At 69.9% G+C, this 112,851-nt stretch carries 103 protein-coding genes, 3 tRNA genes and 1 riboswitch (2 of these 107 only partly in view); of the genes, 49 read left to right on the top strand and 57 right to left on the bottom strand.

What is annotated here, in order from left to right; all coding sequences use genetic code 11:
• Positions 1-74, top strand: the 3' portion of a protein-coding gene (locus ACTWNK_RS33445) for a MarR family winged helix-turn-helix transcriptional regulator (RefSeq protein ID WP_474308907.1). 433 nt of this gene lie to the left of the window's left edge; 74 of the gene's 507 nt are visible here — the last part of the coding sequence; its start codon lies off the left edge, out of view; the stop codon is at positions 72-74.
• 224 nt (positions 75-298) lie between these two features.
• Positions 299-1,744 (top strand): MFS transporter, encoded by a 1,446-nt coding sequence (locus ACTWNK_RS33450; protein WP_474308908.1) that lies wholly within the window; start codon positions 299-301, stop codon positions 1,742-1,744.
• Positions 1,745-1,769: 25 nt separating this feature from the next.
• Here ACTWNK_RS33450 and ACTWNK_RS33455 read toward each other — a convergent pair whose 3' ends face one another.
• The 3 genes from ACTWNK_RS33455 to ACTWNK_RS33465 form a co-directional block, all read right to left on the bottom strand.
• The gene (locus tag ACTWNK_RS33455; protein ID WP_474311057.1) at positions 1,770-2,891 is read right to left on the bottom strand and encodes a PrsW family intramembrane metalloprotease; all 1,122 of its coding nucleotides are present in this window, start codon (positions 2,889-2,891) and stop codon (positions 1,770-1,772) included.
• Positions 2,892-2,972: 81 nt separating this feature from the next.
• Positions 2,973-4,100 carry a MalY/PatB family protein gene (locus ACTWNK_RS33460; protein ID WP_474308909.1) on the bottom strand — a complete coding sequence of 376 codons (1,128 nt, stop codon included), beginning with the start codon at positions 4,098-4,100 and terminating at the stop codon, positions 2,973-2,975.
• A gap of 287 nt (positions 4,101-4,387) precedes the next feature.
• Complete coding sequence (locus ACTWNK_RS33465; protein WP_474308910.1) at positions 4,388-4,999, bottom strand: TetR/AcrR family transcriptional regulator; 612 nt, start codon at positions 4,997-4,999, stop codon at positions 4,388-4,390.
• An 80-nt stretch (positions 5,000-5,079) separates the two neighbouring features.
• Here ACTWNK_RS33465 and ACTWNK_RS33470 point away from each other — a divergent pair, with 80 nt between their 5' ends.
• On the top strand, positions 5,080-6,078 hold the full coding sequence (locus ACTWNK_RS33470) for an SDR family NAD(P)-dependent oxidoreductase (RefSeq protein ID WP_474308911.1): 999 nt from the start codon (positions 5,080-5,082) through the stop codon (positions 6,076-6,078).
• A 541-nt stretch (positions 6,079-6,619) separates the two neighbouring features.
• Here ACTWNK_RS33470 and ACTWNK_RS33475 read toward each other — a convergent pair.
• Both ACTWNK_RS33475 and lexA read right to left on the bottom strand, forming a co-directional pair.
• Positions 6,620-6,835: a hypothetical protein gene (locus tag ACTWNK_RS33475; RefSeq protein WP_474308912.1), complete on the bottom strand. Its 216-nt coding sequence runs from the start codon at positions 6,833-6,835 to the stop codon at positions 6,620-6,622.
• 463 nt (positions 6,836-7,298) lie between these two features.
• The gene (gene lexA / locus ACTWNK_RS33480; RefSeq protein ID WP_474308913.1) at positions 7,299-8,006 is read right to left on the bottom strand and encodes a transcriptional repressor LexA; all 708 of its coding nucleotides are present in this window, start codon (positions 8,004-8,006) and stop codon (positions 7,299-7,301) included.
• Positions 8,007-9,000: 994 nt separating this feature from the next.
• On the opposite strand from lexA, the gene ACTWNK_RS33485 reads away from it, so the two are divergent.
• The 5 genes from ACTWNK_RS33485 (at position 9,001) to ACTWNK_RS33505 (ending at position 14,190) form a co-directional block, all read left to right on the top strand.
• Positions 9,001-9,303 carry a LysM peptidoglycan-binding domain-containing protein gene (locus ACTWNK_RS33485; RefSeq protein WP_474308914.1) on the top strand — a complete coding sequence of 101 codons (303 nt, stop codon included), beginning with the start codon at positions 9,001-9,003 and terminating at the stop codon, positions 9,301-9,303.
• Between the two features lie 502 nt (positions 9,304-9,805).
• Positions 9,806-10,276, top strand: a complete 471-nt coding sequence (nrdR, locus tag ACTWNK_RS33490; protein ID WP_474311059.1) for a transcriptional regulator NrdR — start codon at positions 9,806-9,808, stop codon at positions 10,274-10,276.
• Positions 10,277-10,369: 93 nt separating this feature from the next.
• Entirely contained in the window at positions 10,370-13,201 is a 2,832-nt protein-coding gene (locus ACTWNK_RS33495; RefSeq protein ID WP_474308915.1) for a vitamin B12-dependent ribonucleotide reductase, read from the top strand.
• Positions 13,202-13,351: 150 nt separating this feature from the next.
• Positions 13,352-13,768 (top strand): prevent-host-death protein, encoded by a 417-nt coding sequence (locus tag ACTWNK_RS33500; RefSeq protein WP_474308916.1) that lies wholly within the window; start codon positions 13,352-13,354, stop codon positions 13,766-13,768.
• Entirely contained in the window at positions 13,765-14,190 is a 426-nt protein-coding gene (locus ACTWNK_RS33505; RefSeq protein WP_474308917.1) for a cytotoxic translational repressor of toxin-antitoxin stability system, read from the top strand. The genes ACTWNK_RS33500 and ACTWNK_RS33505 overlap by 4 nt, the downstream gene beginning before the upstream one ends.
• A 53-nt stretch (positions 14,191-14,243) precedes the next feature.
• Here ACTWNK_RS33505 and ACTWNK_RS33510 read toward each other — a convergent pair whose 3' ends face one another.
• Positions 14,244-17,405, bottom strand: coding sequence for a S41 family peptidase (locus ACTWNK_RS33510; protein WP_474308918.1), 3,162 nt, complete (start codon positions 17,403-17,405; stop codon positions 14,244-14,246).
• A gap of 84 nt (positions 17,406-17,489) precedes the next feature.
• On the opposite strand from ACTWNK_RS33510, the gene ACTWNK_RS33515 reads away from it, so the two are divergent.
• Positions 17,490-18,044: an N-acetyltransferase family protein gene (locus ACTWNK_RS33515; protein WP_474308919.1), complete on the top strand. Its 555-nt coding sequence runs from the start codon at positions 17,490-17,492 to the stop codon at positions 18,042-18,044.
• A 52-nt stretch (positions 18,045-18,096) separates the two neighbouring features.
• Complete coding sequence (locus tag ACTWNK_RS33520; protein WP_474308920.1) at positions 18,097-19,383, top strand: hypothetical protein; 1,287 nt, start codon at positions 18,097-18,099, stop codon at positions 19,381-19,383.
• Positions 19,384-19,452: 69 nt separating this feature from the next.
• On the opposite strand, the gene leuS is transcribed toward ACTWNK_RS33520, so the two are convergent.
• A complete protein-coding gene (leuS, locus tag ACTWNK_RS33525; RefSeq protein WP_474308921.1) occupies positions 19,453-21,903 on the bottom strand; it encodes a leucine--tRNA ligase in 2,451 nt (816 codons plus the stop codon).
• 460 nt (positions 21,904-22,363) lie between these two features.
• Between leuS and ACTWNK_RS33530 the strand changes: the two genes are divergently transcribed.
• Positions 22,364-24,247, top strand: a complete 1,884-nt coding sequence (locus ACTWNK_RS33530) for a hypothetical protein (RefSeq protein WP_474308922.1) — start codon at positions 22,364-22,366, stop codon at positions 24,245-24,247.
• On the opposite strand, the gene ACTWNK_RS33535 is transcribed toward ACTWNK_RS33530, so the two are convergent.
• The gene (locus ACTWNK_RS33535; RefSeq protein ID WP_474308923.1) at positions 24,225-25,100 is read right to left on the bottom strand and encodes an NmrA/HSCARG family protein; all 876 of its coding nucleotides are present in this window, start codon (positions 25,098-25,100) and stop codon (positions 24,225-24,227) included. The genes ACTWNK_RS33530 and ACTWNK_RS33535 overlap by 23 nt on opposite strands.
• Before the next feature lie 54 nt (positions 25,101-25,154).
• Here ACTWNK_RS33535 and ACTWNK_RS33540 point away from each other — a divergent pair, with 54 nt between their 5' ends.
• On the top strand, positions 25,155-25,721 hold the full coding sequence (locus ACTWNK_RS33540; RefSeq protein ID WP_474308924.1) for a TetR/AcrR family transcriptional regulator: 567 nt from the start codon (positions 25,155-25,157) through the stop codon (positions 25,719-25,721).
• A gap of 24 nt (positions 25,722-25,745) precedes the next feature.
• On the opposite strand, the gene ACTWNK_RS33545 is transcribed toward ACTWNK_RS33540, so the two are convergent.
• Both ACTWNK_RS33545 and ACTWNK_RS33550 read right to left on the bottom strand, forming a co-directional pair.
• Positions 25,746-26,918, bottom strand: coding sequence for a cytochrome P450 (locus ACTWNK_RS33545; RefSeq protein ID WP_474311061.1), 1,173 nt, complete (start codon positions 26,916-26,918; stop codon positions 25,746-25,748).
• A 138-nt stretch (positions 26,919-27,056) separates the two neighbouring features.
• Positions 27,057-27,917, bottom strand: a complete 861-nt coding sequence (locus tag ACTWNK_RS33550) for an alpha/beta fold hydrolase (RefSeq protein ID WP_474308925.1) — start codon at positions 27,915-27,917, stop codon at positions 27,057-27,059.
• Positions 27,918-28,375: 458 nt separating this feature from the next.
• On the opposite strand from ACTWNK_RS33550, the gene ACTWNK_RS33555 reads away from it, so the two are divergent.
• Together ACTWNK_RS33555 and ACTWNK_RS33560 are read left to right on the top strand one after the other, a co-directional pair.
• Positions 28,376-29,911, top strand: a complete 1,536-nt coding sequence (locus ACTWNK_RS33555; RefSeq protein ID WP_474308926.1) for a long-chain-fatty-acid--CoA ligase — start codon at positions 28,376-28,378, stop codon at positions 29,909-29,911.
• Between the two features lie 189 nt (positions 29,912-30,100).
• On the top strand, positions 30,101-31,303 hold the full coding sequence (locus ACTWNK_RS33560; RefSeq protein ID WP_474308927.1) for a class I SAM-dependent methyltransferase: 1,203 nt from the start codon (positions 30,101-30,103) through the stop codon (positions 31,301-31,303).
• Positions 31,304-31,348: 45 nt separating this feature from the next.
• Here the strand turns inward: ACTWNK_RS33560 and ACTWNK_RS33565 are convergent, their stop codons facing one another.
• Entirely contained in the window at positions 31,349-31,765 is a 417-nt protein-coding gene (locus tag ACTWNK_RS33565) for a VOC family protein (RefSeq protein WP_474308928.1), read from the bottom strand.
• Positions 31,766-31,851: 86 nt separating this feature from the next.
• On the opposite strand from ACTWNK_RS33565, the gene ACTWNK_RS33570 reads away from it, so the two are divergent.
• A complete protein-coding gene (locus ACTWNK_RS33570) occupies positions 31,852-32,448 on the top strand; it encodes a TetR/AcrR family transcriptional regulator (RefSeq protein ID WP_474308929.1) in 597 nt (198 codons plus the stop codon).
• 73 nt (positions 32,449-32,521) lie between these two features.
• On the opposite strand, the gene ACTWNK_RS33575 is transcribed toward ACTWNK_RS33570, so the two are convergent.
• The 4 genes from ACTWNK_RS33575 to ACTWNK_RS33590 form a co-directional block, all read right to left on the bottom strand.
• Positions 32,522-33,781: a class I SAM-dependent methyltransferase gene (locus ACTWNK_RS33575; protein ID WP_474308930.1), complete on the bottom strand. Its 1,260-nt coding sequence runs from the start codon at positions 33,779-33,781 to the stop codon at positions 32,522-32,524.
• Between the two features lie 4 nt (positions 33,782-33,785).
• Complete coding sequence (locus tag ACTWNK_RS33580; protein WP_474311062.1) at positions 33,786-35,135, bottom strand: FAD-binding oxidoreductase; 1,350 nt, start codon at positions 35,133-35,135, stop codon at positions 33,786-33,788.
• A 190-nt stretch (positions 35,136-35,325) separates the two neighbouring features.
• Positions 35,326-36,303, bottom strand: coding sequence for an NAD(P)-dependent oxidoreductase (locus ACTWNK_RS33585; RefSeq protein ID WP_474308931.1), 978 nt, complete (start codon positions 36,301-36,303; stop codon positions 35,326-35,328).
• Positions 36,304-36,337: 34 nt separating this feature from the next.
• Positions 36,338-37,945, bottom strand: coding sequence for a serine/threonine-protein kinase (locus ACTWNK_RS33590; RefSeq protein WP_474308932.1), 1,608 nt, complete (start codon positions 37,943-37,945; stop codon positions 36,338-36,340).
• 173 nt (positions 37,946-38,118) lie between these two features.
• Here ACTWNK_RS33590 and ACTWNK_RS33595 point away from each other — a divergent pair, with 173 nt between their 5' ends.
• Positions 38,119-39,240 carry a CaiB/BaiF CoA transferase family protein gene (locus ACTWNK_RS33595; RefSeq protein ID WP_474308933.1) on the top strand — a complete coding sequence of 374 codons (1,122 nt, stop codon included), beginning with the start codon at positions 38,119-38,121 and terminating at the stop codon, positions 39,238-39,240.
• Between the two features lie 84 nt (positions 39,241-39,324).
• On the top strand, positions 39,325-40,473 hold the full coding sequence (locus tag ACTWNK_RS33600; RefSeq protein ID WP_474308934.1) for a cytochrome P450: 1,149 nt from the start codon (positions 39,325-39,327) through the stop codon (positions 40,471-40,473).
• On the opposite strand, the gene ACTWNK_RS33605 is transcribed toward ACTWNK_RS33600, so the two are convergent.
• Positions 40,460-41,674 (bottom strand): FAD-dependent monooxygenase, encoded by a 1,215-nt coding sequence (locus tag ACTWNK_RS33605; RefSeq protein ID WP_474308935.1) that lies wholly within the window; start codon positions 41,672-41,674, stop codon positions 40,460-40,462. The genes ACTWNK_RS33600 and ACTWNK_RS33605 overlap by 14 nt on opposite strands.
• A gap of 70 nt (positions 41,675-41,744) precedes the next feature.
• On the opposite strand from ACTWNK_RS33605, the gene ACTWNK_RS33610 reads away from it, so the two are divergent.
• The gene (locus ACTWNK_RS33610) at positions 41,745-42,299 is read left to right on the top strand and encodes a TetR/AcrR family transcriptional regulator (RefSeq protein WP_474308936.1); all 555 of its coding nucleotides are present in this window, start codon (positions 41,745-41,747) and stop codon (positions 42,297-42,299) included.
• Here ACTWNK_RS33610 and ACTWNK_RS33615 read toward each other — a convergent pair.
• On the bottom strand, positions 42,296-43,402 hold the full coding sequence (locus tag ACTWNK_RS33615) for an LLM class flavin-dependent oxidoreductase (protein ID WP_474308937.1): 1,107 nt from the start codon (positions 43,400-43,402) through the stop codon (positions 42,296-42,298). The genes ACTWNK_RS33610 and ACTWNK_RS33615 overlap by 4 nt on opposite strands.
• Complete coding sequence (locus ACTWNK_RS33620; RefSeq protein ID WP_474308938.1) at positions 43,399-44,418, bottom strand: LLM class flavin-dependent oxidoreductase; 1,020 nt, start codon at positions 44,416-44,418, stop codon at positions 43,399-43,401. Before ACTWNK_RS33620 ends, ACTWNK_RS33615 begins: the two co-directional genes overlap by 4 nt.
• A gap of 153 nt (positions 44,419-44,571) precedes the next feature.
• Here ACTWNK_RS33620 and ACTWNK_RS33625 point away from each other — a divergent pair, with 153 nt between their 5' ends.
• Together ACTWNK_RS33625 and ACTWNK_RS33630 are read left to right on the top strand one after the other, a co-directional pair.
• A complete protein-coding gene (locus tag ACTWNK_RS33625; RefSeq protein WP_474308939.1) occupies positions 44,572-44,805 on the top strand; it encodes a helix-turn-helix transcriptional regulator in 234 nt (77 codons plus the stop codon).
• A gap of 28 nt (positions 44,806-44,833) precedes the next feature.
• Entirely contained in the window at positions 44,834-45,358 is a 525-nt protein-coding gene (locus tag ACTWNK_RS33630; protein ID WP_474308940.1) for a hypothetical protein, read from the top strand.
• On the opposite strand, the gene ACTWNK_RS33635 is transcribed toward ACTWNK_RS33630, so the two are convergent.
• Positions 45,300-45,752: a GyrI-like domain-containing protein gene (locus ACTWNK_RS33635; protein ID WP_474308941.1), complete on the bottom strand. Its 453-nt coding sequence runs from the start codon at positions 45,750-45,752 to the stop codon at positions 45,300-45,302. The two genes, ACTWNK_RS33630 and ACTWNK_RS33635, sit on opposite strands and share 59 nt — an antisense overlap.
• 99 nt (positions 45,753-45,851) lie before the next feature.
• Here ACTWNK_RS33635 and ACTWNK_RS33640 point away from each other — a divergent pair, with 99 nt between their 5' ends.
• The 5 genes from ACTWNK_RS33640 to ACTWNK_RS33660 all read left to right on the top strand — a co-directional run bounded on the left by ACTWNK_RS33640 (position 45,852) and on the right by ACTWNK_RS33660 (position 54,235).
• On the top strand, positions 45,852-47,291 hold the full coding sequence (locus ACTWNK_RS33640) for a GuaB1 family IMP dehydrogenase-related protein (protein WP_474308942.1): 1,440 nt from the start codon (positions 45,852-45,854) through the stop codon (positions 47,289-47,291).
• Positions 47,292-47,480: 189 nt separating this feature from the next.
• On the top strand, positions 47,481-47,855 hold the full coding sequence (locus ACTWNK_RS33645; protein WP_474308943.1) for an FKBP-type peptidyl-prolyl cis-trans isomerase: 375 nt from the start codon (positions 47,481-47,483) through the stop codon (positions 47,853-47,855).
• Positions 47,856-47,973: 118 nt separating this feature from the next.
• Positions 47,974-49,500 carry an ATP-dependent DNA ligase gene (locus ACTWNK_RS33650; protein WP_474308944.1) on the top strand — a complete coding sequence of 509 codons (1,527 nt, stop codon included), beginning with the start codon at positions 47,974-47,976 and terminating at the stop codon, positions 49,498-49,500.
• A gap of 1,098 nt (positions 49,501-50,598) precedes the next feature.
• Positions 50,599-51,255 carry a septal ring lytic transglycosylase RlpA family protein gene (locus ACTWNK_RS33655; RefSeq protein ID WP_474308945.1) on the top strand — a complete coding sequence of 219 codons (657 nt, stop codon included), beginning with the start codon at positions 50,599-50,601 and terminating at the stop codon, positions 51,253-51,255.
• A gap of 637 nt (positions 51,256-51,892) precedes the next feature.
• Positions 51,893-54,235 (top strand): DUF4132 domain-containing protein, encoded by a 2,343-nt coding sequence (locus ACTWNK_RS33660; protein WP_474308946.1) that lies wholly within the window; start codon positions 51,893-51,895, stop codon positions 54,233-54,235.
• Between the two features lie 362 nt (positions 54,236-54,597).
• Here the strand turns inward: ACTWNK_RS33660 and ACTWNK_RS33665 are convergent, their stop codons facing one another.
• Positions 54,598-55,248, bottom strand: a complete 651-nt coding sequence (locus ACTWNK_RS33665; RefSeq protein WP_474308947.1) for a magnetosome magnetite crystal formation protein family — start codon at positions 55,246-55,248, stop codon at positions 54,598-54,600.
• 139 nt (positions 55,249-55,387) lie between these two features.
• Between ACTWNK_RS33665 and ACTWNK_RS33670 the strand changes: the two genes are divergently transcribed.
• Complete coding sequence (locus ACTWNK_RS33670) at positions 55,388-55,726, top strand: hypothetical protein (RefSeq protein ID WP_474308948.1); 339 nt, start codon at positions 55,388-55,390, stop codon at positions 55,724-55,726.
• A gap of 51 nt (positions 55,727-55,777) precedes the next feature.
• Here the strand turns inward: ACTWNK_RS33670 and ACTWNK_RS33675 are convergent, their stop codons facing one another.
• The 6 genes from ACTWNK_RS33675 to ACTWNK_RS33700 all read right to left on the bottom strand — a co-directional run bounded on the left by ACTWNK_RS33675 (position 55,778) and on the right by ACTWNK_RS33700 (position 62,627).
• A complete protein-coding gene (locus tag ACTWNK_RS33675) occupies positions 55,778-56,875 on the bottom strand; it encodes a DUF4192 domain-containing protein (RefSeq protein ID WP_474308949.1) in 1,098 nt (365 codons plus the stop codon).
• A 489-nt stretch (positions 56,876-57,364) separates the two neighbouring features.
• A complete protein-coding gene (locus ACTWNK_RS33680; protein ID WP_474308950.1) occupies positions 57,365-58,120 on the bottom strand; it encodes an EI24 domain-containing protein in 756 nt (251 codons plus the stop codon).
• A 10-nt stretch (positions 58,121-58,130) separates the two neighbouring features.
• Positions 58,131-58,715 carry a Maf family protein gene (locus ACTWNK_RS33685; RefSeq protein WP_474308951.1) on the bottom strand — a complete coding sequence of 195 codons (585 nt, stop codon included), beginning with the start codon at positions 58,713-58,715 and terminating at the stop codon, positions 58,131-58,133.
• Between the two features lie 94 nt (positions 58,716-58,809).
• A complete protein-coding gene (locus ACTWNK_RS33690) occupies positions 58,810-59,409 on the bottom strand; it encodes a DUF937 domain-containing protein (protein WP_474308952.1) in 600 nt (199 codons plus the stop codon).
• A 333-nt stretch (positions 59,410-59,742) separates the two neighbouring features.
• Positions 59,743-61,734: an ATP-dependent zinc metalloprotease FtsH gene (gene ftsH / locus ACTWNK_RS33695; protein ID WP_474308953.1), complete on the bottom strand. Its 1,992-nt coding sequence runs from the start codon at positions 61,732-61,734 to the stop codon at positions 59,743-59,745.
• Positions 61,735-61,772: 38 nt separating this feature from the next.
• On the bottom strand, positions 61,773-62,627 hold the full coding sequence (locus tag ACTWNK_RS33700; RefSeq protein ID WP_474308954.1) for a hypothetical protein: 855 nt from the start codon (positions 62,625-62,627) through the stop codon (positions 61,773-61,775).
• Between the two features lie 108 nt (positions 62,628-62,735).
• On the opposite strand from ACTWNK_RS33700, the gene ACTWNK_RS33705 reads away from it, so the two are divergent.
• On the top strand, positions 62,736-63,740 hold the full coding sequence (locus ACTWNK_RS33705; RefSeq protein WP_474308955.1) for a DUF3616 domain-containing protein: 1,005 nt from the start codon (positions 62,736-62,738) through the stop codon (positions 63,738-63,740).
• A gap of 118 nt (positions 63,741-63,858) precedes the next feature.
• Here ACTWNK_RS33705 and ACTWNK_RS33710 read toward each other — a convergent pair whose 3' ends face one another.
• Together ACTWNK_RS33710 and ACTWNK_RS33715 are read right to left on the bottom strand one after the other, a co-directional pair.
• Positions 63,859-64,497, bottom strand: a complete 639-nt coding sequence (locus tag ACTWNK_RS33710) for a peptidyl-tRNA hydrolase (protein WP_474308956.1) — start codon at positions 64,495-64,497, stop codon at positions 63,859-63,861.
• Positions 64,484-65,749, bottom strand: a complete 1,266-nt coding sequence (locus ACTWNK_RS33715) for an MFS transporter (protein WP_474308957.1) — start codon at positions 65,747-65,749, stop codon at positions 64,484-64,486. The genes ACTWNK_RS33710 and ACTWNK_RS33715 overlap by 14 nt, the downstream gene beginning before the upstream one ends.
• A 72-nt stretch (positions 65,750-65,821) precedes the next feature.
• On the opposite strand from ACTWNK_RS33715, the gene ACTWNK_RS33720 reads away from it, so the two are divergent.
• Positions 65,822-66,793 (top strand): GlxA family transcriptional regulator, encoded by a 972-nt coding sequence (locus ACTWNK_RS33720; RefSeq protein ID WP_474308958.1) that lies wholly within the window; start codon positions 65,822-65,824, stop codon positions 66,791-66,793.
• Here ACTWNK_RS33720 and ACTWNK_RS33725 read toward each other — a convergent pair.
• The 3 genes from ACTWNK_RS33725 to ACTWNK_RS33735 all read right to left on the bottom strand — a co-directional run bounded on the left by ACTWNK_RS33725 (position 66,762) and on the right by ACTWNK_RS33735 (position 70,196).
• On the bottom strand, positions 66,762-67,526 hold the full coding sequence (locus ACTWNK_RS33725) for a class II aldolase/adducin family protein (RefSeq protein WP_474308959.1): 765 nt from the start codon (positions 67,524-67,526) through the stop codon (positions 66,762-66,764). The two genes, ACTWNK_RS33720 and ACTWNK_RS33725, sit on opposite strands and share 32 nt — an antisense overlap.
• A 14-nt stretch (positions 67,527-67,540) precedes the next feature.
• Positions 67,541-69,982 (bottom strand): ATP-dependent Clp protease ATP-binding subunit, encoded by a 2,442-nt coding sequence (locus ACTWNK_RS33730; RefSeq protein WP_474308960.1) that lies wholly within the window; start codon positions 69,980-69,982, stop codon positions 67,541-67,543.
• 141 nt (positions 69,983-70,123) lie between these two features.
• Positions 70,124-70,196: transfer RNA gene (locus ACTWNK_RS33735), tRNA-Ala, on the bottom strand.
• Between the two features lie 92 nt (positions 70,197-70,288).
• Here ACTWNK_RS33735 and ACTWNK_RS33740 point away from each other — a divergent pair.
• Both ACTWNK_RS33740 and ACTWNK_RS33745 read left to right on the top strand, forming a co-directional pair.
• Entirely contained in the window at positions 70,289-70,951 is a 663-nt protein-coding gene (locus ACTWNK_RS33740; RefSeq protein WP_474308961.1) for a tRNA-dependent cyclodipeptide synthase, read from the top strand.
• A gap of 24 nt (positions 70,952-70,975) precedes the next feature.
• Positions 70,976-71,608 carry an EF-hand domain-containing protein gene (locus ACTWNK_RS33745; RefSeq protein WP_474308962.1) on the top strand — a complete coding sequence of 211 codons (633 nt, stop codon included), beginning with the start codon at positions 70,976-70,978 and terminating at the stop codon, positions 71,606-71,608.
• On the opposite strand, the gene ACTWNK_RS33750 is transcribed toward ACTWNK_RS33745, so the two are convergent.
• Entirely contained in the window at positions 71,507-72,919 is a 1,413-nt protein-coding gene (locus tag ACTWNK_RS33750; RefSeq protein ID WP_474308963.1) for a vWA domain-containing protein, read from the bottom strand. The two genes, ACTWNK_RS33745 and ACTWNK_RS33750, sit on opposite strands and share 102 nt — an antisense overlap.
• 215 nt (positions 72,920-73,134) lie before the next feature.
• Between ACTWNK_RS33750 and ACTWNK_RS33755 the strand changes: the two genes are divergently transcribed.
• Entirely contained in the window at positions 73,135-74,853 is a 1,719-nt protein-coding gene (locus tag ACTWNK_RS33755; RefSeq protein ID WP_474308964.1) for an asparagine synthase-related protein, read from the top strand.
• Between the two features lie 4 nt (positions 74,854-74,857).
• On the opposite strand, the gene ACTWNK_RS33760 is transcribed toward ACTWNK_RS33755, so the two are convergent.
• A complete protein-coding gene (locus ACTWNK_RS33760; protein ID WP_474308965.1) occupies positions 74,858-75,319 on the bottom strand; it encodes a rhodanese-like domain-containing protein in 462 nt (153 codons plus the stop codon).
• A 104-nt stretch (positions 75,320-75,423) separates the two neighbouring features.
• On the opposite strand from ACTWNK_RS33760, the gene ACTWNK_RS33765 reads away from it, so the two are divergent.
• Together ACTWNK_RS33765 and ACTWNK_RS33770 are read left to right on the top strand one after the other, a co-directional pair.
• Positions 75,424-76,395 carry a helix-turn-helix domain-containing protein gene (locus ACTWNK_RS33765; protein ID WP_474308966.1) on the top strand — a complete coding sequence of 324 codons (972 nt, stop codon included), beginning with the start codon at positions 75,424-75,426 and terminating at the stop codon, positions 76,393-76,395.
• 6 nt (positions 76,396-76,401) lie between these two features.
• A complete protein-coding gene (locus ACTWNK_RS33770) occupies positions 76,402-76,812 on the top strand; it encodes an ASCH domain-containing protein (RefSeq protein ID WP_474308967.1) in 411 nt (136 codons plus the stop codon).
• Here ACTWNK_RS33770 and ACTWNK_RS33775 read toward each other — a convergent pair.
• Both ACTWNK_RS33775 and ACTWNK_RS33780 read right to left on the bottom strand, forming a co-directional pair.
• Positions 76,784-77,722, bottom strand: a complete 939-nt coding sequence (locus ACTWNK_RS33775) for a WXG100-like domain-containing protein (protein WP_474308968.1) — start codon at positions 77,720-77,722, stop codon at positions 76,784-76,786. The genes ACTWNK_RS33770 and ACTWNK_RS33775 overlap by 29 nt on opposite strands.
• Positions 77,719-78,093, bottom strand: a complete 375-nt coding sequence (locus ACTWNK_RS33780) for a hypothetical protein (RefSeq protein ID WP_474308969.1) — start codon at positions 78,091-78,093, stop codon at positions 77,719-77,721. The genes ACTWNK_RS33775 and ACTWNK_RS33780 overlap by 4 nt, the downstream gene beginning before the upstream one ends.
• A gap of 11 nt (positions 78,094-78,104) precedes the next feature.
• Positions 78,105-78,314: riboswitch (cobalamin riboswitch) on the top strand.
• Positions 78,315-78,402: 88 nt separating this feature from the next.
• Between ACTWNK_RS33780 and ACTWNK_RS33785 the strand changes: the two genes are divergently transcribed.
• Positions 78,403-79,416: a hypothetical protein gene (locus ACTWNK_RS33785; RefSeq protein WP_474308970.1), complete on the top strand. Its 1,014-nt coding sequence runs from the start codon at positions 78,403-78,405 to the stop codon at positions 79,414-79,416.
• A gap of 20 nt (positions 79,417-79,436) precedes the next feature.
• Here the strand turns inward: ACTWNK_RS33785 and ACTWNK_RS33790 are convergent, their stop codons facing one another.
• Positions 79,437-80,225, bottom strand: a complete 789-nt coding sequence (locus ACTWNK_RS33790; RefSeq protein WP_474308971.1) for an SDR family oxidoreductase — start codon at positions 80,223-80,225, stop codon at positions 79,437-79,439.
• Between the two features lie 132 nt (positions 80,226-80,357).
• Here ACTWNK_RS33790 and ACTWNK_RS33795 point away from each other — a divergent pair, with 132 nt between their 5' ends.
• Together ACTWNK_RS33795 and ACTWNK_RS33800 are read left to right on the top strand one after the other, a co-directional pair.
• Positions 80,358-81,611, top strand: coding sequence for a YndJ family transporter (locus tag ACTWNK_RS33795; protein ID WP_474308972.1), 1,254 nt, complete (start codon positions 80,358-80,360; stop codon positions 81,609-81,611).
• A 174-nt stretch (positions 81,612-81,785) separates the two neighbouring features.
• The gene (locus ACTWNK_RS33800; protein ID WP_474301915.1) at positions 81,786-83,129 is read left to right on the top strand and encodes an IS4 family transposase; all 1,344 of its coding nucleotides are present in this window, start codon (positions 81,786-81,788) and stop codon (positions 83,127-83,129) included.
• A gap of 16 nt (positions 83,130-83,145) precedes the next feature.
• On the opposite strand, the gene ACTWNK_RS33805 is transcribed toward ACTWNK_RS33800, so the two are convergent.
• Positions 83,146-83,541 (bottom strand): DUF3224 domain-containing protein, encoded by a 396-nt coding sequence (locus ACTWNK_RS33805; protein ID WP_474308973.1) that lies wholly within the window; start codon positions 83,539-83,541, stop codon positions 83,146-83,148.
• Positions 83,542-83,718: 177 nt separating this feature from the next.
• Here ACTWNK_RS33805 and ACTWNK_RS33810 point away from each other — a divergent pair, with 177 nt between their 5' ends.
• On the top strand, positions 83,719-85,296 hold the full coding sequence (locus ACTWNK_RS33810; RefSeq protein WP_474308974.1) for an alpha/beta hydrolase: 1,578 nt from the start codon (positions 83,719-83,721) through the stop codon (positions 85,294-85,296).
• A gap of 25 nt (positions 85,297-85,321) precedes the next feature.
• On the opposite strand, the gene ACTWNK_RS33815 is transcribed toward ACTWNK_RS33810, so the two are convergent.
• A complete protein-coding gene (locus tag ACTWNK_RS33815) occupies positions 85,322-86,035 on the bottom strand; it encodes a hypothetical protein (RefSeq protein ID WP_474308975.1) in 714 nt (237 codons plus the stop codon).
• A 26-nt stretch (positions 86,036-86,061) separates the two neighbouring features.
• Positions 86,062-87,324 (bottom strand): phospholipase D-like domain-containing protein, encoded by a 1,263-nt coding sequence (locus ACTWNK_RS33820; RefSeq protein WP_474308976.1) that lies wholly within the window; start codon positions 87,322-87,324, stop codon positions 86,062-86,064.
• A 200-nt stretch (positions 87,325-87,524) separates the two neighbouring features.
• On the opposite strand from ACTWNK_RS33820, the gene ACTWNK_RS33825 reads away from it, so the two are divergent.
• Positions 87,525-88,025, top strand: coding sequence for a GNAT family N-acetyltransferase (locus ACTWNK_RS33825; RefSeq protein ID WP_474308977.1), 501 nt, complete (start codon positions 87,525-87,527; stop codon positions 88,023-88,025).
• A 78-nt stretch (positions 88,026-88,103) separates the two neighbouring features.
• On the opposite strand, the gene ACTWNK_RS33830 is transcribed toward ACTWNK_RS33825, so the two are convergent.
• The 10 genes from ACTWNK_RS33830 to ACTWNK_RS33875 all read right to left on the bottom strand — a co-directional run bounded on the left by ACTWNK_RS33830 (position 88,104) and on the right by ACTWNK_RS33875 (position 97,581).
• Complete coding sequence (locus ACTWNK_RS33830; protein WP_474308978.1) at positions 88,104-91,802, bottom strand: winged helix-turn-helix domain-containing protein; 3,699 nt, start codon at positions 91,800-91,802, stop codon at positions 88,104-88,106.
• Positions 91,803-92,191: 389 nt separating this feature from the next.
• Positions 92,192-92,923 (bottom strand): NYN domain-containing protein, encoded by a 732-nt coding sequence (locus tag ACTWNK_RS33835; RefSeq protein ID WP_474308979.1) that lies wholly within the window; start codon positions 92,921-92,923, stop codon positions 92,192-92,194.
• 120 nt (positions 92,924-93,043) lie between these two features.
• Positions 93,044-93,116: transfer RNA gene (locus ACTWNK_RS33840), tRNA-Ala, on the bottom strand.
• 69 nt (positions 93,117-93,185) lie between these two features.
• Positions 93,186-93,719 carry a hypothetical protein gene (locus ACTWNK_RS33845; protein ID WP_474308980.1) on the bottom strand — a complete coding sequence of 178 codons (534 nt, stop codon included), beginning with the start codon at positions 93,717-93,719 and terminating at the stop codon, positions 93,186-93,188.
• A 20-nt stretch (positions 93,720-93,739) separates the two neighbouring features.
• Complete coding sequence (locus ACTWNK_RS33850) at positions 93,740-93,952, bottom strand: helix-turn-helix domain-containing protein (RefSeq protein ID WP_474308981.1); 213 nt, start codon at positions 93,950-93,952, stop codon at positions 93,740-93,742.
• 31 nt (positions 93,953-93,983) lie between these two features.
• Positions 93,984-94,838 carry an alanyl-tRNA editing protein gene (locus ACTWNK_RS33855; protein ID WP_474308982.1) on the bottom strand — a complete coding sequence of 285 codons (855 nt, stop codon included), beginning with the start codon at positions 94,836-94,838 and terminating at the stop codon, positions 93,984-93,986.
• A gap of 7 nt (positions 94,839-94,845) precedes the next feature.
• Positions 94,846-96,123: a CynX/NimT family MFS transporter gene (locus tag ACTWNK_RS33860; protein ID WP_474308983.1), complete on the bottom strand. Its 1,278-nt coding sequence runs from the start codon at positions 96,121-96,123 to the stop codon at positions 94,846-94,848.
• Between the two features lie 173 nt (positions 96,124-96,296).
• Entirely contained in the window at positions 96,297-96,782 is a 486-nt protein-coding gene (locus ACTWNK_RS33865; protein ID WP_474308984.1) for an SRPBCC family protein, read from the bottom strand.
• 56 nt (positions 96,783-96,838) lie between these two features.
• A complete protein-coding gene (locus ACTWNK_RS33870) occupies positions 96,839-97,222 on the bottom strand; it encodes a hypothetical protein (RefSeq protein ID WP_474308985.1) in 384 nt (127 codons plus the stop codon).
• Positions 97,219-97,581, bottom strand: a complete 363-nt coding sequence (locus tag ACTWNK_RS33875; RefSeq protein WP_474308986.1) for a hypothetical protein — start codon at positions 97,579-97,581, stop codon at positions 97,219-97,221. Before ACTWNK_RS33875 ends, ACTWNK_RS33870 begins: the two co-directional genes overlap by 4 nt.
• Before the next feature lie 73 nt (positions 97,582-97,654).
• Between ACTWNK_RS33875 and ACTWNK_RS33880 the strand changes: the two genes are divergently transcribed.
• The gene (locus ACTWNK_RS33880) at positions 97,655-98,155 is read left to right on the top strand and encodes a 2-thiouracil desulfurase family protein (protein WP_474308987.1); all 501 of its coding nucleotides are present in this window, start codon (positions 97,655-97,657) and stop codon (positions 98,153-98,155) included.
• Between the two features lie 63 nt (positions 98,156-98,218).
• On the opposite strand, the gene ACTWNK_RS33885 is transcribed toward ACTWNK_RS33880, so the two are convergent.
• Positions 98,219-98,572, bottom strand: coding sequence for a hypothetical protein (locus ACTWNK_RS33885; protein ID WP_474308988.1), 354 nt, complete (start codon positions 98,570-98,572; stop codon positions 98,219-98,221).
• 387 nt (positions 98,573-98,959) lie between these two features.
• Between ACTWNK_RS33885 and ACTWNK_RS33890 the strand changes: the two genes are divergently transcribed.
• The 4 genes from ACTWNK_RS33890 (at position 98,960) to ACTWNK_RS33905 (ending at position 103,179) form a co-directional block, all read left to right on the top strand.
• On the top strand, positions 98,960-99,637 hold the full coding sequence (locus ACTWNK_RS33890; protein ID WP_474308989.1) for a response regulator transcription factor: 678 nt from the start codon (positions 98,960-98,962) through the stop codon (positions 99,635-99,637).
• Positions 99,638-99,668: 31 nt separating this feature from the next.
• On the top strand, positions 99,669-100,997 hold the full coding sequence (locus tag ACTWNK_RS33895; RefSeq protein WP_474308990.1) for a sensor histidine kinase: 1,329 nt from the start codon (positions 99,669-99,671) through the stop codon (positions 100,995-100,997).
• A gap of 393 nt (positions 100,998-101,390) precedes the next feature.
• The gene (locus ACTWNK_RS33900; protein ID WP_474308991.1) at positions 101,391-102,761 is read left to right on the top strand and encodes a Dyp-type peroxidase; all 1,371 of its coding nucleotides are present in this window, start codon (positions 101,391-101,393) and stop codon (positions 102,759-102,761) included.
• An 85-nt stretch (positions 102,762-102,846) separates the two neighbouring features.
• Complete coding sequence (locus ACTWNK_RS33905; RefSeq protein ID WP_474308992.1) at positions 102,847-103,179, top strand: hypothetical protein; 333 nt, start codon at positions 102,847-102,849, stop codon at positions 103,177-103,179.
• On the opposite strand, the gene ACTWNK_RS33910 is transcribed toward ACTWNK_RS33905, so the two are convergent.
• Positions 103,173-103,703, bottom strand: a complete 531-nt coding sequence (locus tag ACTWNK_RS33910) for a PadR family transcriptional regulator (RefSeq protein ID WP_474308993.1) — start codon at positions 103,701-103,703, stop codon at positions 103,173-103,175. The genes ACTWNK_RS33905 and ACTWNK_RS33910 overlap by 7 nt on opposite strands.
• Before the next feature lie 97 nt (positions 103,704-103,800).
• Between ACTWNK_RS33910 and ACTWNK_RS33915 the strand changes: the two genes are divergently transcribed.
• The 3 genes from ACTWNK_RS33915 to ACTWNK_RS33925 are packed head-to-tail and all read left to right on the top strand — an operon-like array spanning position 103,801 to position 106,216.
• Complete coding sequence (locus tag ACTWNK_RS33915) at positions 103,801-104,352, top strand: hypothetical protein (protein WP_474308994.1); 552 nt, start codon at positions 103,801-103,803, stop codon at positions 104,350-104,352.
• A gap of 29 nt (positions 104,353-104,381) precedes the next feature.
• Positions 104,382-105,659, top strand: coding sequence for a carotenoid oxygenase family protein (locus ACTWNK_RS33920; protein ID WP_474308995.1), 1,278 nt, complete (start codon positions 104,382-104,384; stop codon positions 105,657-105,659).
• Positions 105,659-106,216, top strand: a complete 558-nt coding sequence (locus ACTWNK_RS33925; RefSeq protein WP_474308996.1) for a GNAT family N-acetyltransferase — start codon at positions 105,659-105,661, stop codon at positions 106,214-106,216. Before ACTWNK_RS33920 ends, ACTWNK_RS33925 begins: the two co-directional genes overlap by 1 nt.
• On the opposite strand, the gene ACTWNK_RS33930 is transcribed toward ACTWNK_RS33925, so the two are convergent.
• Positions 106,161-106,577 (bottom strand): winged helix-turn-helix transcriptional regulator, encoded by a 417-nt coding sequence (locus tag ACTWNK_RS33930; protein ID WP_474308997.1) that lies wholly within the window; start codon positions 106,575-106,577, stop codon positions 106,161-106,163. The two genes, ACTWNK_RS33925 and ACTWNK_RS33930, sit on opposite strands and share 56 nt — an antisense overlap.
• Before the next feature lie 211 nt (positions 106,578-106,788).
• Here ACTWNK_RS33930 and ACTWNK_RS33935 point away from each other — a divergent pair, with 211 nt between their 5' ends.
• Both ACTWNK_RS33935 and ACTWNK_RS33940 read left to right on the top strand, forming a co-directional pair.
• On the top strand, positions 106,789-107,415 hold the full coding sequence (locus tag ACTWNK_RS33935; protein ID WP_474308998.1) for an NAD(P)-dependent oxidoreductase: 627 nt from the start codon (positions 106,789-106,791) through the stop codon (positions 107,413-107,415).
• Between the two features lie 156 nt (positions 107,416-107,571).
• Entirely contained in the window at positions 107,572-108,342 is a 771-nt protein-coding gene (locus ACTWNK_RS33940) for a hypothetical protein (RefSeq protein WP_474308999.1), read from the top strand.
• A 93-nt stretch (positions 108,343-108,435) separates the two neighbouring features.
• Here the strand turns inward: ACTWNK_RS33940 and ACTWNK_RS33945 are convergent.
• The 5 genes from ACTWNK_RS33945 to nadD all read right to left on the bottom strand — a co-directional run bounded on the left by ACTWNK_RS33945 (position 108,436) and on the right by nadD (position 112,145).
• Positions 108,436-108,508: transfer RNA gene (locus ACTWNK_RS33945), tRNA-Ala, on the bottom strand.
• Positions 108,509-108,587: 79 nt separating this feature from the next.
• On the bottom strand, positions 108,588-109,208 hold the full coding sequence (locus tag ACTWNK_RS33950; RefSeq protein WP_474309000.1) for a histidine phosphatase family protein: 621 nt from the start codon (positions 109,206-109,208) through the stop codon (positions 108,588-108,590).
• Complete coding sequence (gene rsfS / locus ACTWNK_RS33955) at positions 109,205-109,600, bottom strand: ribosome silencing factor (protein ID WP_474309001.1); 396 nt, start codon at positions 109,598-109,600, stop codon at positions 109,205-109,207. The genes ACTWNK_RS33950 and rsfS overlap by 4 nt, the downstream gene beginning before the upstream one ends.
• A gap of 69 nt (positions 109,601-109,669) precedes the next feature.
• Positions 109,670-111,532, bottom strand: a complete 1,863-nt coding sequence (locus tag ACTWNK_RS33960; protein WP_474309002.1) for an ABC transporter ATP-binding protein — start codon at positions 111,530-111,532, stop codon at positions 109,670-109,672.
• On the bottom strand, positions 111,522-112,145 hold the full coding sequence (nadD, locus tag ACTWNK_RS33965) for a nicotinate-nucleotide adenylyltransferase (protein WP_474309003.1): 624 nt from the start codon (positions 112,143-112,145) through the stop codon (positions 111,522-111,524). Before nadD ends, ACTWNK_RS33960 begins: the two co-directional genes overlap by 11 nt.
• A 99-nt stretch (positions 112,146-112,244) precedes the next feature.
• On the opposite strand from nadD, the gene ACTWNK_RS33970 reads away from it, so the two are divergent.
• A protein-coding gene (locus ACTWNK_RS33970) for a M48 family metallopeptidase (protein WP_474309004.1) crosses the window boundary here: on the top strand, positions 112,245-112,851 show its 5' portion. It continues 416 nt past the right edge of the window; the window shows 607 of its 1,023 coding nt (coding positions 1-607); its start codon is at positions 112,245-112,247; the stop codon falls past the right edge of the window.

Here is a 112,851-nt window from a genome sequence, read left to right on the forward strand (position 1 = left end):
CGCAGTTGCTTGAGGGCGAGTTGGCCCGACCGGCCGAAGGTGAGCGACCGGTGCGACGGGCTCGACGGAAGTAGGCGGGGGTTTGCGACTCCTGAGGCTTCGAGCCTTCTGGGGCCTTGGGGAAGCTAGGGCTTTGGGAGGCTTTGTGTGCGTTCGGGCAGGCCCGGGCTTCGGCGGCGCCTGGCACGGCCGACTTGCCTCACACACGGAGTGCTCAAGGTAGTCCGATAGAGGATCGTCTATTTCTGGACTATCTGTTATGGTCTCTCTCGTCGCCCTCCCGACTGGAGAGAGTTCCATGATCGATACTGCTCCCACCCGTTCCCGATGGCTGGCTCTCGCCATCCTTTGCGCCGGAATGTTGATGATCATCCTCGACGGCTCGATCGTCACCGTGGCGCTGCCCGCCATCCAGCGTGACCTCGGCTTCACCCCCTCCGGCCTCACCTGGACCGTCAACGCGTACATGATCGCGTTCGGCGGACTGCTGCTCCTCGCCGGGCGGCTCGGCGACCTGACCGGGCGCAGGCGTATGTTCGTGGCGGGACTGGCCGTGTTCACGCTCGCCTCGGTGCTCTGCGGGTTCGCCGCCTCGCCCGAGACGCTGATCGCCGCCAGGTTCCTGCAGGGCATCGGCGGGGCCATGGCGTCCGCCGTCAGCCTTGGCATGATCGTCATGCTGTTCCCCGAGCCTGCCGAGCGGGCCAAGGCGTTCGGCGCCTTCGCCTTCGTCGGCGCCGGAGGGGCCTCGCTCGGCCAGGTGCTCGGCGGTGTGCTCACCCAGGCGCTGAGCTGGCACTGGATCTTCTTCGTCAACCTGCCCATCGGCGTGGCCGCCATCGTCCTCGCCCTGCGCGTGCTCACTCCCGACACCGGCCTCGGCCTCGCCCAGGGCGCCGACGCGCTCGGCGCCGCGCTGGTCACCTCCGGGCTCATGCTCGGCGTCTACACGATCATCGAGATCGAGTCGTACAGCCTGGCCTCGGGGCGTGTCGCCGTACTCGGGCTGGTGTCCTTGGTGTTGCTCGCCGGGTTCGTCCTGCGTCAGGCCAAGGCGGCCAGACCGCTGCTGCCGTTGCGGATGTTCGCCTCGCGGGAGGTGAGTGGGGCCAATGTCATCCAGCTGCTCATGGTCGCCTCGCTGTTCGGGTTCCAGGTGCTGGTCGCGTTGTATATGAACGGGGTGCTCGGCTACAGCCCCGCCCAGACCGGACTCGCCATGCTGCCGGCCGCGATCGCCATCGCTCTCGTCTCGCTGTTCGTCGCGGCCAGGGTCATCGCCCGGTTCGGCGAACGCACCGTACTGCTGGCCGGGCTCGCCCTGCTCACCGTCGGCATCGGCCTGCTCACCCGGCTGCCTGCCGGGAACGCCGACTATGTCACCGACCTGCTGCCCACACTCATCTCGGCAGGCGGCTTCGGACTGGCGATCACCGCCCTGACCGGGCTCGGGATGTCGGGCGCTCGGGCCGAGGACGCCGGATTGGCGTCCGGGCTGTTCAACACGACACAGCAGGTCGGCGGGGCGCTCGGAGTCGCCGTCCTGTCGACGGTGGCGGCGGGGCGTACCGAGTCGTTGCTGGGCGGTGGCGGACTCGCCCGGGTTGAGGCGCTTACGGCCGGGTTCCAGACGGCGTTCACGGTGGGGACCGGGTTGCTGGTGGCCGCGTTCGTGGTCGCCTTGGTGGTACTTCGAGGACGCAAGAGCGAGGCGACGGCATCCGCGAACGTGACGGCGTCGTAGGGCCGAGGGTGGAGCGGGCTCAGCTTCACACCCTCCCGGCGAAACGTGCCCGCGTGCCTCCCATCACAGCCAGAAGCGCGTCCTGCTCCGCCGCGAACTGCTCGGGCGTGACCTTCCCGCGCTCCGCCTTCTCGTGCAGCATGATCAGCTCGGTCGCCGCCTGCTGGTAGTCCGACACCGCCCGCCCCTGTCCGAAGGCCTTCCCCCGCTTACGAGCCTCCCGGCGCGTCTGCAACGACCCCAGCATGACGATGTCCGCAGGCTCGACCAGCCCACTGGGCACGTACGCGGGCAGCACATAGCCGATCCGCGCCACCAGCCTGCGCCGCTCCACCACGGTGATGACGATCAGCCCGGCGATGACCAGCATCAGCACCACGTACACGATCCCCAGCCCGGCCAGCGAGTGAATGGTCGCCATGCCGTTCCACAACCCGTGCAGCAGCACAGCGCCCAGATACCCCAGCGGAACGGCCAGCAGCCTGCCCGCCCCCCGATGCGTGGCCGCGTACGCCACGCCCAGTCCGATCATCGACGTGTACACCGGATGGCCGAGCGGCGCGATCACCCCGCGTACCAGGAACAGCGTCGCCGCGCTCTCCACGCCGTCCTGGGTGAACGCCGTGAGGTAGTACCCCACGTTCTCCACGACCGCGAACCCCAGCCCCACCATGCACGCGTAGATGATCCCGTCGGTGGGCCCGTCGATCTCCCGCTTGCGCCAGGCCAGCCACAACAGCACGCTGCCCTTGAGCCCCTCCTCGATCGAAGGCGCCAGCACCACGGTCCCCACCACACTCGCCGCCTGCTCCCCCACCCCCAGCCACAGCACCAGCGCCTCCCCCGCCACGGTCAGCGCGATGGCCAGCACCACCGCGACGCCCGCCCCCCACACGAACGCGAACACCAGCAACAGCTTCGGCTCAGGCTCGAACCGGTCGAGCGCCAGCACCCCCGCCAGCAACACCGGTAACGGCGCCAGCCCCAACGCGAACGACAGCCCGAACCCCTCCGGCCCCCCACTGACCAGCAGCAGGGCCAGCACACCCAGTGCGCAGAGCCCCGACACCACGAGCCCCACGATCAGCCCCACCCCGGGCCGAGGCGGCAACACCCCGGGCCTGACGACCCGCGTCCCTGAGATCATCACCCCCCTACTGTGCCGGACCCCGGTTGAAGCCCGGTTGCAGACCGTTGCCAGGCACACCCACTTCTTTCCGAGCGCCTCTCACACCACGGCGGAGATACGCGCCAACGCCTCCTCCAGCACGGGCAGGGAGGTGGCGAAATTGAATCGCGCATATCCTTCGCCGCCCGGCCCGAACTCCTCGCCCGCACTCAGCTTGACCCGGGCCTCCCGCTCGAGAAAGGCAGCCGCGTCGGCCCGTCCGAAATCCAGCCAGGCCAGATAGGTGGCCTCCGGCACCCGATACCCCACCGCATCGGGCAACCGCTCGGCGACCAACCGCCGATTCCGGTCGAGCAGCCTGCGTACCTCCGCCAACCACCCATCCCCGTGCCGCCAGGCCGCGATCGTCGCCTCGACCCCGAACAGTCCCGCCACGCCGTACAACAACTCCGGCTGCCCCGCCAACGCCGCCCGTACCTCGGCCGCCCCCACATGGACGACCCCACACCGCACACCACCCAAATTGAACGCCTTGCTGGCCGACGTCAGTGTCACCGTCCGTTCCGGTGCGATCGAGGCGAACGGAATATGCCGATGCGGTTCATAGGTGAGCTCCGCATGGATCTCATCCGAAACAACCAACACGTCATGCCGTACGGCCGCCTCCGCCAGCGCCGTCAACTCCGCCCTGGTGAACACTCTGCCGGTCGGATTGTGCGGATTGAGCAGCAGCAAAACCTTGCATCCCGCCAGATCCGGCTCCTCGTACGTCCAGGATTCGCCGCCTTCATCCCCCGTCATGGGAATCGCCCGTACGCGTCGTCCCATGGCACTCAAACTGTGGACGAACGCGTTGTACGCCGGGGTGTGCAGGGCGATCTCGTCGCCGGGGCTCGTCATGAGATGCAGAACGACCTGCAATGCCTGGTTCAGATCGGTGAACACCCGGACATGTCCCGGGTCCGGCTGCCATCCGTACCGCACCGTCATCCGCTCGGCGAACACCTCCGCCAGCGGTCCCGCGCCCGGCTCCTCGTCCCATACCGGGTACCCGAGATCGGTGTCGATCCTGCGCTCCAACGCCTCCCGGATGACCGGCGCAACCGGGAAGTCCATATCCGCCACCCAAGCCGGAATCACTCCTGCTCCGGCCGCCGCCCATTTCACCCCGTCCCGTCGTCCCAGTGCGTCAAGGCCCAGCTCATCCAGCCCGAATCTCTCTTCCACCCGTTCATCGTACGATCCCATTTCCTACCAAACCCACCCAATTGGCGCTCCGTGGGCTGGGGTGGAGGGGTAGGCCGGGCAGGGCAAAGACGAGGCGAGCGGAAATCGGCCAAGCCCGACGGAGCGGGACACGGCAGGCCGGGACGAGGCCCAGCGACGGCACCAGCAGGGCCTACGAACCGGGACAGAAGTGGGAACAACCCGGCTGCCTCTCCAACGTCCCACCGACTGCGGTCAACACCGCCCGCTCACCGGCCATCGCTTCGATCGCGACGACCCGCAGGAGCTCAGTTCGCGGGGTGACGGCAGCACACGACCAGGTTCATCGCCTGCCGCATCGCATTGCGTACCCCTTCAGGGCAGTCGCCGCGCTGGAGGCTGGCCAGCGTCGCCGCGCTCACCGCACCCACCATCGCGCCCACCAGGGTGGCGGCGGCGACCGGGTCGAGTTCGTCCGGATAGGCCTGGTGCAGGGCTCGGGCCAGTTCGGTCTGCGCGGTGAGATAGCGCTGCAACAACCGCGCCTGCAACGCCGGAGACGACTCGGACAGGCGAACCCGCAGAGCCGCGAGCCCACTGGTCAGGTCGCTGTCCCAGCTGTTGGCGATCATCTCTTCGGTCGCCCGCATCAGGACGCCGGAGAACGGCTCCCCCGCTCGGCGCTCGGCCACCACCTGCAGCGCCAGGTCGACCCGCACACCGGCATTGGCGAAGAGCACGTCCTCCTTGGCCTGGAAGTGGAGGAAGAACGTCCGCGTGGACACCTCCGCGACCTCGGCGATCTCGGCCACCGTGACGTGTTCGAACCCCTTGCGCTCGAACAGGTCCACCGCCGCCTCGATCAGCGCCTGCCGCGTCCGCTGCTTCTTGCGCTCCCGCAACCCCGGGCTCTCCGTCATGACTCCAGCCTATTGCATTCCATGCATCACTTCATGCAGTGTAGTAATACATTGAGTGCAGCGAATAGGAAGTGGGACCCATGGGAAACCTGGACGGACGCGTCGTCCTCATCACCGGCGCCGGGCGCGGCATCGGGCGAGAAGAGGCCCTGTTGTGCGCCGCCGAAGGCGCCAAGGTCGTCGTCAACGACCCCGGTGTCGCCATCGACGGCACGGGCGGAGACGCCGGCGTGGCAGCGGCGGTGGTCGAAGAGATCATCGCCCGCGGCGGGCAGGCCGTCGCCAACACCGACAGCGTCGCCGACTGGCACGGCGCCCAGCGCATGGTGAACACGGCCCTGGAGGCCTTCGGCGACCTCCACGTCGTGGTCAACAACGCGACCATCGAACGAAACCGCGGCATCGCCGACCTGGGCGAGGAGGAGTTCGACGCCGTCGTCGCGGTGAAGCTGAAAGGCTCGTTCGCCGTCACCCGATGGGCAGCACGGCACTGGCGCGACCGCTTCGAAGCCGGCGACCGCGTCGACCGCGCCGTCATCAACACCTCCTCGGGCTCGGGCCTGCTCAACCCCCTGCCCACCCAGGCCTCCTACGCCGCCGGGAACGCCGCGGTCGCCGCGATGACCATCGTCGGAGCCCTCGAACTCGGCCGGTACGGCGTGCGCGTCAACTGCATCTCGCCCTCCATGGCGCGTACCCGGCTCACCCTTGAGGTCCCCGGCATGAGCGCGGAACCGGCGGCCGGGGCGTTCGACCCACTGCACCCCTCGACCAGCGCCCCCATCACCGCCTACCTGGCCACCGCCTCCTGTCCGCTCAACGGCCAGGTCCTCTCCATCCGCGGCGGAACGGTCGCGGTCAACCACGGCTGGTCACGAGGCGCCCACGTCCACAAGGACGGCCCCTGGACCATCGACGAACTCGCCGACCAACTGAAAGCCCTACCGATGGACGACCCCTTCGACAAACTCTCCAACGCCCTCGGCTCGGCCCTCGGCCCCACCGGCCACACCCAACTCCAACAAATGATCAACACCCTCCTCGACCGCTCCGCCGCCCCCCACAACACCACCTCATAGGCACCACGAACCACCACGCGACCGCCCGCCCCCGGTCGACCTAGCGATCACCCCCTTCCAACACCTTTACCGCACCCTTCGAAGCAACAACGACAACCAGAACAAAGCCCATCGATCACCGCACCCGGCCAATTAGCACCGGGAATCCTCGGCCATTCAGCGCCCCTTCCCCGCTCCTCCATGCGCCCGGTCCCCCGCCTCACCTTCCCCCTCCCCCAAGAAAGTCGCGAAGCGAGCTGCGGTAGATGCAGGCAGCCCTGCTGTAGCGGGAGACACGGGAGCCAAACACTGCGGCAGGTCATACGTGGAGGCGAGATGGGCGGGCCCTGCGGGCGGTTGAGTTACGGAGCGGGAAACGGAGCAGCGCGACGACGCGTGCGGGGGAGGGGAGGGCGGAGGGGCGGGAGAAAGCGCGCGATACGAGGTTTCCTCGTTTCCCGCCTCCCAAAGGCCAGGCCTCCGGGTCGCCTCCCCCCACTCCAGAGCTCCGTTCGTGCACCGTGCGACAAATCGCACGGTGCACGAACGGCAGCCAGTACGCCTACTGTCCCTTGATCTCCAGGCACTCCTCGTACGTGATGAGGGCGTCTCGGAAGGCGACCTCGTGGCTGTAGCCCTGGCTACGAAGGACGTTGTAGTTGTGGTTGAAGTCCTGGTAACACTCCGTAGCCTTCTTGGCATGCGCAGGCCCGGCAACGGGCAGGAGGAACGCCCCGGCCAGCAGTCCACCAATGACCAAACGACGTACGTTTCTCATGAGGCCCCTTCGAAAGTCACCATGAGTGGTCGACGAATGCCCCCTCAGTGTGCTGCGACCCCCCACACACGGCGATGGGTGAAATCACGTACCGCCCACCCGAACGACCCCCAAGCCCCAAGAGAAACGCCGCAGCGCAACCACACCACGCCACACGAAACCGACATCTCACGGCAGACGACGACCAGAACACAGCAACCACAACAGCAGCACACAAGCCCACGCAGACACACACAGAGCGGTACGCCAACACCGCAGCAGCAAGGCACCACAGAGCGAGAGCAAAAGAAGGGCGAGGAAGGGGACGCTACGGGTCAAGTCAGAACGCGAAGCTCAGAACCGCCCACCCCGACCAACATCAGCGATCACGCAGCATCCACCCCACCAAACCCACTCCACCCCCACAAGCCACCCCAGGGCGGTGACAGCGTCACACCGCCGCCACCCCGGGCAGGTAAGAGGGCTAAAGCTTGCGCAGAACCGCGACGACCTTGCCCAGGACGCTTGCCTCGTCGCCAGGAATGGGGTCGTAGTTCGGGTTGTGCGGGACCAGCCAGACGTGGCCGTCCTTGCGCTTGAACGTCTTGACCGTGGCCTCGCCGTCGATCATGGCGGCCACGACGTCACCGGACTCGGCGACCGGCTGCTGCCGTACGACGACCCAGTCGCCGTCGGCGATGGCCGCCTCGATCATCGAGTCTCCGGCCACCTGGAGCAGGAAGAGCGTGCCCTCGCCGACGAGCTGCTTGGGCAGTGCGAAGACGTCCTCCACGCTCTCCTCGGCCAGGATCGGGCCACCGGCCGCGATCCGGCCGACCAGCGGAACGTATGCGGCCGTCGGACGGCTCACCGCCGCCTCTTCGTCACCGGCGTCGGGATCGACCCACAGCACCGGCTCACCGGGCAGCCTGACCTCCAGCGCACGCGGGCGGTGGGGGTCACGCCTGAGGTAGCCCTTGCGCTGCAACGCCGTCAACTGGTGCGACACGCTGGACGTGCTGGTGAGCTGCACGGCCTCGCCGATCTCGCGCATGGACGGCGGATAGCCGCGCTGCTGGACCGAGTCGCGGATCACTTCAAGGATCTTGCGCTGCCTCGGTGTCAGCCCCAACGAGTCGCGCCGGCGCACCGCCAGGTCGCTGACCGCGCTGTCGTCATCCCTCTCGCTCATGCTCTCCCCTTCGCCCGGCGACCGCCCCTGTCAGGCGGACCCTCCGGTCCGTGGTCTTCATGTCGCACACAGCGACCGTACCGCTACTGAAGATCATCTTCAAACAATTGTTCGAGTCTTCCTCGAAATTGTCAGCGGTGTGGTGTACAACATCGTACGGGAGTTCGATCGACACCGTGTTCGATTCGCCGATCTTTGTTCGGCCCTTTCTGGCCAATTGGCCTGGGCCATACGGTGCGGGAGGTCCATTTTGCGGCTCACGACAACGACACAACAACCCACGGACGACGAGGTCCGGCGGCTGGAGCTCGTCATCGAGGCTGTCCGCCCCGCCACACCGCCCGGTGTTCGAGAAATCGACGACACCTCGCCCCGAAACGCCGACATACCGACGCCGTCGGTCCCTCCGGCACGCACCTCCCGCCCCCGCCGCCCGTTCCGCCAGGGTCGTCCGTTCCGCCAGGGCCGTCCGCCGTTGTGGGTCGTCCCCACCCCGCCCCCTTCCCAGGACGACACACCGCCCCAAGGCGACACAACGTCCTCAGGCGACGCAGCGCCCACATCCACGGGCCACACAGCGACAGCCGCCTCACCCAGGACCGGCGCGCCTTCCCACACGCCTGCCACCCCCGCGACGCGCTCCGCACAGCCGTACACCACGCCGCCACGCCCGCCAACCCGCCCGACGCCCGGCGCCTCCCTTGACGGCACGCCTCACTCCGCCAACGGCACGCCTCGCCACAATCCCCCGCAAAGCCGTACTCGCAGCAAAAGCACCGCCAAGCGCGTCCGCCCCACGGAAGGGCCGTGGCTCACCCCAGGTGACAGGCCGAACCACCGCACATCGGCCGACCACGGCAACCAGGGGCGCCGCCCGTCCGCCAAGCGCACAAGCACCGCCAAACGCGTCAGGCCGACCGAAGGCGCACGGCTGCTCAGAGCCGACGGAGACGGAAACGGGGCAGCGGCACGACCGAAGCGACGGCGTCCGCCGATGCGGCTGACCAGGCGGGGGCGGGTCGTGCTGGTGTTCGTGCTGGCCGTGTTCTGCCTGGGGCTGTTCTGGCTCGGCACCAGGGCCATGAGCCTGGCCGCCGAGCAGGGGCCGCCCAGCCATGAGGGCCTGCCCTGGATCGTCGTCGACACGGGCGACACCATCTGGAAGATCGCCGACGCCTTGGACCCTGGCGGCGACCCGGGTCCCGTCGTGAACGAGATCATGCGCATCAACGGGCTGTCCGACTCCCTCATCCGGCCCGGATCCCGCCTCTACCTCCCGAACGCCGTAACTCCCTGAGAAGTCTTGAGAAGTCTTGAGAAGCACCGCCACTCCTTGAGCAGCACGGCACAGGAGGGCATGGCCCTCCCCCACAAGCATGCGGGAAGCGGCGCGAAACCCAGCCACACCCCCACCGCCACACGGGATGACCCCCCACCCCCGAAGCGTTGTACCCAGTACCCCCCACCCCCGGCCTTGACCAAAGCCCGACCACTCCTAGCCCCCTCCCAGGAAGCGGAAATCACGAGACCGGTGGGAAAGTTGGGGCGACACGCCGTACCCCCCGTTCTGATCAGCCACTTCCCCGCGACCCTCCGCTTCAACTTGCGTTCATGGTCGGCGGCTTCTACGGTTGGACCACAACATCTAGTAGTTACACCGATGTAGTTCACCACAACTTGTGTTTCCGTGACCGCACCCAGGGTGACCGTGGGGCGTGCGCGAGCATCCCCGAGAGGGCGTTCGCCGCAGGCGGATGCGGGCAGACACGGTGGGCTGCGGGTTCGAGGAGGCGACACGCGTGCACTGTCCGTTCTGTCGTCATCCGGACACGCGGGTCATCGACAGCCGCTCCACCGAGGACGGCGCGGCCATCAGGCGCAGGCGCACGTGCCCGGAGTGCGGGCGACGGTTCACCACGCAGGAGACCGTTCTCCTCATGGTGAGCAAACGCAGTGGGGTGACGGAGGCGTTCTCCAGGGACAAGGTCGTCGCGGGAGTACGCAGGGCGTGCCAGGGCAGGCCGGTGAGCGAGGATTCGCTCGCCCAGCTCGGGCAGCGGGTCGAAGAGAGCATCAGGGCGACGGGCTCGGCCGAGATCCCCTCCAACGAGGTGGGGCTGGCCATTCTGGGTCCGCTGCGCGATCTGGACGAAGTGGCCTATTTGAGGTTCGCCTCGGTCTATCGGGGATTCGAGAGCCTGGCCGACTTCGAGGCGGAGATCGAGCAGCTACGCGCCGACAAGGACGACAAGAACGCGGACAAAGCCTGAGCCATCACGGCACAGCGGGCAGGCCCGGTCGGGCGGGGCCACAGGAACGGTAATACGGCGGGGCTCAGGCGGAGCCCCTAGGAGGGGGAAGTCATGACGGAGACGATCAGCGGCGCAGTGACACGTGGGGGGAAGCGGCCGCGCAAGGGGCTGAAGATGAAGCGCATCTTCACCAAGCCCGGTGTGCACCCCTACGACGAGATCACGTGGGAGCGCCGCGACGTCGTCATGACCAACTGGCGCGACGGTTCGATCAACTTCGAGCAGCGCGGTGTCGAGTTCCCCGACTTCTGGTCGGTCAACGCGGCCAACATCGTGACGACGAAGTACTTCCGCGGCGCCGTGGGCACCCCCCAGCGTGAGTGGAGCCTCAAGCAGCTGGTCGACCGCGTCGTCGGCGTCTACACCAGGACCGCCATCGCCGAGGGGTACTTCGCCGGTGACGAGGACGCCGAGATCTTCGACCACGAGCTGAAGCACGCCCTGGTCAACCAGGTCTTCGCCTTCAACTCGCCGGTCTGGTTCAATGTCGGCACCGCCTCGCCGCAGCAGGTCAGCGCCTGTTTCATCCTCGCCGTCGACGACACCATGGAGTCGATCCTCGACTGGTACAAGGAAGAGGGTGTGATCTTCAAGGGCGGCTCCGGCTCCGGCGTGAACCTCTCGCGCATCCGCTCCTCCAAGGAACTCCTCTCCAGCGGCGGTACGGCGAGCGGCCCGGTCAGCTTCATGCGCGGCGCCGACGCCTCGGCGGGCACCATCAAGTCGGGCGGCGCGACCCGCAGGGCGGCCAAGATGGTCGTGCTCGACGTCGACCACCCCGACATCGAGGAGTTCATCGAGACCAAGGCCCGCGAGGAGGACAAGGTCCGCGCACTGCGCGACGCCGGGTTCGACATGGACCTCGGCGGCAAGGACATCGTCTCGGTCCAGTACCAGAACGCCAACAACTCCGTCCGCGTCTCCGACGAGTTCATGCGCGCGGTCGAGGGCGGCCAGCCGTTCGGCCTGCGCGGCCGTCTGACCGGCGAGGTCATCGAGGAGGTCGACGCCAAGTCGCTCTTCCGCAAGATGGCCAAGGCGGCCTGGGAGTGCGCCGACCCCGGCGTGCAGTACGACGACACGATCAACGACTGGCACACGAGCCCCGAGACCGGCCGTATCACCGCGTCGAACCCGTGCTCGGAGTACCTCCACCTGGACAACTCCTCCTGCAACCTGGCCAGCATCAACCTGATGAAGTTCCTGAAGGACGACAACTCCTTCGACATCGCCAACTTCGTCAAGATGACCGAGCTGATCATCACTGCGATGGACGCGTCGATCACGTTCGCCGACTTCCCGACCGAGAAGATCGGCGAGACGACCCGCGCGTACCGTCAGCTCGGCATCGGGTACGCCAACCTGGGCGCGCTGCTCATGGCGACGGGCCACGCCTACGACTCCGACGGCGGCCGTGCCATCGCCGGTGCGATCACCTCGCTGATGACCGGCGCCTCCTACCGTCGCAGCGCCGAGCTGGCCGCGGTCGTCGGCCCCTACGACGGCTACGCCCGCAACGCCGACGCCCACAAGCGCGTCATGCGCAAGCACGCCGGGGCCAACGACGGCATGCGCACGGTCGGCACGATGGACGACAAGATCCACGCCGAGGCGTCGCGCCAGTGGTCGGAGTGCCTCAAGCTCGGCGAGAAGAACGGCTACCGCAACGCCCAGGCGTCGCTGCTGGCCCCGACCGGCACCATCGGCCTGATGATGGACTGCGACACCACCGGCATCGAGCCCGACCTGGCGCTGGTGAAGTTCAAGAAGCTGGTCGGCGGCGGTTCGATGCAGATCGTCAACCAGACCATCCCGCGTGCGCTGCGGCAGCTCGGCTACCAGCAGGAGCAGATCGAGGCCATCGTCGAGTACATCGGCGAGCACGCCCACGTCGTCGACGCCCCCGGTCTCAAGCGCGACCACTACGAGGTGTTCGACTGCGCGATGGGTGAGCGTGCGATCGCCCCCATGGGCCATGTCCGTATGATGGCCGCCGCCCAGCCGTTCCTGTCCGGCGCGATCTCCAAGACCGTCAACCTGCCCGAGTCGGCCACGATCGACGACATCGAGCAGGTCTACATGGAGGGCTGGAAGCTCGGCCTGAAGGCGCTCGCGGTCTACCGCGACAACTGCAAGGTCGGCCAGCCGCTGTCGGTCGCGAGCAAGAAGCCCGCCGCCGAGGAGGCCGAGGCGAGCGCCGCACCGGTCGCCGAGCCCGAGGTCAGGGTCATCGAGGTGGCACGCCCGACCCGCCGCCGCATGCCCAACCAGCGCCCCAGTACGACCACCCGCTTCTCGGTCGGCGGCGCCAAGGGCTACATGACCGCCTCGTCCTACCCTGACGACGGCCTCGGCGAGGTCTTCCTCAAGATGTCCAAGCAGGGCTCGACGCTGGCCGGTGTCATGGACGCCTTCTCGGTGGCGATCTCGATCGGCCTGCAGTACGGCGTGCCGCTCGAGACGTACATGAGCAAGTTCGTCAACATGCGCTTCGAGCCGGCCGGTATGACCGACGACCCCGACGTGCGTATGGCGACCTCGGTCATGGACTACATCTTCCGTCGCCTTGCCCTCGACCACCTGCCCTACGACGAGCGCGCCGCCCTCGGCATCTTCTCGGCCACCGAGCGCGCCGCCCAGCAGCGCGGCGAGGACCCGGCCCCCATCGTCGACCGCGAGGCCCTGGCCCAGTCCGCCCCCATCGAGCCCGGCCCGCGCCCCGAGCCGGTCCCGGTGGCCGAGCCCAAGCCCCGCACGTCCCTGGAATCCCACCAGGGCCGCACGGCCGACGCCCCCCTGTGCATGACCTGCGGCACCAAGATGCGCCCGGCAGGCAGCTGCTACGTCTGCGAAGGCTGCGGCTCCACCAGCGGATGCAGCTAGCAAGGTATTTCCGAAGCGAACAGGCAGGGAGCCGGTGTCCACCGGCTCCCTGCCTGTTTGTCCGGACAGCATCTCAGAAAGTACGTCACGTACTTGACGTACTTGGATGTCGATGGCAGGGTGAGGGATACGTCTTACGGAGGTCTCGCCATGAGCACTGTCCACTTCGACAGCTACACAGCAGCCCGCACACACTTCAAGGCACTCCTTGACGCAGCCGAGAAGGGGCGCGTCGCCACCGTGCGCCGCGACTCGGCCGTGACGGCGCTCGTGGATGTCGAGCGGCTGCGACACTATCTCGCTGCGGTCACTCCGTCTCGCGCCCAGGTCGTTCCGGAGGCGGGTGGTTGGTCGATCTTCATTCCCGGCCTGCCGGTCGCCGCCGACGGCGCCACTTTCGACCAGGCCGTCAGCGAGATGATCGAAGCTCTACGTGAGTACGCGGAGGACTGGCAGGATCATCTTCTCGACGTCCCCAACCACCGCGAGAACTGGGGAGTGGTGCAGTTGATCAGTCTCAGTGACGACAAGCAGATGCGGGAATGGCTGGTGGGGACAGCCAAGTGAATTGGCCCCAGCCCACACGTGACCACCACGACTCCTTCTGCCGGTGCGAAGGCTGGCACCTGGTGCGCAACGCGCGGGGAGGCACGGGCACACACCACGTCACCTACGAGCTGCATCTGTTCGACGGCAGGGTGTTGAGGACCAGGATCTCGCGTCCGGTCGATCGCAGCGCGTACGGCCCGAGTATCTGGAGCCATATCCTCCGTGACCAGCTCCAGGTCGACGAGACGGCCTTCGGGGCGTGTGTCCTGGACGGGGTGAAACCTGATCGCGGCGTGCCGGAGCCGCCGTCCGAGGCGCTGCCCGCCGATGTCGTCCATCTGCTGATCTCGCGGGTCGGCCTCACCGAGGCCGAGGTCGCGGGCATGAGCAAGGAGGAGGCCATCGCCAGGCTCCACAAGCACTGGACCGAAGGCCCCTGACTGATCGTGTGGCTCGGGTGGCGCACCCCCCGGGCCACACGATCAAAGCGGCCTCACCCCAGTGCAGGTGGCTCCGGGGCCTCGGCGGCTGGGGATTCGGTCAAGGCGGTGAGGGCGAGTTCCACGGCCTTGGCCAGTTGGGGGTCGCGGCCGGCTACGCGGTCCTGGGGGGTGGTGACGACCTCGATGTCGGGGTCGACGCCGTAGTTCTCCACGCCCCAGCCGGGGCCCTCCAGCCAGAAGGAGTAGCGGGGCTGGGTCACCACGGTGCCGTCGACCAGGGCGTAGCGGCTGTCGATGCCGATGACGCCGCCCCAGGTGCGGGTGCCCACGAGGGTGCCGAGGCCGCGCGACTTGAAGACCGCGCTGACGATGTCGCCGTCGGAACCGGCGAACTCGTCGGCGACGGCCACGATCGGGCCGCGGGGCGAGTCGGTGGGGTAGCGGCGCGGGCGGTAGCCCCTGGAGACGTCCCACCCGGCGATCTTGCGGGCCAGCTTCTCGATGACCAGCTCGGAGGTGTGCCCGCCGCCGTTCTCGCGCACGTCGACGACCAGCCCCTCGTACCCCATCTCGACCCGCAGATCGCGATGGAACTGGGCCCAGCCGTTGGCCACCATGTCCGGCACGTGCAGGTACCCGAGCCGCCCGCCGGACAGCTCCCTGACGACGGCCCTGCGCCCTTCGACCCACGCGTGGTAGCGCAGAGGCGTCTCGTCGGCGAGCGGCCTGACGACCACGCGCCTGGTCTCACCGCCGGAGGCCGGCCGTACGGTCAGCTCGACCGCCTGCTCGGCCGTACCCGCCAGCAGGGCGAGCGGGCCGCGCACCGGGTCGACGGGGCGCCCGCCGACGGCGACGACGGCGTCCCCCTCGCGTACGGCGACGCCGGGTGCCAGCAGCGGGGAGCGTGCGGCGTGGTCGGAGGACTCGCCGGGCAGGATGCGCGAGACGCGCCAGACGTCGCCCTCGCGCACGAGGTCGGCGCCGAGCAGGCCCTGACGGCGTTTGGGGTCGACGGCGGTGCCGTTGGCCCGTGCGTAGGCGTGTGAGGTGGCGAGCTCGCCCTGCACCTCCCACAGCAGGTCGATGAGCTCGGAGTAGGCGCCGATCCGTGCGACCAGCGGCCGGTAGCGGTCGAGTGCGGCCTGCCAGTCGACGCCGTTCATGTCCTCGCGCCAGAAGTGGTCGCGCATCAGGCGTCCGGCCTCGTCGAAGCCCTGACGCCATTCGGCGACGGGGTCGACGGTGAATCTGACCCGGTCCAGGTCGATGCCCACCACGTCGTCGCCTTCGCCCGAGCCGCGCGTCTGCAGGCTGCCCTTGCTGGCCAGCACCAGGCGTGAGCCGTCGCCGCTGACCTCGAACGAGCTCTGCTCCCTGCCGATCTCGGCGCAGGAGCGCTTCTTCAGGTCGTAGCGTTCGAGGACGGTCTCGCCCGAGGCGTCGCTGCCGTCGCCGAGCTCCCCGGCCAGCGGGTACCTCAGCCACAGCAGCGCGTCCTTGGCCGTGCGCAGGTTGCCGTACCTGGCGGCGGGCACCGGCACGGGCACGACCCTGGAGGCCAGCCCTTCGGGGTCCACCTCGGTGCGCGGCGCCGCGTCCTTCTTCTCCTCGCCCTGCGCCTGTCCGGCGGGCTGCTCGTCGTCGGCGCCGAAGCCCCTGCCCAGCAGGCTGGGGTCGAACGGCGACGGCGTGCTCGCCTGCAACGGCACGATGTACGGCCGGCACCCAGCGGGGAAGGACAGGTCGAAGACGTGCGCGTCGTACACGGGATCGAACGTCCTGATCGACAGGAAGGCCAGATGCCTGCCGTCCTGGGTGAAGGCCGGTTCGTAGTCGGCGAAGCGCAACGGCGTCACATCGAGCGTGGAGGTGCCGTCGACCCGGCCCATCCTGATCTGCTGCAGCGGCGAAGGCCCGGGATGCGCCCAGGCCAGCCAGGCGGAGTCGGGCGAGAACACCGGGTCCTTGATGTCGCCGTCGAGCGTCCTGTCGATCTCGCGCAGCGCGCCGGACTCGACGTCGACGACGACGAGCCTGCCGTCGTGGCTGGTCAGCGCGACGTGCTTGCCGTCGGGTGAGGCGGTCAGGTCGAGTACCCTGCCGATCTCGCCCGCCGCCAGGGTGCGGATCTCGCCGCCCGGCCTGCCGATCTCCAGGGCGTCCTCGCCGGTGGCGTCGCTGACCCAGACGGCGCGGGAGTCGCCTTCGGCGCCGAGCACGCGGGGCAGTCTGACCCGGACGCCCGGCTCGACGCGCAGGGCTCCGGCGGGGCCGTCGCGGTGGGTGACCCAGTGCGCGGTGCCCCTGATCTCCACGACGCTGGCCCGGCCGCTCCGGTCGGGTGAGTACCCGCTCGCCCAGGCCGACGCGGGGCGCCTGGCTCTGGCGGGACGGGGGCCGCCGAGTGTGATGTCGAGCTTGCGGGGTTCGGCGTCGAGGGAGTCGAGCAGGTAGAGGTCGCCGCCGTGCGCGTAGACGACGCGTTCGCCGTCGGTGGCGGCGTGCTTGACGTAGAAGCCGTCGGAGGTGGTGTGCCTGCGGCGTTCGGAGCCGTCGGGCCGCGAGCTGTAGAGGTTGCCGACGCCGTCGCTGTCGGCGAGGAAGGCGATGCGCTCGCCGACCCACATGGCGTTCCAGTGCTGGGCGATGTCGTCGGCGAACAGCCGGGTGAACTCACCGGTTCCGTCGGCGTCGATCCAGATCTTGCCCGCCGTACCGCCTCGGTAGCGTTTCCAGTGCGAGGGTTCGCGCCACAGGGCGGACACGGTCACCACGCCGCCGCCGGCCGCGACCTGGGCGTCGCTGACCCTTCCGTACGGCAGGCGGGGGGCGGGGCCGCCGTCCAGGGGCACGGCTCGGGCCCACACGTGGTTGCGGCTGGCCTGTCCGTCGGCGGTGACGGCGATGACGTCCCCGCCGGGCGTCCAGCCGCGCACTCCGGTCATGGGATTGCCCCAGTGCGTGAGCCTGTCGCCTTCGCCGCCGTCGAGGGCGGCGGCGAACACCTCGGGTGCGCCTTCGCGGTGGCTGGTCCAGGCGATGCGGCTGCCGTCGGGGGCGAACCTCGGATGTGAGACGGGCGTCTTGTCGGCGGTGAATCGCCAGGCCCTGCCGCCCGCTGTCGGGGCCAGCCACACGTCGTCGTCGGCGACGAAGGTGACCAGGTCACCGTACAGGTGTGGGAATCTCAGGTATGCGCCAATTGTCACACCTGCACCCTATGACGGGCCATGACAGGCGTGACCTCCGTTCCGCGATCGGCTGATGTCAGGGCCTGTGCCATCCTCGTCGCCATGAACATCACCAAGGGCACGCCCGCCGACGCCGCCAGGGTCGCGGCGCTGCACACGGAGAGCTGGGTGAGCGCCTACGCCGGGATCATGCCCGAGACGTATCTGGACGGGCCGCTGCTGCCCGAGCGCACGGCGTTGTGGCAGGCCAGGCTGGAGGCCGCCGCCTGGGAGCTCAGCGAGCCGTGCCTGCTGACCGCCGACGACGAGCACGGCGCACTGCTCGGCTTCTGCTACCTCCTCCCCCAGCCCGACGGCCGCGTCCTGCTCGACAACCTGCACGTACGGCCTGCGCTCAAACGGTCGGGCGTGGGCACGGCGCTGATCGGCGCGGCGGCCTCTTGGGTGTGCTCGGCCCATCCCGGTGCGGCGATGTACCTGGAGGTGCTCAAGGCCAACGAGGCGGCGATCGCCTTCTACGCCAGGCTCGGGGCCGTGCCGTGCGGTGAGTTCGTCGAGGAGTTCCCGCAGGGTTTCTCGCTTCCGGTCATGGAGTACGTCTGGCCGGGCGCGTCCGTAATCTCACTGTGCGTTGACCGCTCGGAGCTGTCCGCATAGCTTCGCTGGGCACGTTCCAAACGATCTGCCACCCCCTCCGAAAGGCAGTCCGATGAGCGACCACCCCCACGACCATCCGGGCGACAAGCGCAAGGCGGACGACCAGGACATCAACACCGGTCCGACGAAGAAGGCCAAGACGGTCATCGTCATCGAGGACAGCGAAGAGAGCGACGAAAGCGACAACGAGGAGCAGGAGACCAAGAAGCGCAAGCGGGAGCCCGAGCCCGCGGTCGAGCGCAAGAAGCCGAAGAACACCACGACGACGTCGGAGAAGGAGAAGGAAAAGGCGGACGACTCCGCGTCGGCCGACGACCTGCCCGTCGTCCTGCTGGGCGCGAGCGGCGTGCAGCCCCTGCACGGCAACGACGACATGCTCGCCCAGGTGCTGCTGCAGATCTGCCAGAACCCGATCTTCGCCGACCTGCTCACCGAGGTGGCCGCCAACGCCCCCGAGCACTGGGGTCAGCTGATCGCCGCACAGCTGCAGCTCGCCACCGAGGAGCAGCCGCTGACCACGTCCGTGCTCACCCTGCTGGCCCCGGTCGTCGGGCCCGATGTGGCGATCGTGGTCATCGACAGGGACGGCACCGACCTGCCCGACCTGACCGAGGACGACATCGTCGTGGGCGACGAGGTCGACCACGCGCCCGAGCGCGACGTCGCGGCGGCGAGCTACAACTCCATCGTGCACACCGTCGACGTCGGGGTGATCTTCGACATCGACCCCGCCTACGCCGAATCGGCCGACGGCTACTGGATCTACTTCAGGCGCGTGCTGTTCGAGCTCTGCAACGCCTCGCAACGCAAGCTGTTCCAGCTCATCCGGACGACGGCCGAGAGCGGCGGCCTCGACTGCGTCAGCTACGTGCTGGCGATGGAGTGCGCCGAGGCGCTGAGCATCACGATGTACGACAAGCTGTGGAGCGCGCTGTCGACGGACCAGGCCTGCCTGACCGTCATCCTGCCGGGCTCGACCAAGGCCACCGTACTGAAGAAGGCCCCGGCCTGGACCTTCGACAAGAACGCCTCCAGCGCGGCCCTCGTCGTGCGCGCCGTCGAGGCCGGGCACTGCCTGCGCTACGTGGTGGAGTGGAAGATGCTGTGCTCGGTGGCCTACGGCAAGAAGAACGCGGCGACGTTCAAGACCTTCTGCGCCTGGTCGCTGCGCAAGGGCGCCGCGCCCGGCATCGACCACGCCCACGTGCTGGACACGCTGTTCGGCCTCACGGTGGGCACCAAGGAGATCAAGGCCGTGACGGCCTACGTCCTGGCCAAGTACGACGACGAGGACGCCGCCACCTCCGAGGAGGACGACGGCACCTACAAGCCGGACTAGACCAAGAAGCGGAGGTAGCCGGGCCCGCGCCCCCGCCCCTGCTGAAGGGCGGGGGCGCGCGCCGGTCGGCTACGGGACGATGTTGACCAGCTTCGGCGCCCGCGCGATGACCTTGCGCGGCTCGCCGTCGAGGAACGAACGCACCTTCTCCGAGGCCAGCGCCAGCGCCGCCAGCTCCTCGTCGGTGATCTCGGGCGAGACCTCGAGGCGGTCGCGCACCTTGCCCGCGACCTGGACCACGGCGGTCACCGAGTCCTGCACCAGCAGCTCGGGGTCGGCCGTCGGCCAGTTGCCGATCGCCACCGAACCGGTGCGCCCGAGCCGCTCCCAGCCCTCCTCGGCGGTGTAGGGCGCCACCAGCGACAGCATGACGGCCAGCGCCTCGGCCGCCTCGCGGACCGCGGGGTCGGCCGCGCCGGGGCCCGAGTCGATCGCCTTGCGCGCCGCCGACGTGAGCTCGTGGATACGCGCGATGGCGACATTGAACCGGTAGGACTCGACCAGCTTGGTGACCTCGTCGATCGTGCGATGCGTGACCTTGCGCAGGTCGCGGTCGCCGCCCTCGAACGCCACGCCCGGCTCGCTGGCCACCTCGGTGATCACGCGGAACACCCTGGCCAGGAACTTCTGCGAGGCGGCGGGCGAGACGTCGGCCCAGTCGATGTCGTCCTCGGGCGGACCGGCGAACAGCATCGTCAGCCTGACGGCGTCGACGCCGAAGTCGTCGATCTGCTGCCCCAGGTCGACGCCGTTGCCCAGCGACTTCGACATCGCCTTGCCGCCGTTGATCACCTGGCCCTGGTTGAGCAGGCGCAGGAACGGCTCGGAGAAGTCCAGCATGCCCATGTCGTGCAGGACCTTGGTGAAGAAGCGCGAGTAGAGCAGGTGCAGCACCGCGTGCTCGTTGCCGCCGACGTACTGGTCGATGGGGCCCCACTCGCGCACCTTGGCCTGGTCGAACGGCCCGTCGGTGTAGTGCGGGTCGACATAGCGCAGGTAGTACCAGGAGGAGTCGACGAAGGTGTCCATCGTGTCGGTGTCGCGCCTGGCCGCGCCGCCGCACTTGGGGCAGGCGACGTTGACCCAGTCGGCGGCGCTACCGAGCGGCGAGACGCCCTTGGGCGACAGGGCCTCGCCGCGCAGGTCGGGCAGGGTGACCGGGAGCTGCTCGTCGGGGACGGGCACCTCGCCGCAGTCGGGGCAGTGGATGATCGGGATCGGCGTGCCCCAGTAGCGCTGCCTGGACAGCAGCCAGTCGCGCAGCCTGAAGTTGACCGCGCCGACGCCGTTGCCGTCGACCTCGAGCAGCTCGATGATCTTGGCGATGGCGGCGGCCTTGGTCAGGCCGTCGAGCGGGCCGGAGTTGACCATGGCGCCCTCGCCGGTGGTGGCGACGCCGGTCTCGCCCGGGTCGGCCAGGCCGGTGTGCACGACGACCTGCACCGGCAGGCCGAAGGCGCGGGCGAAGTCGAGGTCGCGCTGGTCGTGGGCGGGCACGGCCATGATGGCGCCGTGTCCGTAGTCGGCCAGCACGTAGTCGGCGGCCCAGACCGGCAGGCGCTCGCCGTTGACCGGGTTGACGGCATAGCGGCCGAGGAAGACGCCGGTCTTGGCCTTCTCGGTCGACAGGCGCTCGATGTCGCTGAGCCTGGCGACCTCGGCGCGGTAGGCCTCGAACTTCTCGCGCTGCTCGGGCGCGCAGATCTCCTCGGCCAGCGCCGCGTCGACCGCCACCACGAAGAAGGTCGCGCCGAACAGGGTGTCCGGGCGGGTGGTGTAGACGGTGACGGGCTCGTCGCGGCCCTCGATACGGAAGCGCACGTCGGCGCCGGTCGAGCGGCCGATCCAGTTGCGCTGCATGGTCAGCACGCGGTCGGGCCAGCCGCCCTCCAGCTGCGCCATGTCGTCGAGCAGCCTGTCGGCATAGTCGGTGATCTTGAAATACCACTGCGTGAGCTCACGCCGTACGACGTCGGCGCCGCAGCGCTCGCACTTGCCCGCGACGACCTGCTCGTTGGCCAGCACGGTCTGGTCGTTGGGACACCAGTTGACCAGGCCGCCCTTGCGGTAGGCCAGGCCTCGCTCGAAGAAGCGGGTGAACAGCCACTGGTTCCAGCGGTAGTACTCCGGGTCGCTGGTGTGCAGGCGGCGCGACCAGTCGAAGGAGATCGCGTAGCGCCTGAAGGAGTTGGCCTGCGTCTCGATGTTGGCGTAGGTCCACTCGGCGGGGTGGGCGTTGCGCTTGATAGCGGCGTTCTCGGCGGGCAGGCCGAAGGAGTCCCAGCCGATCGGGTGCAGGACGTTGTAGCCCTTCTGGAACCAGTAGCGCGCCACGACGTCGCCGATGGCGAAGACCTCGCCGTGCCCCATGTGAAGGTCGCCCGAAGGGTAGGGGAACATGTCGAGCATGTAGCGCCGCTCGCGGGGGTCGGCGGCGTCCTCGCTGGCCCGGAACGGGTCCTGCTCCTCCCATCGCTGCTGCCACTTGGCCTGCAGCGCCTGCGGATCGTACTCACTCACGGCGGATTCCCTTTGATTGATCTGGCATGACCCATAAAGAAACCCCCCGTTCGCACGAGGGGTAGCCGCGGCGGCGGAGCACTCAGCTCTATGACCGCCGCGGCCCGCTAAGCAGCAGGGTCGCGGAACGCATAGGTCAAGCCTAGCGCACCTCTTCACGGGAAACCCGATGCGCGAGCATCCTGCGGGGGCACAATGGACGCTGGCCTACTCGCGATATCCGATGGTGATAGATCCGTTGTGACCTCTTATGTCCCTTTAGTTTACTCTCGTCGCCGTGGCGCATTCTCCTGAGCCTGGACGCGAGGAGATCGGTCTGCCGATGCAGGATCCGCCGACCGATCCCACTGGCCTGCACATTCGCGAAGCCTTGTCGCGTTTTGCTGCGGAGGCCCCCGGCGCGCATGAGATCATGCCCAACGCGTCCATAGCGGACATCAACCCGGGAGGTACGGCGGACATGACATCGGAGCCTCAGGAGGTGCCCACGTCCTGGCCCGAGTCGCCCTCCTGGTCCGACTCCTCCCGTCAGGACGTCTGGGGAGCTCCTCCGCGTCCGGCCCCGGGTGCGTGGGTCGAGCCGCAGCACGACCCGTCGGCGCCCTCGTGGCCCGAGCCCACCCCGCCGCCCGCACCCGCCTGGCAGGAGCCGCAGCAGCAGACCGGCTGGAACGACAGGCCACAGCAGCCCATGATGCAGCCGCCCCTCGCACAGGGACCGCCGCAGGGCCACGGCCAGTCCGCCTGGAACGAGGCCCCACGCCAGCCGTGGAACGACGCCCCCGCCCAGCCCCCCGGGCCCGAGCCGCAGCACCAGCCCGCCTGGTCGGAGCAGCCCACCACATGGAACGCCGTTCCGCCGAGCTGGCACGAGGCTCCGGCCCCGCGCAACGAGCCGCCGCAGGTCGAGGCGCTGCCCGCCTGGGCCGCCGCGACCGCCGTACCTCCCGGCACACCCGCCTGGCCCGCCGACCCGCTCACCGGCCCGCTCGGCAGCGCGCCGCTCGTGCCCGCCGAGCCGTTCCCCGGCGGGCCCCACGGCATGCCCGCCTTCGACCCGCTCACCGGTCCGTTGCCCCCGCAGCAGCAGCCGGGCACCGCGCCCTCGTGGCCGTCGCCCGCCGCGGCCGACCAGACCGTGACGTACGGCGCGGCGCAGCAGCACCAGCAGCAGCAACAACAACCGCAGCAGCACGGCCTGGCCCCGCAGCCCGCCATGGGCTCCGACTACGGGCCCCAGCAGGGGTTCGGCCCTTCGATGCCGGGCGGTCCTCTCCCCCAGGGCGACCCGCCGCCGCCCAACGGCTTCCTGCCGCCTTCCGCCGCCCAGACCGGCTACGCACCGGCGCCCGGCGCACCTGGCGGGCTTCCACAAGGCCCTCAGGGACCTCAGGGACCTCAGGGACCCATGGGCGGGCCGCAGGGCCTGGAGCACGGCCGGCCCGGCTCGGACCTGAGCCGTGACCCCGCCGACCCCGATCGCCCATTCGTCACGGCCGGGCAGATCAGCGGATCGCGTACCCCTCCCCCCGAGCGCCAGCAGGAGCTCTGGAACACCGTTTTCGGCGACAACTACCAGGCCATCGGCGAGGAGGACGACGACTACGACGAGGGCGGCAAGCCGGTCTGGGTGTTCGCACTCGCGGGGTCGGTCGCGGTCGCGCTGATCGCCGTCCTGCTGTGGGCCTTCCTCGCCGGACCGCTGGCCGCCGCCGAGGGCGAGAGCGGCACGCCGACGAGCGAGCCGACGGCCGCCGCCAGCAAGCCGGCCGCCACCAAGCCCAGGCCGCTGGGCAGGCTGCCCAAGTACCCGGGCCAGGCCTCGGCCGTGACCGGCACCCTCACCGACGACACCGCGGGCATCACCGTGCCCAAGCTCGGCGGCGACTGGCAGCTCGACCTGCGCCAGACGGTGAAGGCCACCTTCGGCTTCTCCACCCGCCAGTACGTGCCCGCGGCCGCCGACACCTCGGGCAACCCCAGGTTCGCCCAGCTGATGACCGGCCCGCTGTCGCCGAAGTACGCCAAGTTCTACACCTCGCCGGAGAACCTGGAGCCGGTCATCAAGGCCGTCGTGGTCGGCGCGCGCAAGAGGCTCTTCGCCGAGGGCAACACGATCCGCAAGAGCGCGGCCCAGACGCTCAACGTCGACGGCCTGCCCGCCCAGCTGATCGCCTACGAGGTGACCGAGGGCACGGCCAAGACGACCGTGGTCGCCGCCGCGGTGAGCACGGGCGCCGACCTGCCCGCGATCGTCTACATGTCGGTGCCGGGCGACAAGAAGGACCTGCTGCCCGACCTCAACACGGTGTTCAAGCAGATCAAGCTGACCAGCCCGGCCTGAGCACCCGCTCCCAGTCGACCTGACGCGCCCACTGCTCGAAGGAGTGCCAGTCCACCTCCGGGTAGTCGGCGCGCAGGGCCGCCCGGTCGACGAACTCGGTGTTGCGGTCGAACGCCTGGAACATGTCGGCGATGTCGGCACCCGCCCAGTGCCTGATCTGCTCATCGGGGATGACCTCGTACGGGATGTCCCTGCCGAGCACCGAGCCGAGCACCCGGGCCGCCTCCTCACCGGTGACGGTGTCGGAGGCCAGGTCGATCCTCCTTCCGGCCAGCCGGTCCGGTCGTTCGACGGCGAGTACGGCCATGGCGGCGATGTCGCGCACGGCGACCTGGTCGAGCCGGGTACGCGGTGCGAGGGGCATCGCGAGCACGCCGGTGTCCAGCCGGGTGAAGCCGGTGTTGAGCACGTTGTCCATGAAGTAGACGGGCCCGAGCACCGTCCAGCCGATGCCCGCCTCCCGCAGCCTCGCCTCGACCACGCGCTTGCCGTCGACGTGCTCGGCCACGCCCTGTTCGACGCCGCGTACGGAGGAGAAGACCAGGTGCGCGCCCGCCGACCGTGCGGCCTCGACGAGTGCGGCGCCCTGGGCGATCTCCTCGGCGGCTCCGCCGTCGCCGAACGGCACGGTGAGGCCGAACACCGCGTCGACGCCCGCCGCGGCCTTGGCGAGCGTCTCGGCGTCGGCCAGGTCGCCCTGCGCGAGGCTCGCCCCCTTCGCCTTCAGGGCCTGCGCGGCCGGTGAATCGGGTGTGCGTACATAGGCGAGCACCTCGTGCCCGCGTGTCAGCAGCAGGGAGGCGACGGCGCCTCCCTGGTTGCCCGTCGCTCCCGCGACCAGAACTCTGCTCACGACTCGCTCCTCCGCCTAGTTATCAATCATTTAGTTGATTGATATCATGGAACCATGGCGACACAGCAAGAGCGGGCCGAGCAGACCCGTGAGCGCATCCTCAAGGCCGCGGTCGAGGAGTTCGGCGCGAAGGGCTACTCAGGGGCGCGCACGGCCTCGATCGCGGCACGCGCCGGGGTCAACCAACAGCTCATCTCCTACCATTTCGGCGGCAAGCAGGGCCTGCTCGACGAGTTGCGCCGCCGCTGGGCCGAGGCGTCGGCCACCAGGGCGACGCCCGGCGCCACGTTCTCCGAGTCGTTCGCCACCCATCTGGCCGCCACGCTGGAGCGGCCCGACTGGGCCCGACTGGTCATCTGGCACGCGCTCGGCGACAACCCCGGCGAACGCCCCGCGCCACCCGAGGTCAGCCCAGCGATCGAGCGCATGCGGGCCAGGCAGCGCGACGGTGAGATCACCGACCGGGTCGACCCGGAGTTCGCCGTCCTGCTGGCCTATGTGCTGTCGTTCGCACCGCTCGCGCTGCCGCAGCACGTGGCGGCGATCCTCGGGCTCGACCCGCTCTCCCCCGAGTACCGCGAGCGCGTGCACGACCAGCTCATGCGCCTGCTGACGCCTTGAGGCCCGCCGGCATCCGCGAGGCTGTCAGAACGTGCAGTGCATGTGCTTGATGCCGTTGATGAAGCTGGAGTGCAGCCGGTCAGGCTCGCCCACCGAGCGGATCTCGGGCACCCGGCGCAGCAACTCCTTGAACAGCACCGAGATCTCCCTGCGCGCCAGATGCGCCCCCAGGCAGAAGTGCGGCCCCGGCCCGCCGAACCCGACATGCGGATTGGCCGCACGCATGATGTCGAACCGGTACGGCTCGGCGAAGACGGCCTCGTCGCGGTTGGCCGCCCAGTAGTAGAGCAGGACCTTGTCGCCCTCCTTGTAGTCCATGCCGTTCATCGTGTGGTCGCGGGTGAGCGTGCGGCGCATCCAGGCGACGGGCGAGCTGAGCCTGACGATCTCCTCGACGGCGCCGGGCATCCGGCCCTCCAGGTCGGCCAGCAGCAGGGCGCGCTGGTCCGGATGGCCGGTCAGCAGGTGCAGGCCGTGCGAGATCGCGTTGCGCGTGGTCTCGTTCCCGGCGACCACCAGCAGGATGAAGAACGAGCCGAGCTCCTGCGGGGTGAGCTTCTCGCCGTCCAGGTTGGCACTGCTGAGCGCGCCGATGAGCCCTTCGTCCGACTCGCGTGACAGCGAGATGACCAGTTCCTGCAGCCGCTGGCCGGCCGTCAGCAGCAGGGTGGCGATGTCGGAGCCGTCGCCGACGAACTCGGGGTCGCCGCCCGCCAGGATGATGTTGGAGGCGTCGAAGACCGTGCGGTAGTGCTTCTCCGGAATGCCCATCATGTCGCAGATGATCTTCAGGGGCAGCCGGGCCGCCACCTCGGTGACGAAGTCGCACGGCCCTGCGGCGATCAGCCTGTCCACGACGGCCGACGCCTCGACCCGGACGTCCTGCTCGAACTTCTCGATCATGCGTGGGGTGAACGCCCTGGACACGATCCTGCGCAGTCTGGCGTGCCGGGGGTCGTCCATATTGATCATCGAGCCGAAGTACTCGTTGAACTCGGCCGGGAGGTCGTGGATGGAGGTCGAGCTCTTGCCCGAGCAGAACACCTCGGGATTGCGGCTGGCCGCCACCACGTCGGCATGCCGTACCAGGGCGTAGTAGCCCGGGCCTGGAAGCGCCCAGCTGATCTCGCCCTCGGGGAAGCGCACGGGGCGGGGCTGGGCGCGTAGCGTGGCGAAGGCCGCCTCGCGCTCGGCCATCGGGCGGCCCCAGAAGGCGAAGTCCGACAGGTTGATGTCCGACAGCTTGATGTGCGCCTGCTTGACGTCCGTCTGCTTGCTGTCCGTCTGTGGAACCGGCACGGCGGCCTCCAGTAGAACCGGGTTCGGTTCACCAGACTAGGGTGCCGAGCCGATCCAGTCGAGGACGAGGTCGTTCACCTCACGCGGGCGCTCCAGGTGCAGGAAATGACCCGCGTCGGCGACCAGTTCGACCCTGGAGCCTTCCGGCAGGTGGGTGATGGCGTCCTTGACCAGGTGGGCGCCGAGACAGCCGTCGTTCTGGCCGTGCAGGTAGAGGACGGGCCCGCCGCCCGGCCCGGTCGCGGCCTGCTCGGCGGCGAACCTGCCGCTGTGCACACCCGGGTCGAGCATCGCACGGTAGTAGCCGATGGCCGCCGCCAGGTTCGCGGGGTCGCCGATCGCACGCCTGGCCAGCTCGACGTCCTCGGTGGCGTCGTAGCCCGGCGACCAGTCGCGCCACAGCCCTTCGAGGAACCCCGTTGCCGATGCCGCGCTCTCGGCCAGCCCCGTCTGGAAGAGGAAGACATAGAACGAACGCTTGAGCTGCTCGTAGTCGAGGAAGGCGTTGAGCACCGCGCCGATCGGCGGCACCGCCATCGCCACCGCCCTGCGCCAGCGCTCGGGCGCGAACGCCGTGGCCCCGTAGACGGCGGAGGCGCCCCAGTCGTGGCCGATGAGCACGGCGTCACCGTCGCCGCCGAGCTCCTCGTGCAACGCGACGGCGTCCGCGACGAGCGCACCGCTCTCGTACTCGCCCCTGCCCGGGATCTCGGTCGGCGCGTAGCCGCGCATGAACGGCGCGACGGCACGGTACCCGCGCTCGGCCAGTTCCGGCATCATGTGCCGCCAGGTGTGCGCGGAGTCAGGGAAACCGTGCAGGCACAGCGCCAGCGGGCCCTCCCCCAGCGTCAGACAGGCGAACTCGACACCATTGGCGTGAACGGTCCTGATCTCCATGGGCCGCAACCTAGGCGATACCGGCACTATGGCGCCAGAGGTCAATATACGTAGCGAAGACGCTCCATACCGTTGACATCCCCACACATACCCCGACCTGCACAAACCACCCTGCGAAAGCGGTCTGCGGCCCTCTTCTCGCCGACTCCTGGATATGAGGACCTCCTGGACACGACGGCGTAGCGACGGAGAGCTCGTCCATCGCATCGGCCATCGCGGTTTCCACCGCCCGGGGAGGGGCGGCCGAGAGCCTGGCCGCCAGCACACCTCCCACGCCCGAAGATCGAAATGTCACGTTCCACACCCCTTCCACAGTGGACGTAACCTGGTGATTGCTTGGCCGCTTCGAGTGCCTCGTGTCGTCCATATGCATCTGTAACCTTTGTTACCTACCGGTTGGTATGGCGGTCCTGGAAGGATGCAGGCGCGAAGCCGTACAGAGAAGGAAGGCGCGATCCATGCTCAATCTGTCGATCGTTCTTGAGGACAGCGCCAGGGAGACCCCTGACGGCACAGCCATCGTCTTCGGTGACATGCGCTTGCCGTACTCCATGGTCGACGCCGTGGCGAACCAGGTGGCGAACCTGCTGGTCTCGCGTGGCATCGGCAAGGGGGACAAGGTCGCACTGGCCTGCCCGAATCTGCCTTACTTCCCGTTCGTGTACTTCGGCATCCTCAAGACGGGGGCCACGGTCGTACCGCTCAACGTGCTGCTGCAGTCGCGCGAGATCGCCTACCACCTGGAGGACAGCGAGGCCAAGGCGCTGTTCTGTTTCGAGGGCACGCCGGACCTGCCGCTCGGCGAGCGCGGCCGGGCGGGGTTCGAGGCGTCGTCGGTCACCGAGCACTTCTTCGTGCTGCCCGCGACCGCACTGGCCACCGAGTCGGAGTACGGCGAGTCGATCTGGGCGGCGCTGGGCGGCCAGCCGGGCGAGTTCGCGACCGCGCAGACCTCGCCCGACGACACCGCGGTGATCCTCTACACCTCCGGCACCACGGGCCAGCCCAAGGGCGCCGAGCTCAGCCACCAGAACATGCTGCTCAACGCCATGGTCAGCGACGAGATGTTCCCGCGCGGCGCGGACGGCGACTCCTACCTCGCCGTGCTGCCGCTGTTCCACTCCTTCGGCCAGACAGTGATCATGAATGCGGGCTTCCGGCGCCGGGCCGCGCTCGTCCTGCTGCCGCGGTTCGAGGCGGGTGACGCGCTCGCGCTCATGCGCAAGGAGAACGTCACACTGTTCGCCGGTGTGCCCACCATGTACTGGGGCATGCTCACCAAGATCCACGCCGATGGCGCCGAGGTGCCCACCTCGCTGCGCGTGGCCGTCGCGGGCGGCGCGTCCTCGCCGGTCGAGGTGCTCAAGGACTTCAAGGCGACGTTCGGCCTGGACATCCTGGAGGGCTACGGCCTGTCGGAGACCTCGCCCGTCGCCTCCTTCAACCAGCTCGGCCGCCCGACCAGGGCCGGCACGATCGGCACGCCGATCTGGGGCGTGGAGATGAAGCTGATCGACAACGACTGGAAGACCATCGAGGGCGAAGGCCCCGGCGAGATCGCGGTACGCGGGCACAATGTGATGAAGGGCTACTACAACCGGCCCGAGGCCACCGCCGAGGTCATCCAGGACGGCTGGTTCCGCACCGGCGACATCGCCACGCGTGACGCCGACGGCTACTACTCGATCATCGACCGGGCCAAGGACATGATCATCCGCGGCGGCTTCAACGTCTACCCGCGTGAGCTCGAAGAGGTCCTCATGACCCACGAGGCCGTCTCGCTGGCCGCCGTGGTGGGCGTCCCGCACGACTCGCACGGCGAGGAGGTCAAGGCGTACGTCATCCGCACGCCGGGAAGCGCCGTGACCGAGGAGGAGCTCATCGCCTGGGGCAAGGAGAACATGGCGGGCTACAAGTACCCGCGCATCGTGGAGTTCCGCGACGCCCTGCCGATGACGGCGACCGGCAAGATCCTCAAGCGCGAGCTCCGCTAGGGCCTGACCTGACCATCGGGCGCGTACCGTCACCCTTCGGTACGCGCCCGATGCGTTTTCTCAGGTCAGCACCTTCTTCCGAGCTCGTGGACCACCACGGAACGTCAACCGGGACGGAAGCCTTGACAGGAGTGTCTTCCCTTGGTGGACTTACTTGTAAATGATCATCAGTCCAGCCGGAGGTCTGACATGACCGACCTGTCAGAGCGCCTCAGCAAGCTCTCCCCCCAGCAGCGCACCGCCCTCCTCCAACGCCTCGACCGCTCCCACCTGCGCGAGCCCCTGAAACCACTGGAGTCACGCCAGGCGATGGAGGAGCGGATCGACGAATGGCGTCACGTCTACGAGGACGCCTACCGCAATCTGGCCGACGACGCCGATCCCGCCTTCAACCTGGCCGGATGGGACAGCAGCTACACCGGCCTGCCGATCGACCCCGACCACATGCGGGCCTGGCTGGGCGACACCGTGACGCGCATCGCCGCGCTGCGGCCACGACGTGTACTGGAGATCGGCTGCGGGACCGGCATGATCCTCAGCAGGGTCGCGCCCCTGTGCGAGGCCTACACCGGCACCGACATCTCGGCCGCGGCGCTCGGCCACGCCCGCAGGAGCCTGCCGCCCGGCAGTGCGGTCGAACTGCGGGAGGCGGCGGCGCACGAGAGCCTGCGCGGGGTCGGCGAAGGCTACGACACGGTCGTGGTGAACTCGGTCGTGCAGTACTTCCCCTCGACGGCCTACCTGCTGCACGTGATCGACGCGGCCGTCGAGGCGCTGCCGGACGGCGGCCGGGTCTTCCTCGGCGACCTGCGCAGCAAGCCGTTGCAGGAGCTGTTCCATCTGTCGGTCGAGCTGCACCGGGCCCCGGCGCACCTGCGGATCTCCGACCTGCGCACCCAGGCGGACGAGCGCCGCCGGCGCGACCCTGAGCTCTGCGTCGACCCCGGCCTGTTCGCCACGCTCGTCGAGAGCAGGGCGCGCGTGGCTGGTGTACGGGTGCTGCCCAAGCGAGGGCGTCATGTCAACGAGCTCACCAGGTTCAGGTACGACGTGGTGATCGAGGTCGGACCGGCCACCGAGCCCGAACCCGTCGAGTGGCGGCGCTGGGCCAGCGACCCGCTGGAGCTGGACGGCGAGCGCATCGGCTTCACCGCCGTGCCCAACGCCAGGGTCGCGGGGCTGGCGGCCATGCGCGACATGCTGGAGGAACGCGATCCGGCCTCGACGGCAGGCGAGCTCAGAGCGCTGACCGAAGGGTACGGCGTGCCGGGTGTCGAGCCCGAGGACCTGTGGGCACTGGCGGGCGACGGGCGCTACGACGTCGAGCTGAGCTGGCTGAGCGGGCGTTCCGACGGCGCCTTCGACGTCGTCTTCACACGGATGCCCGGCTGAGCGGGAGTCGGCGAAGGCTTTGGGCGTACTCCGCCGCCTCGGCGATCAGGCGCCGGTGAAGGCCTCGGCGTACTCGGCGTGCGGCGGGATCTCGGTGATCACGTCGATGAGCACGCCGTTGGGGTCGGCCACGATGAAGTGGCGCTGACCGAAGCGCTCGCTGCGCAGGGACAGCTTCGCCTCAAGCCCGGCCCCGGTGACGAGGCGGTCGTACTCGGCGTCGACGTCCTCGACCTCGAAGTTGAGCAGCACGCCCTGGGCCGGGACCCGGTAGCCCTCGGGGATCGTCGGGTGCGTGTGGTCGAGCAGGGCGAGCTCGAAGTGCGGCGCGTCCTTGCGGCGCAGGCTGACGTACCAGTCGATCTCGAAGACGGTCTCGAAGCCCAGCAGTTCGGTGTAGAAGGTGTGCGACTCGGCGAGCCTGGAGGTGCCGATCACTGGATAGAAGCCGGTCAGACGCATGGAAACCACTCCTCGCTTCGGATACATACCATCGGTATGTGAGATACCGTAGATGCGTACCATCGGTATGTCAACGAGGCGGCGGCGTGAACAAGAAGGTGCGGCAGCGCGAGGAGACCAGGCGGCTGCTGCTGGCGGTGGCCAGGCGGCTGTTCGCCGAACGGGGCTACGCGGCGGTCAGCCTCAGCGAGATCGTGGCCGGGGCCGATCTGACCAAAGGCGCGCTCTACCACCACTTCGCCGGGAAGGCCGAGCTGTTTCGCGCGGTCGTCGAGCAGGTGCAGCAGGAGGTCGGCGAGCGCGTCGCCGCCGAGGCCGACCGGCGGGCCGACCCCTGGGAGCAGCTCCTCGCCGGGTGCCATGCGTTCCTCGCGGCCGGGTCCGACGCCGAAGTGCAACAGATCATGCTCATCGACGGCCCGGCCGTGCTCGGCTGGGACGCCTGGCGTGCCCTCGACCAGGCCGCCTCGATGCGTCATCTCGCCGAGGCGCTCGAAGGGCTGATGGCGGCCGGGGTCATCGCGGTCAGGCCGGTCGAGCCCCTGGTCCACCTGCTGTCGGGCGCGATGAACGAGGCGGCGATGTGGCTGGCGCGCGTCCCCGACCCCGAGGCCGCGCTACGCGACAGCTCGGCGGCGCTGACCCTGATGCTGCAGGCGCTGCGCACACCACACAACAACTGACGCCTTGGAACGGCGGACGGCCGGCGGCCCTGATCCTCCAGGGCCGCCGGCCGTGCTCCCGCAATGGGCCCGGTCAGGGCCAGTCGAGCGAAGGACGCAGCGGCATGTGCGCGCCCGCCATGTCGTCGAGCTTGACCGCGAGCACCTGGTGCAGCTGCACCTTGTTGCGCTCGAAGCCGACGATGCAGCCCGCCATGTAGAGCCGCCACACCCTGGCCGTGCCCCCGCCGACCTCCTGCAGAGCGTCCTCCCAGTTGTCGTCGAGGTTGTCGCACCAGTGCTTGAGCGTCCTGGCGTAGTGCTCGCGCAGGTTCTCCTCGTGCCTGACCTCGAAGCCGATGTCCTCCATCTGGCGGATCAGCCAGCCGACCGACTCCAGCTCACCGTCGGGGAAGACGTAGCGGTTGATGAAACCGCCCTTGTTGAACGTCTTCTCCGAGCCCGTCGGCCTGGTGATGCAGTGGTTGAGCAGCCGGCCGCCCGGCTTGAGCTTGCCGTACAGGAACTGGAAGTACGACGGGACGTTGGCGGCGCCGATGTGCTCGGTCAGACCGATCGAGCTCACTGCGTCGAAGCCGCTCTCGACGACGTCGCGGTAGTCCATGTGCCGGACTTCCGCCAGATCCTGCAGGCCCGCGTCGGCGATGGCCTTCTGCGCCCACTCCGCCTGCTGCTTGGACAGCGTGACGCCGAGAGCCTTGACTCCGTACTCGCGGGCGGCGTGTATGACCATGCCGCCCCAGCCGCACCCCACGTCGAGCAACCGCATGCCCGGCTCCAGGCCGAGCTTCTTGGCCACCAGGTCGAACTTGGCGTACTGCGCCTCCTCCAGCGTCGCGCCCTCGGTGGGGTACACGGCGCAGGTGTAGGCCATCGACGGGCCCAGCACCCAGCGGTAGAAGCGGTTCGACACGTCGTAGTGGTGGTGGATCGCCTCGGCGTCACGCTGTTTGGCGTGCCTGTTGCCGAGTCTGGCCAGCGCGCTCTGCCGTACCTCCTGGGGAGGCGGGGGCACACGCATGAGCAGGGGCTTGAGGCCGAGCGACTTGACCGCGGCGAACTTCTCCGCCTTGGTCAGGTCGTTGGTGGTCAGCGCCCACATGCGATTGAGCAGGGAGTACATGTCGCCGTGCACGTCCAGGTGTCCTGAGACGTAGGCTCTGGCCAGCCCCAGCTCGCCGGGCGCCTGGGCCAGATAGGCCACCGCCACGGGCGACTTGACCTCGATCCTGATGTCGGCCCCGTCGGGACCTGCCTTGCTTCCGTCGTAGGCGATGAACGCCACGTTGGCGTCGGCGCCGAATGTTGTCTCGAAAATAGATGCCAGTGTCACCGCATCACCTTCCACGCACGCACTTTTCATACAGATCGAGCAGTCGACCACGCGGGTCGTATTCCTGCTTGACCGGCCAATAGGCGTCCCCGTTGTAGAGCTGCCAGAACTGCTCACGCGGATAGAAGGACGTCGAGTAGAGGGACTTGTGCCCGTGCAGCTCGTGCACCGAGTGCTCGATGGCACGGTTGTAGTAGCCGTCGTACTGGCCCTTGGGCAGGGCCACCATGCCCCAGAAGCCGAAGTTGACATAGAGCTTGCCGGTCTCCAGCGGGTAGAGCGGCCATTCGCTCGACGACTTCAGCGGGCACATCCACACCGGGGTCATCCCGACCTGGGCGTGGAAGAACTCCAGGAACTCGGCCCCGCGCTCGACGGGTACCTCGATGTCCTGGATGACCGACTCCGAGGCGGGCTGGCCGCGCCAGCGATCCACCTTGGCCATGACGCCGTGCTTGCGGTCGAGCGCCACCAGCCTGCGGTAGACGTCGGAACGCATCCACTTGCGCGGCATCAGCGAACGCACCAGCGGCTGCTGCACCCCGAACGCCCGCGAGCACCAGAACCAGTCGGTGTCCCAGCGCCACAGGTAGTCGCGGATCGACAGCCAGTCGCGCGTGCGGGTCTGGATCGACTGGTAGTAGATCCGCATCCCGGTGTAGTCGGAGGTGTACGGCGCACGCTCGGCGAACCGGCCGATCGTCACGTAGAGCTCGGTCGGCGAGAAGAACACGCCGTCCACGAAATCGACGGCCTCGCCTTCGTACTCCATCCGCTCGCAGATCTCGGCCATGGCCAGCATGCACTTGTCGGCGTCGGCGAACGGGATGTGCGTGATCCTGACGTACGGCTGGACCCGCTTGAGCCTGATCCGGATGCGCAGGGCGTAGCCGAGTGTGCCGTAGGAGTTGGGGAAGGCCCCGAACAGCTCGCTGTGCTCGTTGTCGGCCCTGGCCACCACGACCCGGCCGTCGCCGGTGAGGATCTCCAGCTCCTCGACCGACTCGTGCGGCAGGCCGTCCCTGAAGCTGGTCGACTCGATGCCGAGACCGGTGACCGCTCCCCCGAGCGTGATCGTCTTGAGCTGCGGCACCACGAACGGCATGAGGCCGTGCGGCAGCGTGGCGTCGACCAGGTCCTCGTAGGTGGTCATGCCCTGCACCTCGGCCGTCATCGCGACCGGGTCGACGCTGATGACCTCGTTGAGATCACGGGCCGACAGCTTGGCCTCTTTGCCGGTGTCGCGGAACCTGAACAGGTTGGACGTGGCCTTCGCCAAGCGCGGCGCGGCGTCGTCGGGAATCTCGGCATAGGCCTGCCTGATCTGTTCCACGGCCCGCCGGTGTGCCGACATCTTCGTCACAGGATCCACCCCCAGGGCTGCGATAGAGATCGTCGGTAAGACCGTATCTCCCTACGCTGATCTGCACGAGACCGGGTGTGTCAATCGCGGGAAAACTCAACAGACTGCCAGGTCGCATGCGTACGCGGTGAGCGAACCAGGAAACTGTATCCGGACTCACCCTGATCGGCGGCGCACCGACTCACGGCATACGGCGTCTGACCACGGGAGACACCCCGTTGAGCACACCGGGGACCGCCCGGCCCTCGACGGCGGCGGTGAGATTGGCCAGCACGCGTGCGACGAGTCTGCCGGTGGCCTGCGGCGTCACTCCGGCCACGTGCGGCGACAGCAGGACGTTGCCCGCCGAGCGCAGCCGATCACCGGCGGGCAGCGGCTCCACCTCGAACACGTCCAGCGCCGCGCCGCCCAGATGCCCCGAACGCAGGGCCGAAACCAGGGCGTCCTGGTCGACGACGCCGCCCCTGGCCGCATTGATCAGCAGCGAGCCCTCGGGCATCGCGGCCGGGTCGATCAGTCCCCTCGTCTCCTCCGTCAGCGCGATGACCAGGACGAGCACGTCGGAGCCTGCCACGATCGCGTCGAGGTCGGCGAAGGTCGCGCCGTGGGTGTGCTCGCGCGGTGTACGCGTCCAGTAGCGCACCTCGCAGCCGAGCGCGCCGAACAGCCGGGCGCACGCCTGGCCGATCGGGCCGAACCCGACGATGCCCACCCGCGAGGCCGACAGGTCCTTCGGGGCCAGGTCGAGCTGCGGCCAGCCACCCGCGCGCACGGCCGCGTCGGCGGCGAGCAGCTTCCTGGACAGGGCGAGCGACGCGGCCAGGCACCATTCGGCCACCGAACCGGCGCTCACCCCCGCCGTGTTGGCCAGCGGCACCCCGGCCGCCGCGAGTGCGGCCAGGTCGTGCCCGTCGACGCCGACGGCGGGCTGCTGGACGAAGGCGAGCATCGGCGCGGCCGCGACCGCCTCCGCGTCGAGGGCGAGGGCGCCGCTCCAGTCGCCGAGCACCAGGTCGGCCGTGCCGAGCGCGGCCAGCAGCCCGGCCCGGTCACGCGTGGGCGGCGCCGTCACCAGCACCCGGTCGCCGAGCGGCCCGAGCAGAGCCGTCAGCGCGTCGAGAGGCACAGGGGGCAGGGCCAGCAGGCTCCACGGCGTCATCGGGCGGCCTTTCTCGGGCGGCCAGGGGGCCGGGTCAGGTGCCGGGCTCCGTGATCGGGCCGGTGGCCACCTCGGAGGGGCCCGGCGACTTCGGCGGCTGGGGCTCGATCGAGGAGGCCCCGCCGACGGTGAAGGTGGCGAACGCCGTGCGCCCGAGCCCGGTCCCGGCACGCCAGGTGGTCTCGGTGGTGGCCCACGACAACATGTACGCCGTCTGGCCGACGACGAGCACCCTGCGTACCTCGTGGTAGGCCGTTCCGGTCAGGGCCCACGGCGTCTGGGCGGCCGTCCAGGTGAACTCCCACTCCAGGCCGCCTCCGGCGACGCGCTTGCGCCTGATGGTCTGCGGGTTCTCGCCGCGCTGGCTGAAGCGCTCCTCGGTGTCGCGCAGGATCTGGGCGGCGTCGAGGCTGGAGTAGATCTCCTCGATGGACAGGCGTGCGCTCTGGTCGCGCTTGGCCCACTCGGTCGTGGAGTCGTGGCGTGCGCCCTTCCAGCCGACCGGGCGGCTGATCGTCCAGCCCGATGTGGAGGTCCACGGCCGCAACGGCGTGATCGTGCGCGAGGGCCTGGCGCTGGGCGTGAGGGTGGGCGAGGCGCTGGGACTCGGCGAGGGGCTGAGCGTCGGGCCGGGCGTCGGCTGCGCGCTCGCGGTCGGCTTGGCCGCCTGGGAGCCGTCGGCGGGGCCGGGTACGAGCTGGGTCCACGCGACGGTGCCCGCGCCCACCAGGACGACGGCCACGGCCGCGATCAGTGCGACGCGACCGCCGCCTTTGCGGGTCTTGGCCGGTCCGGGCGCCGCCGCGCGGGTGGAGGGCGGCGGCGTCGCCGACAGGGCGGCGAGCATGGCGTCGGCCTGCTCGGCGGTGGCGCGCTTGGCCGGGTCGCGCTGCAGCAACGCCGTCAGCGCCGGGTGCAGCGCGGGCGGGATGCGCCGGTAGTCGGGGTCCTCGCTCAGCAGCGCGCCGAGCGTCGCCATGGCCTCGCCCCTGTCGAACGGCGAGCGCCCGGTGAGCCCGGCGTACAGGGTGGCGCCCAGCGACCACAGGTCGGAGGCCGGACCGCAGTCGGCTCCCCTGACCCGTTCGGGGGCGAGGAAGCTGGGCGAGCCGGTGACCATGCCGGTCTTGGTGAGCGAGGTCTCGCCCTCGGCGGTGGCGATGCCGAAGTCGGTGAGCACGGCTCGGCCGTCCTCGGTGAGCAGGATGTTGCTCGGCTTGACGTCACGGTGCAGGATGCCCGCTGCGTGTGCGGCGCGCAGGGCCGACAGCACCTGGCGTCCCACGTCGGCGATCTGCCTGACGGGCAGTGCGCCCCTGGTGGCGACGACGTCCTCGATCGAGGGGGCGCGGACCAGCTCCATGATGATCCACGGCCGCTCGTCCTCCTCGACGACGTCGTAGATCGCCACGACGCTCGGATGGTTGAGCCTGGCCGCCGTCCGCGCTTCGCGGGTGGTGCGCAGCAGATGGGTCTCGCGGTCCAGATCGGACAGGCCAGGGGGCAGCAGCACCTCCTTGACCGCGATCGGCCGGTTGAGGAGGGTGTCGTGCCCTTCCCAGACCACGCCCATACCGCCTCGGCCGAGCTCGCGCAGCAGGCGGTAACGCCGGGCGATCAACCGTTCCCCGTCCGAAACCATGTCCAGCCCCTAGATCCTTCGCAACAGGGGGCAAGTTTCCCATAGCTGAGAGGCTCGCGCGGTGGTGTCTTGCCAGACCAGACCGAAGGTTGTTCTACTGGGCGGGCGAAACCTATGCATAGCCACCAATCGCTTGCTTGATTACCGGGCGATACGCAGTCGAGGAGAGAGCCATGTCCGAAGCCCCGCTGGCGGGAGTACGCGTCCTTGAGCTGGCCGGGCTGGCTCCCGGGCCCTTCGCCGGGATGATGCTCGCCGACCACGGCGCCGAGGTGCTGCGCGTCGACCGGGTGGCCACCGTCGAGGCCGAGGGCGACTCCCCGCGCACGGATGTGATGGACCGCGGCAAACACACGATCGGGCTGGACCTGAAATCGCCCGAAGGCGTGGCCGCGTTCAAGGAGCTGGCCGCAGGGGCCGATGTGGTCATCGAGGTCTTCAGGCCCGGTGTGGCCGAACGTCTCGGCATCGGGCCGGACGATCTGCTCGCGGACAACGAGCGGCTGATCTACGGGCGGATGACCGGCTGGGGGCAGGAGGGGCCGCTCGCCCTGCGGGCCGGGCACGACATCGGCTACATCGCGGTCTCCGGCGCGTTGTCGATGCTCGGGCGTGCGGGCCAGAAGCCGACGCCTCCGGTCAACATACTCGGCGACTTCGCCGGGGGCGGGCTCATGCTCGCCTACGGCGTGCTGCTCGCCCTGGTCGAACGCGGGCGCACCGGCAAGGGCAAGGTCATCGACGCGGCGATGGTCGACGGCGCCTCGGTGCTGATGTCGATGTTCCAGCACGCCGTGGGCAACGGCCTGTGGGGCGAGCGCGGCACCAATCTGCTCGACACCGGAGCGCCCATGTACGACACCTACGAGACGGCCGACGGGCAATACCTCGCGGTCGGCGCGCTCGAACCGCAGTTCTGGGCCGAGATGGTCGCCCTCATGGGCCTGACCGACCTGCCCGACCGCGACGACAGGACGCAGTGGCCCGCGCTGCGCGCCCGGCTCGAAGAGGCGTTCAGGACCAGGACGCGGGCGCAGTGGGAGGCGGTGTTCGAGGGGTCGGACGCCTGCGTCTCGCCCGTGCTGTCGATGGGCGAGGCCGCCGTCTACCCGCACAATGTCGCTCGCCGTACCTTTCGTGAGGTCGGTGGCCTGACCCATCCCGCGCCCGCGCCGAGGCTGGCCGGGGCGCCGGAGGCCGCGCTCGCGCCCGCGACCAGGCCGGCCGACCTGAGCGGCTGGGGGCTGAGCCGGGAGGCAGAGGCCAAGCTGCGGGCCGCGGGCGTCCTGGCCTGACTGACGCGACGTGTCCGGGGCGTCGCGCACGGGTACCCCCACAACGCCGGGACCCCCGACGCCCGGCGTGAGAGGTGGGCGGCCGTGGATCTGCTCGACGGCGAGATGTACGCAGGCGACCCCGGACCCGTCTACGCCTGGCTGCGTGAGCACTCCCCCGCGCACTGGGACGAGGCCAACGGCCTGTGGGGCGTGAGCAGGCATGCCGACGTCACGGCCGTCGAGCGCGACCCGGAGCTGTGGAGCAGCGCGGGCGGCTACCGGCCCGGCCTGCCGTCGGACCCGTCGATGATCGGCATGGACGACCCCGAGCACGCCGCCAGGCGACGCCTGATCCACCGGCGTTTCACCCCACGCCACGTGCACGAGCGCTACGCCGCGCGGGTGCGTGAGGTGGTCGTCGAGCAGATCGAGCAGGCGCTGGAGCTCGGCGCGGTCGACGCCGTGCCCGCGCTCGCCGCGCCGCTGCCCGCCCGGATGATCGGCTGGCTGCTCGGCTTCCCCGACGAGCAGTGGCCGCTGCTCGTCGACTGGTCGGCGCGCACGATCGTGGCCGGAGGCGGCCCGCAGTACGTGACGCACGACGCCGCCGTCGCCGCCGGTGAGTTCGGCCTGGCCGCGCTCGAACTCGCCGCCGAGCGCAGGAAGTGCCCGCGCGACGACCTGATCTCCCTGTGGTCGTCGCGTGCCGACTACGACGACGACCATCTGGCCAACGAGGCCCTGCTCCTGCTCGACGGCGGCGCCGAGACGACCAGGACGGTGATCGCCACCGCCCTGGACGCGCTGATCCGCCATCCGGACCAGTGGGACCTGCTGCGCCGCGACCCCTCGCTGATCGGCGACGCCGTCGAGGAGTTCATCCGCTGGAGCACGCCGATCCTCACCATGTGCCGCTCGGCCACCCGCGACACCGCACTGCACGGCCTGCCGATCGCCAAGGGCCAGCAGGTCCTGCTCATGTACGGCGCCGCCAACCGCGACCCGGCCGTCTTCGACGACCCCGACGCCTTCGACGTGACCCGGGCGCCGGGCGGGCACATCGCGTTCGGGCTCGGCACGCACTTCTGCCTGGGAGCGGCGCTGGCCAGGCTGGAGCTGCGCGTGTTCTTCGAGGAGTGGATACGCAGGGTCGAGTCGGCGGCGTGGGGCGACGGGCGGGGGCCGAGGATCCTGGCCAGCCCGTTCGTCAGGGGGGTCACCGCCTTCCCGATCGTCCTCACCGCCCGGTGAGCTGGTAGTCCTCGACCTCGAAGCTCTCGTGCAGGCCGATCCCGCCTCCGGCCAGCGCGGTCAGCCGGCGCGACACCCCCACGGGCAGGCTGGTGACCAGCTTGGCCCCGTACACGGTCGCCCAGCGGCCCAGCGTGGTGGCGGGCAGCAGCCTGACGGCCGCCTTCCTGCCGAACTCCCGGCTGTATTCGACGAACGGGCCCAGCGCGCGCTCGTAGGCGGGGAAGGCGACGGTGTGGTCGCCGCCCGCCGCGATCAGCTCGCCCGCCAGGACGTACGCCCCGGCCACGGCCAGGCTGGTGCCGCCGCCGACGGCCGGTCCCGGCGAGTAGCCCGCGTCGCCCGCCAGGCTGACCCGCCCGCGCGACCACGACGCCATCTCGATCCGCGTGATCGAGTCGAAGTAGAACGCCTCGGCCGACTCCAGCTCGCGCAGCATCCTGGGCAACTCCCAGCCGACCCCGGCGAAACGCCGTGCGAGCAGTTCCTTCTGGCGTGCGGTGTCACGGTAGTCGTAGTCGAGCGCCGGGCTGCGGAACATCAGCAGCGCGCGTGCGTCGTCGAGCCCGTTGGAGCTGTACATCCCCGCCATCGCGCCGGTCCCGCTGTAGGTGAACATACGGCCGTCGAGCCCGAGATAGTTCGGCAGCGAGAACACCCCGAGATAGGCCCCGGCGAACCTGGTGAAACGCGACTCCTCACCGAAGGCCAGCCGCCTGACCGTCGAGTGCAGCCCGTCGGCGCCGATCACCAGGTCGAAGCGCCTGGGTGCGGCCCGTTCGAACGTCACCTCGACGCCGTGCGCGTCCTGCTCAAGGGTGGCGACGGAGTCGCCGAACAGGTACTCGGCATCGCCTGCCGTGGCGTCGTACAGGATCTGGGACAGGTCGTCGCGCATGATCTCGACGTGTTTGCCGGACAGGGTGCCGATCAGCCTGCCGACATGGACGTCGACCGGTCGTGGCAGGCCCTCGCCGACGATCGTCAGCACCTCGGTGCCGGTCTTCCTGGCCAGCACCTGCTCGCGCAGCCCCATGCGCTCCACGATCGTCATCGCCGGTCTGAACAGGTCGACGGCATGTCCGGCCGTCTTGCGCAGCGCGGGTGTGCGCTCGACGACGGTGACCTCGTAACCGCCTCTGGCCAGCCACCAGGCCAGCACGGGACCGGCGACACTCGCCCCGGAAATCAGGATGTTCACGGCAAACCCCTCTCCTTACTTAACGGATGGTAAGTCAATCGCTGACTTAACGGAAGGTAAGGTGAGAGATGTGAGACCAACCGGCACCAAAGCCAGGATCCAGGCGGTCGCCAAGGAGCTCTTCGCGGAGAAGGGCCTGCAGCAGACAAGCCTGCAGGACATCGCCTCCCGGCTCGGCATCACCAAACCGGCGCTGTACTACCACTTCGCCTCACGCGACGAGCTCGTGCAGAGCATCGTGCAGCCGATGGCCGACGCCATGGAGGCCTTCCTCGCCACCCAGCGCGTGGAGCCCGCGCCCGACAGACGGGCCTTCCTCCAGGAGTACTTCTCCGTCATCCACGCCCAGCGCGACATCGCCGTCTTCGTGGTCAGGGAGCTCAGCACGCTGGCCTATCTCGACCTGGGCAGCCGCATGTTCGTCTGGCGCGGGCAGATCATCAGGCTGCTGGTCGGCCCGGACGCCCCGCTGGCCATGGAGGCACGGGCGATCGTCGCCATCGGCGGTATGTCGGACTGCGTGGTGCACTTCGCGGACGCGCCGTACGCCGAGCTCGCGACCGCCGCCGTCGACGCGGCGTACGCGGCCCTCGGCGCCGACTCGCCGAGGGCCGCGACCGGTTAGCCGATCCACTCCTTGGCCAGCAGCTGCAGGGAACGCACCCGATCGGCGTGGTCGTGCGTGATGGTGGTGACCAGCAGCTCGTCGGCCCGCGTCACGTCCCTGAGCACACGCAGCCGCTCGGCCACCTGCTCGGGCGTCCCCACGAACTGCGTGTCCAGCCGATCGGCCACCAGCGCCAGATCCTGCTCACTCCACACCTCGGCCGCCGCCTCCTCGATCGACGGATAGGGAATCGCCCCCGCCCCCGACCTGATCGAACGCACCCACAGCCCGTACGGCGTGGCCAGCTCGCGGGCGCGCTCCTCGGTCTCGGCCACCACGACATCGGCCGAGACGATCACATGCGGGGCGCCGACGGCCGCCGAGCGGTAGGCCTCGACGGCTTCGAGCACGGCCGAAGGCGCCACGTGGTAGTTGGCCGCGAACGGCAGGCCGCGCGCGGCGGCGACCTGGGCGCTCTGCCCGCCGCTGCTGCCCAGCACCCACACCTGAAGGTCGGCGCCCTCGCCAGGGGTGGCATGCACGTCGAAGCCCTCGACGGAGTGCGTGCCCGCGATGAGTTCGAGGATCGCGTCGACCTGCTCGCCGAAGTCGGGCGACTGGGCGCCGGGCTGCTGCAGCAGTGAGGCCAGCGCCTTGAGCCTGGCCGACCCGGCCAGTGCGGCGAAGGAGAACTCCTCCGGGATGAGCAGCCCGTCCACCACCCGGCGCGACTTGGGCGGGGCCGGAGCCGGCGGCGGCTGCTTGGCCAGCTCGCTCCTGCGCTGGCCCGAACGGCCGAGCCCGAGGTCGATGCGGCCCGGGTGCAGGCCGTCCAGCAGGCCGAACTGCTCCACGACGGCCAGCGCGGTCTGATGGCCGAGCTGCACCGCGCCCGAGCCGACCCTGATCGAGCTGGTCGCGGCGGCGACCGCGCCGATCAGCACGGCCGGGGCGGCGCTGGCGACACCGGGTGCGAAGTGGTGCTCGGCCAGCCAGTAGCGGTGGTACCCGGCCGTCTCGGCATGCCTGGCCAGGTCGATGGTGTTGGCGAGCGCGTCGGCGACGGTGCCGCCTGAGGTCAGCGGGGCCAGATCGAGAATGGAAAGGGGGGTGGTGGTCACAGCGGCCTACTCGCAATCTCTCGGCGGAGCACGGGGGCGACCTCGCTCTGGAACAGTTCGAGCGAGTTGCGGTGTTGCTTGTCGGTCAGGCCGTCGGCGTCGGCCTGGACGTGCATGACCTCGTGACCGAGGCGTTCGTGGTAGCGGTGCACCTTGTCGACGACCTGCTGCGGACTGCCGACCAGGATGGAGCTGCGCTCGACGGCGTCCTCGATCGTGGGGAAGACCGGCTCGACGCCGTGCGCCTTGAACAGCGCCAGCCTGCGCTCGAACACCGGACGGTAGGCCTCGACCGCCTCCTGCGAGGTGGGCGCCACATACAGTCCGGCGCTTCCCGCGCCGACCAGGGCCTGCTCCGGGTCGTGCCCGTGGTGGGCCCAGCGCTCCCGGTAGTGGGCGACGAGCTCGGCATAGGGTTCGACGGGATTGGTGACGTTGGCCGAGAAGAGCGGGTCGCCGTGCACGGCGGCCAGTTCGACCGACTCCTTGCTGGTCGCACTGCCGTGCCAGACCCTGATCGGCTGCTGCAACGGCCTCGGCCAGGTCTCGGCCTCGTGCAGCGAGGGCCGGAAGTCGCCCTCCCACGTGACCTTGTCCTCACGCCACAGCCTGCGGAACAGCTCGTAGCCCTGGCGGTTGCGCTCCCACTGGTCCTCTGCCGTGACATGGAAGAGCTGGGCCTGGGCCGCGCCGTTGCCCTTGCCGATGATGAGCTGCAGCCGTCCGCCCGAGAGGTTGTCGAGCGTGGCGTAGTCCTCGTAGGCGCGGACGGGGTCGAGCAGGCTCAGCGTGGTGACCGCGGTGAACAGCTTGATGCGCGTGGTGAGCGCGGCGACATGGCTGAGGACGACAGGCGGCGAGGAGGAGAGGAACGGCCGTTCGTGGCGCTCGCCCACCCCGAACCCGTCGAACCCGAGCTCCTCCGCCAGAACCGCGTTGTCGACGACCTCGCGCAACCTTTCGGCGGCGGGCTTCTTCCCGTCATGAACGATCAGCGTGATGGCCAGGAACTTCACAACATCACCCCTTATTTCCTACCAAAATAACATGCAATGGTGATGGATAGTAGGGATTGGCCTGGATGTAGTACATGTACTACATTCCTTCGTATGGATACTGCACCCAGTGGCCGTGGCGCTCCCCTGGCCTGGAAAACGTGAGGTCGCAGCATGTCGCCGGAAATCGTCCACAACCGCATTCCCATGCTGCGCGCCGAGCGCGGGATCTCCCGCAAGGACCTGGCGCTGGCCCTGGGCGTGCACTACCAGACCGTGGGCTACCTGGAGCGCGGCGAATACAGCCCCAGCCTGTTCCTGGCGCTCAGGATCGCGGAGTACTTCGAGGTGCCGGTGGAGGTGGTGTTCTCCCTGCACCCCTTCCCCAGGATCGGCGCAGCGGGATGAACGCGGCTTCGACGAACGGAGTGTGGAGATGACCGACTATCGGCACGGGCGGCAGGCCCGTCTGGAGCCGGCCGCGCAGCGCACCGGCGGCCTCGTCGCCACCCGGCCCGGACGCCGCCGGATCGTCGTGGCCGGAGCCCTCGTGCTCGCCCTGCTGTGGACCGGGCTCGTGGTCATCGTCGTCCAGGCGCCCGGCGACCTGGCCCGCGACGTCTACCTGACCGTCCTGGCGCTCACCGTGCTCGCCGGGCTGCCGATCGCCGGGCTCCTCACGATCGCCACCCGCGGCGCCACCACCCTGCCGATCCACCTCCTCGACGAACGCCAGCAGGCCGAGCGGCAGCACGCGCACGCCACCGGGCACAAGGTGACGTCGCTCCTGCTGGGCGCCCTGACAGTGCTGGCCGTCTTCTGGGCCTCAGGCTTCTGGGCCTCGGGCGGCGCCGCCCTCCCCGTCACAGCCCTGCCGCTCGTCGCGTACGGCCGTGCCGCGGCTAGACCGCGATGTACAGGTCGGCGCCGCCCGGGTGGTGCACCTCCAGGTCGGTGGTGAACGCGCGGGGCGGTGTGCCGCCTGACTCGGTGTGCTTCCACACCTGCTGCCACGCCTCGACGATCGCGCCCGGCATCGGTCCGCGCGCCTCCACCCGCAACGCCCGCCCGCCCGGCACCCGTACCGCGACCATGCCTTCGGGCAGCCTCGGCACCGTGCGCACCGCGACGCCCACGATCTGGGTGTAGGCCCCGTGGTGATCGCTCTCGTAGTCGGTCAGCACCGCGTACAGCAACTCGTCCACCCGTCCGGGCACGTGCGCGAACGCCCCCGGCGCACCCGCACGCTGCCACAACCCCGGCAACGCCGCCCGGGTCTGGTCCAGCTCGTCGGCATTGGTGGTCCGTACGGCGAAGCCCACCACCAGCGCTTCCTGCCGTTCGACGATCTCCATCTGACCCCTCCACCCCGTTTTCCCTCGCCCCCGGATCATAAGCGCACACGAAGGGGGGAACGCTCACTCTTGACCAGACACCACATAAGGTGGGCATACGTGAAGTTCCTCAACGGCCTGCAGCCGTCCTATGACCTGACATACAGCGACGTGTTCATGGTGCCTTCGCGCTCCTCGATCGGCTCCAGGCTCGGTGTGGACCTGTCGACCGGCGACGGGACCGGCACCACGATTCCGCTCGTCGTCGCCAACATGACGGCCGTCGCCGGACGCCGGATGGCCGAGACCGTCGCCAGGCGCGGCGGCATCACGGTCATCCCGCAGGACATACCGCTCGACGTGGTCGCCGATGTCGTCGACTGGGTCAAGAAGCGCGATCTCGTCCACGACACGCCGCTCACCCTCACGCCGCACGACACCGTCGGCGAGGCGCTCAACCTGCTGCCCAAGCGGGCACACGGCGCCGTCATCGTCGTCGACTGGGACAACAGGCCCATCGGTGTGGTCACCGAAGCCGACTGCCACGGCGTCGACATGTTCACCCAGCTCGACCAGGTCATGTCCAGCGAACTTCTCACCCTGCCCGCCGGGCTCGACCCCCGGGTCGCCTTCGACAGGCTGCACGAGGGCCGGCACCGCCTGGCGCCCATCGTCGACGGCGAAGGCCGCCTCGTCGGCATTCTCACCCGGACCGGCGCGTTGCGCGCCACGCTGTACCAGCCCGCGCTCGACGCCTCCGGCCGCCTGCGCGTCGCCGCCGCCGTCGGGGTCAACGGGGACGTCGCGGCCAAGGCCAAGGAGCTGCTCGACGCCGGGATCGACTGTCTCGTCGTCGACACCGCGCACGGCCATCAGGAGAAGATGATCTCCGCCCTGCGTGCCGTACGGGAGCTCGACCCCGCCGTGCCCGTCGCCGCCGGGAACGTCGTCACCGCCGGTGGGGTCGCCGACCTCGTCGAAGCCGGGGCGGACATCGTCAAGGTGGGCGTCGGGCCGGGCGCCATGTGCACCACACGCATGATGACCGGCGTGGGCCGTCCGCAGTTCTCCGCCGTACTGGAGTGCTCGGCCGAGGCCCGCCGTCTCGGCCGCCACGTGTGGGCCGACGGAGGAGTACGCCATCCACGCGACGTCGCCCTCGCGCTTGCGGCCGGCGCGGCCAATGTGATGATCGGCTCGTGGTTCGCGGGCACGTACGAGTCGCCGGGCGACACCCGCACCGCCGCCGACGGCCGCAAGTACAAGGAGAACTTCGGCATGGCCTCCGCCCGAGCCGTACGCCTCCGCACGGCCGAGGACACCGCCTTCGAACGCGCCCGCAAGTCGCTGTTCGAGGAGGGCATCTCGACGTCGCGCATGTACCTGGATCCGCAGCGGCCGAGCGTGGAGGACCAGATCGACGCGATCGTGGCCGGGCTCCGGTCGTCCTGCACGTATGCGGGGGCGGCGAGCCTGGAGGAGTTCTTCGAGCGGGCCGTGGTGGGGGTGCAGAGCTCCTCGGGGTACACGGAGGGAATGCCGTTGCATCAGAGCTGGTAGACGGGGCTGGGCTCCGTGAACCAGGAGCTCCGGACCGATCGCATGAGAACCCGCGAGGCTCGCCGTGCCGTACATAGCAGGGGGTGCCGGTCAGGATTGTGTGGAGGTCAGGGGTGGGTGTGCGGCGTGGTGACGGTGGGGGCGCGTAGAGTCGTGCGGTCCAACTGTTTTCACGGATCAGGAGCACCTGTGGCACTCGAGAAGCCGGAAATCGACTTCCCGGAGGGCAACCCGCCCGCCGACCTGGAGATCGTCGACATCGTCGTCGGGGACGGCCCCGAGGCCAAGTCGGGACACAACGTCAGCGTGCACTACGTCGGCGTCTCGTTCTCGACCGGCGAGGAGTTCGACGCCTCGTGGAACCGCGGCTCGGCCTTCCAGTTCCCGCTCGGCGGCGGGCGCGTCATCGCCGGCTGGGACCAGGGCGTGGCCGGTATGAAGGTCGGCGGCCGGCGCAAGCTGGTCATCCCGCCGCACCTCGGCTACGGCAACAGGGGTGCCGGCGCGGCCATCAAGCCCGGCGAGACGCTCATCTTCGTCGTTGACCTCCTCGGCGTGAACTGACGCCCCCAGGGGGTGAGTCGGCCCACCGCCCTCACCCCCTCCCCCAAATACGGCGAAACACCGCCCTACCAGGCCCCCGACCCGCGACTTTGTCAGTCCGGTAGGGCACGATAGCGGTGTGTTGCTGATCGACGTGGCTCGCGTCTCCGAAGCCGTGGCGAGGACGTCCGCCCGGCTGGGCAAGGTCGGCCATCTGGCCGAGTTGCTCGGCCGTGTGAGCGCGTCCGAAGCCGAGATCGCCATCGCCTACCTCTCCGGCGAGCTGCCTCAGCGTCAGATCGGCGTCGGCTGGCGCACCCTGCAGGACCTGCCGCAGCCCAAACTCATGGCAACCGCCACGCTCACCGACATCGACGCCCTGCTCAGCCGTATCAAGGCCGTGTCCGGCGCCGGGTCCCAGGCTGCCCGCAAGGCCCTGGTCACCGAGCTGTTCGCCGCCGCGACCAGCCAGGAGCAGAGCTTCCTCATCAAGCTGCTCAGCGGCGAACTCCGCCAAGGCGCCCTCGACGGTGTGATGATCGAGGCGATCGCGAAGGCGTCGGGTGCGCCGTCCGCCGACGTACGGCGAGCGCTGACGTTGCGGGGGTGGCTGCCCGCCGTGGGGGCCGCGGCGCTGGCGGGCGGGGTGGAGGCGTTGCGGGCGTTCAAGCTGGAGGTGGGCAGGGCGGTCTCGCCGATGCTCGCGGGCAGCGCGCCCTCGATCGCCGCCGCGCTGGAGAAGATCGGCGGACCGGCGGCGCTGGAGTGGAAGCTCGACGGCGTGCGGGTTCAGGTGCACCGGTCCGGCTCCGAGGTCAGGGTGTTCACGCGCACGCTCGACGACATCACCGCCCAGGTCCCCGAGCTGGTCGAGGCCGTGCTCGCCGTACGTTCCAGCGATCTTGTGCTGGACGGTGAGGTGATCGCGTTGCGGGGGGACGGGAGGCCCGAGCCGTTCCAGGTGACGGTGTCGCGGGTCACCAGCAAGATCGATGTCGCGGCGCTGCGTGAGAGCACGCCGCTCAGCGCGTACTTCTTCGATGCCTTGCGGGTGGACGGCACCGATCTGCTCGACCTGCCGTACTCCTCCCGGCATGAGGCCTTGGCCGCCGCCGTTCCCGCCGACCTGCTGACCCCTCGCCTGGTGACCGACGACGCCGAGGCGGGAGCCGCGTTCTTCGCCGATGTGCTCCGGCTCGGCCATGAGGGTGTGGTGGTCAAGTCGCTCGCCTCGCCCTACGCGGCGGGCAGGCGTGGCGCCGGGTGGATCAAGGTGAAGCCTCGCCACACGCTCGACCTGGTCGTACTCGCCGCCGAATGGGGGCACGGCCGGCGCGAGGGCAAGCTGTCCAACCTTCATCTCGGCGCTCGCGATCCGGAGTACGGGGGGTTCGTGATGCTCGGCAAGACGTTCAAGGGGCTGACCGACGAGCTGCTCGCCTGGCAGACCGAACGCTTCCTCGAACTCGCCGACGGCCCCACCGACGGCTGGACCGTCACCGTGCGCCCCGAACTGGTCGTCGAGATCGCCTTCGACGGCGTACAACGCTCCCCTCGCTACCCCGGCGGCATGGCCCTCCGCTTCGCCCGCGTCCTCCGCTACCGCCCCGACAAAACCCCCACCCAGGCCGACACCGTACAAACAGTCCGCTCCCTTCTCCTCTAACCCGCCCTGCGGAACGGTCCCCCACACCGACACCTTCCGCCCCTCACCACCACAGCCGGCCCGCGCAACACATTCACCCCCCGCCCGGGCGTACTCTCTCCGCGTCCCCCTTCCTTTACGGCAAGCCCCCTCACGCTCCCCCGTGAGCACGGGGCCGGGCCCCACCGCTCGACGCCCCTCAAGCCGACTCCGCCCCCACCGCAACATCCCCCACACCCCCACACCCCCGCCAACTGGGCGAAGCCACAGGCGAAGCCACAGGCGAAGCCACAGGCGAAGCCACAGGCGAAGCCACAGGCGAAGCCACAGGCGAAGCCACAGGCGAAGCCACAGGCGAAGCCACAGGCGAAGCCACAGGCGAAGCCACAGGCGAAGCCACAGGCGAAGCCACAGGCGAAGCCACAGGCGAAGCCACAGGCGAAGCCACAGGCGAAGCCACAGGCGAAGCCACAGGCGAAGCCACAGGCGAAGCCACAGGCGAAGCCACAGGCGAAGCCACAGGCGAAGCCACAGGCGAAGCCACAGGCGAAGCCACAGGCGAAGCCACAGGCGAAGCCACAGGCGAAGCCACAGGCGAAGCCACAGGCGAAGCCACAGGCGAAGCCACAGGCGAAGCCACAGGCGAAGCCACAGGCGAAGCCACAGGCGAAGCCACAGGCGAAGCCACAGGCGAAGCCACAGGCGAAGCCACAGGCGAAGCCACAGGCGAAGCCACAGGCGAAGCCACAGGCGAAGCCACAGGCGAAGCCACAGGCGAAGCCACAGGCGAAGCCACAGGCGGCGGGGCAGGGCAGGGCCGGGTCTGTGGGGGTGTGAGGGCTGGGCGGGCAGGCTGGGCCGTTTTGGCGATACGTGGGTGATCGAGCGCGTACGCTCGGTGTTCGCATGGCCGGGATGACCAAAGTGAGATGTGTCACGGTATGTGCGCTTAAGTTGTCTTTACTGCCCGTATGTCGCATATGTTCAAGCGCACCGTGGGGCACCCCTTGCCCTGCTCGGGATCGGCCGACGCGCTCCCCCATCACCTCCACCGCCCGTCCGGCCCTCCCATGCCCTGTCCCCGATCTAGGACCGTGGTTCCCCTTGGGCCAGCACTCCATGAAGCCGTCCGCCAAGCAGGACGGCGCCTCCCGTCTGAACACGCTCACCGCATCGGGCAAACGCCGCTGGGCCACCATCGCGGCCGGAGCCGCAGTCGTGGTAGCCGCATCGGCCACCACCTGGATCGCCGTGGCGAACGGCGAGGAGTCCCCGGCCACCGCCGCAGTCGGCCTCGCCCCGCCCCAGAACGCTCCCGCCTCCCCCAGCGTCACCCCCTCCGCCGACACCACGTCGACGACCAGCCCGGACGCCACCCCGTCGCCCCTCAAGCCCAGCGACAGCGCCCCGGCCACGACCAAGGCGACGCCCGAGCCGTCCAAGGCCAAGACCGAGCCGAAGAAGCAGGCCAAGCCCCAGCCCCGCGTACTCTCCAGCGGCCGATGCGGCGCCTCCTTCTACTGGGAGCCCCAGATGACCGCCAGCGGCGAGCGCTTCAACCCGTCGGCGCTGACCGCGGCCCACAAGACCCTCCCGCTGGGCAGCAAGGTACGCGTGACAAACCCCTCCACAGGCGACGCGATCACCGTGCGCATCAACGACCGCGGCCCCTTCGTAGGCGGCCGATGCCTCGACCTCTCCAAGGCCGCCTTCTCCGCCATCGGCGACACCGACGCCGGCGTGATGAACGTCAAGTACGAGGTCCTGGCCCGCTAGTCGCCACCGCCCAACGCCTCGCCCTACCGCCCAGCACACGCAGGGCACACGTACGGCCTCACCTCTCTCACATGCCTCGCCGGGGCCACACCGCCCGCGCCTCGAACCCGCACAGCCCCCTCGGCAGGCCCGTGGACGAACAGGAGTACGCGGCCAACACCTCCAACGGTGTCGCGAAGCGGCGAAGGCGGCCTGTGACAGTTCGGGCGAGCTCTCAGCCACAGCAGCGAGCTCGCCCGAACGACGCGAGCCGACAAGCCGGCCAGCGGCAAAGCCCGACACAAGCCCGAAGCCGCAAGCCTCACTCACCCAAGGCTGAACGCCGACCGGCAGCAGCGGGGATGCGCCCCACACCGCCGAAGCGCCATCAGGCACACCCAACACCTGCGGCAGGCCGCAGCCTCAGCACCGTGTCCGCACCGCAGGCCGAGCGAGGAATCACCCGAGGACCTGCGCATTCTGCAGCCCACTCGAACAGGCCCCAGCAGCTCCCACACAACGCCCCCGGCATCAACCGAACAAGCGGCAAGGCGGCCCTCATGGAGCCGAGCCCAGGAGACCCAACAGCCCGAAATCTGTCAGTTCCGACTGATACTCATGATCACTCAATGCTTGCGATCATGAGTGGAGCCGTGTGATGACGTCAGCGGGTGGATGGGACTACCTGGACCCGGACACGAGGACCGCCTACCAGCGGTTCGACGAGCTCCTCGAACAGGGACTCGACCCCGCCCCCGACGTCGACTGGCGCATCTACGGCACATACGCCCAGACGAAACTCTGGCTGGGCCCGGAAGGCGGTCACGACTACGACGAGCGGGTGCTGCGTGTGGTCCGGTCGGTGGCCGAGCGCGACATCGAATTCACCTACCGGGAAGCGCACCACCTCATGTACCAGGCGAGCTACTGGGTACGGCAGGCACACACCCGCTACGAGGAGCTGTTCCGGATTCCGCTCGCGGCGGCCCGCCGGTTCGACTACCAGCGGCGCCGGGAGCTGCTGCGCTGGCTGATGTCGGAACCGTGGCTCAAGGACGCGCGGGCACTCCTGGCCGAGCAGGCGACCGAACTGCTCACCGAACCCGCCGAGCACGGCCCGGCCGGGGTGATCCGTACCGAGATCGGGGACACCGATCACTTCGCCCGCCTGCTGGCCGAGGAGTACGGCACGCGCCTGGTCGAGGTACTCCCGCTGTTTCGCCACTGGAACACCGCCCGCTCGACCAGACCCAGCGCCCGGTGGCTGCGGAACGCCACACGCATGCTCACGCCCGACGCGATCGCCCTGGTCCGCGAGCTGCTCACGCGGCTGGTGGCCTACCGGGGCGGAGAGTGGGTCGTCCGCCAGGACGCCGCCGAGTGGAGGGACAAGGTCTTCCTCAAGGAGGACACCATCGTCGTGGTGCGCGGCATCCTGTGGACGTGCCAGGTCATCGACGAGCGCTGGGTGACCTCGCTCGTCACCGACGTCGCGATGACCTGTGGCACCGGCAGCAACGGCATGGGCTCCACGTGCCGCTGCGAACCCGTCACCAACGCCGCCGTCGGCGTCCTGGCCCGCAGGGGTGGCCTCGACGTGATCGTCCCCCTCTCCAGGATCCAGGCGAAGGTACGCGCGAGGTCCGTACAGCGAAATCTGAGCCTCGCCCTCGACGCGGTGGCCGACGAGAACGGCCTGACCCGCGAGCAACTGCTCGATCGGACGGTACCCACCTTCGGCCTGGACGCCGACGGCGTTCACGAGCAGAGGATCGGCGAGTACCGGGTCAGATTGTGCGCCGACGTGCCCGCCTTGCGCTATGTGAACGCCTCCGGCAAGAGCGTCAAGTCGCTGCCGAAGGAGCTGCGCGCGGAGTTGTCCGATCTGCGATCCCTCCTCAAGGAGCTCAAGCTGGCCCAGGCGGCCGAACGTGCCCGCTTGGAGCAGGCGCTCGTCCACGAACGGACGTGGCCCTGGCGCGAGGTGACCGAGTACTTCCTCGACCATCCCGTCACCGGCCCGTACGCCCGCGCCCTGGTCTGGCAGATCGCCGACGGCCCGGCGGCCCTGCCGGTCAAGACCTCCGACGGCTGGGAACTGGACGGCCACCGCCCCGCCCCCGACGCGGTGGCAGGCCTGTGGCACCCGATCCACGCGACCGCCGATGAGGTGGCGGCGTGGCGCGACCGTCTCCTTGAGAGCGGTGTACGCCAGCCGTTCAAGCAGGCCTTCCGCGAGCTCTACCTGCTGACCCCCGCCGAGGAACGGACCGGCACGTTCTCCAGCCGTTTCGCCGGTCACATCCTTCGCTACGGCCAGGCCCGGACCCTGCTGGGCCAGCGCGGCTGGTCCGGCCGGTCGATCGGCCACTGGGGCTTCGACAGCGGCGGCGGCGAAGGCGAGGTGGTACGCGACCTGGCGGGCTGGCAGGCCCGGTGGGGCATGCACATCGCTTCCGCCCCCGGGGATGAGATCACCATGCTGTGCGCCACCGAGGGCATCACCTTCCACCGTGACGGGCAACCGGCGTCGATGGCCGATCTGCCGCCGCTGGTGCTGTCGGAGATTTTCCGCGAGGCCGATCTCGCCGTGGGCGTGGCCTCGGTCGCCCGCGACGACCAGGCGCCGATCGGCTACGACGAATACTGGCGCTCCCAGGGCTTCGGCGAACTGACCGAGACGGCCACGACCCGGCGCGAGGTGCTGGCGAGGCTGCTGCCGAAGCTGAAGATCGCCTCCCGGGTGGAGCTGACCGGCAGATTCCTTCGTGTCCGAGGCGACCTGCGGACGTACAAGATCCATCTGGGGTCGGCGAACATCCTGATGGAGCCCAACGACGTGTACCTGTGCATCGGCCGGGTGAGCGGGCGCGAGACGGGATCGGTGTTCCTGCCGTTCGAGGACGACGGGGGGCCGCTGTCGGTGATCCTTTCGAAGGCGTTCCTCCTGGCCGACGACACGTCGATCACGGACCCGACGATCACACGACAGCTCGGCTGAACCGTCTCGCTGAAGCGCCTCCCGGACATCGTTGATTCAGCGCTTGGCCCGCGTTGGTTGGCCCGCGATAGTTGGTTCGCGATGGCTGGTTCGCGATTCGCGTACCAGCCGGTGGTACTTGTCGCAGTCGTTCCCGCGGTCAATCGGCACCCTACCGGGGCAATTTCGGGTTGGCCACGCATGCTCATATCGCTCGGCTGTCGCGAGAGACTCGACTGCTGTGAGAGAAGGGCAAAGCACAGCGGAGGTCATTCTGTGGGGCGCAGTTCTTTGACACCTTCCCGCTTGGGCCTTCGGTCTGTTCGGTGAGTACCGCGTCGGACGAATCGTCGCGCGCGGACGATCCGCCGAACCGCTGGACGCTATTTGATCAACCGAAGCGTCATCGGATATCGGAACCCGCCCTCGCCGAGAGCCGCCAGGCCGCCGACGATGGCCAGGACGAACGCCGCCACCCAGATCACCGGCAACAGGACGACGCCGACGATCGTGAAGGGAAGCAGGACCGTGGCGCCCAGCACGGTGAGGTGGAAGTTGAGCGCCTCGATGGCGTGGGCCCGGATGTACGGAGAGGTCTTGCCTCCTGTGAGGAGCATGATCAACGGGCCCAGGATGACGAGCCCGGCGAACGGCAGCAGATGCGCCGCGGCGGCGCCGAACCTGTCGGCTCCGTCGCGCGAGGCCGGCATCTGGGTGGCGTCCCCCGAACGCCGCCATCCGGTCGAAGGCGCACCGTCGGTCGACTGCCAGACGACCGGAGGCGGCCCCTGCCGGTGCGACCGCACGCCGTACAGCTCGGTCATGATGGGGGAAAGCTCGGCGTGTGTGGTGGCGGTCATGGCGCGGTGGAGGCGGTTGTCGAAGTCGTACTTGTCGAAGCGTCCTGCCGCGTAGGCCCCCTTGATGTGCTCCACCACGTGTTCGCGGTCCTCGTTGGAGACGCGGAGCTGCGCGTGCGTGACCTGGGCGCCGGGCCACGACGGTGTCGGCGTCGGCGAAGTTCCCCCTGCCATGAGGCCATCCTTTTCAGTAGAGCGGCGATCTCATCCATGCTCGTGCAAACCGGCGCGGAGGACCATCGGGAGAAACCCCGAGGTGTCCCGGAGGTTCAGCCCCGACACAGCAGGCCAAGTAACGGTATAAAAAGGAAGCATGAGATGGCGTGACCGCTACGGACTGAGGCGCCTGCGCGGCCCCAAGGTCGCAAAATTCGACCGTGATGCCACCGATGAGGACATCGAGGCGCTCATTGCCTTTGCCAAGTCGCGCAGGGGCGTTGAGTTCTATGTCGAGCCTGAGACGTTCGCGACGGACACGACGGCTGTCGCGGTGGCCGATGACGGCGAATGGACTCGGCGCAGGGTGGGCTCCCCTGCGGTGATCCGCAAGGTTGCCCAGGGACTGGCGTTGCCCGTCTATGACGTGCAGCTCACGGGATATCCGCCCCGAATGCGCGCATACAACGAGAGGCGTAAACGCGAAGAAGGATGATCTCGTTTTCCTCTGATTCTTCTCCGGTGGGCGTGAGCGCCTTTGTTCTTCTCAGGGTGTGCCGTCCGGCGCTTCGGCGGCGTTGAGATGGGTGAGCAACGGCAGGAGCCAGGTGGCCCTGGGCGGCCCCATCTGACGGTCCAGCTCGCCCGGACTCGGCATGCGCTCGCGCAGCAGCTTGGGCGGCAGGAGATGGCGCAGCGCGTGGGTCAGCAGATTGGCCATCGAGTAGTCGGGGTCCACGGCCAGGGCGCGTTCGAGGGCGATCGAGGCGAGCACACAGTCGCCGGAACGCCAGGCCGACACCGCCAGCAGGCATGCCGCTCCCGGCACGTAACGCGGCTCCAGCCTTCGCGTGAGGTCGCGCCACAGGGCGATGTGCGCCTGCTGCGTGTCCTCGGTGATCAACGCCCAGGCCTCGTCGCGTAGCCGGATCAACGTCAGATCGAGCCCGAGACGAGCGGCTTCGGCATCGTTGAGGCGTATTCCGGCCGCCGAAGCCGCGACGGCGTCACGAATGCGGGCACAGCCGTCCTCGATGAGAGCGCGTACGACCTCGTCGAGCTCCTCCTCGGTCGTGGTCGCCGCGAGGAGCTCCCGCAGGTTCGCGGCGGCCTGCGCGGTGGCCCTGCGCATCGCCACGCGTACGGGGCCTTCGACGGAGGCGATCGTGCGCTCCAGCGACTCCCTGTCCGGCAGTGCGACCAGACCGTGCACGGTGGCCAGGGCCGCGATCGGGCTGGACTCCTGGTTGTACGGGGTGCCGCCGGGTGGGCAGCAGCGGTGATCGGCGCACACGTAGGACCAGTAGTGGCCTTCGTGTGCCCTGAGCAGCTCGCTGAGGACGACCCCGGTGCGCGTCGCCACCGCTCGTACCTCGTCCAGGGCCGAGGTGACCCCGTCGAGCGGACCGTAGCCGACGGCGATCAGCTGGGTCACCTTCTCCCGCTCGAACACGCCGTCGAGGGCCGCCAGCGCGCCCGACAGGAGGGGGAGGTCCCAGCGTGCGGTCACCTGGAGGCTGGGGCCGTTCAGGCCGATCACCACGAGGCTGTCGGCCGGGTGGAACCCGACGAGGTACGGCACTGCGCCGAGGATGTCGGCCGGGCTGGAGAGGGTCATGCAGGGGGTGGGGGCGTTCGGCGTCATGGGTAGGGAGGATGGCGGGCGGCGTGGGGGGAGAAATCGGGCGAGCGTGGTTCTGGGGATGGGTGAGTGGGGTGATGGGCGAGGTGTGGATGGGGCGGGTGGGAGGCGGGTGGGGGCAAGGTGGGGCGGGCGTGAGAGTGGTGACATGGGCGCGAGACGGGTGGGTCTTGGGGTATGGAAGCGTGAGGGCGCGAGATGCGCGAGATGCGCGAGATGCGCGAGATGCGCGAGATGCGCGAGATGCGCGAGATGCGCGAGATGCGCGAGATGCGCGAGATGCGCGAGATGCGCGAGGCTGGTTTCCGGCAGTGATGGTGTCATCTCCTGAGGGGCTCCCCCTCGTGCCGCACCACCAACGACTGCGGCACTCCTCAGGCCGGACCCGTACCTCCTCGAAAGCCGCGAGCCTGCGCTACCTCCCCAACGCCTCCAGAAAGCCGCGAGCCTCCGCTACCTCCCCAGCACCTCCATGCAAGCCACCAGCCTCCGCTACCTCCCCAGCGCCTCCCCACCCCCCACCAACCGATGCCGCACCAGCAGCGCCGCCCCCGCCACAGCCGCCGGCATCGCGACCACCGCCACGAACGGCACGAGGAACAGCAAGAACACCACAACCCCGAACCCAATCGCCGGTGCACGATTCCCCCGAAGCACCGCGAACCGCGCCTTGCGCGACAACCCGCGGCGCTCCATGGCGATCGTCGTCAGCTCCACCGTGAGGAAGAACCCGGACACAGCCGCCCCGAGCACCGGTACAACCGTCTGCCCGATCACGGGGATGAACCCCATCACGAACAGCGGAATCGTGAACATCAGAACGTACGCCAGGGTCACCAGGCTGTCCCGGATCGACCGAGGCAGCGTCCGCCACCAGGGCTGTTCGTCCGCTTCGGGCAGGTCGTCCACCGTGGCCGAGAGCTTCTCGTAGAACGGCTCGCCGATCGCCAGGGTCAACGCGGTGAACGTGACCACCGTCAGGGCCAGGCCGCCGACGAAGACGAGCGCGGCGATCAGCCAGCGGAAGGCGTCTCGCCAGCCGTTGCTCCAGTCGTCGGCGAACGGCGTGAGGAAGTCGGCTATGTCGAAGGCCTGGTTGCCGAGGTACACCAGGGCCCCGACGTACAGCGCGAACGAGATCAGCGCAGGGATCAGCCCGAACAGCCACCATTTGGGGTGTCTGGCCACCCAGCCGAGGCCTTGGAAGAAGAAGCCCGCGCCGGTGAAGAGATCGCGCACAGATCGCATGCCCGGCAGGCTAGCGCCAGAAGGACGTCACCGCGAAGCCGAGATCGGCGAACAGATTGCGCAGCAGGGGAAGCGAGATGCCCAGAACGTTCCCGTGGTCGCCTTCGATGGCATCGACGAACCAGCCGCCGAACCCGTCGAGGGTGAAACCCCCGGCCACCCGCAGCGGCTCCCCCGTGGCGACGTAGGCGGCGATCTCCTCGTCCGTGGGATGCCCGAAACGTACGGCCGTGGAGGCGGCTGCGGCCACCTGGCGGCCCGTGGCCAGGTCGATCACGCAGTGGCCGGTCAGCAGGTGCCCGGTGCGGCCCCGCATGCCCTCCCAGCGCATCTTCGCCTCAAGCGCCGTCGCGGGCTTGCCGTACGCGAAGCCGTCCAGGTCGAGGACCGAGTCGCAGCCGATGACGAGGCCTTCGGACTTGAGTCCGGCGGCGACGACCTCGGCCTTGGCCCTGGCCAGTTTGAGGCACAGCTCGGCGGGGGTGTCGGCGGTGATCGCGTCCTCGTCGACGCCGCTGACGATCACTTTGGGGTCGAGGCCCGCACTCCGCAGGAGCGACAGGCGGGCGGGAGAGGCCGAGGCGAGGATGATCACGCCGGTAGTTTACCGACAGCCGATCCCGCTGCGCATGGCTGTGCCCCGGCGCCCATGACCGCGGGCCCCGGAGCACGGCAGGCCGTGCGGGTCGTCACCAGTCCGGGTTCGAGGTGCCCTGGGTCTGGGGCTGACGCGCGTTCTCAGGCTGAGCGGGTACGGCGCCGCCGCCGGTCGCACCGCCGAAGATGCCGCCGAGCAGGCCGCCCAGCAGGTCGCCGAGGCCGCCGCCCGAGATCGACGACTCCTCCTGGCGTACGTCCTGGGCCACGGCTCCCGCGTCCATGCCGTTCTGGTTGGCCCGGTTGGCCAGGAGAGACATGATCATCGGGGCCAGGCCGGCGAGGAGCTTCATGACGGTGGCGGAGTTCAGTCCGGCGAACTGCGAGATGCCGGCCGCCGCCTGCTGGGTGCCCTGGCCGCCGAGCACATGGCCGAGGATGCCTTCGCCGTCGCGTTCGAGTGTGGACACGTCCGAGGTGAATGGGTCGGTGTCGACGTGGTCGTCCAGGGCGGTACGCAGGGCCTGGGCGCCGTCCGGGTTCTCGGAGTTGCGGGCCATGCCGCCGACGATCGTGCCGAGCGACGCCTCCACCGCCGCCTTGGCCTGTGTGGTGTCGGTGCCGAGCAGGCCCGCGATCTGCTGCAGGCCGGAGTCGCCCAGCTGGGCGAAGAGCTCGTCATTGAGTGTCACGACGTTTCCCCCGATCACTTGTCTTCCGGAGGAGACCTCCCCTTGGACAAATCGGCATATATCCCGGCACAGGCCAGCTTTGCACCAAGGATCCACCAACGAGAGAGGAGAGCACGGGACAGTACGGGGCCACGCCCTGAGGGGGAAGGCCGGGCTACGCGCTGGGAGTGAGCACAGGGCTGGGAGGCACGGAGGGTGGAGCTGCGCGCTGGGCTTGGAGGTACGGGGTGGGGCCGCGCGCTGAGGGTGAGAGCCGGGAGCTGAGGGCCGGAGGGTTAGGACCGGAGGTTAGGGGGTGCCCGAGCTGAATACAGCTCGGGCACCCCCTAACCCCTACGGCTCCGGCTTAGGTGCGGGCCCAATAACCGCCCCGCCCTCACCCACGCCCCCCTCCAACGCCGCCCGCACACCCCGAGGCAGCCCCGCCGCCGCGTAGGCCGCCCCTTCGTCCAGCGTCTCGTGCTCAAGAAGTGCCGCGACGATCGCGTCCAGCCGATCGCGGTTCTCCCCCAGCACCCGCACGGCCACCTCGTAGCACTCGTCCACGATTCGCCGTGTCTCCTCGTCCACGGCGGCCAGCGTCGCGGGGGCGGCGGCGGGCGGGGAGCCGTCGTTGGACAGGATGGTGAGCGGGCCGATCCTCGACGACATGCCCCAGCGGCCGACCATGCCTCTGGCGATCGAGGTGACCTGTTCCAGGTCGTTCTCGGCGCCGGTGGTGATCACGTCGTAGATCACCTGCTCGGCGGCCATCCCGCCGAGTGCGCCGATGATGCGCCCGCGCAGGTACGTCTCGTCGTAGGCGTAGCGGTCGGTGTCGGGTGTCGACAGGGTGACGCCCAGGGCACGGCCGCGCGGGATGATCGAGATCTTGCGTACGGGGTCGGCGCCGGGCTGGAGCATGCCCAGCAGGGCGTGGCCTGCCTCGTGGTAGGCCGTCCTGGTGCGTTCCTCCTCGGGCATCACGATCGAGCGTGCCGTACCGAGCTGGAGTTTCTCCAGGGCGTCGAGGAAGTCCTGCTTGCCGACCTTGTCCTTGCCGCGTTTGGCGGCGAGCAGGGCCGACTCGTTGACCAGGTTCGCCAGGTCGGCGCCTGTCATACCGGGTGAGGTCTTGGCGAGTTGGTCGAGGGAGACGTCGTCGCCGAGCGGTACGCCCCTGGTGTGGACCTGGAGGATGGCCTTGCGGCCTGCGGCGTCGGGCGGGGAGACCATGACCGTGCGGTCGAAGCGGCCGGGGCGCAGCAGGGCGGGGTCGAGGATCTCGGGGCGGTTGGTGGCGGCGATGACGATGACGCCTTCGCCGCCGGAGAAGCCGTCCATCTCGGTGAGGATCTGGTTGAGCGTCTGCTCGCGTTCGTCGTGCCCGCCGATGCCGCCGCTGCCGCCGCGCGCCCGGCCGATGGCGTCGATCTCGTCGATGAACACGATCGAGGGCGCCACCTTGCGCGCCTCCTCGAACAGGTCGCGTACGCGTGAGGCGCCGACGCCGACGATCATCTCGATGAACTCGGAGGCGCTGGCGGAGAAGAACGGCACATTGGCCTCGCCCGCGACCGCTCTGGCCAGCAGGGTCTTGCCGGTGCCCGGCGGTCCGGCGAGCAGGACGCCCTTGGGCAGCTTCGCACCGAGCTTGCGGTACTTCTGCGGTTCCTTGAGGTAGTCGACGATCTCGACGAGTTCGTTCTCGACCTCGTCGATCCCGGCCACGTCGTCGAAGTTGACGCGTACCTTGTCGCTCTCGACGGGTTTGGCCGCCTTGGACTTGCCGATGCCGCCGATCCCGCCACCGCCCATCATGCTGGCTCCCCGGCGCATGATCCAGATCCAGAGTCCGGCCAGGATCGCGACCGGCAGCAGCGACAGCAGCAGGTTGACCAGGAAGCCCCTGCTGCCGGTGCTGAGCGGCTCGGAGGTGACCACGACGCCCTTGGCGACCATCTGCGAGTAGATGTCGTCCTCGGCGAACGCGGGCCGCTCGGTGGTGAACTTGGTGTAGCTGCGGTTGTCGTTCTCCGGGTCCTGGGCCGCCTTCTTGAGGTCGCCCTGGATGGAGTAGCCCTGGGTGTAGACGTCCTTGACGTTGCCCGCCGTGACCTGCTTGGTGAACTCGGTGTAGGCGATCGTCTCGACCTTGCCCTCGTCGAAGAACGAGGAGATGAGGAAGAAGGCGGCATAGACCACGAGGAGTGTCAGCAGGAAGCGCCACCAGTTGACCTTGGGACGCCCGCCTGGTGAGCCGCCGGGCAGCCCCTCGGCCCGCCACGGCTTGGGTCGATCCTTTTTGTCCGGATCCTGCGGCGAACCAGTACGTTGCTGCTCCACGGCGCTCCTCCCCCGAAATGCGCGCCAATCCCGATGATCTACCCTATGCGCCTCAATCCGGAAACCAGACGGTTGAGGTCACGCCAGTGTTTGCGCTGGCTATCGGGGATCGTGGCGAAAACCATGCCGGGCCGCCCCTTGGGCTGCTTGAGCACGGCCAGGGCCGCCATCGAGGTGCGCTTGCCGTACTTCACCCGGTACACCAGCAGCCAGCCGTGCTTGATCGGCTGCGAGGCGACCCAGGTGATCTTGGAGCCGTCGGGGTGGTGGCCCAGCGACCAGCGGGCGGCGACGAGGGCGGTCGAGCGCGTGTTCTTCTGCACGTCGGTCGGCACGGGGGAGGTCACGAGCATCGCGCGGTGCGCCTGACCGCGCAGCGGCGGCAGGACCTGCTTGGTCTTGAACGGCGAGGGCCCGAACGCCTTCCACGGCTTGCCGAGCCTCGGCACCGCGACGCCGGAGCGCTTGTCCTTGACCGTGCCCTTGGGCTTGGCCGACGTTCCGGGCAGCGTCTTCAGCTTGACCGTCTTGGCCGGAAGGGCGGGGACCCTGCCGTCGGCCCTGACCTGCTGCATGGCCGACAGCTTCGGCGTCGGCTCCGCGCTGGCACTGGCGCTGGCCGCCGGGGTCGGCTCGGGCGTGGGGGTCGGCGGCGGCGTCGGGCTGGGGATTCCGGGCGAGGCCCCCTCGGCCGATGGCGCGGCGACCGGCCCAGGCGCGACCTCGCCCGGAGTCTTCGAGGTGCCGGGAAGCACGAACGCGGCCGCCACGGCGACCACCGCCAGCGCCAGCAACACGGCGAGACCGCGATAGATGTCACGCATGCGCAGGTCGCCGAGCCTGCGACGCCGCGGCTTTGCGGGAACGCCACCGGCGGCCGGCTTCCTGATCATCGTCCGTTGGGACCCTTCAGTCCCAGCCTCCCCATCAAGCACGATCGGGAGCGTACGACATATCGCGCCATTCCGTATACGGACTGCGGGAAGTGCCATCATGGGCAGATGACACAGCGGGTGGAGTTGCGCTTCGACAGCACGTCCAGGCAGGCCGAAACACACACCAACCTCTCCGCTGTCCGCCTGGACGGCGAGACGCTGTGGGTGGCGGGCGACGAGACCGCGACGATCGAACGCCTGCGCTTCATGGGCGGCAGGTTCGACGGCCAGCACACCTTCCACCTGGCCGACTACGTCGACCTGCCCGCGGGCCGCGACGAGGAGGCCGACATCGAGGGCCTGGCCCGCGCCGACGGCTGGCTGTGGGCGATCGGCTCGCACAGCCTCAAGCGCAAGCGCATCAAGTCCCCCGACCCGGTCAAGGCCAGACGACGCCTGGCCACCGTCGTCCGCGAGGAGAACAGATTCACCCTGGTACGGCTCCCGCTCGACCCCGCGACCAACGCCCCGGCCAAGCAGGTGGGCGACCGGACCGCGGCCATCCTCGCGGGACCCGGCCGCAACCTGGCCGACCTCATGCGAGACGACCCGCACCTGGCGCCGTTCCTGGCGCTGCCCGGCAAGGACAACGGGCTCGACATCGAGGGCGTCGCCGCGATCGGCGACCGGATCTATCTCGGCCTGCGCGGTCCCGTGCTGCGGGGCTGGGCCGTGGTGCTGGAGATCGTGCCGCGCACCGACCCGCGCGACCCGCACAAGCTCCGCCTCGAACGCCCCTACCTCACCCACTTCCTCGACCTCGGCGGGCTCGGCGTGCGCGACCTGTGCCCGGTGGGCGAGGACCTGCTGCTGCTCACCGGGCCGAGCATGAGCCTGGACGGCCCCGTGCGCGTGGTGCGCTGGCGCAGGCCGGGCACACACGCGGGCCCGGCCGTCATCCCGGCCGTCGAGCTCGAGCCGATCGCCGACCTGCCCTACGGCGAGGACTGCGACCACCCGGAGGGTCTGGCCGTGGTCGGCGACGGCCGCCTGATGGTCGTCTACGACAGCCCCGGCCCCTACCGCCTGACCCCCGAAGGCGGCGTGTACGCGGACCTGATCAGGGTCTGAGAGCCCATGTGTACGCGGACCTCATCAGGATTCTGAGAGCCCACGTGTACGCGGACCTCATCAGGGTCTGAAAGCCCACGTGTACGCGGACCTCATCAGGGTCTGAGAGTCCAGAGATCTAGAACCAGGGCGTCTGCGCGACGAAGGTGCACGAGCCGGGCTCGATCTCGGTGAACCCGGCGTCGCGCACCACCGGCAGCCCCTTGGCCACCAGGTCGGCGAACCTCTCCTTCGACGCCGTGCGCACCGCCACCTCGAACCCGCGGGCGCGCCACGCGGCCCTGGCGTCGTCGCCGAGCGCCCACCAGGCGAGCTGCGCGGCATGCCCGGCCTGCGCCATGGCCTTGCCCGCCGTCATCTCCACCTCGGGATTGGCCCACAACACCGGCGGTTCGGCGGGGCCGGGCTCCCGCGGGTCGGTCAGCTCGGTGCCCGACACCTGCAGCCTGGACAGGTCCTTCGGCCAGTCGTCGAGCGGCACGGGCGGATGCACGCGCACCTCGGCGCTGCGGTGCTCGATCGTACGGCCGGGCAGGGCGAGCACGCGCTGCCACTCGGCGCCTCGCGCCCGGCGTACGACCTTGCGGATGCGGCTCCTGCCCTGCCAGATCGCGATCTCCTCGGCCCACTCCCCCGGGTCGTCGAGCAGGCTCAGCACGGCCTTGGCCGCCGCCTCCATGGCGTCGGTGCGTTCGGGTGGGGTCGCTCGTTCGATCCTGACGACTAGGGGCAGGACCATGGGCTCAGTCTCGTTCATCCCCTCCAGCATGCCCGATGGCCAGCGACAGCCCTGCGGCCAGGAGGCACAGGGCCCCGGCGGCGTACCAGGCGAGGTCGTATGCGCCCAGGTGGTCGCGGGTCAGACCGGCCCCGACGGCGGCCACAGCCGCGCCGAGCTGGTGCGAGGCGAACACCCAGCCGAAGACCACCGAGCCGGACGCCCCGTAGATCCTGCGGCACAGCGCCACCGTCGGCGGCACGGTGGCCACCCAGTCCAGGCCGTAGAAGACGACGAACAGCAGCATGCTCGGCTCGGTCGTCGCCGCGAACAGTCCGGGCAGCACCATCAGCGACAGCCCGCGCAACGCGTAGTAGACGCCGAGCAGCACCTTCGGGTTCATCCGGTCGCTGAGCCAGCCGGAGGCCACGGTGCCGACGACGTCGAAGATCCCGACGAGGGCGAGCAGCCCGGCGGCCGTGCCCTGCGGCATGCCGTGGTCGTGCGCGGCGGGGATGAAGTGGGTGCCGACCAGGCCGTTGGTACTGGCGCCGCAGATGGCGAACCCGATGGAGAGGTACCAGAACGGCCTGGTCCTGGCGGCGTCCCGCAACACGACGAGCGCGTGCTTGGCCGCGTTCCGGGTGACGGGCACGACCGGCCTGGGCCCGTCGGCGCCGAGCGCGTGCACGCCGACGTCCTCTGGCCGGTCGCGCAGGAACACCCACACCAGCGGCACCACGAGCAGCGCGGCTCCGGCCACGCTGAGCGAGGCGACGCGCCAGCCGCTCTCGCCCGCCAGATGGGCCAGCAGCGGCAGGAAGACGAGCTGGCCGGTCGCGCCCGCCGCGGTGAGCACACCGGTGACGACTCCCCTGTGCCTGGTGAACCACCTGTCGGTCACCGTGGCCACGAACACCAGCGCCATCGACCCGGTGCCGAGCCCGACCAGCACGCCCCAGCAGAGCACGAGCTGCCAGGAGGCCCCCATGAACACCGTCAGGCCGCTGCCGAGCGCCACCAGCACCAGCGCGAGCGCCACCACGCGCCGCATGCCGAACCTGTCCATCAGCGCGGCGGCGAACGGCGCGGTCAGGCCGTACAGAACGAGGTTGACCGAGACGGCGAGGGAGATGGTGCCGGTGCTCCAGCCGAACTCGGCCTGCAGCGGCTCGATGAGCACGCCGGGCGTGGCGCGGAATCCGGCGGCTCCGAGTATGGCGACGAACGCCACGGCGGCCACCAGCCAGGCCCGGTGCAGGGTGCGCCGCCGGGAGGTGGTCAGTGTCATGGCGGCCATCCTCGCCGGGCCGCCGACACCTACGGAAGTGGCCGGATAGCCAATATGTGAAAGAATCCGGCCATGGCTCCGCATCGCATCGCCGTCGTCGCGCTTCCCCACTTCGCCACGCTCGACCTGGGCGTGCCCGGACAGGTGTTCCGGGGAGCGCGCACACCGTCGGGCGCACCGCTGTACGAGATCGTGACGTGCTCGCCCGGCGGGCTACCGGTGCGCTCGGACGCCGGATACAGCGTGCTGCCCGAGCACGACCTGTCGGTGCTGGCCACGGCCGACACGGTGCTGGTGCCCGGCGTGCACGGCGGCAGCGCGCTGGAGGAGGGCACGATCGACGAGGAGTTGCGCGAGGCCCTGCAGGGACACGCGCGCACGATGTCGATCTGCACGGGCGCGTTCGTCCTGGCCGCGGCCGGACTGCTCGACGACAGGCCCGCGACCACGCACTGGCGCGACACCGACGCCTTCGCCGCGTTCTTCCCCCGGGTACGGCTGGACCCCGGCGTGCTGTTCGTCGACGACGGCGACGTGCTGACCTCGGCGGGAGTGGCGGCCGGGCTCGACCTGTGCCTGCACGTCATCAGGCGCGACCACGGCAGCGCCGTGGCCAACCAGGTGGCACGCAGGTGCGTGATGCCGCCGTGGCGCGACGGCGGCCAGGCCCAGTACATCGAGCGCCCGCTGCCCGCCGAGTCGGGCGTGAGCACCGGGCCGACCCGCGAGTGGATGCTCTCGCGCCTGGAGGAGCCGATCGACCTGACCGCGCTCGCCACCCACGCCAGGATGAGCGTGCGTACCTTCACCAGGAGGTTCCGCGACGAGACCGGGCTCAGCCCGGCCCGCTGGCTGACCGCGCAGCGGGTCGAGCACGCCAGGCACCTGCTGGAGACGACCGAGCTGCCCGTCGACCAGATCGCCAGGCGGGCCGGGTTCGGCACGGCCGTCTCCCTGCGCCAGCACCTGCACGCCGCGGTGGGCGTGGCGCCGCTGGCCTACCGCAGCACGTTCAGTCGAACAGGTCGGGCTGCTCGCGGATGATCTGGTCGTGCAGCGGCTGGAAGTTGATCCAGCCGACCAGCTCGTTGCCGATCTGGGCGTGGGTCAGCTCGGCGCTCTCCGGCGCGATCGGCACGACCTGGCCCGCCGCCTTGGCCACCAGCTGGACCTGGGCCGAGCGCTCCATCGTGATGAACCACCAGGCCGCCGAGTCGACGGTGTCGCCGACCGTGAGCAGGCCGTGGTTGCGCAGCACGACCGCCTTGGCGCCGCCGAGCGCGGCGGCGATGCGCTTGCCCTCCTCCACGTCGGTCACCACGCCGGTGTAGTCGTCGAACAGCGTGTGGTCCTGGTAGAAGGCGCAGGCGTCCTGGGTGATCGGCTCAAGGAGCTGGCCGAGCGCCGACAGCGCCCTGCCGTACACCGAGTGCGAGTGCGCCGCCGCCACCACGCCGGGCCTGGCCTGGTGCACCTGGGAGTGGATGGCGAAGGCGGCCTCGTTGACGTGGTAGCGCCCCTCGACCACCTGGCCCTGGTGGTCGACCAGGAGCAGGTCGCTGACCTTGATGTGCTTGAACGACATGCCGAACGGATTGACCCAGAAGTGGTCGGTGAGCTCGGGGTCGCGGGCGGTGATGTGTCCCGCGACCCCTTCCTCGAAGCCGAGCTTGCCGAAGACGCGCAGCGCCGCCGCCAGCCGTTCCTTGCGGTGCCTGCGCTCCTCCTCGACGGTCTCGAAGGTGGGGGGCAGCCTGAAGATGAGGTTCTCAGCCATGAACCGAATGTAGTTCAGGCAGGCGTGATCAGCAGTCCCCCGTCCTCGGCGTCCACCTTCACCGAGCCGCCCTCGACGACGTCGCCGTTGAGCACCATCCGCGAGAGCCTGTTGTCCAGCTCCCGCTGCACCGTACGGCGCAGCGGCCTGGCCCCGAACTCCGGCTGGAAGCCCTTGGCCGCCAGCCAGTCCTTGGCCGCGTCCGACACCTCGAGCTCGATGTCCTGGCCCTTGAGCCGCTGGCGCGTCTTGTCCAGCAGCAGGTCGACGATCTGCCGCAGCTGCTCCTTCTCCAGGCGGCGGAAGATGATGATCTCGTCGATCCGGTTGAGGAGCTCGGGCCTGAGCGTGCCCTGCAGCAGGCTCATCAGCTCCTCCTCGCTCGCCTCGCCCGACAGGATCAGCTGCGCGCCGATGTTGCTGGTCATCACCACGACCGTGTTGCTGAAGTCGACCGTACGGCCCTGCCCGTCGGTCAGCCTGCCGTCGTCGAGCAGTTGCAGCAGGATGTTCATGACGTCCGGGTGCGCCTTCTCGATCTCGTCGAACAGCACCACGGCATGCGGGTGCCTGCGCACGGCCTCGGTGAGCTGGCCCGCCTCCTCGTAGCCCACGTAGCCGGGAGGCGCCCCGACCAGGCGGCTGACCGAGTGGCGCTCCTGGAACTCGCTCATGTCGATGCGGATCATGTGATCCTCACCGCCGAACAGGTACGCCGCCAGCGCCCTGGCCAGCTCGGTCTTGCCGACACCCGTCGGCCCGAGGAACAGGAAGCTGCCGATCGGCCGGTTCGGGTCCGACAGTCCGGCCCTGGACCTGCGTACGGCCTCGGCGATGGCGGTGACCGCCTCGTCCTGGCCGATCACGCGTTCGTGCAGGTGCTCCTCCAGGCGCAGCAGCCGGTCGCGCTCGGCCTCGGTCAGCTGGGCGAGCGGGATGCCGGTGCGGCGCGAGACGACCTCGGCGATGTCGGTCGCCGTCACCTGCGGCACGTCGTCGTGGCCGTGCCTGGCGTCCTCGATCTCCGGCCTGAGCGCCTCGATCTCGGCGGTCAGCTCCTTGGCCCGGTCGAAGTCCTCGTCGGCGACGGCCGCGTCCTTGTCCCGGTGCAGCCCTTCGAGCCGCTCCTCCAGCACCCGCACGCCCTCACCCGGGGTACGGCTGCGCAGCCGTACCCTGGCGGCCGACTGGTCCATGAGGTCGATCGCCTTGTCGGGCAGGAACCTGTCGGCGACGTAGCGGTCGGACATGGTGGCCGCGGCGTCGATGGCGTCGTCGGTGATCTTCACCTGGTGGTGCGCCTCGTAGGAGTCGCGCAGCCCGGCCAGGATGGTGATCGTGTCCTCGACCGACGGCTCGGGCACCAGGATCGGCTGGAAGCGGCGTTCGAGCGCGGCGTCCTTCTCGATGTTCTTGCGGTACTCGTCGATCGTGGTGGCGGCCACGACGTGCAGCTCGCCTCTGGCCAGGGCGGGCTTGAGGATGTTGGCGGCGTCCATGCCGCCCTCCACCGCGCCCGCGCCGACCAGCGTGTGCACCTCGTCGATGAAGACGACCAGTTCGTCGCTGTGCTCGCGGATCTCGTCGATGACCTTCTTGATCCGCTCCTCGAACTCGCCTCGGTACTTCGAGCCCGCGACCATGCCGGTCAGGTCGAGCGCGACCACGCGCTTGCCCTTGAGCGTGTCGGGCACCTGGCCGTTGACGATGCGCTGGGCGATGCCCTCGACGATCGCGGTCTTGCCGACGCCCGGCTCGCCGATGAGCACCGGGTTGTTCTTCCTGCGGCGCGACAGGACCTCGATGGCCTGCTCGATCTCGTCCTCACGGCCGACGACCGGGTCCAGCCTGCCCTGCCTCGCCTCTTCGGTGAGGTCCCTGCCGTACTCGTCGAGCGTGGGCAGCTCCGCGTGCGGCGTGCCGCCCGGCTCGCCCTTGCGCGTGCCCTGCGGCTGGCCGAGCACCGCGTCCTGCAGTTCGTTGGCCGACACGCCCTGGGCGGCGAGCAGCCTGGCGGCACTGGAGTCAGGATTGGCGGCCAAGGCGAGCAGCAGGTGCTCGGGGCCGATGTAGGAGGCGCCGAGCGCACGCGAGATGCGCTGGGCGTCGAGCACCGCACGCTTGGCCGAAGGCGAGAGCGTGCTGGGCGGCTCGCCGGGAGCGCCCTGGCCGACGAGCCTGCCGATCTGCTCGACGACGAGGTCGGGATCGGCGCCGGCCGCCGCCAGCAGGCCCCTGGTGCTCCCGTCGGCGGCGGACGCGCGCAGCAGGTCGAGCACGTCGAGATCGGCCGCGCCCCTGTCGGCGGCGTCGGTGATGGCCCTGCCCATGAGCTCACGGGCGGGCCGGCTGAGCAGCTTGCCGACGTCCACCCGCTGCACACCGGGCCGCGCCGGCGGCCAGGAGCCGAGTCCGCGGAATGGGTCGCCGAAGAAGGCATCGAAAGGAGAGGTCACGCCCCCCTTGTCACCGCGAACCCCACCCAACAAGCCCACGAAAGCGAAAAACCCCACCCAAAATGGACAAACACCAAGACGGGCGGCCCGACCAACCGAAAAGGCCACTTTCCATTACGGAAAGCGGCCCTTGGAATGCGGTGGAGCTAAGGAGATTCGAACTCCTGACCCCCTCCATGCCATGGAGGTGCGCTACCAGCTGCGCTATAGCCCCTTGCGCCGATCGGCACTCTGCAAGTGTACAGGCCTTCGAACACTGTTGTGCACGACAACGCAACGCCTTCGACTTGCTACCGTCCGTGAGATATGGACACGGTTCCACTGACGATCAGATGCGAGGCGCTGTTCGCCGAGCGGGAGCATGCCCTGCTCGGGATCAGCGCGCTCAACGGGTACTTCAGCCAGTCGACGGTCACGCGGCTGCTGGGCTGGGCGCTGGGCACGTTCAGACAGGTCGACGTGCTGGTGCCGGGGCGGGAGCTGGGGCTCACGCTGCTGGCCAAGGGCTGTCCGGAGGGGAAGGTGGCGGGCAAGGCCAGGGCGGCGATCAACAACACGCGCAACCGGGTCACCACTGCGCTGCGCGAGCTGGACGGCAAGGCCAGGGTGTTCTCCTGGACCGACCTGGAACAGCACGCCCCTTACGCCGGGCGCAGGCGCGAGATCGAGGATTTGTTCAGAACGGATCCGGCGTTCAGGGAGCACTGCCTCGATGCGGTCGGCATGATCGTGGGGGCCGATCCGGAGGCGCGGAGCATCGCGATGCCGTTCCTGTTCGCCGAGCTTCCGCTGGTGCTGGCCTCGCCGCCCATTCTGGGGGTGTCCTCGTCGGTGTTCTGCTATCCGAGGCCGATGCCGCTGGTCAGCAGGCTATATGCCGGAATGCTGCCGATATTTCCGGACGCAGGGCAAGGGTTTCTGGTGACTCGATTGACAGGGCTTCTCACCAATGGCAAACATGACACGTAACCGGAGTGACCAGGGGTGGGACTCATGGATCCGAGGGCACGCAACGCCGGCATCGCATTCGACACCAGCGACATGGATCACGACGGATTTCTGGATCACCACGACATGGTCGTGGTCGCCTCGGCGCTGTCGGACCGGCTCGGCCTGCCCGAGCTCTCGCCCCAGCGCGAGCGGCTGACGACGGCCTACGAGGTGGCCTGGCGGCACGCCACCGCCGAGATCGGCACCGACGCGCAGGGCAGGATCAGCCGTGAGGCCTACATCCACCACGCCCTCGCACCGGCGCTCGACCGCACCGCCTTCGTCGCCCATGTCGTCTGGCCGATCACCGACGCCCTGTGGGACGCCCTCGACACCGACGGCGACGAGAAGCTGACCAGAGCCGAGTACCTCCGGCTGTGGGCCGCCTACGACGTCGAGGGCGACGCCGCCAGGGAGGCGTTCGAGCGCCTCGACCGCAACCTCGACGGACGGCTGTCCAAGGACGAGTTCGCCGAGGCGATCTACGACTTCTACTACACGGGCGACCCGGACGTGCCGATACTCGGACGGCTCTCAGCCGAGCGAGGCGGCTCTTCCGATCAGCTCGGCGAGCTCTTCCACCGCGCGGTCCTCCGTCGTGCGGCCGAGCCTGGCGGCGTGCTCGGCGAGCTCTGACAGACCGAGCCCGAAGGCCTCGCGGTCGCGCAGCTGCAGGGCGAAGGCCGCCGCGACCATGCCGACCTGCAGCCTGGGCGCGCCGTCCGACCAGATCGAACGGCCGAGCTGTGTGACGTCCAGCGTCCTGCTCGCCTCGGCCGGTCGTCTGGTGTCGGGCTCCTGCCAGCGCACGCTCACCTGGGCGAGCTGGCCGGAGGCGCCCGGCCGCAGGCGCAGGGCGTAGAGCGCGGTCACGGCGTGGCCGGGCCCGATCTCGCCGCCGTCGCGGGAGTCGTCGCGGAAGTCCTCGGTGCTCAGCCTTCTGTTCTCGTAGCCGATCAGGCGGTAGGAGTCCACGACGGAGGGGTTGAACACCACCTGGGCCTTGGCGTCGCGTGCCCGCAGCTCCACACTGGCGGGCAGCCGTTCGACGAACACCTTGCGCGCGCCCGCCTCGTCGGCGATGTAGACGGCCGCCCCGTCGCCGTTGTCGGCCAGCTGCTCCATCAGCTCGTCGCCGTACTCCCTGCCGACGCCCACGCACAGCAGGGTGATCTGCCGCCCAGCCGCCTCTGCGACCGCGTCGAGTATGCCCTGCCACGTGGTGTCGCCGAGATTGGCCAGGCCGTCGGACAGCAGGATGACCCGGTTGGTCGCGGCCGGCCTGAACGCGCGGGCCGCCTCCTCGTAACCGGTCGTCATGCCCTCCTCCAGGTTCGTCGACCCGGCGACCTCCAGCCGGTCGACCGCGCTGTGCAGGGCGGCGCGTTCGGTGAGCGGGGTGGTGGGGGCGACCATCGTGGCCCGGTCGCTGAAGCTCACGATGGCCACCTGGTCACCGGGGTCGAGCTGGTCGATCAGCGTGTGCAGCGAGCGCTTGACCAGGTCGAGCCTGCCCGGCTCCGCCATCGAGCCGGACACGTCGACCACGAACGTCAGATTGGCCGGGCGGCGCTGCGACGCGTCGGCGCTCCTGGTCTGCAGGCCGACGCGCAGCACGGACTCCCCGTCGGCGCCCAGCGCGGCACCGTCCATGTGTACGGCGAAGCCGTCGTCACGGGGCTCGGCGTAGCCCTGGTCGAAGGAGTTGACGTACTCCTCGGGCCTGACCTCGCCCGGCTGCGGCCTCGCGCCTTCGGCGATGACGCGCTTGGCGTAGTCATAGGAGGCGGTGTCGACGTCGAGGGCGAAGGTGGAGATCTGCGCCGTCGTGGTGTCCTCCCAGAGCGAGCCTTCCCTCTCGGCCTCCCCGGACTCGCGTGCGGCCCTGTCCTCCGGCACGGCCGGGGCCGCGCTGCCGTACGGGGCCGCCTGGTCGTGCGAGCTCACGGCGCCCTCGGGGCCGGCGCCGCAGCCGGAGAGCAGAATGAGCGCCGAGCTAGCCGTAATTGCCGCTAAAGAGCGAAATTTCATGTCTTGGCACCTCCAAGCGGTATGACGGCAGCTGGAGGCGCATCGCCGGGCCCTTGACCCAAGCGACGGCAAACCGTGCTCGACGCGTGATCGGTTGCCCTGAACCGGCGCCGTCCGGTTTGCTGAACGCCATGCGCATCCACCTGGCACTCGCGGCGAAGAACGGCGACCTGCCCGAGCGCGTCATCGCGCGGGCCCGGTCCCTGGTCGGCACGGCCTTCCCGGTGCCGCCCGAGGTGATCAGGGAGGCCGGGTGGAACGGGCGCGGCGTCGCCCTGCTGGCCTGGAGCAACGAGCCTGACGACACCCGGCAGCCGCCGATGCTCGACGCACGCGCCCACGAGGCGGCCGGGCTCAACGGCCATCCGGGCTGCGCCTCGCACTGGCACGCGGCCGACGGCGAGATCTCGGCCCGCACGCCGATCAACCGGGTCTGCCCGGTCTTCCACGCCGAGAACGCCGATCTGCACGTCGTCGGCAGCCGCGCCCTGCTGGTGCACCTGGCCGCGCTCGGCGAGGACGACCGGGTCAGGTTCGACGTGCTCGCCCTGCAGTCCATGGTCAGGCAGGGCTTCTTCCTGTCCGACGAGACGCCGTACGCCGGGGTGACCGCGCTGCGCCCCGACACCGAGATCCGGATCGCCGACGGCCGCCGTACGATCACCGCGACGCCGCTGCCGACGGCCGCGCCGCCGCCGGCCGGAGCGCGGGCCAGGCGCGCGGCGATCGACGAGCTGGCCGGGGCGCTGCTGGCCACCGTGGAGCCGCTGCGCGGGCTGCCGGAGCCGGTGAACCTGGCGCTCACCGGCGGACGTGACACCAGGATCCTGGCCGCCCTGCTGCACACGGCGAAGGTGCCGTTCCGGGTGACGACCAACGGGCTCGACACCCATCCCGACGTGATCCTGGCCAGGGAGCTCGCCGCCAGGCTCGGCGTCGAGCACACGGTCATCCCACCGGCGGGCACACCGGAGGCGATGGTGGTCGAACACCCGCTCGCCCGGACGTACGAGACGCTTCGCGCGTGTGAGGGCATGACCTCGGCCTACGAGACGATCGTGTCCTACCTGCCGTATTCGGCCAAGCCCACCATGTCCGGCCAGAGCGGCGAGACGCTCAGGGCGGGCAGCCTCAACCTGCTGCAGACCGACCTGAGCGACAAGGCCCTGCTCAGGCGGATCACCACGACGTTCACCAAGGACGGCGCCCTGTTCACGGCCGAGGCCAACGAGCACGCCGCCGAGCTGGCCAGGCCGTGGCAGGCCAGGGGCGACCGGCTTGAGGCGCTCGACCACATGTACATCTGGTACAAGGTCGGCCGCTGGCAGGCCAGTGCCCGTGCGGGCGCCCTGCGCAGGGGCGACCCGGTGCGGCCCTTCCTCGACGAGGGCGTCGTGCGAGCGGCGCTCGCCCTCGACCAGGGCTGGCGGCTGTCGGAAGAGGTGATCCACACGCTGATCGGCCGTTTCGCCCCGGTGCTGCGCGACGTGCCGATCGAGGGCAGGCAGTGGCGCTTCGCCGACGGCGCCGTCAAGCGGTGGCCCTGGTCGCGCGTGCCGCCACCGCCGATGCCCACGGTCAGGACCGCGGGCGGCTGGAGCTGGCGGACCAGTCCCGGGCCCGAGCTCTCCTCGATCCTGCGTGAGCAGGTGCTCGGCTCGCTCGACGCGCTCGCGCCGATCGTCGAGCCCGACCGGGTCCGCGCGCTGTTCGCCGAGCCCGTCGTCACCAAGGTGGCGCAGGCCTGGCACCTCTACACGGTCAGCGCCCTGCTGACCGGGCTGTATCCCGGCAAGGCCCCCGTGAGCCTGCCGTCGATCACGGTGGCCAGGCCGTCCCCCTCCGGCTGAACGCTCAGCAGGCGCAGGACACGCCGCCGACCGGCGAGGTCAGCGCGTCGACGGGGTGGCGGGTGACGCCGCTCAGGGTCTCGACGGGGAAGCCCTCGCGCGCCCAGTACTCGAAGCCGCCGATCATCTCCTTGACCGGGTGGCCCAGCTTGGCGAACTCCAGCGCCGCCTTGGTCGCGCCGTTGCATCCCGGGCCCCAGCAGTACACGACGACCGTGGCCGAGGGCGGGATCAGCTCGGCCGCCCGCGCGGCGATCTCACGCGTGGGCAGGTGCACGGCGCCCTCGACATGGCCCTGGTTCCAGCTGTCGAGGTTGCGCGAGTCGACCACGACCAGACCGGGCACGCCCGCGGCCAGGTCGGCGGCGACGTCGGACACGTCGCTCTCGAAGGTGAGCCTGGCGGCGAAGTGGGCCAGCGCGGCGGCGCTGTCGGCGGCGGGCACTGCGGTGACGGCGGAGGTCATGTCCGGCTCCTCGAAGGGTGTGGCGTGCTGACGACCGCCATCCTGCCGCCCGGCCGCACGCCGCCAACAGTGGCGTGAATGACGCCTATCGCTAAGATTGCGCCATGCTACTCCCCGCCCCCGCGAAGCTGCCGACGGTGAGCGTGCTCGCCTACGACGGCATGGCGCCCTTCGAGCTCGGCTGCGTCGTGGAGATCTTCGGCCTGCCCAGGCCAGAGCTCCAGGTGCCCTGGTACGACCTGCGGGTCTGCGCCGAGCACGACGGCCCACTGCGTGTGGTCGGCGGCTTCACCATGCGTGCCGAGCACGGCCTCGACCTGCTGACCAGCGCGCAGACCGTGATCGTGCCCGGTGTCGCCGACGTGGCCGGCCGGGTCTCGCCCGCCGTCGTCGAGGCTTTGCGCGAGGCGCACGGTCGCGGCGCGCGGATGGTCTCGGTCTGCTCGGGCGCCTTCGCCCTGGCCGAGGCCGGTCTGCTCGACGGCAGACAGGTGACCACCCACTGGAAGTACGCCGACCTGCTGCAACGCAGGTACCCGGGCGTCCGGGTGAACCCGAAGGTGCTCTACGTCGACGACGGCGACGTGCTGACCAGCGCGGGCAGCGCCGCCGGGCTCGACCTGCTGCTGCACCTGGTGCGCAAGGACCACGGCGCCGGGGTGGCCAACGCGGTGGCGCGCAGACTGGTCGTGCCGCCGCACCGCGAAGGCGGCCAGGCGCAGTTCATCCAGGCCGCGGTGAGCGCCGTCGAAGGTGACGACGCCGTGGCCAGGGCGATGGAGTGGGCGATGGCCAACCTGTCCCAGCAGATCACGGTCGCCGACCTGGCCGGGGTGGCGCGGATGTCGCAGCGTACGTTCATCAGGCACTTCAAGCTGCAGACCGGGACCAGCCCGCTGCGCTGGGTCATCGCCCAGCGGGTGGCGGCCAGCCTGCCGATGCTGGAGAGCGGCGGTGCGGCCGTCGAGGAGATCGGCGCGGCCGTGGGGTTCGAGAGCCCGGTGACCTTCAGGCACCATTTCAGCAAGGCGATGCGCACGTCGCCGTCGGGATACCGCCGGGCTTTCGGAGGATGAGCGTTCATGTGGCCACGACTTGACGGACTGCGCGTGCTGGAGCTCGGCTCGCCCGGCGAGTTGCAGGACGAACTCAACGCCCTGGTGCTCGCGGGCGCGAAACAGGCGACCGCCGGGCTGCTCGCCCTGGACTACGAGGCCGAGTCCGAGCCTCTCGAACACGTCGGCGAGCGGCTGGTGCTCGTCGACGGCTCGGGCGCGCGGCTGACCGAGGTCGAGGTGACCAGGGTCGAGGTCGTCCCCATGCGCGAGGTGACCTGGGAGTTCGCCGACGCCGAGGGCGAAGGGTTCACCTCGGTCCAGCACTGGGCCGAGGCGCACACGAGGTACTGGCGCGAGCACATGGGCCACGCCGTCCAGGACGACGACCAGGTCGTCTGCCTCTGGTTCAGGGTGGCGGCGGCGTCTGCCACGTAGGCGTCTTGCCGCGCTGGGCGATGCCGACCATCAGCTTCGTGATCATCTGCTGGTACGAAAGCCCGGGGTCGCCGCCGCTGATCAGGTCGTAGGTGACGGAGTAGGCGCTCGACCCGACGTAGAAGGAGGCGAAGTCGCCGGCGTCGGTGTCCTTGAAGACCCTGCGCATCGGACCCAGCTTGGTCAGGTCGCCGACGCCGAAGAAGACCAGGCAGGCGGCGAAGTCGAAGGCGGTGTTCTTGGCCACGGTGCCGGGCGAGCCGAGCGGCTGGCCCATGAGCGGCTTGATGGTGGAGGCGAGCGCGAGGTCGCCGAGTGCGAAGAACGCGCTGCCCGCCACATAACTGGCCATGACCTGGCGCATCTTGGCGGTCGTGACCCGCAGGAACAGGTCGGTGATCACCTTGAGCTGGGCGCGCAGCCAGATCCTGCGCCCGATCAGCGCGATCATCGACGCGCCCGGCCCGCCGACCCACGGCCAGGCCGCGGCGAACGCCAGTTGCGCCATCGCCACCGCCGTGACGGCCAGCTTCGCCTCGCGCTCCTTCTCGACGCTGTCGGCATAGGCCTCGCAGGCCAGCGCCATGCCTTCGGCCCGCCGTGCGAACTCCAGCGCCACACCGTCGACCGAGAAGGTCTGGCCCGATGAGGTGGTGACCCCGCTCTGCCAGGCCTTCCTGAACGCCTCGCTGCCCGCGCTGGGGTGCTCCTGCCAGACCCGGGCGGCCACCGTGCCCATCCGGGCCGAGGCCTCAAGCCGTTTGCCCAGCGCACGCCACAGCGCGGCGGCCCGCCTGGCGCCTTCGGGGTCGCCTTCGGGCCAGTGCTCGATCAGGTCGTAGATCAGGAACCCGGCCAGCCCCGCCCCTCCGACGGCGGCGAACAGGCCGCGCGGCAGTTTCGCCATCATGCGAGGTACTCCCCCAGGCCACGGACGTTGTTCCACTCGGCGACCTCGACATTGGCCGCCATCAGGCCCAGCCGGGCGGCGATGCCGTCGTAGGCGTTCGCCAGCGCCGTCGTCTCGGTGACGAGCCTGTCCATCATCTGCAGGTAGCCGGGCGCGCCCTCGCCGCCCCTGGCGAACGCCTGTCCCGCCTTGTCGTTGCCGAAGAACTCCCCCACCTCGCCGAACATCAGCAACGCCGCACGCAGGTCCGCGATCAGGTCCTCGCTCTCCATGTCGAAGAGCCGCTCGACGTTCTGGCGTAAGCCCTCGGGCGACATGGCCAGTTCGACGGCCGAACTGGTGTCCACCCCTTGGGGCACGTGATCTGTCATGACCGTCTCCTCTATCATCGCCTTGCGACTGGTTCGATCATCCTGTCAAAGATGATCGACGCAAGAGGGAACCCGGTGCGAGTCCGGGACTGCCCCGCAGCGGTGAGTGGGAACGAACGCCGTCACGTAGCACTGGGCCACCCCGGCCTGGGAAGCGACGGCCAGTAGGCACGAGCACGACGCCCACGAGTCCGAACACCTGCCATCGCCCGCGTGCCGTCTGGCGCGCGGTCACGCCATGGCCTCGCGGGAGGGCCGGGGGCCACCCTCGGCATGCCCGCAAGGCGGGTTCCGCGAGGGAAGGACCCCATGAGACAGCAGCGCACCACGATCCTCGGCCATCCGGGAATCGACCCCGACGACGAGTTCGCCAGGGCGAGCGCGGCACACGGCGGCGGCGCCATCGACGACCTGGCGCTGGCCGAGGCGAAGGTCAGGCTGCGCGAGCGCACCTGGGCCGGCCTGCGCGACGCCGGACTGACCGATGTGCCCTCCGCACCGCCCGCCGCACACGACCCGATGCTGGAGGCGGCGCTCACCTTCGGCCTGGTGGCCGAAGGTGAGCGCCCCGGCAGGCGCTCGCACCTGCGTCTGGCCCCGTGGTTCGGCATCGGCCGCCACTACCTGGCCCCCGAGGTCGGCCCCGGCACCCGCCTCACCCTGCGCTGGCAACCCCCGGTAGCCGAGTACGGCGAAGCCGTCAGACTGGGCGTCGCGGTCAGGCCGGTCTTCGTCGGGCCGCTCACCTTCCTGCTGTCGGCCAGGCCGAGCATCCCCGGTTTCCCGCCGCTCGACCTGCTCGACGACCTGGTCGAGCGCTATGCCGAACTGCTGGAGCGGCTGGCCACGGCGGGCGTGCGCGAGGTGCAGCTCGACGAGCCCGCCCTGGCCGTCGAGCGCACGACGGGTGAGCTCAGGGCGCTGCGCCGGGTCTACGAGCGGCTCGGCGAGCTGAGCAACAGGCCGAGGCTGCTGGTGGCGACCTCGTTCGGGCAGATCGGCGAGGCGCTGGGGGTGCTGGCCGCCTCCAAGGTCGAGGCCATCGCGCTGGACTTCGTGGCGGGGCCGGGCAATCTGGAGGCGGTCGCTTCGGTGGGTGGCCTGCCGTACAAGACGGTGGTGGCGGGGGTGGTGGACGGGCGCGGGGAGCTGGGAGGCGGGCAGGGGCGGGCGCTGGCCACGTGTGCGACGTTGCTCGGGCTCGTGGGTGAGCTGGTGGTGAGCACGTCGTGCTCGCTGACGCACGCGCCGCCCGACGCCGGGCACGGGTTCGCCGGGCGCAAGGTGGCCGAGGTGGTCGCGATCGGCAGGGCGCTGTCGTAGGTGCTCGGCGTCCCGGACACTCAGCGGAGTGAGGTGACGAATCTGGTCATGCCCGACAGCCAGCGGTCGTAGTCGTCGGCCTTGCGCCGGACGAAGGCGGCCACCTCGGGGTGCGGGAAGATGTGGAACCTCTCGGCGTCGAGCCCGTCGATCACGGCGGCTGCCACCTCGGCGGGCTCGAGTACGGCTCCCGACGCGCGCACCGCCCTGGCCGTGAGGCTCTCGCCCGCCTCGTCGGCGTCGAGCATCGCGGTGCGCACGCCCTGCGGGCACAGCACGCTGACCTTGACGCCCTGGTCGCCGTAGTGGATGGCCACCCACTCGGCGAACGCGATGGCCGCCGCCTTGCTCACCGCGTAGGGCGCGTCGCCGGGGCAGCTGATGAGGCCCGCGGCCGAGCAGGTGTTGAGCAGGTAGCCCTCGCCGCGCCCGGCCATGAGCGGGACGACGGCGCGGGCGGCGTGCACGTGGGCGAGCGTGTTGACCGCCAGCGTGCGGCTCCACTCCAGGTCGGTGGCCTCCAGGCCGCTCCCGGTGATGACTCCGGCGTTGGAGCAGTACAGGGCGATGGGGCCGAGCAGGCGCTCGGCGGTCTCGACGGTGGCCACGACGTCGGCCTCGGCCGAGACGTCGGCGCGCATCGCGAAGGCCCTGTCGCCGATCAGCGCGGCGACCTCGGCGACGGCGTTCTCGTCGAGGTCGGCGACCAGCACGCCGGCCGCGCCCTCCTCGGCGAAACGCAGCGCCATGGCCCTGCCGATCCCGCTGGCCGCTCCTGTGACGACGACGACCTTGTCCCGCACCCGCATGGGCGTCTCCCCTGAACCGACCGGTCGGTATCTCCCCTGCACGCTATGGCGTTCGCCACTCGGCCGTCAAGGCGATTGAACGCGTTCAAGTCGGGCGTTATGGTCGCTTTGAACGTGTTCAAGGAGGCTCGCGTGTCCCCCCTCGTCGCCGTGATCGTCACCCTCGGCATGGTCGTGATCGTGCCCGCCGGGCTGGGGCTCGTGGGGGTGCGCTCCCGGGTCTTCCTGGCGGGCGCGCTGCCCGGGGCCGTCTCGTTGTGGCTGCCGCCAGGGCCGTTCGCCGCCGGGCTCGCCTGCTGCTACCTGGTGGCCGCCCTCTGGCTCGCGGTGCGGGCCGTGCCCCGGTTGTGGCCGCCGAGCGCCGTCGGGTTCGCCGTCGCCACCGCGCTGGCCTCTCCCGCCGTCGCGGCCGTCGCCCTCGTGGCCGAGCGGGCCGGAGTGTCGCTGCTGGGGTACACGCCGCAGATGCTGGCGCTGACCGTGGCGCACTTCCACTTCGCCGGGTTCGCGGCGGCGCTGGTGGCCGGGCTGGTCGCGGCCGAGACCGGCGACACGCTCGCCGCGCTGACCGTGCCCGGCGGCACGCTGCTGGTCCTGGCCGGGTACTTCGTCGCCGACTGGGCCGAGCTCGCCGGATCCGTCGTGCTGACCGTGGGGATGTGGCGGGTCGGCTGGCTGGCCTGGCGCGGGGCCGGGCGCACCGGGGGCGACCGGGTCACCTCCGTGCTCGTCGCCCTGTCCTCGCTCACCCTGGCCGCGACGATGGCCCTGGCGATGAGCTGGGCGCTCGGCCAGGCGACCGGCCTGCCGCATCCCTCGCTCGGCGTGATGATCGCCACGCACGGGCTCGGCAACGCCTTCGGTTTCGCCCTGTGCGCCGTGCTCGCCTGGCGCCGCATCCTGAGGAGACCCGCTGTGGACCTGACCTATCCCGAGGTCGGCGCGACGCTCACCGGCGACCTGCCGCCCGGCTACACGCACCTGCGCCACCAGCGCACGCTCGGCGTGCCGTTCGAGCGGGCGGCCGAGGCGCTCATGACCTGGCAGACCCACGTCCGCACCGGCCTGCGCCCCCGCCCGAGCACCCCGAGGGTGCGGGTGGGCGCCGAGGTCGTGGCGAGACTCGGCCCGGTCCGCGCGCCGTGCCGCGTCGTGTGGGCGGTGGAGGAGCCGGACCGCACCGGATGGGCCTACGGCACGCTCGAAGGCCACCCGGAGAGCGGCGAGGAGAGCTTCCTGCTGGAACGGCTGCCCGACGGCAGGGCCAGGCTCACCGTCACCGCGTTCTCCCGACCGGCCCAGTGGTACGCACGGCTCGGCGGCCCGCTCGTCACCGTGCTGCAGCGCCTGTTCCTGCGCCTGTACGCCCGCGCGCTCGACCGTTAGGGCCAATGCCGGTTAGTTAAGGTCTGGCTGCTGGTGGTGAGGGTTTCGGCTGAAGTCCGGACATGAGAACGGAGATCCAGTAGAACGGGTGATCTTCTACCACCGCCCGCACAGACTGGATCTCCGTTGGCTCGTCAGTCTGCCAGGTCTGCCCTGGCCTCCGCTATCTGTTCGGTGACGCACACGGTTCGGGTGGGTATGGGGGTGTTCGCGCCCGGTCATCTGGGCGAGCTGACACAGATCGTGCCGTTCGAGATGGTCGATGAGGTGCTGGCCGAGACCGGTGCGACCGAGCGGCGGGTGCGGGAGTTGCCCTCGCGTGTGGTGGTGTACCTGCTGGTGGCGGCGGGGTTGTTCGCCGAGCTGGGGTATCGGCAGGTCTGGTCGCGGTTGGTGGCGGGGCTGGAGGAGGGCGGGCCGGTGCCGTCATCGTCGGCGCTGGCCCAGGCCCGCAGGCGGGTGGGGGTGGCGCCGTTGAAGGCGTTGTTCGAATTGCTGGCGGGGCCACCTGCGGGGGCGGCGCGGTGGAGGGGGCTGCTGGTGTGCGCGATCGACGGGACGACGATGAGCGTGCCGGACAGCCCGCAGAACCTGGCCTGTTACGGGCGTCAGAGCGGATCTCATGGCGGATCGGGGTTTCCGCTGGTCCGGTTGCTGGCGGTGGTCGCCTGCGGTACCCGCACTGTGCTGGGGGCGAGGTTCGGGCAGTTCAAAACCGGTGAGAGCACCTATGCGCCGGACCTGTTCGGCTGCCTGCGGCCGGGAATGCTGCTGCTGGCCGACCGGAACTTCGCGGTCAAGGACCTCATCACCCAGATCGCCGCGACCGGCGGCGGCCTGCTGATCCGCTGCAAGAACAGCCGGCCGCTGCCCCGGCTGGCGGCCCTGCCGGACGGGTCGTGGATCTCGGTACTGGGCGGGGTCACGGTCCGGGTGATCGATGCGCAGATCACTCTTGGCCTCTCGGGTGGCGGCTGCCGGAGCGGTCGTTACCGGCTGATCACCACCCTGCTCGACCATCGGCGTTACCCGGCGCCCGACGTCGTGGATCTGTATCACCGGCGGTGGGAGATCGAGACGGCATACCGGGAGCTGAAATCGGCCCTCCTGGGCGGCAGGGTTTTGCGGTCCCGTACTCCTCAGGGCGTCGAACAGGAGATGTACGCCCTGCTGGTCGGCTATCAGGTGCTGCGGACCGCGATGGCCGGCGCCACCGGTCCCGACCCGGCCGTCCTGGACGACCGGGCCAGCTTCACCGTCGCTTTGTACGCCGCCCGCGACCAGATCACCGCAGCCGCCGGGATCATCACCGAGCCCGCCGGCCTGCCAGGCCGGATCGGACGGGCTGTCCTGGCCAGCCTGCTCCCCAAGCGCCGGAGCCGATCCAGTCCCCGCGTCGTGAAACGAGCGATCTCCAAACATCGCGCGAAAGGCCAGATAGACCGCACCAATCACCGCACGACCATCAACATCGACATCCTCACCGAAGCCATGTTGACGACCACCGAAGACCCTTAACTAACTGGCATTGCCGTTAGGGCAGGTCGTAGTCAAAGGTGTAGGTGTGCGAGCCGTCGGGCGCGACGGCGATCCCGATCTCGCCGCGCAGCCCGGCCAGCTCGCCCGTGCCCGAGTCGGGCACGACGCCGATGCGCAGGGATGTCTCGCCCTTGTCGCTGAAGGCGTAGTGCTGCACGACGAAGCCGCCCGATCGGCCGTGCAGCACGCCGGTGACGCGCTCGACCGCCACGTAGGAGCGCGACTCCGCCACCGGCGTGCCCGTCGCCGTCATGTGCACGACGCTCGTGCCGCTCAGCTCGCCCGCGAACTCCTTGGTCAGCGTGATCCTGGCCAGCGAGACGCCGTCGCGGTCGTCGAAGGCGTCCTGCGGCTCCCAGCCGGTGATGGTGAAGGGTCCTGTTGCTCTCATGCGGTCATCCTCGCGCCGATACCTGTCAGATCGCGTCAGGTACCGAGGGACGGGAGGGACTGCGGGGGTAAACGTGGTGCTTACGCCATGCGAATGAAGAGATTTTTCCTACTTGCTCCCGATTGGCGGGGCTATGGGGGGTGATCGACAATCGGGGCCTCTAGTGAGGAGATTCGTGTGCGAAGAAGTACGTCGCTTGTCACGCTCGTCTTAGCCCTTGTCGCATCCCTGCTCGTCCCGGCCTCCGCGTCGGCCGACCCGGTCGCCTCCCCCGCCGCGAGCCGTCCGCCCGCCATCGTGTGGACGCCGTGCGTGGAGGACCCCACGGCCGAGTGCGGCACGCTCACCGTTCCCGTCGACTGGCGCCGTCCGGGCGGCCAGACCTTCAAGCTCGCGCTGGCCAGGCGCAAGGCGAGCGACCCGGCCGCCAGGATCGGCTCGCTGGTGGTCAACCCCGGCGGCCCCGGCGGCTCCGGCGTCGACTTCGCCCTCTTCTCCGGGCAGTACTTCACCCCGGAGATCACCCGCCGCTTCGACGTGGTCGGCTTCGACCCGCGCGGCGTGGCCAGGAGCAGCCCGGTCGTCTGCACCGGCGAGGTGCTCGGCCAGGCGCCAGACCCCATCCTGAAGAACCAGGCCGACTTCAACGCCATGTACGCCTACAGCAAGCGCCTGCGCCAGGACTGCCGGGCCAGGACCGGCCCGCTCTTCGACCACGTCGACACCATCAGCGTCGTGCACGACCTCGACGCGTTGCGTGCCGCGCTCGGCGACCAGAAGCTGACCTACTACGGCATCTCCTACGGCACGCTGATCGGCCAGCTCTACGCCGAGACCTACCCGCGCCGGGTCCGCGCCCTGACCCTCGACAGCACCATGGACCACAGCGTCGACACGAAGGAGTTCTTCGACACCCAGGCCTGGACCGTGCAGGACTCCTTCGACGAGTTCGCCGCCTGGTGCGCCCGCGAGAGCAGCTGCGCCCTGCACGACAAGAACCTGCGTGCCTTCTGGGCCGGTCTGCTGGCCAGGGCCGACAAGGGCGAACTGCACTTCCCCGGCGAGCCGGACAGGCCGCTGACCTCCTTCACCCTGATCACCGCCGCGACCGACGCCTTCTACGGACCCAACTGGTCCTTCCTGGCCGACTTCCTGCATGCCGTCGACACCGGGGCCGACACGCCGACGGCCGCCTCGCTACGTCCCGCCGCCGCCCAGCGGGCCAGGGCCCTGCCTCCCGGCGTCGAGGAGTTCCCCGCGCCGATCTTCTGCCAGGACTTCGGCCTGCCGGTGCGCGACTACCGCGCCTGGGCCGACCTCATGCGCAGCACCGGCCGCCAGGCGCCCGACATGCGCTACAGCTGGCTCTCGGTGATGCTCGGCGGCCTCTGTCTCGCCACGCCCAAGCCGATCCCCAACCCGCAGCACACGCTCAGGGTCAAGGGCAGTGCGCCGCTGCTGCTCGGCAACTCCCTGCACGACCCGGCGACCGGCTACAACTGGGCGCTCGGCCTGGCCGCACAGCTCGGCAGGACCGGCACGCTGCTCACCTACGAGGGCTGGGGCCACGGCATCTACGGCCGGGGCCCGTGCACGTCCGACCCGATCGACCGCTATCTGATCAGCCTCACCCTGCCCGCACGCGGCTCCCGCTGCCCGGCCGTACCTCCGGCCGACGCGCTGAGCAAGCGCGCCACCTGGCCGACGAACACCGGCCCCCTGCCCGGCCTGCCCGGCTGGGCCCTGCGCCGCTAGTGCGGCAGCGCGCCGCCGTCCTTCGTCAGAGCTGACGGGGTACGGCGGCGCCCACCCGATGGGCCGACGACCTGGCGGGCGCGTAGCGGGTGCTGCCCGCGTAGACGGCCCGCCAGGTGCCCGCGCCCTTGTGCGCCTCGACCTTGTGCGTGAAGCGCCCAGCCCTGTCGGTCACCGCGACGGCAGGGCAGGTCGGGGCCTTGGACGACGCGGCAGGCTGGACGCACAGCTTGACCTTCCGCCCGGCGGCGGGCGCGTACGGCCTGCCGTACGCGGTGAGTTTGTGCAGGCGGCCGGACAGCACCACCCTCGCGCCCTTCCTGGCCGCGTCGAACCCGGTGAGCCTGGTGCCGCGTTGCAGCAGGAAGGTGGTCTCGGCCTTGGCGACGACGCCTTCGGGGCCTTCGGCGCTGAGTCTGACCCGCCAGCGGCCGGTCAGATCGCGGCGGCCGAACGAGCACACGAAACGCCCGGCGGCGGCCTGCTCGCGGCACGCCGGGGTGACCGGGGCGCCGTCCGGCCTGACGAAGGCCAGGTCCATGTCGCCTGATGTGCCCGCCGGGCTGGTGAAACGCGGGGTGATCGTCACCCGGGTACGGCCTTCGGCCTTCAGCACGACCGGGTTCGGTCCGACCTCGACGGCGGTGACGGCGAACGCCGTCGTGCCCGCGGCCACGGGCACGGACAGCAGGGGAAGGGTCGCGGCGGCCACGAGCAGCGGCAACGCGAGCTTGCACATGATGATGGTGTTGCCTTCTGGTTGGTTCAGTTGTCGGCGGGTGTGTCGGGCAGCGAGCCCTCGTCGAAGCCGTCGGCGACCGTGGTGATCGGCTCGACCTTCAGCGCCGGTTCGCCGGTGCCTGACAGCACCGCGTTGCCGGCCGCCGCGCGCAGGGCGGCGAAGTTCGCGGCGAACCTGTCGTGCAGGGCCGCGCCGCTCACCTTGAGCAGCGTCTCGTCGTTCTGCCTGAGGGCCGCGGTGGTGTAGTTGTGGCTGCCCATGAAGACGAGCTTCCTGTTCGGAGCGCCGTTGTAGGTGCCCTCGACGAGGAGGTACTTGGAGTGCACGCCGTTGCCGCTCTCGGCGGCGGCGAACGTGCGCACCCGGGGGCCGTTGTAGCCGTTCGGCCTCTTGGACAGCGCCTTGAGCGAGCCTGCGTCGATCTTGTTGAACACGATGTCGACATAGCAGCCGCGCTGGTCGAGGTCCCACAGCTTCCTGGCGACCGCGTCGCGGGTGATCGACCACATGGCGACCCTGATCACCGTGCGGTGCTTCGGCCCGGCCCCGCCCTTGGTGCTCCCGGTGCAGGAGACGTTGTCCAGGATGTTCACGATCGGGTCGGCGTTGGCGCCGCTGCCCTGCCTGGGGAAGAAGTAGGCCTTGCCCGCCGCCGAGACGACCGGCGGGCGCCTGGTGAAGTAGTCGGCGCTCTTGCGCATGGCGGCCAGGTCGGCGAAGTAGCCGGAGTAGGCCTGGTACAGGCGGCGGTCGCCCGGCACGGTCACCGCGCTGTTCCAGCCGCCCGTGCCGCCGAGCCCGGCGTTGAGGTTGGCCGTCGACTGCACCACGACGTCGCCCGCGCCGCGGGTCCTGGAGAACAGGAAGAACTTGTTGTGGTTGATCGGCCCGCCCGCCGTGCCGATGCAGGCGGCGCCCTTGGTGCACAGCACGGCCCAGGAGGCGCGCGAGCGGTCGGAGCCCAGACCGGCCGTGGCCGAGGCGAGCTTGCGGAAGGCCGCGTTGTCGGCGCTCGCGGTGTGGTCGGCCACCACGGTGACCTTGACGCCTCGCCTGGAGGCGGCGATGAGGGCGTCGGCGATCGGCGTGGAGTTGACGCTGTACATCGCCATCTTGATCGTCGAGCCGGACGCCGCGCCCCTGATCAGGCCGATCAGGTGGTCGACGATCGCATTGCGCTCGACGGCCGTGCCGAGCGGCTTGTTGAACACCACCTCGGGCGCCTGCGCGGCGTACGCCGCCTGCGGGGCGGTCGCGACCATGCCGACCCCGATCGCCGCTGCCACGACACCTGCCCCAAGGCGACGCCCACCCATGCTGCCCCTTACGTCCAGAATGATGACGTTCGAGACTATAGAGAAGCTAAAGTCCTTTTTGTCGGCTTTTAAGGTTACGATTGGCTACCAAAGGGGACGGTTGGTAGCATTCGTGACGGCTTGGACGCGGCCCTGGCCCCGGTCGCCCCCGACCGACGCAGGAGCAGCCCGTGCCCGCCTTCATCGACCTCACCACCGAACGCCTCACGCTGCGTCCCTGGCCGCACGCCGACGTCACCGCCGCACTCGACGGCCTCCGCCTCCCGCACTGGGCCCCCGACTTCGCCGCCGAAGGCGACCGCGTCATCGCCCGCTACATCGCCGGCCACCCCGCCGCCTCCACCAGGTACGGCCAGCGCCAGATGGTGGAGCGGGCCACCGGGCTCGTCGTCGGCGCGATCGGGCTGTTCTGGCCGCCCGCCGACGGCACCGTCGAACTCGGCTACGGCGTCATCGCCTCCAGGCGAAGGCTCGGCTACGCCACCGAGGCGACCAGGGCCATGGTCGCCTTCGCCCTGACCGCACCCGGTGTACGCGCCGTGCACGCCGACGTCGAACCGGCCAACCCCGCTTCGATCAGGGTGCTGGAGAAGGCCGGGCTGCTGCGCTGCGCCGAGGCCGGGCTCGACGACCAGCTCAGATTCCGTGCGACCGTCGCCTGGCTGGAGTGAGGTGATGTTGCTGTGGACCAACGGGCCGTCCGGCGCGGGCAAGACGCAGACCGCGTACGAACTGCATCGGCGGAGCGCTCAGCGCCTGGGCATCTCGAAGCCACCCATGTCCTGCAGTTTCAGGTGGTAGACCGTGTCGACGGCGGGCGCCCATGAGGCCGTGGCCCGCAGGTACTCGGCGCCGTGCCTGGCGGCCAGGCGGAAGAACCACCACTTGGTCCGCTCGTCCTTCTCCCTGAACGTGCACTGCAGCAGGGCCGAGGCGAGCGAGGACAGGTGCAGCTGCACCCGCCAGTCGTCGTCGAAGTCGCCGTGCTCCAGCGCCGTCCTGGCCATGTCGCGCAGCGTGGACAGCATCGGCGCGAGGAGGTCGTCCCCACCGCCGCCGTCCATGATCTGGCGGAACAGCCGCTCCTGGGCCTGCGGGTCATCGGGGACGCGCCCGGCGAGTATCGAGTGGAACAGCGTGGCCGGGTCGCGCGACAGCGGCGCCGACTTCTCGAACGTGGTCAGGTCGACGAGCTTGAACTCCTCCGGCCTTCGCTCCCCCTCCTCGACGCCCGGAATGAGGACATTGCCGTGGTGCAGGTCGCCATGGGCGAAGCCCCGCAGGTGCTGTACGCGGTGGCGTCCGGCGATGCGCCCGGTCAGCATGGCCAGCGGGTTGGGCAGCACGACGGGCGTCTGCTCGCCGGCGAAGAAGATCCACTCGCGCTCCGGCTCCAGCAGCCCGCGCGCCTGCGCCCAGCGCCTGAGCTTGCTGCCTTCGGCGAAGGCGGCCCCCAGCTCGGCCGCGAGGTACTCCCACGAGTACGGGAGCGGACGGCGGACCGCGGGCAGCCTGGGGTTCCAGTCGCGGATCACGGCGGTGACGACGGCCTCGAACGCCGCCGCGAGCTCACCGGGCGCCGACAGCTCGGCCATCTGGCACATGCCGAACAGGCTGCCTCCCGCCACGTGCTGGAGCAGGACGTGGCCGCCGTCCGGGCCGAGCGACGGGCCCTGCCCCCAGAGGTCGACCAGGTGGTCGCGCCGGAAGGCGCTGACGCTGGCGTCCAGGGCCAGCTGGTGCTGTGCGGGCTCACGCGAGAGCGGGCCCGGCGGGCAGACCTTCGCCACCACCTTGCGTGCCATCGTGCCGATGCCCGAGGGCGGTGTGATGATCAGGCCGAGCAGGCGGCTCTCGGTGTTGCCGCTCTTGCTCCAGACCGGCTCGTTCGAGGTGATTTCGCAGCCCTTCGCCGCGGCCCAGGCCTCCAGCGCCGCCGCCGCCTCCGGGCCGAGGTGCTCCACGATGGTCGCGTAGTCGTTGCGGCCGATGCTCAGCGAACCCTCGACCGTGGTCTCGGTGTCGAGCTCCCTGAGCTCCTTGATGAGCTCGCCCGGGTCGTCGAGGAGCTGCGGGCGGCTGTCGAGGAAGGCGGTCTCGGCCGACGACAGGCGGCGGACCTGGACCTCGCCCTGCACCTGGACGACCAGCGTCCTGTGGATCAGCAGCAACGCGTCGCCCACCCGGCCGAGCGCCGTGAGGAGCCCGCTGACCGGCCCGTCGGGCAGTGGCGTGGCCCGCAGCGCGTGCTCCAGCTCCTCACGCCGCCGCTCCTGCGTCACCCCGTCGCCGTTGCCGTCGCCGCGGAAGTACAGGCCGTAGGGCGGGATCCTGTTCTGGCACGGCGGCAGCATCTCGAAGCCGTAGGCGCGCACCAACTCCATGACGGCGAACTCCAGACGGCACAGCGCCGCACTGTGCGCGCCCGTGACGCAGATCCGCAGCCCCTTCACCTCGTCGGCGTCGTAGACGCCCATCGCGAGCGCCGAGGCGCCGTCCAGGTCCATGCGCTTGCCGAGGTCGAACGCCTTGCGAAAGGCGTCGGCGTCCAGCTCCTCGCGGCACACCTCCTCCAGCCGGTCATGGCCGTCGATGAGCCAGGAGGCGCCCAGCTGCGGCCGTGCGGCGCTCGTCCAGCGCTGGCCGAGGACGCCGAGCAGCCGGGCCGACACCTCGTACTCGCCCAGCTTGGCGTAGATCCCGGCGGCGACCTCCAGGGCCATCAGGCGTCCGAGCGTGTCGTCGAACAGCCCCTTGATCCGCAGGCAGTGCCTGACGGCGTCCAGGGCCTCGTGGGTCCTGCCGCAGGCCAGATAGACCTCGGCGAGCGTCCAGTACGCGTACGAGCTGACGAACAGCTCCTCGCGCACCTCGCACGTCTTCAGGCAGTCGACCAGGAGCGCCTCGGCCTCGTGGAAGTCCTGCTGCTTGGTCAGCACGATCGCCAGCTCGACCACCGTGGGCAGCAGGCCGGGATTGAGCTCCCTGCCGGTGCCGTGGAAGCCGATCGCCATCCCGAGCAACGCCCTGGCCTGCTCGAAGTCATCGCCGAGCAGGGCCGCCGTCCCCTGCATCTTCAGGGCGAGGATGGCGGACTTGGAGTCGCCCGACGACCTGGACTCCTCCAGGCACCGCTCGGCCACCTCCATCGCGCCCGCGCTCTCGCCCGCGGCGCTGCGCACATAGGACAGCACCCACAGGGCCTTACGGCGTGCCGCGCTCGCGCCCGGGTTGGCCTCCAGCGCCTTCTCCAGGTGGCTCTGGCCCTCCTTGATGAATCCGCAGCAGATCCACATGAACCACAGGGACGACAGCAGTTCGAGCCCGCGTTCGGTCTCGCCCGGCGTCTGCAGGGCATGGTCCAGGGCCAGCCGTACGTTGTCGTGTTCCTTGCGCATGCGCTCGAACCAGTAGATCTGCCGTTTGCCTGACCAGTCGGCCTCGGCGCGGGCGGCCAGGTCGAGGAAGTACTCCAGGTGCTTGCGCCTGAGTTGACCGGTCTCGCCCAGCTCCTGCAGCCGTTCGGCTCCGTAGGCGGCGAGCGTGCCGAGCAGCCGGTAGCGCGTGGTGTCGTTGTCGCCGCCGACGATCAGGATGGACCGGCTCACCAGCGCGTCGACCAGGCCGTCGATCGCCTCGGGCGCGATGCGGTCGTCGCCGCACACCAGGCGGGCCGCCTCCAGGTCGAACGCCCCGGCGAACACCGACAGGCGTGACCACAGCAGGCGCTCGTCCGGCTCGCACAGCTCGTAGCCGCAGGCCAGGGCCTCGCGCATCGTCGCGTGCCGTGCCGTCGTCGCGCCCGCCGCGCTGGTCAGCAGGCCGAGCCTGTCCTCCAGCAGGGCGTGGACGTGCTCGAGCGACAACGTCTCCAGCCTCGCCGCCGCCAGTTCGACGGCCAGCGGGATGCCGTCGAGACCCGCGCAGACCTCGACCACGAGCGCGATGTTCTCCTCGCCCAGCACGAATTCCGGGGGAGCCGAGGCGGCGAACAGGCGTACGGTCTCGTTGGCGTAGCGCGCCTCGGTGTCGTCGTCGCCCGGCAGGGCCATGGGCGGGAGCAGGACCACACGTTCGTCAGGTGCGCCGAGCGCGCACCTGCTGGTGGCCACGATCCGCAGCTTGGCACTCGCCCCCAGCAGCCTCTCCACCAGTGCGGCGCAGGCCTCGGCGAGGTGTTCGCAGTTGTCGAGCACGAGCATCATCTCGCGCCCCGCGACCCAGCGCTCCAGCGCCTCGGCCTCCTGCCCGAACACCGCCGCGACCGCACGCCCCACCGCACCCGGCTCCCGCACTCCCGCCAGGTCGACGAACCAGACGCCGTCCTTGTGCCTCGGCCGTACCTCATGGGCCAGCCGCAGGGCCAGACGCGACTTGCCCACGCCCCCCACGCCCGTCACCGTGACCAGACGCGACTCCCGCACCTGCGCCTTGAGCCCGGCCAGCATCCCGACCCGCCCGACGAACCTGGCCCCTTCCTCAGGAAGGTTCCCCCCACGTCCAGCACCATGCCCAGGCATCATTCTCCCAGCGTGAGACCACCTCAACCCTACGAGCCCCACCAGCCCCTTGAGGGGTGATCGCGACTATCGCCCTTGAAGCGCGGATAGGGGCTTATATGGGGATGTCTGATGCCGAGGAGGTGCCTGGGAAAGACGAAACCCCCACATCCGACACGGATGCGGGGGCGAAACGACGTCCGTGAAGCTTCGGGAGCGCCTTGAGGCCCTCCTGGGCGTGCTGACGGGCATAGGAAAACCCGGCCCACAAGGAGCCGGGTGGTATGTGCCTTCAGCTTATCAGATTCAGCTTTCCGCAGCGGGCAGCCAACCCAGCGTCACCAGCCCGAAGGGCGCGTGTAAGCGCCGACAGTCACCGGCAGCTGACACCTCACCACATCGGCCGCCGACAGTTGATACCACCAGTGTCTGCCCACACCATCTGACGCCTGTCCACGGAGTGCGCCCGCCAGGTAGTTGCGACTCGGATTGACCAGCCCAACCGGGACTTGCTGACGCGCTCGCTCGATGGGAAAGCGCAGGTCGCTGTCATTGGAGACAACCACCGCGGCGTCGATCGCACCGGCGAAAACGTCGAGCAGGAGATGCGACGCCACGTTGACGTCGGAGCCCTTCTCCTCGCGGTAGGCATAGGAGACCATGAAGCTCGCATCAGGGATCGGCGTCCCGGACGAATCGCAGACCCCCACCGGCCAGGCGGAACGTGTGATCGCCGGCCGACCTGCGCGATCTCGGACGGCGAGGGGCGCGTACTTCACTCGCGAGACGTAGTAGCCGAACTCGATGTGGTCGACGCCGTTGCTGGCCAGCAGGGCATTCAGGTAGATGCTCTGATCACGTTGCCCTTCCGGGTTGTCCGCCCCGTCGATGCGCGCCGTGCAGTAGACGACCCGCTCCACGTGCGCGTTCGGCCAATTGGTCCGCCGCGCGACGAGATCAGCAGCCAGCGCCCGAAGATCGAGCCAACGCCACCCCGGCGTGCCCCGACCGCACAGGCCACGCGCACCGTAGTAGAGGTTGAAACCGTCTACATAGATCCCGACCCGCATGCGAGCGACCGTACCTCAGCACCCGCACTATCCGTGGTCGAACAGTGACTCAAGACCGGCCGTGAGCCTCAGGAATGAGAAAACGGCTGGCGTCACGACACCAGCCGTTTTGCAGTGCTGTGGAGCTAAGGAGATTCGAACTCCTGACCCCCTCCATGCCATGGAGGTGCGCTACCAGCTGCGCTATAGCCCCTTGCGATTGCGTGAGAACTATATCGGACTTCCGGCACCCCTGACGACTTGAACGAAGGACCCGGCGGGCTCACGCGGCCCTTCGGGGGGTGGGGATGCGGGACTGGCGGGCCAGTTCGGGCAGGTTCACGGCGCAGGACCGCAGGATCGCGGCCGTGCCGTTTCGGGAGTCGGCCAGCAGGCCCCACAGCAGGCCCTCGCCGTCGGCCGACGACGACAGGGCCACCTCCAACGCCTTCCGGGTGTGCATCGCCAATACCACGACGCCCAGTGGGCCGGTCAGCTCCACCCGTAGCGGGCGTACGACCGATCGGCGCAGGCGCCACGACGCGGGGTCGTCGGAACCGGCGAGGGCGCGCAGCCGTACCTCGTCGAGGTCGATCCCGAGTGTGGCCAGCAGTTCCCGGGCGCGGCCGGTGTCGACGTGGGCGCGGATGTCGTCGCCGGTCGGCGAGAAGGCGGGCAGGGGACGGGTGAAGGGACGGGTCTCGGCGAGGGCCAGCAGGAGCAGGCCGGGCGGGACGACGGGGTGGCCCGCCTCGATGGCGAGCACGCCCGCGCGGACGAGCGCGCGCCGGGCGCCGGGAGTGAATCGACTGAGCACCTTGCCTCCAGAGAACGCGGTCAGCGAAGACGGCGGGCGTGCTTGCGGTGGACGGTCTGGCGCGTGACGCCGAGTGCGCCCGCGATCTGCTCCCACGACCAGCCTCCGGCCCGCGCGGTGGTGACGTGGGCGGCTTCGAGCTCCTCCAGCAGGTGCCTGAGCGCGGCCACGGCGGCGAGGCCGGTGCCGGGGTCGCGGTCGGTGGCGGCCGAGGCGAGGTCGGTGACGTCCATGGTGTCAGCATGTGCTGACAGCGCAGATTTGTCAACCGATGCTGACGCCGGTCCGCATGACGAGTTCCGTGCCGTCGCCGGAGAGCTCCAGGGCGACCGAGACCGTGCCCAGCGCACCGGTGCCGGACACGTGGGTGCCGCCGCACGGGATGGACGCCTCCCCCTCGGGCAGTGCGCAGTGCCAGCTGCGCCTGGCGGTCAGCGACGGGTCCGGCACCTCGACCCGGATCGGCGCCTCGGCGGCCACCCATCGCTTGAGCGTGTCGCCCACCTCGGCCGCGACGGCGTCGACCTCCAGATCGGCGGCGGCGAAGCCCTTCTTGCGCAGCGACTTGCCCAGCCGGTACACATCGACGCTCGCCCCTTCGGAGATCCGCGAGGAGGTGATGGCCAGCTTGTCGAAGTCCGGATGCCCGAGCGAGTCGAGCGGCGCGTCCTTGCTCCACCGATCGGCCAGCGCCGCGTTCAAGGCGAGCGCGGCCAGGTGACAGGCGGAGTGCCCGGCCGAAAGCGCGGCCCGGTACCCGGCGTCGACCAGCAGCTCGACCTCCGGCCCCGAGGCAGGTGCGGCGTCGACGAGATGGACCACCAGCCAGGCCCAGCCCTCGCTCCCCCGCCGGACCGGGATCTCGGCCCCGAGGAGCACCCGCCGCGAGTCGTCCCGCAGATCGACCGCGCCCGTCACGCAGTCCACGACCGCCACCCCGCCGATCGTCCCCCGGTCGGCGGGCTGGTCCGGCCAGGTGTGGTCGAGCGGATGAAAGGGCGTCTCGACGACCACGAGGCCGTGCCGGTCCCCTGCCGGCACGACCTCGACGATCTCCGAGACGATCTCCGAACGGCCGCTGACCTGGCCCTGCGGGAAGGTGACGCGTGTTGAGTCCACGCCTCGATTATCGCGCCGCGACCTCGCTGCGGCTTGCGCGGCCCCCGTCGGCGCCCAAGCCGCTGCCGGTGTCCAGCAGCGCGCCCTCGTCCTCCAGATAGCGGTCGCGCCCGGCGTACAGACCGGTGCCGAGCTGGATCGCCAGCACCGCGAACACGAGCAGGAACGGCAGCGTCCAGCCGCCCGTCGCCTGGTACAGCACGCCGACGACGAGCGGGCCGGCCCCGGCCAGGAGGTACCCGGCGCTCTGCCCGAACGCCGACAGCGCGGCGGTGGCCTCGGCCGTACGCGTGCGCAGGGCCAGCATGGTGAGCGCCAGCGGGAAGGAGCCCATCCCGACGCCGACGAACAGCACCCAGATCCACGCCGTCGAGGCCGGAGCCAGCCACAGCCCGAGGAACCCGGTGACATAGAAGACGACGAGCCCGACCACCACAGGACGCTGGTCGGCGAACCTGGTGGCCAGCGACGGCACGACGAGCGAGATCGGGATGCTCAACGCGGTGAACGCGCCGAGGATCAGCCCGGCCTGCCCGGTCGTGTAGCCCTGGTCGGTGAGGATCTTCACCAGCCAGCCGAACATGATGTACGCGATCATCGACTGGCTGCCGAAGTAGAACGCGACGGCCCAGGCCAGCTTGCTGCGGACCAGCCGCTTCGGGCCCGCGTCCCTGGCGCCGGTGTCGCGCGCGGGCTCACTGCGCAGCAGGGCCAGCCACGGCAGTACGGCGACGGCGGCCAGCAGGGCCCACACGCCGAGCGCGATGTGCCAGTTGCCGTCGGCTGCGCGCTCGATGGGCACGGTCGCGGCGGCGGCGAGCATGGTGCCGACGGCCAGCGCCGTGGTGTAGACGGTGGTCATCATCCCGGCCTTGCCGGGGAAGTGCCGCTTGATCAGCGTGGGGATCAGCACATTGCCGACCGCCCCTCCGGCCAGGGCCAGGGCGCTGCTCAGCAGGAAGACCTGCGCGGAGTCGACCGACGCCCTGATGGCGAGACCGGCGCCGAGTGTGAGCAGCGACAGCAGCAGCAGCCTGTGCTCGCCGACGCGCCTGGACAGCGCGGGCGTCATCGCGCCGACGGTGGCGAACATGAGCACCGGTAGCGTGGTGAGCAGCCCGGTGCCGACCCCGGACATGCCGAGACCGCCCGCGACCTGGTCGAGCAGCGGCCCGATGCTGGTGACGGCCGTGCGGAGGTTGAGCGCGGCCAGCACGATTCCCAGCACGAGCAACCAGGGCAGCGGTCCGGTACGGCCTCTGGACTCTTGCGTGAGAACACTCATGGCGAGCTCAAATCCTCCACTCATGGAATCATGGGATGACTGGTTGAGTCACCATCGTAACAGGAGCAAACTGCACCGTTATTCCTGTCCCCCCGCCCCAACGACCCCGGCACGCGCGAAGGCCCCCTCCCTGCCTGCGGGAGAGGGCCTGACTGTGAGTTGCGCCACCGGCGCTACACGAGAGGACCCGAGGTCAGCGGCGGCTCCTGGTCCGGCACGCTGCCCCGCCACGCGCCGGTCTCGCCGCCCCGCGCCTCGACGAACGTCTTGAAGCGCTCCAGGTCGTTGCGGACCCGCAGTTTGACGATCTGCAGCCAGTCTCCGGCCGTCTCCAGGAAGCCCTCGGGGTCGTACTCCATCTCCAGCGTCACACTCGTCGTCGCCGCGCCGACGGGCCTGAACGACACCGACCCCGCGTGGTGCGGCGCCTCCAGCGAACGCCAGGCGATGAGCTCGTCCGGCCGCTGTTCGAAGATCTCCGCCTCGAACTCCCTGCGTACGCCCGCGATCTCGACGACCCACGCGGTGCGCGTGTCGGTCAGCTGCTTGACGGTCTCGACGCCCTCCATGAACTCGGGGAAGCTCTCGACCTGCGTCCACTGGTTGTAGGCGGTCCGCACGGGCACGGCCACCTCGACCGTGTGCTCGATGGTGCTCATCGTCTCCGTCTCCTCCTGTGGGGTACGGGAGCACCACTGCCCCTGAGGCGCCGGGCCTAACGCCTGCGGCGCGCCAGCCACAGCAGGCCGACGACCGGCAGGACCAACGGGATGAACGCATACCCCCTGCCGTAGGCTGACCACACGGTGGCGGCGGGAAAGGCCTCGGGGTCGAGCACACTGGCCGTGCCGATCACCAGCACACCGGCCAGCTCCACACCGAGCGCCCACAACGCCGCCCGCCGCGCGCCGCGGACCAGCGCGACCGTCAGCAGCAGATAGACGGCGGCGGCGAACGCCGAGAGCGAGTACGCCAGCGGCGCCTCGTCGAACCTGGTCGCGATCTGCACCGCCGCCCGGGCCCCCGCCGCCAGGGCGAACAGCCCGTAGACGGCGACCAGCGCCCGGCCGGGCCCCGTGCCGATGCCTTCGACGCTCACGCCACGCCCTGCCAGATCTGCAGCAGCCTGCCCGTCATCACCGCGACCGCGAACCCGGCCACGACCAGGATCGCCGCACCCCACCGGCTGCGCTCGGCCAGCGCGAGGAAGACCCCGGCGGGCGGGATCAGCGCGACGCCCGCCAGATAGCCGTACAGCGTGACGTGCTCCCGCGGCCCCTGCCCCGACAGCGAGGCGACCACGGTGAACCCGGCCTGCACGAGGACGGCGAGTTCGAGCACGACGAAGCCGCCGAGCAGGATCACGCCCATCGGCCGGTCGCGGATGGCGACGATCAGGCTCACCAGGGCCAGCAGCAGCGACCCGACGATCACGCAGGTCGCGAGGGTTGCATTCATATCGCGCAAAAGGCTACCGCCCCACCTGTCCGGTGCCTTCGCCAGCGTGGGCGTGCCCCGTAGCATGAGCGGCGTGGAACGCATCCTGGTCAGCGCCTGCCTGATGGGGCGGCGTGTGCGCTACGACGGCGGGGCCAAGACGAGCGGCGACGCCGTGCTGGCCGCCTGGCGGGCCGAGGGGCGGCTGGTGCCGTTCTGTCCCGAGGTCGAGGGCGGGCTGCCGACGCCGAGGGCGGCGGCCGAGATCGAGGCGGGCGCCGGTGGCGCGGCCGTGCTCGCGGGCACGGCACGCGTGCTGACCACGGCGGGCGAGGACGTGACGGCCGCCTTCGTCACCGGGGCGCGTGCGGCGCTGGAGGCGGCGCGCTCGCTCGGGATCAGGATGGCCGTGCTCAAGGAGGGCAGTCCGTCGTGCGGCGCGCTGAGCATCTACGACGGCACGTTCGGCGGGCGTCGCATACCCGGTCAGGGCGTCACGACCGCACTGCTCGGGCAGCACGGCATCAGGGTGTTCACCGAGGACGACCTGCGATCGGCCGCCGCCTACCTGGACGAACTCACCGCACGCGAATGAGCACGGCCGCGGCTCTGCCCGCCGCGGCCGTGCTCGTGCACGCGTTCCAGTGCTCCCGGCTGTCTAGTACTCCCAGCTGTCGGTGCGCTGCTCGGCGCTGATGCAGAACGCCGACGAGCCGTGGTTGCCCAGATAGAGGTCGACCCTGATGAATCCGTTCTGCTCGGTGACATTGGCCGAGTAGCCGCTGATGGGGGTGGCCGAGACCAGGACGCAGCCGGTGCCGGTCAGTCTGAACGCCACCTCGCCGCCCTTCATCTTGACGACCTTGACCCCGGGGTCCTGGGCCGCCATGGCCTGCTGGGTCGGCGTCGGCGCGACGGCCGCGGCCGTGGTCGCGCTCGGCGCCGGTTTGGGCACCGAAGCGGGTGCGCTCGCTTGCGGGGTGGTCGTCGCGGGGGTGGGAGGGCGCTCCATGACCGGCGCACGGGTCTGGGGGGCGCTCTTGTCGGGCGTTTTGAAAGGTTGCGAAATCGTGCGAGAAGGTTGGGGCTCCCGCTTTGGCTGGACAGGTGGGGTCGCTGGAGGCACCCTTTTCTCGGTATGGCCAGGCGTGGCCGACGGCGTGCTCACAGGGGTGGCACTCGGCACAGGAGTGGGCAGGTCAGGACCCTCTTCGGCAAAGCGCCCCGCGAGCCCCGACGTCACCACCTGGTCGCCGAACAGCTCGCTGTGCAGGACGTCGCGCACGCCGTACCACGCCACGCCTATGGCGGCGGCGGTCGCACCGCACCACAATGCGGCATATCCGATGGTTCGACGCATGGGCAGCATTATGAGTGACTACGGTTACGGTAGGGACGCATGGCGACGGTTCTCGTGGTGGAAGACGATGAGTTCGTCAGGTCGGCGATGATCCAGGAGCTCGACAGACGGCATCACGCGGTGCGCAGTGCGGGCTGCGCGCTCGACGCGTTGCGCGAGATAGCCCAGCGCCCACCGGACGCCGTCATCCTCGACCTCGGCCTGCCCGACCTCGACGGGTCGGAGGCGCTGCGCATGGTCCGCGGGATCTCCGACGTGCCCGTCATCGTCGCGACGGCCAGGGACGACGAGGCCGAGATCGTACGGCTGCTGGAGGCGGGTGCCGACGACTACCTCGTCAAGCCGTTCTCGGGCGACCATCTCGGTGCCAGGCTCGACGCCGTGCTGCGCAGGGCCAGGTCGGCTCCCGCGCCGCAGGTGCTGACGATCGGCGGCCTGAGCATCGACGTCAACCGGCGTGAGGCCGGGCTCGACGGCATGCCGCTGTCGCTGACCAGGCGGGAGTTCGACCTGCTCGCCTATCTCGCCACCAGGGCCGATCGCGTGGTGACGCGCAAGGAGCTGCTGACGGAGGTGTGGCGGCAGTCCTACGGCGACGACCAGACCATCGACGTGCACCTGTCGTGGCTGCGGCGCAAGCTCGGCGAGAGCGCCTCCGCGCCGAGGTACCTGCACACGGTCCGCGGGGTCGGAGTCATGCTGTGCGCGCCCCGCTGAGCGCCGCGCCCGCGACGGAGGCCTGATCCCCATGCGCAAGACGCTCGCCCTCATGGTGATCGCGGCGACCTCGATGATCGCCCTCGCCTTCCTCATACCGCTCGGGCTCATCGTCACCGACCTGGCACACGACAAGGCCCTGATCGAGGCCGACCAGCAGGCGACGGCGCTGGTGCCGGTGCTCGCCCTGACCACGACGCCCGCCAAGCTCGCCCATGCCATGGCCAGCACCGAGGCGGGCAGGCGGCGGCTGCTGGCCGTGCACCCGCCCCAGGGGCTGCCCGTGGGCGACTCCAGGGCCGCCGAGACCGATCTGACGGCCGCCAGGGTGCTCACCAAGGCCGCCAACATCGTGCAGGCCGACGGCTACGTGCTGCTGCGGCCGGTGGCGCTCGGCGGGGATCGGGTCGCGGTGGTGGAGGTGTTCGTGCCCGAGTCCGACACCGTGCGCGGCGTCGGCACCTCGTGGGCGCTGCTCAGCGGCGTCGCGCTGGCGCTGGTGATCGGCTCGCTGGTGGTGGCCGACCGGCTCGGCTCCAGGGTGGTGCGCTCCAGCCGTCGTCTCGGCTCGGCCGCCGCCGCGCTCGGCGCCGGGGACCTGAGCATCCGCATCGCGCCCGAAGGGCCGCCCGAGCTGGTCGCGGCCGGTGAGGCGTTCAACTCGATGGCCGATCGCGTGGTGCAGTTGCTCGCGGCCGAGCGCGAACTCGCCGCCGACCTGTCGCACCGCCTGCGCACGCCGCTGACCGCACTGCGGCTCAGCCTCGACCACCTGGGACCCGGCGCCGAGTCCAGCCGTCAGTCGCTGGCCAGGCTCGAACACGAGGTCGACGTCATCATCTCGGCCGCCAGAGGCCCGTCGCGGGCGCCGGAGTTCACCGACTGCGACGCCGCCGAGGTGCTGCGCGAGCGGCTGACGTTCTGGTCGGCGCTCGCCGACGACCAGCAGCGCCCCTGGGAGCTGAACGGCGCCACCGGCACCGTACGGGTGCCCGTGGCCGCCTCCGAGCTCGTCGCGGTCGTCGACGCCCTGCTCGGCAACGTCTTCAGGCACACCCCGCAGGGCACGGCCTTCACCGTCACCCTGCACCAGGGCCACGGCATGACCGGCATCATCATCGCCGACGCCGGACCCGGCATCCGCGACCCCGACGCGGCGATGCAGCGCGGCACCAGCGGCGCCGGTTCGACCGGCCTCGGCCTGGACATCGCCCGCAGGCTGGCCGAGTCGTCTGGCGGCTGGTTCAGGCTCGACTCCTCGGCGCTGGGCGGGGCTCAGGCGCAGCTGTGGTTCCGTACTGGCGAGCCCGAGCAGCGGCCGCAGCGCCGTACTCCGCGCTTCAGGACGGTCGGGCGGTGACCGGACTGAAGATCGTCATAAGCCTTCCTTAACGGAGGCTCAACACCCTTTCTGTGCCGCCTGAGGTGCGGCAATGTGTGGTCATGCAGTCGCGCGAGTGCGGCGCCGAGTCGGGTCGGCGCCCCTCGCGCGAGCTGACATCGGCAGACCACTCCCCAGGGGCGGCCCGCCCGGTCCATCTGCCAGGACCGCGCGAGGCCGCCCCACCTTTCTTTTCTCCCCCTGCCTCCTTCGTCCTGTCCCCGGCTCCTTCCCCGGGCCGGGGACACCCCTGCTCATCCCCTAGCGACCCCCTACCCGGGCAACACGCGCCCGCACTCGGTCGTCTGACTTAGCAGTTCAACGCACCAAGGGGGCCCGCACGTCACCACGACCACCGGGGAGAAGCCACACATGCCAGTCGATCTGAACAACGACCAACCACTCGCCTGGGACTCGCCCAAGCTCGACGCGGACACCAAGGAGATGCTGAACACCCTTCAGCCGAACATCCTGCGTGCCCACGTCCGCGAGTACCTGTCGGTGCTGTTCATCCGGTTCAACGACGTCAAGGAAGGCCGGCGCTTCCTGCGCAACGTCGCCACCACCAAGATGAAGTCGGCGCGCAAGCACCTGGAAGAGATCAGGGACTTCAAGACGCACGGCAGGCACGGCACGCCGTACGTCGGGATCGGTATCAGCAGGGCCGGATACCGCGACCTGGGGCACCCGGTCGAGGACATGCGCAAGTTCGGCGACCTGACCTTCCGTGACGGTATGAAGCGCCGCACGGCCGAGGTGGACGACCCGCCGGTCGACCAGTGGGAGTGGGTCTTCCAGCGCGAGATCCACGCCGTCGTGCTGGTCGGCGACGGCGACGAGGCCAGGGCCAGGGCCGTGCGCGACGAGATCGTGGCCACCCTGCCGCAGAGCGCCAGGCTGCTCGGCGAGGAGAGCGGCAAGGGCATGCGCAACCCGGCGGGCGACGGCATCGAGCACTTCGGCTATGTCGACGGCCGCAGCCAGCCGCTGTTCCTGCACGACGACTCCCAGGCCGAGCCGCAGAAGCACTGGAACGCCACCTTCCCGCTGAGCAACGTGCTCGTCGCCGATCCGTTCGGGCCGAACAAGGACCGGCACTTCGGCAGCTACTTCGTCTTCCGCAAGCTGGAGCAGAACGTCAGGGCGTTCAAGGAGATCGAGCGCGACCTGGCCGACGAGCTCGGGCTGAAGGGCGCCGATCGCAGCAGGGCCGGTGCGATGCTGGTCGGCAGGTTCAAGGACGGCACGCCCGTCACCAGCAGGGCGCTGGCGGGCGGCGGGCCCGTGGCCAACGACTTCGTCTACGACGGCGACGAGGGCGCCAGGTGCCCGTTCGGCGGCCACGTGCGCAAGACCAATCCCCGCTCGTTCGGCCGTGAGGTCATCATGGCGCGCAGGGGCCAGACCTACGGCGAGCGCACCGACGACCCGTGGGACGAGGCGCCGCCGGAGAGCAGGCCGTCGGGCGAGGTGGGACTGCTGTTCATGGCGTTCAACTCGAGCCTGACCGGCCAGTTCGAGTTCACCCAGCAGAGCTGGGCCAACAACCCCTCCTTCGAACGGCCGGGCACCGGGCACGACCCGGTCATCGGCCAGGGCGCACGCGAGCTGAAGGTGCGCTTCCCGAAGGTCTGGGACAGGCCCGAGCTGTCACCGCCGCAGCCCCAGGTGAAGCAGACCGTCACGATGCGCGGCGGCGAGTACTTCTTCATGCCGTCCCTGCCCTACCTGCGCTCGCTCTGATCACCCGCAGGGCCCGTGCCGTCGCCGGTGCGGGCCCCTCCGGACGCTGGCCCGGGGGCGGGCGGATGCCGTAGCGTCGGGGCTCATGAATTCGATCGCGAACCTGTTGAACGTCGTCTTCTTCCTGCCCCCGATGATCGTGCTGGCCGTGGGTGCGGTGCTCATCTCCAGGACCAGGGCCGAGCACGCCAGGGCCGCGGCGCTCGGGCTCGGCGGCTGTCTGGTGCTGCTGTTCAACACCGTCCTGGAGGCCGCCAGGATGCTGTCGCTGCCCTATGTGATCGACAGCTTCGGCGCCCAGCAGTTCGGCATGATCAACAGCCTGCTGAGCCTGATCCTCATGGTGATCTACTGCATCGGGCTCGGCCTGCTCATCGCGGCGCTCGCCACCCGTCGCCCGGCTCCGAAGCCCTACTGACCGGCGGTCCGCCGCCCGATCTGGCCGGCGGCCCACAGCGCCCATTCGCGCTGCATGTCGTTGAAGCGCAGCCCCCATTCCAGGGCCAGCCTGCCGTTGACCGAGAGCGGGCTGTCCTCGTGCGCGAGGCTCTCGCGCAGTGCGATCAGCTCCTGGTTCTGCTCCAGCAGGCCTGCGCTCTGCGCGACGAGGTACTGCCTGGCCTGCTCGGGGCCGACCAGGTCGAGGAAGAACACGCGCAGCAGCATGTCGCTGCGGCGCGTCCTGACCGGCTCGACGTCGACGATCCAGTGCCGTAGCTCGGCCAGGCCGGCGTCGGTGACGGCATACTCCTTGCGCCCGCGCGGGCCCTCGGCCGACACCCGCACCAGGCCGGCGTCGGCGAGTTTGCCGAGCTCGCCGTAGATCTGGCTCTGGGTCGCGGGCCAGACGTTGGCCAGGGAGATCTCGAAGATCTTCACGATGTCGTAGCCACTGGCGTCCTGCTCGGCCAGCAGTCCGAGAATCGCGTGACGAAGGCTCATGGGGCCACCCTACCGTCCACATTCCACTGTTGACAGGTCATGAGTGGAGGTTCTACTTTCGACCTGTCGAACGTGGAACCTCGAAGGAGCACTCCCCATGATCCGTGCCCTGCTCGGCTTCCTGCCCTGGATCGCCTACGCGATCGTCGCCACCGGCGAGGAGTGGCGCTACGGCGCGATCATCGGCCTGGCCGCCGCCGCGGGCGTGCTGCTGTTCGAACGGCGAGCGGGCAGGCAGTGGGACGAGCTGGTCATCCCGCTCAGTGCGGCCGTGTTCTTCACGCTCATCACCGTGATCTCCTTCGCCTGGCCGGACGCCACCTTCGTGAGGTACGGCCCCGCGCTGGTCAACGCATGGCTGGCGCTCACCGCCGGGGGCTCGCTGCTCATCGGGCGGCCCTTCACCCTGGGCATCGCCAGGACCGTGGCTCCGGCCGAGGTCTGGGACTCGCCGCTGTTTCGCCGGATCAATGTCGTCGTCACCTCCGCCTGGACGATCAGCTTCGTCCTGGCGGCCGTCGCGCTGACCGTGCTGCTGGCCGCCTACCCGCACACCACGGTGGCCGTGATCGTCATCAAGATCGCCTCGATCGCCGTGCCCGCCGCCTTCACCGCCCGCTATCCCAAGACGGCCATGGCCAGGGCCTGACGGTCCCGGCCCGCAGGAAGGACTCCCCCGTGCCCGCCTACCTCGAAGGCCATCTGGCCCCCGTGCCCGACGAGATCGACGCCCTGGACCTGGAGGTCACAGGGACGCTGCCGCCCGAGCTGACCGGACGCTACTTCCGCAACGGGCCCAACCCGCCGCCCGGCCAGGACCCCGGCCACTGGTTCAACGGCGACGGCATGATCCACGGCATCCGGCTGCGTGCCGGTCGCGCCGAGTGGTACCGCAACCGCTGGGTGCGTACCTCCAGGCTCGTGCGCGGCGCCTCCTACGTCAGCGAGCAGGGCGTGGTCGACCTGACCGCCACCCCTGCCAACACCCACGTCATCAGGCATGCCGGCCGCATCCTGGCCCTCGTCGAGAGCGGCCTGCCGTACCAGCTCACGCCCTCGCTGGAGACCGTCGGGCCGTGTGACTTCGGGGGCGGGCTGACGACGGCGATGACCGCGCATCCCAAGGAGGATCCGGTCACCGGGGAGTTGCATCTGTTCGGCTACGGGTTCTTCGCGCCGTATCTGACCTATCACCGGCTCAGCGCCTCCGGGGTGCTCGTCGAGAGCAGGCAGGTCGAGGTGCCGGGGCCGACGATGATGCACGACTTCGCGATCACGGCCGACCATGTCGTCTGGCTGGACCTGCCGGTCGTGTTCGACCTCGCGCTGGCCGGGTCCGGCATGCCGTACCGGTTCGACGAGGGGTACGGGGCCAGGATCGGGGTCATGCCCAAGGCTGGAGGGGCCGTGCGGTGGTACGACGTCGATCCGTGTTACGTCTTCCACGTGGGCAACGCGCGGCAGGACGCGGCCGGGCGCATCGTGCTCGACGCCGTCAGGTACACGCCCGAGGCCTTCGCCTCGACCTGGCGCGAGATCGGCGGGGCTGCCGTGCCCGCCGCCGAGGCCACGGGCGGCGTACTGCACCGCTGGACGCTCGACCCCGCCACCGGGCTGGCCGCCGAGGAGCAGTTGGACGACCGGTCGATCGAGTTCCCGACGATCAACGAGCGCCACACCGGGCTCGCCGGGGACCACCTGTACGCGGTGGCCGACGACGCCATCGTCAAGTACGACCTGCGCACCGGCGCCACCCGCACCCACCGCACCGGGCAGCGGACGGGAGAGGCCGTCTTCGTCCCCTCGGGCGACGTCTGCGAGGATCATGGCTGGTTGCTGTCCATCACCGGCTCGGCCCTGCTGGTCCTGGACGCCACAGATTTGTCCACCGTCGCCTCCGTACGGCTTCCGCGCCGCGTACCGGCCGGGTTCCACGGTTCATGGATCGAGGATTGATGCGCGTCACCCCATCCCACGACACCAAGGCACTGGGCCAGGTCCTCGGCCAGGCCTTCCGCGACGACCCGGTCATCCGCTGGATGCTCGAAGGGCGTGACGCCGGGCCGATGTTCGCCGTTCTGGCCAAGCACGTGCATCCGGTCGCCGATGCCGCCTTCGACGGGGACACCATGATCGGCGCCGCCATCTGGGACCCGCCGGGTCACCGTCAGCCGTTCCTTCGCACGCTGCTGGCGATGCCCGGCTTCATGTCCTCGATGGGCTCGCGGGTGTCCTTCGGCCAGAAGCTGGAGTCCACGGTCCGCCGGTTCCGTCCTGCCGAGCCGCATTGGTACCTTGCGCAGATCGGCACGCTGCCCTCGGCTCAGGGGAAGGGCGCCGGGCGTGCGCTGCTTGAGGCCAAGCTGAGCGACTCGCGCGTCCCGGCGTACCTGGAGAGCAGCAAGGACAGCAACGTGCCCTACTACGAGCGCTTCGGGTTCAAGGTGACACAGGAGATCACGCTTCCCGACGGCGGCCCGACCCTGTGGGCGATGCTGCGTCCCGCAGGCTGACCGCCTCGCCGCGCTCCCGTGCGTCGAGCAGTTCGTCCCAGTGCTCGGTGGCCCACGCACAGGCGGCGTACAGCGGCTCCAGCATGCCGACTCCGAGCGGCGTCAGCGCGTACTCCACCCCCGCGAGCGGATCGGCGTGAACCGTGCGCGAGACGAACCCGCCTCGCTCCAGTCCGCGCAGCGACTGCGTGAGCACCTTCGGGGTGACCCGACGCAGCGGCACACGCAGCTCGGAGAAGCGCCGCGGGCCGCCCTCCAGGCATCGCAGGACGAGGGCGGCCCACTTGTCACCGAACCGGAACGGCACGAACGCCGAAGGACACAACTCGTCGAACAGATCGGCGGGCAGCGGCTGCTTCACGTGTACTCCTGTGGGGCGGTGAGCGGGGGGTGAGGGGTGAGCGGGGGCTGGGGCTCGGCGGGGGCAGGGCTCGGGGCGGGCGGTATCCGGTCGGGGCGGGCGGTACCCGGTCGAGGCGGGCGGTACCCGGTCGAGGCGGGCGGTATCCAGGTGGTAACCCGCCTCTCGGCTACCTTTCCGGAGCATCGCGCCAACGGGAGGTATTCCAGACATGAGTAGATTTGTGATCTTCGGAGCGGGCGGCCGGGCCGGACGTCAGGTCGTCGCCGAAGCCGTACGCCGCGGCCACCAGGTCACCGCGGTGCTCCGCGACCCGTCCCGCTACGAAGGCCCCTCCGACGGCCTCGTCCGCATCGCCGCGGGCGACGTCACCGACCCGTCCGACGTCGCCTCGCTCGCCGCCGGGCACGACGCCGCGATCAACACGGCCGCGTCGCTCACCCCCGAGACGTTCTTCGCCGACGCGGCCCACGCCCTCGTCAAGGGCCTGGCCCAGGCCGGCGTCCCCCGCCTCGTCACCGCAGGCCTGTCGTCCCTGCTGCCCGGCCCCGACGGCACCCGCATTCTCGACACACCCGGCTTTCCCCCCGAGTTCCGCCCCTTCTGCCTGTCCCACGCCGAAGGCCTCGCCGTACTCCACACCGAAGCCACCTCCCTGTCCTGGGTGTACGTAAGCCCGGCAGGCGACTTCGACCACACGGGCACCCCCAGAGGCCACTACACCCTCCACACCTCCGCCGCCCCCGCCTCCCGCATCACATACGCCGACTTCGCCCTCCCCCTCCTCGACCAGGCCGAGTCCACACACGACCACCACACCCATGTGGGAGCAGCCTGAGGGGGCGACCACGAACGGCCGTGTCGAGCTCACGCGATGTCTCCGGTATCGCTGACGATCACGACCGCCATCCGGGGATACGCAAAGCACAGTCGCGGTGTCAGCATGGGTGCAGGTCGCATGACGCGATCTGCACCGACCGGCGTGGAGGCGCGCATGAGGACACCGGCTGCGCGTCTGTCGAACATCAGGTTCTCGCGCGTGCTGCCGCTGATGACCCTGCTGGCCGCGGCTTGTGCGCTCGTTCTCGATTTGCTCGGCGTCTTCCAGGCCACACTTGCCGAACAGGTCATCATCGCGCTGCTGGGCCTGCTCGGCGTCGACGCGCTCGTGGAGAGGGCGACCCTGTTCGGCGAGCTGAACAGGCGTCTCAGCGACATCAAGGCCTCCTCCACCTTGCGGAGCCGCATCGAGATGCCCAGTGTTCCGGCGCAGGCCGCACATGCGAAGGAGATCCTGCTTCTCGCCGTTCACGCGACCTCGGCGATCATCCCGCACATGACCTTCTACAGAGAGCGCCTGGAGGCCGGTTGCCGCATGCGTATCCTGCTGATGGATCCCGCGTCTCCGGCCCAGACCCTGTTCACGGGTACGAAGGCCGGGCTCTCGACGCCCGCCAACCTCACCAATCTCTCGCTGGAACATCTCTCCGAACTTCGGAACGCCCTTCACGAGGGAAGGCTCCAAGTCCGTCTCACAGATGCCTTCCTGCCCCACTCACTCTTCGGGATCGACAGCGGCACCAAACACGCCACCATGGTCGTCGAGTTCCAGAACGGCCAAGGAGCGATGGACTCCCGGCCGCATGTCTTCCTCCGGAAGCCCGAAGACACAGGCTGGATCGACTACTACGCCAAAGAGTTCGACCTGAGCTGGGCACGAGCAACACCCTGGCTGCCGGAATCACTGCGCACGGGGGCCGACTGAACAATGCGAGGGCCCGAAGGGGCGGGATCGCGGCCTGGCCGGAAAACAGAAATGTCCCCGCGCCCAAGGGACACAGGGACAAGTCCATTCCTGTGGAGCTAAGGAGATTCGAACTCCTGACCCCCTCCATGCCATGGAGGTGCGCTACCAGCTGCGCTATAGCCCCTGGTCACCGCTGCGAGTGTTCTCGTGGCGGCGCTCGGAGAGCATATAGGCAGCGCTCCGAATTCACCTAATCGACCGGCTCAGGACTCCGCGTCGTCGCTGTTGATGGGCTCCGGCAGGGTGCCGGCGTTGTGTTCGAGCAGGCGCCAGCCCTTGCGGCCCTCCTCCAGGACCGACCAGGAGCAGTTGCCGAGACCGCCCAGGGCGGGCCACAGCTCCTCCGGCAGGCCGAGCAGGGAGGCGATGCCGAGGCGGAGGGCGGCGCCGTGCGAGGCGACGACGAGCAGGCCGTTGTCGTCGAGCTTGGCGGCCCAGCGGCGCATGGCCGCCGAGACGCGTTCGGCGACGTCGGCGACGGGCTCACCGTCGGGCGCGTCCCACGCGAGGTACTCGGCGGGCCAGCGCTCGGCGATCTCCTCCCGGGTGAGCCCCTCCCATCGGCCGCCGCCGCGCTCACGCAGGTCCTTGTCGACCGAGACGTCGAGCCCGACCAGACGGCCGAGCGCCAGCGCGGTGTCGTTGGCCCTGCTGAGGTCGGAGGAGACGATGAGCGAGGGCCGCAGCGAGGCCAGCAGCGAGGCCGCGCGTGCGGCCTGGGCCAGGCCGGTCTCGTCCAGGGCGATGTCGGTGTGGCCCTGGAAGCGGTGCTCGACGTTCCACAGGGTCTGCCCGTGGCGCAGGCAGACGATGCGTCGGCTCACGAACGCGCCCTTTGCGCGGCGGTCTTGGTGACGCTCTCGGGCAGCCCGATGGCCGGGCAGTCCTTCCAGAGACGCTCCAAGGCGTAGAACGTGCGGTCCTCCTCGTGCTGCACGTGCACGACGATGTCGATGTAGTCGAGGAGCACCCAGCGCCCCTCGCGCTCGCCTTCGCGGCGTACCGGCTTGGCGTCGGCCTCGATGCGCAGGCGGTCTTCGATCTCATCGACGATCGCGCGGACCTGGCGGTCGTTGGTGGCGGAGCAGAGCACGAACGCGTCGGTGATGACGAGTTGCTCACTCACGTCGTAGGCGAGAATGTCATCGGCCAGCTTGTCGGCCGCGGCTTCGGCGGCGATCTGGACGAGCTGGACGGCTCTGTCGGATGCGGTCACGATACGGGTCTGTCTCCCTGTGTCGGCGGCCCTCTTGGGCTTTCTACCCCCTTACCGAGGTTACCGCTCCTACGAGTAGGCCTTCGCCTGCAGCGAGTACATCTCGGCGTAGATACCGTCGAGCGCCATCAACGCCTCGTGTGTCCCGCTCTCGGCCACCCGCCCCCGCTCCAGTACGTAGATGCGATCGGCCCAGCGCACACTGGCCAGCCGATGGGTGATCATCAGTACCGTGCGCTGGACGGCGTGCCGCCTGATGCTCTCGAAGATGGCGTGCTCGGAGCGTGCGTCGAGGGATGCGGTCGGCTCGTCGCACACCAGCAGCGGCGCGTCACGGTAGAGCCCTCTGGCGACCGCGATGCGCTGCCACTGCCCGCCCGACAGCTCGCTCCCGCCCCGGTAGGAGGGGTCGAGCAGCGTGTCGAGCCCGTACGGCAGCCTGGCGACGACGGCGTCGGCCCCGGAGGCCTCCAGCGCCTCCTGCAACCCCTTGTCCGCGTCGTGCCTGCCGATGGCGATGTTCTGCCCTGCGGTGAACGGCCAGTGCGTGAAGTCCTGCGCGATGACCGCGACGTGCTCGCGCAACGCGTCCAGGTCCATCTCCTCGTGCCGTACGCCTCCCCACGACACGGTGCCGCCGCCGGGCGCGTACAGCCCGCCGATGACCTTGGCCAGGGTCGTCTTGCCCGAGCCGTTCTCACCGACGAGTGCGACGATCTCGCCGGGTTCGATCCGCACGCTGACCCCGCGCAGCGCCGGTTCCCCGGCCGCAGGGTAGGTGAACACGACGTCGCGCACCTCCACCCTGTCCAGGTCGGCGGGCGGCGCGACCTTGCCACGCGCCGGGATGCGGCCTTCTGCCGTGCGCACGAAGGTCAGGTAGTCCTCGTAGTACAGCCCGGCCTCGTAGGCGTTGTTGACGCCCTGCAGGAGCTGGGCGGTGGCGACCCCGGCCCGCTGGATGGCCAGCACCGCGGTCGCCGCCACCGCCAGCGGCACCGCCCCGCTCACCAGCAGCAGCCCGAGCACCACGTACACGAGCCCGGTGGCGACGCCGCCCAGACTGTCGCCCAGCACCTTCGACACCTGCGCCCGCCGTACGGCACGCAGTTCGTAGGCGGTGATCCAGCGGTAGACGCGGTCGAACTCGGCCAGCAGGTAGGGCCGCATCGTGTACGAGCGCACCTCGGCCGCTGCGGCGCGCTGCGTCATGAGGTCCTGCAGTGTGCCCTGCCTGCGCCTGGCCGCGGCGATGCCCGACGTGACCCGGTAGCCGATGCGCGCGGCCTTGGTCGAGGCCCAGGCGCCGGGCAGCGTCGAGAGCAGGATCAGCGGGAACAGCACCGGATGCAGCACGCCGAGCGCCCCGGACACCGCCAGCAGGCCGATCAGCCCGGACAACGTCTCCAGCACCGCCCACAGCAACATCATCGCGCCGCGCGAGGCGTTGCTGGTGGCCCGTTCGACCTGGTCGTGGAAGTCGGGGTCGTCGAAGGCGACGAGTTCGACCCGTGTGGTCAGCCGTACCAGCCTGGTGTTGACGCCGCGCATGACCTGGGGTTCGAGCCGGTCCCTGGCCCACTGCCCGGCCTCGCGGAACAGCGCGCGGGCCAGGATGGCGCCGATCACGGTCAGGATGGCGGGCAGCGCGGCGCGTACGGTCTCGATCGTCGGCACGGTGGCGAACAGCTGGGACAGCACGTCGGTAGTGGCCAGCAGGCCGAGTGCGGTGAACACCTCGGAGACCAGGGTGGCCGAGACCATCGTCACGGTGTCGAGCCTGTTGGTGTGCCAGGAGAGCACGAGCATGTCGCGGATCAGCGCGGGCAGCCTGGCCACCATCGTGAGCAGGCTGGACGCGGCCACCTCGGCGTCGTGGGCCCACCACGACTCCTCGTTGAGCTCAAGACCGTCGAGCGACTCATCCCCCATGATCGGGAGAGTACAACCCCCTCTTGTTGATGTACTGGACGATGCCGTCCGGCACGAGATACCAGATCGGCTCGCCCTTGGCCACGCGCTTCCGGCACTCGGAGGAGGAGATGGCCAGGGCCGGGATCTCGATCAGGCTGACCTTGCCCTGCGGCAGGCCGGGGTCGTGCAGGACGTGGCCCGGACGGGTGCAGCCGACGAAGTGCGCGATGTCGAACAACTCCTCGACGTCGCGCCAGCTCAGGATGGCCGAGAGGGCGTCGGCTCCGGTGATGAAGTACAGCTCGCTCTCGGGGCCGTAGACGGCGGCGATGTCACGCAGTGTGTCGATCGTGAAGGTGGGGCCTGGGCGGTCCACGTCGACCCGGCTGACGGAGAACCTGGGGTTGGACGCGGTCGCGATGACCGTCATCAGATAGCGGTCCTCGGGGGCCGAGACCACGCGTTCGGCCTTCTGCCAGGGGCGTCCCGTCGGGACGAAGACCACCTCGTCGAGCTGGAAGTGGTGTGCCACCTCGCTCGCGGCGACCAGGTGGCCGTGGTGGATGGGATCGAACGTGCCGCCCATCACCCCCACACGCCGCTTTCCCCGGACACTGGGCGCGTTCATCATGAAACGGACCATACGCGGATGGCCCGCAACACATCACAGCACCCCCCTTTCTCCGGAGAACTCCGGTGAATCGCGCGGCCCGCATCCTGCCGACGTAGCATGCCGAGCATGACGACCACTCCGGATCGCAACCGCGTGCAACTACCCGGCATCTCGTCCCGTGCCTACGAACACCCCGCCGACCGGTCCGCGCTGGTCGCGCTGCGCAAGCTGAGCGGGTTCGACACGGTGCTGAAGCAGATGTCCGGGCTGATCAGCGAGCGCCGCCTGCGCCTGATCTACCTGGCCTCGGCCGTGCGCGTGAGCGAGACCCAGTTCCGCTCGCTGTACGACATGGGCCGCGACGCCGCCTACACCCTCGACCTGCACCGCGTCCCCGAGATCTACGTGCAGCAGGACCCCCAGGTCAACGCCAAGGCGATCGGCTTCGACGACCCGTTCATCGTGGTCTCGACCGGCCTGCTCAACCTCATGGACGAGGAGGAGCAGCGTTTCGTCATCGGCCACGAGACCGCCCACATCCTGTCGGGCCACGCGGTCTACCGCACGATGCTCGACATCCTCACCCGCCTGGCCGCCAGGGTGGCCTGGATCCCGCTGGGCTACATCGGCCTTCGCGCGATCGTCGCGGGCCTGGAGGAGTGGTATCGCAAGTCCGAGCTGTCGGCCGACAGGGGCGGCCTGCTCACCGGCCAGGACCCGCAGG

The sequence above is a fragment of the Nonomuraea sp. IBHARD001 genome (genome assembly GCF_056106265.1).

Excerpts from the sequence above, each read along its gene's own strand:
- ACTWNK_RS33580 (WP_474311062.1), bottom strand. The coding sequence starts at position 35,135 with ATGTCGGCACACCGGCGGGCCGTGGAACAGATCAGGCAGGCCTATGCC.
- ACTWNK_RS33635 (WP_474308941.1), bottom strand. The coding sequence starts at position 45,752 with ATGGAGATCGTCGAACGGCAGGAAGCGCTGGTGGTGGGCTTCGCCGTA.
- ACTWNK_RS33925 (WP_474308996.1), top strand. The coding sequence starts at position 105,659 with ATGCGCGTCACCCCATCCCACGACACCAAGGCACTGGGCCAGGTCCTC.
- ACTWNK_RS33805 (WP_474308973.1), bottom strand. The coding sequence starts at position 83,541 with ATGAGAGCAACAGGACCCTTCACCATCACCGGCTGGGAGCCGCAGGAC.
- ACTWNK_RS33770 (WP_474308967.1), top strand. The coding sequence starts at position 76,402 with ATGTGGCCACGACTTGACGGACTGCGCGTGCTGGAGCTCGGCTCGCCC.
- ACTWNK_RS33935 (WP_474308998.1), top strand. The coding sequence starts at position 106,789 with ATGAGTAGATTTGTGATCTTCGGAGCGGGCGGCCGGGCCGGACGTCAG.
- ACTWNK_RS33670 (WP_474308948.1), top strand. The coding sequence starts at position 55,388 with ATGAGATGGCGTGACCGCTACGGACTGAGGCGCCTGCGCGGCCCCAAG.
- ACTWNK_RS33450 (WP_474308908.1), top strand. The coding sequence starts at position 299 with ATGATCGATACTGCTCCCACCCGTTCCCGATGGCTGGCTCTCGCCATC.
- ACTWNK_RS33890 (WP_474308989.1), top strand. The coding sequence starts at position 98,960 with ATGGCGACGGTTCTCGTGGTGGAAGACGATGAGTTCGTCAGGTCGGCG.
- ACTWNK_RS33860 (WP_474308983.1), bottom strand. The coding sequence starts at position 96,123 with ATGAGTGTTCTCACGCAAGAGTCCAGAGGCCGTACCGGACCGCTGCCC.
- ACTWNK_RS33455 (WP_474311057.1), bottom strand. The coding sequence starts at position 2,891 with ATGATCTCAGGGACGCGGGTCGTCAGGCCCGGGGTGTTGCCGCCTCGG.
- ACTWNK_RS33895 (WP_474308990.1), top strand. The coding sequence starts at position 99,669 with ATGCGCAAGACGCTCGCCCTCATGGTGATCGCGGCGACCTCGATGATC.
- ACTWNK_RS33590 (WP_474308932.1), bottom strand. The coding sequence starts at position 37,945 with ATGGTTTCGGACGGGGAACGGTTGATCGCCCGGCGTTACCGCCTGCTG.
- ACTWNK_RS33910 (WP_474308993.1), bottom strand. The coding sequence starts at position 103,703 with ATGAGCCTTCGTCACGCGATTCTCGGACTGCTGGCCGAGCAGGACGCC.
- ACTWNK_RS33780 (WP_474308969.1), bottom strand. The coding sequence starts at position 78,093 with ATGACAGATCACGTGCCCCAAGGGGTGGACACCAGTTCGGCCGTCGAA.
- ACTWNK_RS33715 (WP_474308957.1), bottom strand. The coding sequence starts at position 65,749 with ATGACACTGACCACCTCCCGGCGGCGCACCCTGCACCGGGCCTGGCTG.
- ACTWNK_RS33725 (WP_474308959.1), bottom strand. The coding sequence starts at position 67,526 with ATGGCTGAGAACCTCATCTTCAGGCTGCCCCCCACCTTCGAGACCGTC.
- ACTWNK_RS33630 (WP_474308940.1), top strand. The coding sequence starts at position 44,834 with ATGACCGACTATCGGCACGGGCGGCAGGCCCGTCTGGAGCCGGCCGCG.
- ACTWNK_RS33885 (WP_474308988.1), bottom strand. The coding sequence starts at position 98,572 with ATGGAGCGCCCTCCCACCCCCGCGACGACCACCCCGCAAGCGAGCGCA.
- ACTWNK_RS33710 (WP_474308956.1), bottom strand. The coding sequence starts at position 64,497 with ATGAACGAGACTGAGCCCATGGTCCTGCCCCTAGTCGTCAGGATCGAA.
- ACTWNK_RS33850 (WP_474308981.1), bottom strand. The coding sequence starts at position 93,952 with ATGGACGTCACCGACCTCGCCTCGGCCGCCACCGACCGCGACCCCGGC.
- ACTWNK_RS33915 (WP_474308994.1), top strand. The coding sequence starts at position 103,801 with ATGATCCGTGCCCTGCTCGGCTTCCTGCCCTGGATCGCCTACGCGATC.
- ACTWNK_RS33485 (WP_474308914.1), top strand. The coding sequence starts at position 9,001 with ATGCGGCTGACCAGGCGGGGGCGGGTCGTGCTGGTGTTCGTGCTGGCC.
- ACTWNK_RS33740 (WP_474308961.1), top strand. The coding sequence starts at position 70,289 with ATGGACACGGTTCCACTGACGATCAGATGCGAGGCGCTGTTCGCCGAG.
- ACTWNK_RS33545 (WP_474311061.1), bottom strand. The coding sequence starts at position 26,918 with ATGGCCGAGCGCGAGGCGGCCTTCGCCACGCTACGCGCCCAGCCCCGC.
- ACTWNK_RS33520 (WP_474308920.1), top strand. The coding sequence starts at position 18,097 with ATGAGCGACCACCCCCACGACCATCCGGGCGACAAGCGCAAGGCGGAC.
- ACTWNK_RS33550 (WP_474308925.1), bottom strand. The coding sequence starts at position 27,917 with ATGGAGATCAGGACCGTTCACGCCAATGGTGTCGAGTTCGCCTGTCTG.
- ACTWNK_RS33540 (WP_474308924.1), top strand. The coding sequence starts at position 25,155 with ATGGCGACACAGCAAGAGCGGGCCGAGCAGACCCGTGAGCGCATCCTC.
- ACTWNK_RS33745 (WP_474308962.1), top strand. The coding sequence starts at position 70,976 with ATGGATCCGAGGGCACGCAACGCCGGCATCGCATTCGACACCAGCGAC.
- ACTWNK_RS33765 (WP_474308966.1), top strand. The coding sequence starts at position 75,424 with ATGCTACTCCCCGCCCCCGCGAAGCTGCCGACGGTGAGCGTGCTCGCC.
- ACTWNK_RS33875 (WP_474308986.1), bottom strand. The coding sequence starts at position 97,581 with ATGAATGCAACCCTCGCGACCTGCGTGATCGTCGGGTCGCTGCTGCTG.
- ACTWNK_RS33595 (WP_474308933.1), top strand. The coding sequence starts at position 38,119 with ATGTCCGAAGCCCCGCTGGCGGGAGTACGCGTCCTTGAGCTGGCCGGG.
- ACTWNK_RS33475 (WP_474308912.1), bottom strand. The coding sequence starts at position 6,835 with ATGAGAAACGTACGTCGTTTGGTCATTGGTGGACTGCTGGCCGGGGCG.
- ACTWNK_RS33865 (WP_474308984.1), bottom strand. The coding sequence starts at position 96,782 with ATGAGCACCATCGAGCACACGGTCGAGGTGGCCGTGCCCGTGCGGACC.
- ACTWNK_RS33900 (WP_474308991.1), top strand. The coding sequence starts at position 101,391 with ATGCCAGTCGATCTGAACAACGACCAACCACTCGCCTGGGACTCGCCC.
- ACTWNK_RS33760 (WP_474308965.1), bottom strand. The coding sequence starts at position 75,319 with ATGACCTCCGCCGTCACCGCAGTGCCCGCCGCCGACAGCGCCGCCGCG.
- ACTWNK_RS33835 (WP_474308979.1), bottom strand. The coding sequence starts at position 92,923 with ATGCGGGTCGGGATCTATGTAGACGGTTTCAACCTCTACTACGGTGCG.
- ACTWNK_RS33960 (WP_474309002.1), bottom strand. The coding sequence starts at position 111,532 with ATGGGGGATGAGTCGCTCGACGGTCTTGAGCTCAACGAGGAGTCGTGG.
- ACTWNK_RS33830 (WP_474308978.1), bottom strand. The coding sequence starts at position 91,802 with ATGCTGGCCGGGCTCAAGGCGCAGGTGCGGGAGTCGCGTCTGGTCACG.
- ACTWNK_RS33785 (WP_474308970.1), top strand. The coding sequence starts at position 78,403 with ATGAGACAGCAGCGCACCACGATCCTCGGCCATCCGGGAATCGACCCC.
- ACTWNK_RS33560 (WP_474308927.1), top strand. The coding sequence starts at position 30,101 with ATGACCGACCTGTCAGAGCGCCTCAGCAAGCTCTCCCCCCAGCAGCGC.
- ACTWNK_RS33720 (WP_474308958.1), top strand. The coding sequence starts at position 65,822 with ATGGCTCCGCATCGCATCGCCGTCGTCGCGCTTCCCCACTTCGCCACG.
- ACTWNK_RS33755 (WP_474308964.1), top strand. The coding sequence starts at position 73,135 with ATGCGCATCCACCTGGCACTCGCGGCGAAGAACGGCGACCTGCCCGAG.
- ACTWNK_RS33790 (WP_474308971.1), bottom strand. The coding sequence starts at position 80,225 with ATGCGGGTGCGGGACAAGGTCGTCGTCGTCACAGGAGCGGCCAGCGGG.
- ACTWNK_RS33515 (WP_474308919.1), top strand. The coding sequence starts at position 17,490 with ATGAACATCACCAAGGGCACGCCCGCCGACGCCGCCAGGGTCGCGGCG.
- ACTWNK_RS33655 (WP_474308945.1), top strand. The coding sequence starts at position 50,599 with ATGAAGCCGTCCGCCAAGCAGGACGGCGCCTCCCGTCTGAACACGCTC.
- ACTWNK_RS33675 (WP_474308949.1), bottom strand. The coding sequence starts at position 56,875 with ATGACGCCGAACGCCCCCACCCCCTGCATGACCCTCTCCAGCCCGGCC.
- ACTWNK_RS33530 (WP_474308922.1), top strand. The coding sequence starts at position 22,364 with ATGACATCGGAGCCTCAGGAGGTGCCCACGTCCTGGCCCGAGTCGCCC.
- ACTWNK_RS33500 (WP_474308916.1), top strand. The coding sequence starts at position 13,352 with ATGAGCACTGTCCACTTCGACAGCTACACAGCAGCCCGCACACACTTC.
- ACTWNK_RS33700 (WP_474308954.1), bottom strand. The coding sequence starts at position 62,627 with ATGATCAGGAAGCCGGCCGCCGGTGGCGTTCCCGCAAAGCCGCGGCGT.
- ACTWNK_RS33665 (WP_474308947.1), bottom strand. The coding sequence starts at position 55,248 with ATGGCAGGGGGAACTTCGCCGACGCCGACACCGTCGTGGCCCGGCGCC.
- ACTWNK_RS33660 (WP_474308946.1), top strand. The coding sequence starts at position 51,893 with ATGACGTCAGCGGGTGGATGGGACTACCTGGACCCGGACACGAGGACC.
- ACTWNK_RS33565 (WP_474308928.1), bottom strand. The coding sequence starts at position 31,765 with ATGCGTCTGACCGGCTTCTATCCAGTGATCGGCACCTCCAGGCTCGCC.
- ACTWNK_RS33555 (WP_474308926.1), top strand. The coding sequence starts at position 28,376 with ATGCTCAATCTGTCGATCGTTCTTGAGGACAGCGCCAGGGAGACCCCT.
- nadD (WP_474309003.1), bottom strand. The coding sequence starts at position 112,145 with ATGATGAACGCGCCCAGTGTCCGGGGAAAGCGGCGTGTGGGGGTGATG.
- ACTWNK_RS33705 (WP_474308955.1), top strand. The coding sequence starts at position 62,736 with ATGACACAGCGGGTGGAGTTGCGCTTCGACAGCACGTCCAGGCAGGCC.
- ACTWNK_RS33775 (WP_474308968.1), bottom strand. The coding sequence starts at position 77,722 with ATGATGGCGAAACTGCCGCGCGGCCTGTTCGCCGCCGTCGGAGGGGCG.
- ACTWNK_RS33495 (WP_474308915.1), top strand. The coding sequence starts at position 10,370 with ATGACGGAGACGATCAGCGGCGCAGTGACACGTGGGGGGAAGCGGCCG.
- ACTWNK_RS33465 (WP_474308910.1), bottom strand. The coding sequence starts at position 4,999 with ATGACGGAGAGCCCGGGGTTGCGGGAGCGCAAGAAGCAGCGGACGCGG.
- ACTWNK_RS33815 (WP_474308975.1), bottom strand. The coding sequence starts at position 86,035 with ATGTGCAAGCTCGCGTTGCCGCTGCTCGTGGCCGCCGCGACCCTTCCC.
- lexA (WP_474308913.1), bottom strand. The coding sequence starts at position 8,006 with ATGAGCGAGAGGGATGACGACAGCGCGGTCAGCGACCTGGCGGTGCGC.
- ACTWNK_RS33905 (WP_474308992.1), top strand. The coding sequence starts at position 102,847 with ATGAATTCGATCGCGAACCTGTTGAACGTCGTCTTCTTCCTGCCCCCG.
- ACTWNK_RS33625 (WP_474308939.1), top strand. The coding sequence starts at position 44,572 with ATGTCGCCGGAAATCGTCCACAACCGCATTCCCATGCTGCGCGCCGAG.
- ACTWNK_RS33940 (WP_474308999.1), top strand. The coding sequence starts at position 107,572 with ATGAGGACACCGGCTGCGCGTCTGTCGAACATCAGGTTCTCGCGCGTG.
- ACTWNK_RS33680 (WP_474308950.1), bottom strand. The coding sequence starts at position 58,120 with ATGCGATCTGTGCGCGATCTCTTCACCGGCGCGGGCTTCTTCTTCCAA.
- ACTWNK_RS33585 (WP_474308931.1), bottom strand. The coding sequence starts at position 36,303 with ATGACGCCGTGGAGCCTGCTGGCCCTGCCCCCTGTGCCTCTCGACGCG.
- ACTWNK_RS33470 (WP_474308911.1), top strand. The coding sequence starts at position 5,080 with ATGGGAAACCTGGACGGACGCGTCGTCCTCATCACCGGCGCCGGGCGC.